Below are 112,019 nucleotides of genomic sequence, written 5' to 3' on the forward strand. Positions count from 1 at the left end.
CAGCCTGATCGTTGCCGGCGGCGTGAGTTTTCCAGAGCCCGATGTCGTCAATTGCGGCGGCATCACGGCCTTCATGAAGATCGCCCACCTGGCCGAAGCCTTCAGCCTGCCTGTCACTTCGCATGGCGTTCAGGATGTCTCGATCCACCTGATGGCCGCGCTCGGCAACCGCTCCTTCATGGAAGTGCACGACTTTGGCCTGCAGCGCTACATGCGCCAGCCGATGACGCTGCGCGAAGGGCTGGCACAAGCCGGCGAAGCGCCGGGCCATGGCGTCGATTTCGACTGGCAGGCCCTGCAGTCGCTGCGCGTGGTCTGACCGTCGCCCCACCGTACATCGTTCTCTTTTTTATCAACCTCTCTTGACTGGAAGCCCCATGCCGTCACGTCGCCATCTGCTGTGCAGCGCGCTCTGCGCCGGCACCGCACTGCTTGCCGCCCTGCCCGTCCACGCGCAGCAGGACACCCTCGCCACCATCCGTTCCGCGGGCAAGATCCGCGTTGCGCTGGAATTCGGACGCCCGCCCTGGGGCTTCAAGGACACGCAACTCAAGATGACCGGCTCCGACCTGGAGGCCGCCGAGCTGCTGGCCAGTGATCTCGGCGTGAAGCTCGAGATCGTCGAAGTGACCGGGCCGAACCGCATCCCGTTCCTGCAGTCGAACAAGGCCGACGTGGTGCTGTCGACCTTCTCCATCACGCCCGAGCGGCTGAAGGTGATCGACTTCTCGCTGCCCTACGCGAGCGCGGTGCAGTACATCGCCGCGCCCAGGGGCATACACCTGCGAGGCCTGGCCGACCTGGCCGGCAAACGCGTGGGCGTGACGCGCGCGACCACGGGCGACACCGAAATCACCAAGGTCGCCAAGGACCGCGGCATCGAGATCGTGCGCTTCGACGATGAATCCACCAATATGACGGCTCTGACCAGCGGCCAGGTCGACATCGTGGTGCAGGAGCCCGCCACCCTCACGGCCGTGGCGCAGCGCAACCCAGGCCGCCAGATCGAGCAGAAGTTCATCCTGACGCAGTTCGCGGTCGGCATCGGTCTGCGCAAGAACGACCCTGCGCTGAAGACTTGGCTCGACCAGTGGATCAAGACCCACATGGCCGACGGCAAGCTCAATGCGATTTACAGAAAGTTCCATGGTGCCGACCTGCCCGAGGAAGTGCGCAAGCCGGCCGCCTGAAACGCCAGCCGGGAACAAAAAAGGCGCACGCGAACCGTGCGCCTTTTTTGTGAAAATCCGTCGATCAGGCCAGCAGTCGCTCCGTGTCACCGACGTATTCCGACTGCGAGAACTGCCCGCCAAGCGTGAGTTCTGCCGCCGAGCACGACGCATCGCTGCCGGCCGCGGGCACCGGGTCCTCGCGCAGCACGGCCGCTTCCGCCGCGGCGTCTACCGCGCCGTCCTGCGGACGGTAACCCAGCGCGAACGCCGTGCTGTTGTCGTAGTGCCGGCCCGTCGCATCCGAGATGCCGTAGACCACGTCGAAGATCACATCGGGGTGCTCGATGCCGATCGAGACGAGTTGCCCCAGATCGCGCCAGCTGAACCAGCTGCCCAGGCGGCGGCGATCGATGGGCCGCGTGTTGACGTTGCCGATGCGCAGGGCCATGATCTGCATGCCGTATTTGTAGGCGTACAAAGCGCCGACCGACTCGCCGAAGGCCTTTCCCACGGCATAGCGGCTGTCGGGCCTCAGCGTGGCCTCCACGCCCATGGCCGGGCCGTGGGGCTGGCGCGGATGCAGGCCGACCACGTGGTGCGAACTGGCGTACACCACGCGCATCACGCCGGCGTCGCGGGCCGCGTCGAACAGGCTGATGCAGCCCTCGACGCTGAGCCGCACCTGTTCGGGCCAGGCCGCGTCGGTGGTGCAGGCCGCCAGGTGGACCACGGCGTCACATCCCCGCAGCAGCGCGGTCAGCGCCGCCTGGTCGCAGATATCGACCACGGCCGAGCTTTCCTGCGGTCCACAGTCGGTGATCGGCCTGATGTCGAGCGACAGCAGCCGGTAGCCACGTTCGCGAAGTTGTTGGCGCAGGCCTGTACCGACCAGACCGGCAGCTCCGGTGATGGCAATCAGTTTCATAATTGACTCCTTGGGGTAGTAAAATTCAGACGCGGAAGCGGTCGAGCACGGTCAGGTCCGGATCGAACCCAAGACCTGGTCCTTGCGGAATCTGGACCTTGCCGTTACGGGGCAGCGGCGTGCCGCCGAGGGCGAGATCGCCCTGCGGCTCGACATAGAGATGTTCGAACAGCGGCTCGCCGGGAATGGCCGCGAGCAAATGCAGCGTCGCGAAATAGCCCGGGCCGAAATACGGTGAATGCGGCATCGGCGTGAGGCCATGCTGGCCCGCGATGCGCACCACCTCCAAGAACTCAGTGATGCCGCCGACCTTGGTCACCGAAGGTTGGGGGTAACGGACCGCGCCGGACGCCATCATCCGGGCGAACTCGTAGCGCGTGCAGGCGTTTTCGCCAGCCCCAACCGGAAAGCGGATGTTGAGCCTCGATTGCACGTCGATTGCTTCGGGGGGGAAAACCGGCTCCTCAATCCATGCGGCGTTGACCTCCTGAAGAACTTTGACGCGCGCGATGGCCTCGTCCTCGGTCCAGGCGCAGTTCACGTCAACGGACAGGTGGATGTCGGGTCCGCAGGCACGGCGTCCCGCGCGGATGACATCGGGATCGATTTCATGCAGCTTCACGTGGCGATAACCCTGCTGCAGCGCCTGGCGGCAGTACTTGTCGACCAACGCTGCGTCACCATAACGCACCAGGCTCGCGTAAGCGGAGGCCTCGCTGCGGTGGGAATCCCCGAACATGCCGCACAGCGGCTTGCCGGCATCCTTGGCGGCGATGTCCCACAGGGCCATGTCGAATCCGGAGATCGCGAACATCGCAATGCCGTAGCGTCCGAAGATGTGCAGCCGACGCTGTAACTCCAGAGTCAAGGCTTCGGGCGTGACAGGCAGTTCACGGTCCTGCAGCAAGGGCGCCACCATCGTACGCGCGGCCGCAGCCACCGCCTCGCGGCAGGCATAGGCAAAGCACTCGCCCCAGCCCACGAGGCCGGTATCAGTCTCCAGCCTCACCAGCACGAAATCCAGTGTATTCCAGCGGCCGGGGGTGATGCCCATGCCGGTACCGCCATCGTCGAAAGGAATGACGGCCTCGATAACCTCGATCGTATGTATTTTCATGGTAATCAGAAAAATGGCGTCGTGCGCCTTGCGTCCAAGCTTCAAAGCTTCAAAGCTTCAAAGCTTAGGGCGTTCCCACGGGCCGAAACAGTTCCAGAAAGCCGGTGGCCAAGCCAACTCGGACCGGATTCCCATACTCTGAGACACAACCGGAGCAAGACGTTTTCCAAGGCGCCCCATCGCCGAAACAAACCCTTAACCTTCACGTCTATCCCATTGACGCCAACTTACCTGGAAACATCATGTCGTCCTCCCTTGCGAGCATCACACTCCGCTGTGGCTCGGCCTTTGCGCGGCTGGAGCCATCACTCGGCGGGCGCATTGCCGCATGTGAATTGCAACAGCCCGATGGCTGCATCACACCGGTGATACATCCTTTTCCGGAAGGTGAAACACAGGTCGAACAGTGGGCCAAGGGCGGCATCTATCCGCTGGTGCCGTACTGGGGCCGTATCGACCACGCGACGTTGCGGCATGAAGGCCAGACCTACCCGCTGCAGGTGTATCCGGACGCGGCGCCCCACACCTTGCACGGCATCGCGCAACGCAGGCCATGGCGCGCCGAGCAGACCGCGCCGGACGCGGCGGTCATGACCTACACGCATGCGCCCGATGCGCACTGGCCCTGGCCTTTCGTGGCCAGCATGGCGCTCGTGCTGACGGCGAAGCAACTGACGGCCGACCTGGTGCTGACGAACACCGGCGAAGCCACCATGCCCGCGGGCATCGGCTTTCATCCGTATCTACCACGCCACCCGATGCTGCGGCTGCGCCTCGAGGCCGAGCGATGCTGGGAGTCCACCCTCGACTATCTCGCCGTGCGGCCCATGGTCATTCCAGCGGAGAGCGATTTTGGCCACGAGAAGCCGCTTACCGACGCGGCCTTCACCGCCTTCTATGAAAACTGGCAAAGCCCGCTGGCGCTGCGCCAGGCCACGGGTCCGCGGCTACTGCTCGGTGCCTCCACCACACTCAACCACCTGGTGCTGCACCAGCCCGAAGGGGCACCCTATGTGTGCATCGAACCCGTCAGCCATGTGGCGGACGCGTTCAACCTTGCCGAACGCGGTGTGAATAGGACCGGCGCAGTGTTCCTGACCACCGGTGCCTCCCTGGCGGGACAGATGACGCTGGGCTGGGAAACGCCTGGCAGCTTCCCCTGAACCCGTGCACTTCAGCCAGCCCTTGTGCCCTCAACTGCCTTGTGCGTCAACGCCGAAAGCACGAGAAGCCGACCGGACAGCGGCGCGCTAGCCAGCGTGTCCAGCGACACGGTGTGACGCGCGGTCGTGACCATCAGCCGGCCGCTACCGTCGGACGCGAGGGCCAGGTCGGTGGGACACGGCACCGGCAGGCCGATGACGCGGTCAACCTGACCGTCGGAAGTGAAGCGCATCAGCGACCAGCCGTCGCACAGCGCCGTCCAAATGCCGCCCTCGTTGTCGAAGGCCAGGCCGCTGACGCGACCCGAGCCCTTGGGCACGGATGCGAGGCGGCGCACGCCCTGCCCCGGCGCGAGCACCAGGATCGCGCCGGACTGCGGCGCCGTGGCGTAGAGCGCTTGGTCCTTCGCACTCCAGGCGAGGCACTGCACCGGCTCGCCGATGCGCCAGCGCACGTCGAGCGTACCGTCTTCGCGCACCAGCCCGATAGCGGCGCCCGACTCCGGCAACGCCACAGCCGCCCATATGCCCTGGCCGTCGCCTTCACAGACCGCGAGCACCGGCTGGCCGAGCCATGGCAGGAGCGGCGTGCGGTGGCCATCGGGTCCGAGCCGCTGCGCGCCGTTTTCGAACACGACAATCAATTCTTCGACCCCGTCGCGCAGACGCCGCAACAGCCCAACCACCGGAGATTCGACCACCGCCAGTTCATGGTCCTGTCCGTCTGACCAGAGTCGGACCGATGGCGCGAGCACGTCGGCCCACCACATGCGGCTGCCGTCGGCCGACCACGCGGGATGAGCGCCGTGGAATGCCCAGGGGCCAGGAAGGGCCACCACTGCCGCCGCCGACGCGGCGCCGGCAACAGGCTTCGTTTCAGGCGGCAACTGCGCGCCGACTCGCCGCGCCGACTCGGCGACCTCCGGCCCCAGCAGTTCGAGCCGCGCCTGTGTGAGCCGGTACGCCGGCCCCGCAACGCTGATGGCGCCGCGGACCTGGCCCGATGAGTCGACCACCGGCGCGCCGACGCAACGCACGCCGAGCACGATCTCCTCGTCGTCGATCGCGTAGCCGCGCGCGCGGGTGATGCGCAGCTCAGCCTGCAGGCGACGCCGGTCGGTGATGGTCAGCGGGGTCAGCGGCTTGAGCACCACCTCGCGCACGATGGTGTCGCGCGCCTCGTCGGGCATGGCAGAGAGGATGGCCTTGCCCTGGCTGGTGCAGTACACCGGCTTGCGCTGGCCCAGCACCGCGGCCGAGCGCTGGCTGTGCGCGCCGTCGCAACGCTCGAGCGAGATTACCTCGCGACCGTCGAGCGTAGCGAGATAGGTGGTCTCGCCGGTGAGGTCGCGCAGCGCGCGCAGTTCGAGCGCGGCCGCGGCCACGAGGTCGGGCATGGCATAGGCCTGGCGCGCCATCTCGAAGCAGCGAAAACCCAGGCAGTAGACCTTGCGCAGCGGATCGCGACGCACCAAGCCGCGCGCCACCAGCGTGGCCAGCAGGCGGTAGACCGTGGTGCGCGGCAGCGACAGGCGTTCGGCCAATTCGCTCTGGCCCAAGCCTTCGGGCGCCGCGCCGATGGCGTCGAGTATGTCCAGCGCCTTCTCCAAAGAGCCCGTGCCTTCTCCAATTGTGGTCGACATACGTTTTGTCTCAGATGATGGTACTTGGCACGCCTTCCAGTGCTGACGCGGTGTGCGGATCATTCTATTTTCGCTTGCTGCTGGCTACGATGGAGCTGAGCCACTGCTGCAAGGCAGGTGCGGCTTTTATTCCCACCATTTGAGACAAAGCCCAATGAACCATACCTCCGCCCCTCCGCTCGCCACGATTCCGCAGCGCGCACCGGCGCCGTTCGTTTCCGACACCGTACTGGACCGCCTGGCCAAGGCCACCAGCGGCTCTCTGACCACCCAGCTCTACATCAAGGGGTTCCGCCAGCCCGTGCTGCACGGACTGACCGCGCTCAACAAGAAGATCAAGCCCTTCGCCGGCCGCGCCTACACCATGCGTTTCATTCCCGCGCGTGAGGACGTGGATGTCTACGGCAACCTGACCACCGAGCCCAGCGCCGACAACCTGCAATGGGTCGGCGTGGAGCAGATCGAGCCCGGCCACGTTCTGGTCATCGACAGCAACAAGGACGGCCGCGCCGCCTCGATGGGCAATATGCTGATCACCCGCATGATGATGCGCGGCGCGCGCGGCGTAATCACCGATGGCACGTTCCGCGACGGCACCGAGCTCAGCGCGATGGACTTCCCGATCTGGTGCACCGGCGTCACAGCCACCACGCGCCTGAGCTACCACCACGTGGCTGATCTGCAGGTGCCAATCGGCTGCGCGGGCGTGGCCATTTATCCCGGCGACGTAATCCACGGCGACGGCGACAACATCACTGTGATCCCGGCCCATCTGGCCGAGGAAATGGCCGATCTCTGCGAGAAGCGCGACGACATCGAGGCCTACCTAGCTCTGCGTGTGCAGGCCGGCGAAGCGCTGTGGGGCCTGTACCCGCCGAGCGCGGCCACCCGTGCGCAGCACACGCGATGGGTGGCAGACGGACGACCGGCCATCGCAGCAGCCAAACCAGCAGGATCCTGACCTCTGCGAAGCAGCCGAAATTGAACACTAAGGAACACCAATGACCATCAAATTCACCCCGGAAGACCATGCCGCGCTGATCCGCCGCTACTTCGACGCCTGCAACGCGGCCGACTACGACACACTGGTCTCGTGCTTCACCCCCGACGCCGTGCACTACTTTCCCGCCGGCCTGCCCGAGATCCCCTGGCGTACGGCCGACACCATCGCCAAGAAATGGCAATGGTGCGTGGAGACGCTCGGCTCGCAATGGACCATCGACAAGCTCATCGTGAGCCACAACACGCCCCAGGCGATGATCGAATGGACGCACTGGAAGAACAAGCTCGGCACGGCGCTGCGCGGCGCCGAGTGGTACGACTTCGATCCGACCACAGGCAAGATCAAGGAGATCCGCGCTTACTACGCCTCGCCAGCCGACAAGGAAGTGAAGATCAACGAACTGGTCGACTTCGACTACGCCGGCCGCGGTTATCCGCTGAAGAGCCGATAAGGACGCCGATGCTGCAATCCATCGAAGCCCGGACCGGCCGCACCATCGGTGCCGGCTGGCCGGAATCCTCGCCCACCGACATCGATACCGCCGTACAGGCCGCCGCCGCTGCGTCCGGTGACTTCGCCGCCAGCGCGGCCGCCGAACGCAGCGCACTGCTGCGCGCGCTAGCCAATGCGCTAGAAGCAGAACGCGAAAGCCTAGTGGCTCTGGCGGACCGCGAAACCGGTCTCGGTCTGCCGCGGCTGAATGGCGAACTTGACCGCACAAACTTTCAACTGCGCGGCTTCGCCGACGTGCTGGCCGCCGGCACCATCCATGCGGTGGTCGACGATGTGGCCGTGGCCGGCCCGCCGCCCACGGGCCGGCCACGGCTGACGCGCACACGGGTGCCGCTCGGCCCGGTGGCCATGTTCGCGGCCAGCAACTTCCCGTTCGCCTTCTCCGTGCTCGGCGGCGACACCGCCTCGGCGCTGGCCGCGGGCTGCCCGGTGGTCGTCAAGGGACACCCCGCGCATCCCGAGCTCTCGCGCACGACCGCCACACTGGCACAAAAGGTGGTGGCCGCACAGGGTTTACCTGCGGGCGTGTTCCAGTTTGTGCAGGGTGGCTCAATCAACATCGGCGTCGCTCTGGTGAATGCGCCGGCAATCGCCGCCGTAGCTTTCACCGGTTCGTTCAAAGGCGGCACGGCGCTGGCCAAGCTTGCGGCCGAACGTCCCAAGCCGATCCCGTTCTACGGCGAGCTCGGCTCCATCAACCCGCTGCTGGTGCTGCCCGCCGCGCTCGAAGCCCGGAGCGCCGAACTCGCCTCGACCCTGGCCGGTTCGATCTGCCTCGGCGCGGGCCAGTTCTGTACCAGTCCGGGCGTGATCGTTGTACCGAGGGGGGTGGCCGGTGACGGCTTTGCGCAAAGCCTCGCCGCCGCACTGCAGGCCTTGCAACCGCATGCCATGTTGTCGGCAGGCATACGCGCCACGTTCGAGCGGGGAGTGGCGCGCTGGCGCGCCGATGCCGCGCTGAAGCCGCTGCTGCCGGCCACCTCGGACGCTGCGGCGCTGGAACCGAGGCCCTTCCTCGCGGAAGTCGCTGCGTCCGATTTCATCACGCGGCCCGAGTTGCATGAAGAGGTCTTCGGCTCGGCCGCGCTGGTAGTGCGCACCGCATCGACCGCCGAGGCCCTGGCGGTGCTGCAGGCAGTGGGCGGCTCGCTCACGGTCACGCTGTGGGGCGCCGACGAAGATACGCCGGACAACCGCCGCCTCGTGCGCGCAGCCACGCAGGTGGCGGGCCGCGTGTTGTTCGGCGGCGTGCCGACCGGTGTTGCCGTCACCGCTGCGCAGCAACACGGTGGTCCCTATCCCGCGTCCACCCAGCCCTTCTCAACTTCGGTGGGTTATGCCGCGGTCAACCGCTTCCTGCGCCCCGTGGCATTGCAGGACGCACCAGCCTGGCTCATCGCTCGCAAAGGACAAGCATGCTGAGACATATCGTTCTATTCCGGCGCAGGCCGGACGTCACCAAGGACCCATCCCGCGAGCAGGCGCTGGTAGCGCGCATGCACAGGCTCGGCGCGCAGATCCCCGGAATCCGTGAATGGCGCGTGGGTGTCAACGAGCTGGTACGCCCGATCAGTTGGGACGTCGTACTCGAGTCCGCGGTGGACGATGCCGCCGCGCTCGACGTGTACCTGTTTCATCCGCTGCACCAGGCCCTGGTCACCGACCTGAAGCCATATTTCGAATGGGGCGCGGTGGACTACGCCGTCTGATGGACCGGCCGAAGGTCCGACCTTCGGCCGGCCACTGCAGCAGACTGCATTTCAATTTCTAGAACTGCCTCAAATGGCATCTTCTACTTATTAACACTTGGCGATGGTCCCCATGGATATCGCTGCCGATCTGAAGCTGGCCATATTACTTGGCTGACCATCGTCGATCGATAAGTAGTTCCTTAACCACGGTGAAGACAAGAAATATCGATCCATTTTTCAATCAACCAAATTACATCACTAAATTCAATGCCAATTTTCCTGCTTATCTCAATATATGGAACCGAATAGACATCCTTGCATGTCAGCGACTTGTTAATTCATTGGATGTTTTTTAGCATGCCATTGGCATATTCAAGCACTGTTCCCCTTCGTGAAATTAATGGATATCAAGATCACCACGAATGCATTTCGTGCTTCATATGCTGGCGGTAAATCATATACACCGCCGGATATCACAACCAATTGCTTATAAAACGAGGCTAAAAATGAAGATAACAAAGAGACAAATTGCTGTTCCCACGGCGCTTATGGCTCTCATCGGTGCCGCCAATGCCCAATCCAATGTGACCCTGTTCGGCGTTCTCGATTTGAACTTGACACATTACCGGGCGGGCCAGCAAACCGGCGGTATAACTCAGACGGTGCTGAATGACGGTACCGTCAACGGCCTGAATGGTTCTCGCTGGGGCATGCGCGGCCAGGAAGACTTGGGCGGTGACCTGAAGGCAGGATTTTGGCTCGAGTCGGGCTTCAATGCGGATACCGGTCAGTCCGGCCAAGGTGGCCGCCTCTTTGGTCGCCAGGCATACATTTCGCTGAGCTCCGCCTCTGCTGGTGAATTGCGTGCCGGGCGTCAAACCATTCTCAGCGACGGTATTCTCGGCCGAGGTGCGCCATTCGGCTCCAATACCGTGACCAACTCCGGCATAGGTGTTACCAATATGGGCAAAAATCTGCCGATGTGGATTGATGCACCGAGGGCTGACAATGCTCTGCAGTACCAGACCCCCAATATGGGAGGGGCAAACGCCGCAGTGCAATACGCTCCTGGTGAAGGTGTCAACGACATATTCCATGGTTTACGTCTGCAGTATGACAAAGCACCGTTCTACATTGGTGCAAGCTACGAATGGAATAAAGACCGCACGACGGGAGATATGACAAACAAGATCTCATCCCTGAGCGCCAATTACGATTTTGGTGCTTTTAGAATAATGGGAGGGATTCAACACAACAACAAGCTAACCACTACCAGTGGCAATGGAGCGGCAGTGGGCGTCAGCAACCTGGTGGTCACCGGCTCCAATACCTTTACCCTTAACCAAACCCGCGTCTACACGGTTGGCGCCGAGATACCTGTTGGCACGTCGACCGTTTTTGGCGTGAACTACACCGGCGTGAAATACGAATCGGCAACCAGCGCAAATGCCAATCTTGGCAGGATTGCCGTGTCGGCTCGCTATGGTTTATCAAAGAACACTTTCCTGTATTCGGGGGCATGGCTTGCAACGGGTAACCTGAAGGACTACATCAGTCAGAAGACGCTTTTGCAAGCGGGTTTACGTACCGCTTTCTAAACACTGCACTCACCAGTGTGATCAAAGCGCCGTGATACAAAAATAGAGATAACGACTAAGTGCTCAGGTCGGACGGAAAAGCGTCGCGTAGCGCGGCAAACAAATTCCCCCGGCCCATCTCGTTTCTCATGCGTGCACCGTCGAAGGTACGGCCTGCTCGAAGACAGCTTTCAGAATCAGCAGGGCCGACTCGAACTCGTCATTAGAAATCGTTAGGGGGTACAGGAAGCGAATCACATTCCCGTGTGCTCCACAAGTCAGGAGAAGGAGACCTTTTGCGATCGCTGCTTGTTGAATGGCTGTCGCAATCCTTGCGCTGGGCGATCCGGTCTCTGGCTCACAGAATTCCACTGCAACCATCGAGCCAAGCCCTCTCACTTCGGCAACAGCAGGATTTCCCACGGCAAAGTCTCTCAGGAAGTCGCTGAGGCGATCACCAAATTCGGCCGATCGTTCGCAGAGCCGCTCTTTGGCGATGACGTCTAGCACCGCGTGCGATGCCGCTACTGCAAGGGGGTTTCCCGCATAGGTCCCGCCGAGTCCTCCGGGCGCCGGAGCGTCCATGATCTCTGTACGACCGGAGACCGCAGCCAGCGGAAAGCCGCCGCCCAACCCCTTTGCCATGGTGATGAGGTCGGGCTGGATCCCGTAGTGCTCCATGGCAAACAGCTTGCCGGTGCGCGCGAAGCCGCTCTGGACCTCGTCGGCGATGAGCAGGATGCCGTGCGCGTCGCAGATTTCCCGAAGGCGCGTCATGAATTGCGCCGGAGCGACGTTAAAGCCGCCCTCGCCTTGCACCGGTTCCACGATGATGGCGGCCACCCGCTCGGCCTCGATCTCGACCTTGAAAAGGCGTTCCAGTGCAGCAATCGATTGCGCCACCGACACGCCCTGGAGCCCGCTGGGAAACGGCACGTGGTAGATGTCTGCCGGGAACGGACCGAAACCCGTCTTGTAGGGCGCAACCTTGCCTGTCAGTGCCATGCCGAGCAGCGTGCGGCCGTGGAACGCAGACGAGAACGCAACCACGCCGGCGCGTCCGGTCGCCGCTCGGGCGATCTTGACCGCGTTTTCCACGGCCTCGGCACCCGTGGTGAAGAACGCGGTCTTGGCACGCGAAATCGGCACGAGCGAGTTCAGCCGCTCGGCGAGCGAGATGTACGACTCGTAGGGGACGACCTGGTAAGCGGTGTGCGTGAACCGCTCCATCTGCGCGGTCACCGCCGCCATCACGGCAGGGTGCCGGTGCCCGGTGTTCAGCACACCGATGCCGGCGCCGAAGTCAATGTAGCGTCGGCCTTCCGTGTCCCAGAGCGTTGCGTTCTCGGCGCGGTCGGCAAAGAAGTTGCACAGCACCCCGACTCCACGTGGGCAGGCGGCGAGACGGCGCGTATTTACGTCATTCATCGTATGCTCCTTCCTGATCAGATAACTTGTTCGCGCTCCAGCGCGTCGATGTCTTCGTCCGCGACCCCCAGCTGTGCGAGGATCTCCCGGTTGTGCTCGCCCAACCGTGGCGCAGGTGCCGATTCGGGGCGGCCGCAACCTGGCATCCGGATCGGCACGTCGACGAACTTGCGGCCGGATCCAGGCGGCACTTCCACCACCATCCCCCGGTGCCGGACCTGTTCATCCTGCAGGGCTTCCGCGACTGAATTGATCGGGCTCGATGGCACGTCGAATTCGTCGAAGAGCTGCAGCCACTCCTCTCTGCTGCGAGTGCGAAAGACCTGCTTCAGAAGCGGTTCCAGTTCCGCATGGTTGACGTTGCGCCTGGATCCCGTCGGGAACCTCGGGTCCACGATCAATTGCTCGATATCCATTGCGCGGCACATGCGCTCCCATTGCTCGTTGGTATCAACACAGACCGCCAGCGGCCGGTCGGCGGTGTCAAATGCCTGGAACGGTGCAATGAGCGGATGCCGGCTTCCTAGCGCCTTCGGCACGTCGCCGGCGTTCAAATACCGGGCGACTGCGTTCTCGAGCAGAGCGATCTGACAGTCGAGCATGGCCACGTCGACAGCCTCACCCCGTCCGGTCCGCTGGCGCTTCTGCAAGGCAGCCAGGATGCCGACCGCGGCGAACAGGCTCGCCCCAATGTCGCCGATGGACGTCCCCACGCGGCAGGGTTGGCCGCCGGGCTCGCCGGTGACGCTCATCATTCCGGAAAGCGCCTGCACCACCACATCAAAGGCGGCACGGTGCTTGTAGGGGCCGTCCTGGCCAAACCCGGAGATGGAGGCGTAGACAAGGCCGGGATTCACCTGAGCCATGTCCGCTTTTCCGAGGCCGAGCCGGTCCATCACGCCCGCCCTGTTGTTCTCCACGAGCACATCGCAAGTCGCAGCCAGCTTCTTGAGAAGTTCCTTGCCGCGTGGATCCTTGAGGTTCAGGGTGATGCTTCGCTTGTTGCGGTTGACGCTGAGGAAATACAGGCTCTCATCCTCGATCATCGGCTCGATGATCCGCGTGAAGTCACCGCTTCGCGGCTTCTCCACCTTGATCACCTCTGCGCCGAGTGCTCCGAGCAGCCACGTGCAGTAGGGGCCCGAAAGCATGTGCGTGAGATCCAGAACCCGGATGCCGGCGAGCGGTCCCGTGGAGTCCTTGTCGATGTCGTTCATTTCTATATTCCAGAGAATGGGCCGCTCATCGGCCCGTGAAGAGTGGGGGTCTCTTTGCAAGGAAGGCAGCGATGCCTTCCTGGTAATCGGCGGAGAGATAGCAACCGAGGAGCAGGTCGCGATCAGCATCAGCAGGCAGGGCTTCGTCACGCATGCGCCGAAGGGAGTCCTTCGTGGCCCAGAGGGTCAGCGGCGCAAGCTCCGCGAGCTTTTCCGCGATCTCTTGTGCTCTGGCGGTCAACTGGTCCTCGTCTAGCACAACCTCCCTCACCAAGCCTATCCCCGCTGCTTGCGGCGCTGAAAGCAAGGTGGGGTCGAAGATGAGGTCTTTGGTACGAGCGGATCCCAGCACGGAAACGAGCCGAGCGTAGTTCTTGGTCGACAGGCAATTGCCGACGGTCCTGGCGATCGGAAATCCAAAGCGAAGCGAAGGAGCCGCGATCCGCACATCACAGGCGGCGGCCAGCAGCGCGCCCACACCCACGCAGGCTCCCGCCATTGCGGCAATGGTCGGCGCCCGGACTTGTTCGAGTGCAGTCATCATCTCTTCGGAGGCTGCTTCCATCTGCATGGAGCTTTCCGGTGTCGCCGCGTCCTTCAGGTCGCCCATGTCGGCACCTGCCATGAACGCGGGCCTGCCGCCGGCGACCCCCGTGAGCACGACGGCCCTGACACCATCGTCCTCGTTGATCTCACGAAAGATCGCAGTCAACCTGGACTCCATTTCGTGCGTCAGGGCGTTGCGTGCCGCAGGACGATTGAACATGAGCCACTCGACTTTGCCTTCGCGACGGCGAATGAGGGTCTCCGAACTCTCAATAGATGCGAACTTCATTGGGCGCCCCCCGGAGAGAGGACCTGGCACTGCGCCGCCGGCAGGTCGAGCGTGACGTGATCGCCGACCGCGACGTTGATTTCGGGGCTCACGCTGATGCGAAGCGATTGATCGCCATCGATGTCCACAAGGACGTCACGGTACTCACCAAGGTAGGAAGCGCGGAGCACCTTGCCTCGGACGAGGTTGCCGGGAGAGCTGTTCCCGTCGGCAAGGACGATCTGGGATGGTCGGATGCACAGCGAGACATCGGCCCCGAGATCCAGCGGCGACGGCAGCTGGCCATTCAGCTCGAAGCCGTTGACCTGGACCCGGCCGCCTCCGAGGTGTTTGCCGCGCAATTCGTTGTTGCTTCCAATGAATTTCGCGATGAATGCGTTGGAGGGCTTTGCAAACAGCTCCTCGGGTGTGCCGACCTGCTCGATGCGCCCCGCGTTCATCACCGCCACCACATCCGCGGTGGAAAGGGCGTCCGCCTGATCGTGCGTGACGAGCACCGTCGTAATGCCCAGCATGTCGTGCACCCGGCGGATCTCGAAGCGCATCTCCTCGCGCAGGTTGGCATCGAGATTGGACAGCGGCTCGTCGAGCAGCAGAATCCGCGGCCGCACCGCCAGTGCCCGCGCCAGGGCGACACGTTGCTGTTGCCCGCCCGAAAGCTCTGAGGGGTACCGGTCCTTGAGCGCAGAGAGCTGAACGGCCTTGAGCGATTCGGCAAGCCGTTTATCGAACTCGGCGGCCGGAAGTTTCTGCAGTTTCAGGCCGAAGCCGACGTTTTCGGCGACTGTCTTGTGCGGCCAGACTGCGTAGTTCTGGAACACGAGCGAGACGCCGCGTTTTTCCGGGCTCACGCATCCCTGCGGACTGGACAGGAGCTGGTTGTCGGCCCAGATTTCGCCACCGGTGGGCTCCTCGAAGCCGGCAAGCAGTTGCAGCGTGGTCGACTTGCCGCAGCCGGAGGGGCCTAGCAGTGCCAGGAGCGCCCCGTCGGCGACGTCGAGGCTGATGCCGGAAAGTGCTACTTGCGCGCCGTAGCTTTTGCACAGTTTGTCAATGCGGATCCGGCTCATGTGGGAATCTCCAGGTTGGCGGTGGGCTCTCGCCTCTTGCGGGTCGCCAGCTGGGCAATGGCGATCAGGACCAACGTGCTGAGTACGAGCAACACGCTCATCGCGCACAACAACTCGTAATCGCCACCGTCCTTGGCGTTGTAGATCATGGTTGTCATGACATTCGTGCGCGGGGTGATGAGGAAGATCGCGACCGACAGTTCGCGGATGATGGGAATGAACACGAGCAGCCAGGCGGCCACCAGTCCATGGCGCAGGAGCGGGGCGGTGATGACGCAGAAGGTCCGCGCTTCGCTTGCGCCAAGGCTGCGTGCCACTCGCTCCAGATCAGGCGAGATCCCCTTCAGCAGCGCGGCGCTCTGCGTGAAGGCGATGGGAAGAAATGCCGCCGAGAACGCCGCGATCAGGATCCACGGTGAGCCATACAGCTGAAACGGCCACTTCGTGTAGGCCGCGAAGAACCCCACTGACAGGACGACGCCCGGGAGGACGATCGGCATGGTCGCGAGACTGGAGAACAGAGCGGTCCAGCGGACGGCCCTGCGTTCGACCAGGTATGCCACGATGGTCCCGAGCAGCAGGCAGCACGTCGCCCCGACGATTGCGTATGTGAACGAGTTGGTGATGGCGGTGCGCGTCTCGGCGTTCCCGGTGAGCAAGCGCAGATACCAGTCGAACGTCAGGTTGTCCAAGCTCAGGCCCTTGCCCCAAGCCTTGCTGACGGAGACCACCAGCAGGGCCAGGTACGGCAGGAAGATGGTGGTCGCAGGGACGAACAGCGCAGCGGCAAGCGCCGGCCAGCGCAAGCGCCCAAGGGCTACCGTCCGGTTTCTCCGGCTCTTGCCCGAGATGACCGTGAACCGCTTGCGTCCGAGCAGACGCCTGCGTGCCACGAAAAGCGCCGAGGTCATCAGCAGGAGAGGCATGCAATACGCCGCCGCCAGGTAGAGCTGCGGCGGAAACTGCTGGTAGAGTTCGGCCAGCTTGGTCGTCACAACCTGCGTGCCGCTCGACGCCAGCAGGAAGGCGGGAACGCCGAACAGCGTGAGGCCCTGGATGAACGACAGGATGAAGCCGGCGATGATCGCGGGCATCACCATGGGGATGGTGATGCTTGACATGGTCTTCCAGGTGCCGCTTCCCAATGTGGTCGCGGCATCTTCGAGTTCCACGGCCATCGAGTCCAGGGCGCTGGCCACGATGGTGAAGGTGAACGGCACCGTGTAGATGGCGCTGACGAAGACAGTGCCCGCCATCGAATAGATGTCAAACAGCGGCGCATCGCCCCCAACTATCCAGCGCCACGCGTTGTTGAGCCATCCCGAATTGGGCGCCGCCAGCAGGATCCAAGCCGTAGCGCCCACGAACGACGGCGTCACGAATGCCGCGAGTGTCAAGGTCCTCACCCATCCTCGGCAGGGCATGTCCGAGCGGGCGACAAGCCAGGCGGCTGGTACGCCAAGCAGGACCGACAGAATGCCCACGGCGGTTGCCAGCAGCACCGAATTGATCACTGGACGGTACAGCTCGGGATCGATGAACACCCGGACGTAGTTCGATGCCGACCATGCCTTGCTAACATCGTCATGCAGGCTGTTGAACACCACGAAGCCAATCGGATAGACGACCAGCAGCGCCAGGCAAGTGACCACCACGGCCACCACGATGGCCTTCGAAACCTGGATGTGCCTCAGGCGCTGCCACGGGGCGGCTGCCCCGGACGTCGCGAATGGGTCACTTGGACTGCCCGCCGCGGCGCTCATCGCATGATCTCTTTCCACTTGGCGATACCTTCCGCCACTTCGGCCGAGAGATTCGCCGGCGAGTTGCGGTACCACTTCAGCTTGTCCAGCGACCGGCCCTCGGCCCAGGGCACATCGGCCCGCAGCGTCGGCCAGAAGTTCTTGGACAGGATTTGCGAGACTTCCCTGGAGTACAGGAAGCTGTGGAACAACTTGGCAGCGTTCGGATGCGGGGCATTCTTCGGAATACCCATGACGCCCAGGTTAAGGATAAGGTCGTCGGCTGGGACAACCACATCGATCGGTTTGCCCGCAGCCTTTTGCGCCAGCGTGTAGCTAAACGGAGCCGCCGCGCCGACCACGCGCTCACCCGACAAAATGTCCGTGACGGTGTCGACGTTGGACTGGCCTATCTTCGGACGCTGCTTGGCCAGGCGGCGCAGGAAGTCATCGCCATACTTCGCCCGCATTGCCACGACCCAGCTGGCCACATCTCCAGATGCCGCCGGGCTGCCGATGGTGATCTTGCCCTGCCACTCGTCCTCTAGCAATGCCTGCCAGCCAGCTGGAGGGTTCTTGACCTTCACCGGTTGATAGTTGATGCTGGTCAAGCTCACCGCGCCGACGTGATAGGTCCCGTCCGGATCGATCTTCTGGACCCCTGCGGGGAGCGCGGCGGCGTCTTGTGGCACATAGGTCATCAGGGCGTTGGCATTCTTCAGTTCGATGAAATGCAACACGTTCGTGGTGCCCAGCGAGTCGCACTCCGCTACACCGTTCTGCAACTCAAGGCGCAGCTTGTTGTAGACGGTTTGGGAAGCCTGGCGAAGCAGGCCGACCTCGATGCCCGGGTACTTCGCCTTGAAGGCGTCGCGCAACTCCTCAGCTGTCTTCTGCTCGTACGATCCCCAGTAGAGGGACAGCTTTCCCTCCTTCTTGGCCGCCTGGTACAGGGGATCGTCCTGTGCCGCCGCGTATTGCTGCGACAGGCCGAAGCCCGCGCTGAGAGCCGCACCGGTCTGAACGAACCGGCGCCGAGTGACTTGGTTTGACATCATTGAATGCTCCAGAAGTGAAGGCGCTAGTAGTCGCCGGTGGTGGCCCCGCCATCGACGATGATGGTTTGGCCGGTGATGAAACTCGCCTCCTCGGATGCAAGGAAGGCGACGACGGAAGCGATTTCGGACGGCCGCCCGATTCGGCCAAGCGGCGTCTTGGCCAGCCAGTCGGCGCGGACCGACTCAGGCACATCGGCTGTGATGGAGGTGTCCACCACGCCTGGCGCTACGGCATTCACTAGGATGCCGCGCTTTGCGCCTTCGAGCGCGGCGGTGTGTGTCAGGCCGATCAGGCCCGCCTTGGCAGCAGAGTAATTGGCTTGCCCGAAAGTGCCGAAGATGGCGGTCGAAGCGATGTTGACGATGCGTCCCCAACCGCTGCTGTCGACGGATTTGAACGCGGCCTGGCTGCCCAGCCACGCGCCGCGGAGATTGACGCCGAGCACCGCGTCCCATTCGGCATCGGACATTTTCACCAAGGAGCGGTCCCGCACGATCCCGGCGACATTGACCAGCACCTGCCATCCGCGATACTCTGGCGGCAAACTGGCGACCGCGGCTTCCCAGCTCTCGCGGCTCGCGACATCGAGGTCCACGCCGACGGCCACGTGACCGTCCAGCTGAAGCCGCCGCGCGAAATCGGCCGGACGGGCCGTGTGCAGATCGGCAACGATAACCGCTGCGCCGTCTTCAGCGAGCCGGCGGCAGACGGCAGCCCCGATCCCACCGGTCCCGCCGGTCACAAGGGCGACGCGACCACTCGGGCGTGTCTTCATGATTGCTCTCCCCCTTGCACCGAAAATACATCCTCTCCCTCCTGCACCACGCTGCCATCCTGCTTGCGCAGGGACATCTCCACGCGAACCACGCCGCGGTCCTTCTTCGATGCGCTTGCTCTGACGTCGACGACTGTCGCCACGTAATAAAGGGTGTCGCCAGCGAAAACCGGTGCCTTGAAGCGGCGACCAGACTCTAGGAATGCCAGGATGGCCCAGTCGTCGATGCGTGACCGCATGCCCGTGCTCATCGAGTAGGAGAGCATTCCGTGGGCGATGCGCTGTCCGAAGGGGCCTTGCCGGGCAGCTTCCGCATCCATATGGAGCGGGTTGAAGTCGCCGGTCAGCCCGGCGAACCAGACGATGTGCGCTTCGGTGACCGTAACCCCGCTGGACTGGAAGCTATCGCCCGGTTGGATCTGGTGGAGGTGGATTCGTGCGGTCATTGCTTGTCTGCAGGTTTGAAGAATGGAAGAGAAATGCCATCGCTCGCCATCTCGAAGTCAACTTCCACCGGCATGCCGATGTCGATCTTCTCGTGCGCCACCCCCTTGAGGGTCGAGGTGAACAGCACGCCCTCTTCGAGTTCGATGACGGCGCAGACATAGGGCGTTGGTGTGCCGTCATGGCCGCGGTGGATCACAGAATAGGTGAAGACCTTGCCACGGCCGGTGGCAGCCACCCACTCCGGCTTCGCCCCGGGGACGTAGAGGGAATGGTCTCGCGGATACCACTGGTGACGGCCGGTTACCGGGCAGCGCTGGATCATCAACTTGCGCTGGCGGGCAGCCTCCCAATAGGGCTCGCTCGTGACGTCTGGGACAGGGATGGTGTTCATGTTCATACGGTGAGAATTGCAGTGGCCGCCGAGCAGAAAGTGCCGCCGATTCCATGGACCAGCGCGACTTCGGCGCCTTCGACCTGCACTCCGGGACCTTCCCCCCGCAGTTGCCGGGTCGCTTCGATCAAGGTAAAGATCCCGCGCTTTCCAGGGTGGTTGGAAGCCAAGCCGCCCCCGTCCGTATTGGTCGGAAGCCGCCCACCGATGCCCAGATTTCCCGCAGCGACAAACGGGCCGCTTTCTCCACGGTCGCAAAAGCCCAAGTCTTCGAGTGCCAGCAGCGGCGTGATGGTGAAGGCGTCGTAGATCTGCGCGACATCCACATCGCCGGGCATGACTCCGGCCATCGCAAATGCGCGCGGACCGGACAGGACGGCAGGGGTTCGGATGTCGCGGTCCATCTGGCTCAATTGGGTACGGTGGATGGCTGCCCCGAACCCGGCGACATGGACCGGCTTTTTCTTCAAGTCGCGCGCGCGTTCCCGGCTGGTCAGCACGACCGCGCCACCGCCGTCGGTTACCACGCAGCAATCCAGGCGGTGCAGCGGCGATGCCACCAAGGGCGACGCGAGTACATCCTCGACGGTAAGGGGCTTGCGCATTTTCGCGTGCGGATTCGCCATGCCGTGCTGCCGGAAGGTCACCGCCACCTGCGCAAGCTGCTCCTCTGTCGTCCCGTAGAGGTGCATGTGACGACGTGCGAACATGGCATAGGCCGAGATGAGCGTGGGGTTGTACGGCAGTTCGTACTGACCAGGGCCCGCGGGCAGAACAAAGGGATCGAATGAAGGGGTCTGCAGCGGCCACCAGCGCGGACATGCGGCATAGCTGATGACCACGACCTCCGCCAAGCCGGCCGCTATGGCCGTTGCCGCTCGGCCGAGGTGGACGATGTAGGAGCAGCCTCCGACATCCGTGCCGTCGAACCAGGTCGGCTGAATACCCGCGTACTCTGCGAATTCGATGATGCTCTCGACGGCGCCTCCTTCTGCCCAGTCACCCGACGCGCAGCACAGGCCGTCCACATCCTCGAGGTCAAGTCCCGCATCGTCCAGCGCAGCGAGAACGCAGTCCATTTGCAGCGCGAAGGGGTGCTTGCGGGGAGCATCCCTTAGGGGCGATTCGTGGATGCCTGCAATGGCTGATGCACCGGACAGTTTCACTTGAGTTCCTTTCAGGGGGGCGACAACCTGATATGTGTATGGTACGAATCGGTAGAGGCCAAACAAGCAGATATTTCGTACGGATAGGTTCTTAAAATGCACCTTTCTCAGGGTTCTCCCTCATCTGCTGGTAGCTAAACTGATCGGCATTGGAGTAATCACCATGACTGAATCCTATGCCCTTGTTTCACGCGGCCACACGGTCCAGCCGGAGTGGATCGACGCCTATAACCACATGAACATGGCCCGCTATGTAGCCCTGTTCGATGACGTCACTTACGACCTGCTGGATCGCATCGACCTGGGTCTTGAGTACACGAGAAGGACACAGCACGGGCTCTTCATCGTTGATGCCCGTATTCGTTTCCTCAAGGAGCTGCGCGTGGGGACGCATCTGGAGGTCGCGCTGCATTTCGTCGGCGCAGACCACATTCGGCTGCACATGTATCTGGAACTTAAGAATGTCGATACGGGAGCGATTGCCGCGACTCAGGAGCAGATCGGCCTGCACGCCAGCTTGCTGACACGATCCACCGTCCCTTTCGAGAGCAGAGTTGCGGAACGCCTCCGCGCGCTGGTCGGGCGCGAAAATATCTCGACAAAGCCCTTGCTGCTGCGCCCCCCAGGGGGTACACCGTGATGCTCGTGCGGAGATTTAGATGAAGAGACGTCGCATCCCCCCTCTTGTAACTGTCAGAGCCTTCGAAGCCTTTAGCCGAACGGGCAGTGTTCGCGCTGCCGCTGACGAACTGGCGGTTTCGCACACGGTCATTTCGCGACACATCCAGAACCTCGAGGAATCAGTCGGCACGCGGCTGGTGAAGAAGGATGGCAGGGGTCTCAAACCGACGCGCGAAGGCGAACGCTTCGCGTCCAAGGCCCAAAAAGCCTTCGACCTGCTGGAGGAAGCCACGGCCGAACTAGCGCACGGGCGCGGGGACGCAATCCACATCTGTTGCATGGCCGGACTCGCCAGCCATCGCCTGCTTGCCCGCCTTCCAATCCTGGAATCAGCCCTCTCCGGCACCGTCGTCATTCTCCAACCCACCAGCATGCGCACCGATTTCGACCGAGACGAAGCAGATGCTGAAATCGTCTTTCTGGAGGAGCCGGAGGCACGCGACGGCATCCGATCCGAGCTGCTCGTCCGCCCTAGGATTCTCGCCGTGGCAAGCCCCGCGCTGATCAGGCGTCACGCAAAGATCCAGCACGTAGAGCAACTGCTCGAAATGCCTCTGCTTCACGAGAAGTCGACGGCGTATTGGGAGGAATGGCTGCAGGCGTGCGGCCTCACCGAAATCCCGCCTTTGCGCGGACCGCGGCTGTGGCACGGACATTTAACGCTTGAGGCAGCGCGGCTGGGCCAAGGGGTTGCTCTAGTAAGCGACCTCATTTGCGCTGATCGCATTGCGGCTGGTGAGTTGGTTGAGGTCTTGCCGTCCTCGGTCCAACTAGGTGGCTACTTCTTTGTCGCGCCGTCCGCAAAATGGTCCCATCCAATCTTGACGAAAATCAGGCTCTGGCTTGGTGCAACTCTGACGTCATCCAAATAGCTGAGGGTGTTGGTCAGTAATATCCGGAGATCATGCGGCTTCGCTTTTCCGACCACATGCTCCTGTCCTTTCGCGAGTGGTCATAACGAGGAAACGGCAACGCGTCATGTTTTGAAGTCATGTCAGCTCCTTCAAGGCAGGTTTTGACGAGCGATCCAGGTCGCTGCGCCGCCGCAGGTTCGGAATTCGTCCAGCGACCGCGCGGGGATTTGCGGATAGCGCGCAGCCCACATCCGGGCGAGCGCCTGCCCACCGCCGATTTCCAGGACGCAGGCGGGTTGCCGCTCCGCGATCGCGGCCATGCACGCGCTCCACTCGACGGGTCGGCTCAGCTGCGATGCCAACGCGCACACGATCGCGCCAACGTCCCTGGCCGTTTCACCTGTCGCATTGAGTGCAATCGGACAATCCGGCGGCCCGAAACGCACATCTTTCAGTGCGCCCTGAAACGCAGCGGTCGCGTCGCGCATCCAGGACGTATGCGACGCCAGCGCTACGCAGATTCGCTTCAGCTGGGCGCGGTCACCCAGCGCAGCGTGCGCTTTGGCGAGCGCCGCGCGAGCACCGCCGTATACGTTCGTCTCATGATCGATGCGAATTGCCGTCTCGAGTCCCGCGCAAGCGACCAGGACATCCTCTTCGGTGATGCCGCTGACCGCGAGCATTCCCGTATCGTTGCCGGCCACTGCACGGTCCATGAGCCGTGCACGCCTTGCCGCCAGCGTGACCGCTTCTTCCGCCGAAAGCATCCCCGCAGCCGAGCAGGCAGCGATCTCGCCGACGCTGTACCCCGCCACGATTGCGGGCGGCGTGGAGAGCAAAGGGCGAAGCGCTGCCCAGGCCGCCAGCGCGGTTCCGACGATCAGCGGTTGGGCCAGCGCGTTGGTGAGGCGGCACTCTTCGTCGCTCAACACCCCTCGCCAATCGCCGCCCGTGTGGCGCGCCACTGCGGCCAGGACCGCTTGCGCCGGCTCCTGCTGCTCCAGCCAAGGCAGCATGTGCGCATGCTGGTTCCCTTGGCCCGAGAAGATCAGGGCGTAGCTCATTGGATAACCCGGTCGATCCACCAGGCACAGCCCAGCAGGTCGGCGGAGCCGCCGGGCGACAGCCCACGCGCCACGAAGCGCTCATGCATAGCAAAGGCCTCGTGCCGCCACCCGGACCGAAGCACGCCGCCTGCCTGCAGAAAGGCTCGGGCCTCGCGTTGGGCGAAGCGCAGTCCTTCGAGGCCACCGCGATGCGCCAGGTTCGTGTCGTCCAGCCGCGCGATGGTGGCGATCAATGCCTGGACCATCGAAGCGTCGGCAGGCGCGCCGACGGCTCGCATCGCGCAAAGCACCGGCAAGGTCACCTCGAATAGCACGGGAAACCCCCGAGCAGCTTCTTCTCCCGCGCTTCGCAGGCCAAATGCGCGCGCCACGGATTGACCTCGGCTTCTTGCAGAGTCCAGCCGACGGGCCGCTCGTTCGCGCAGTGCCGCGCCCCAGGTTTCAACCAGTGAGGCGCGCAGCGAGTCGGCATCGATGCGCCCGCCTTGCGTGACCCGCCAGCCAGCCGCTGCACACAAGAGGCCCAGCGAAAAAATAGCACCGCGGTGGGTGTTCACGCCACTCGTCGCGGCCAGCATCCGCTGCTCGGCCCGCCGGCCCATGTTCTCCAGCACATCAAGCGGCACGCCCCGCGCGCCCACATTGACCATCGCTGGGAAGTAGCTGCGCAACGCAAACAGGCTGCGCATGAACGTGTTCGCGTCCATGTCGGCGTGGCTGCCGTTGTCGACGAACGAGACCAGGCCCGGTTTGGGCGCCAGGGCCAGCTCATGGTAAAGCGCGAGCACGGCGGCGCGGCCCATGCGGCGAAGCGTTTCGGGCGCCGGCAAGGCGCGCCAGACAGGCTGATGCAGTGATGCCGCGTTCATGCTGCTACGGCTGCGCACTTGCGAAGCCAACCGACGTCGTCCTGGAGCGCGACACCGTACAGGCTCTTCACCAGCACCTCGCGGGTTTCGCCACGCCGCCACCGCAGCCACTCTCGCCATGCAACGGCGCTGCCATTCGGGAACAGAAGTTCACCATCTATCCGGGGCCCATCCCAGCGAAACTCATCCAGGCAACGTGCGACTCGGTCAGCCACGGCGGCGCCGGCTACCGACAAGTGCAAATCAATATCGGATTGACGTGTCACATACTCCAGCCGCGTTATCCGCTGCCAACCATAGCTGCCATGCACGCGGGGATTGGCGGAAAGGCCCGCCAGCCGATCGCACAACGCGATCCAGCTTGCGCGCCGACGAACGGGCAGGAGCATCCGAACATCCAGTGCCTTTGGGAAGCCATCCTGATAGAGCACGCAGTCGCGCGGCGCATGAAGCGGGAGTTTTCGTTTGTCCCAACACACGGGTGCCGCGAGTCCTAGGGAGAGATCGCTCCCTCCCGGAATTTGCCGTCCTACAACCAGTGGCAGGCGCTGATCGAACCAATGCTTCAGGCATCCGAGTGCTTCGTGCTCGCTCGCTTCCTGCAGCATGCCTTCCCAGCCCTGCGCGGACAACCAGACGAGATCGTGGCGTCGCAGCAGCATGGCGCAACTCAAGCCACCAGCACGCGTTCGATGACGGTGCTCGCCAATCGGCGGCCCCCGCGCGCAGCGCCGTCGCGCGCGCGCTCGTCGCTGGTCGGATCTTCATCCAGAGCCGCTGCAAGGCAGGCTTGCAAATCACCTTCCCAGACCGAACGAATCCCACCCATGGCCACGTAGTTGCCGACGCCCGGCGCGAAGACCGGGTTCGACTTCGACAACTCGGTGAGCAACTCCTCGGCTAGCTTCGTCACGCGCGCCATGGCGGGAATGCGCATGACTCGAATCTCCGCTTCCGGCAAGGCATGGCACGCATCGGCGATCAAGCCTGAGGTGATGAACCCGCCGGACAGCGCCTGGTCGTACACGAGGCCGAGCACGCGGTGGCCCCGTCGTCGCGCCAGGTCGACGCAGCAACCCAGATGCGCCATTGCCCGGTTGATGCCGAGCAGCTCGTCTTGGCGGCGCAGCTGCTGACCTTGCGTGTCGATCAACAGAAGAAGGGTGCGCCCCGGATGGCGCTTGATCGTGTCCAGCACTACACGCGCCTGGGCGAGCGCAAGTGCGACGCCGATCGGCGCGTGATTGGTCGTCCCGACCACCGTGATCGGCTCCTCGCAGGCGCCGAAGAGGGCTTCGCCCGTCAACAAGTCACCCTCCTGACGAACATCGTGGTCTGTCTCGAAAAGAGCAGACACCAGATCTTGCCATCTCATGCTGTGACCTTCATTTCATCTGCGGCGGCCGCGAGTCGCTGCGACAGCAGCGCGTGTTCTTGCTCGAGCGACTCCAGCGTCACAAGGCGCGATGCGTCCTCACGAACGATGTGCCCGATCGCCGCGTCCCGGAAGGCCTGCACATCGTCCTCGACCAGCTCGTCGCAGTCGCCGGTAAGGAAACGGTGCCTCCCACCCGTCGTGCGCCACACCAGCGCGCGGTCGCGGGAGTCGAACTCCTCCACACCATGCGAGGCTTCGATCACTTCCGGGCCGGACATCGAAAGGCGGCCGACCTCGCTCATCACGATTCGGTCGGTGCAGCGGGCGACGATGCCCATTCCGCCGAAGCAACCGTTGGCACCTCCGATCAGCGTCACCACAGGGATCCCGGCGGCGCGCACGTCGAGCACGGCGCGCATCACTTCCGACACGGCGATAAGTCCCGCGTTGGCCTCGTGCAGACGGACACCGCCGGACTCGGCGAGCAGCACGACCGCCGATGGCTTGTCGCGCAGAGCGCGCTTCAGCAGTCCGGTCAGTTTGGCTCCGTGGACTTCGCCGACGGCACCGCCCATGAATTGACCTTCCTGCGAAGCCGCAAACACGGGCAGGCCACCGAGGCGGCCGTGGCCGATCGCAATCCCATCGTCGAACGCGCATGGCACCGACAACTGGGCCAGGTGCGGGCTCATCACGCGTTGCGTGGGCGGCAGCCATTCCTCAAAGCTGCCTGGGTCGAGAAGAAACGCAAGGCGCTCACGCGCGCTGCATTCGGCGAAACTCGTCTTCATGGGCGCGCTTTCTGCACGTTGGCTACCGCCTGCTCCAGGCGCAGACTCACCACGGCCGGCGTTGCGCCCATGTCATGGATCGAGACCACGGCACCGTCCAGGCCGTGCCGGTCGTGGAAGTCGCGGATCACGGCTTCCCAGATCGACCCGAACCCGCGCGCCGACGTCTCGATGCGAAACACGCAATCCGCAGATTCACCGGGTTCGATCAGCACTTCCAGATTGCCCGATGCGACGACGCCGACCAGCACCGGCGCGAACGCCGGCTGCCGGCGCGAGCCTCGCAATTCGTAATGCAGGGTTTCCATTCCGTTCATACACTCACCAATTCCGAAAACGCGGGGGCGGTTGATACAGGCCGCCGGAAGCCAGAGCCAGCTCACGCATGGAACGGGCAGCCAGCAGGTTGCGTGTGGCATCGCGCACGTCGATGCCCAGGTCGCTGGGTCTGCGGATGACTCCGCGGTCGCGGAGATTCTCGACCGCGCGCTTATCGCGCGCGAGCCCCACCGGCGTGTAGCCCGCGACGCCGCGAATCGCCTGCTCGCGCTCTTCGTCCGTGCGGCAAAGCAGCAGGTTGGCGATGCCCTCCTCCGTCAGGATGTGCGTCACGTCATCGCCGTAAATCATGATCGGAGGCAGCGGCATGTTCGACCGCCGCGCCAGCTCCCAGGCGTCGAGTTCCTCGACGAAGGCCGGTTGCATGTGCTCGCGGAACGTTTCGACCATCTGCACCACGAGCTTCTGGCCCCGGGGCGTTCCGCGCGCGCCCGTCAGGCCCGCGCGCGACTCCTGGCCCGCCTTGAGCCAGGCGGGACTTGCGTGCCGCCGGCCGCGCGCATCGGCGCCCATATTCGGCGCACCGCCGAAGCCGGTGATGCGGTCCAGCGTCGCCGTGGAGCTGTTGCCCGCGAGGTCGATTTGCAGCGTGGAGCCGATGAACAGGTCGCATGCGTAGTGACCCGCCGCCTGGCAGAACGCGCGGTTGCTGCGCATCGAACCGTCGGGTCCGGTGAAGAAGACGTCGGAACGCGCGCGGATGTAGTCCTCCATGCCGAGTTCGGAGCCGAATGAGTGGATGGACTCCACCCAGCCTGCCTCGATCGCGGGGATCAGGGCTGGATGCGGATTCAGTGCCCAGTGCTTGCAGATCTTGCCCTTCAGACCAAGCGATTCGGCATACGTCGGCAGCAGCAGCTCGATGGCAGCGGTGTCGAAGCCAATTCCATGATTGAGCCGCTGCACGCCGTACTCCGCGTAGATGCCTTTGATGGCCATCATGGCCATCAGCACCTGGATCTCGGAGATCTGCGCGGGGTCGCGCGTGAACAATGGCTCGATCAGGTTCGGCTTCGGAGCCTTCACCACGAAATCGACCCAGCCCGCCGGCACATCCACGCGCGGCACCCGGTCGACGATCTCGTTCACCTGGGCAATCACGATGCCGCCGCTGAATGCAGTGGCTTCAACGATCACCGGGGTGTCCTCGGTGTTGGCGCCGGTGTAGAGGTTGCCCTGCGCGTCCACCGACTGCGCCGCGATCAGGGACACGTTCGGTGTGAGGTCCACGAAATAGCGGCCGAACAGCTCCAGGTAGGTGTGAATTGCGCCGATCTGCAGGCGCCCCTGCGACAGCAGCTTCGCCAGCCGGGCGCCCTGCGGACCCGAGAAGGAGAAGTCCAGGCGCGAGGCGATGCCGGATTCGAACACGTCGAGATGCTCGGGCAGCGACAGCACCGATTGCACCATGTGCAGATCGTGCACCGCCTTCGGGTCGACCTGCACGAGGGCCTTGGCGAGAAAGTCCGCCTGCTTCTGGTTGTTGCCTTCGAGGCAGACCCGGTCGCCGCATTCGAGGACCGCCTCCAGCAGCGCGACCGTGCTACTCGTCGCGACCCGCTTGCCGCCGCAGTCCTGCAACAGCGCCGCTCCCAGCTGGCGCGCAGTGCGCAGCACGCGCTCCTGCCGCTTGACGGCGCGGCTGTTCCAGGGCTTCATGTCGATGTGAGGATGGTTCATGGGATTTGAATGCGCGTCAGGCCTGGCCCGTGCGCGCCATCACGTAGTCGGGCAAGGCGGTGGCAATGCCGGGGAAGAAGCAGATCAGCACAACGGCCAGGAGCATCAAGACCACGAACGGGATGACGCCGCGGATGATGTCGCCCAGCGGGATGTCGGGCGCGATGTTCTTGATCACGAAGATGTTCAGGCCCACCGGCGGATGGATCAGCCCTGTCTCCATCACGATGGTCATCAGGATGCCGAACCACACCAGATCGAATCCGGCTGCCTTGAGCGGGGGCAGGATGATCGGCGCCGTCATGAGGATGATGCTTACCGGCGGCAGGAAGAAGCCGAGCAGGATGACGAGCACGAGGATGGTGGCGAGCAGGAACCACCTGGACAGGTGCATGTCGACGATCCACTGCGCCGCCGCCTGGCTGATGTGCAGGTAGCTCATCACGTACGAGAACAGCAGCGACATGCCGATAATGAACATCAGCATGGTCGACTCCTTGATCGTCGAGGACAGGATCGGCCGCAGGTCGCGCACGCGCCAGACACCGTAGATGGTCGCGATTAGCCCCAGCGCCAGCAGCGCGCCCAGCCCCGCGGTTTCCGAGGGGGTAGCGAAGCCGCCGTAGAGCGCGACCATCACGCCCACCAGCAGCAGCACGAACGGCACGACCCGCGGCATCATCTCGAACTTCTGCGCGGTGCTGAAGCGCTCCCGCTCGAGCAGGGCCGAGTGCGTGCCGTCATGGCGGTATGCCGCTTCGGCGAGCCGGTATTCCTTGCGGTAGCGTATCACCGCCCACAACGCGAACAATGCGACGAGCAGCAGGCCGGGTCCGATGCCTGCGAGGAACAGTCGTCCCAGCGACTGCTCCGCAGCCACCGCGTACAGGATCATGGTGATCGACGGCGGCAGCAGGATGCCCAGCGTGCCGCCCGCCGCGATGATCCCCGCCGCGAACCCCGGCGAGTACCCGCGCTTGCGCATCTCCGGAATGCCGGCGCTTCCAATCGCCGAGCAGGTGGCTGGGCTGGAACCCGCCATTGCCGCAAAGAGGGCGCAGGCGAAGACGTTCGCGATCCCCAGCCCGCCTGGGATACGCCCCATCCACACATGCATCGCCGCGTAGAGGTCCTGGCCCGCGCGCGACTTGCCGATCGCCGCGCCTTTGAGGATGAACAGCGGGATGGACAGCAAGGTGATGCTGGCCATCTCCTCGTAGACGTTCTGCGTGATCGTGTCGAGCGAGCTCGCCGGCATGAACACATACATGAACCCGACGGCGACGCTGCCCAGCGCGAAAGCGATGGGCGCACCGGAGAACATGATCAACAGGGTGACGGCACCAAACAGGGATCCGAGGGCAAGCATGCTCATGATGCGGCCTTTCTGGCGATTATGGAATTGACCGGGTGCGTGCGCTTCCTGGAAATGCCGTTCACCCGGGCGCAAAGCTGCATCGCGAGCTGCACGGCGAGCAGCGTCATGCCGAGCGCCATGAGCCCGTACGGGATCCACAGCGGCGGCGCCCACGAGGACGACGTAGTCTGCTTCTCGACCCAGGCCTCGTGAAACAGCGTCCACGACTTCCACGAGAAGAAGGCGCAGAACGCCGTGCACATCGCGTCGACGAGAAGCAGCCGCACGCGGTTGAACGCGGCCGGCAAAACGGTAGCGACGGCGTCGATGCCGATGTGTCCTCGCAGCGCCTGGACGAACGCACCGCAGAGGAACGTAGCGCCCACCAGGCAGAAAACGGCCGCCTCATCCTGCCAGTCGGTGGAGGCCTTCATCACGTAGCGGGAGACCACGCTGTAGGTGAGCACGGCCGACGCGATCAGCAGCGCGACCATGCCCAGAACGACCATTGCGTCGTTGACGCGCAGCATGAGCCGCTCGGCCGGTTGCAGAAACTTCGGCATGTCGGGATCAAGCTCCGCGAGCGCCGGTCCGGTATCGAGGCCGTGGCTCATAGCAGCTTCTGCGCGGCCTTCATCAGCGCGGCGCAGTTCTCGTTCTTGTCGGCGTAGTCTTTCCATGCCGTGTCCCGCGCGATGGCCTGCCATTTGCGCAGCGTCGCATCGTCTATGTCGTAGACCTTCGCGCCGGCTTTCGCATACAGCTCCGCGGCCGTCCTGTCGTCCTGCTTCGCAGCGTCACGGGCGAAGCCTTCCAGTTCCGCGCCGACGGCCATGACGATGTCCTGTTGCGCTTTGGGCAGCTTCGCGAACACGTCGCGAGAAATCAGCAGCGGCTCGAACATGAACCAGTAGGTGCGCTGGCGACCGGACGTCAGGTGCTTGGCGATCTCCTCCAGCTTGAACGAGATGAAGCTGGTCGAAGAGGTCATCGCCGCGTCCATCGCACCGGTCTGCATGGCCGCATAGATCTCGTTCGACGGCAGCGTGATCACGGACGAGCCTGCCGCCTTGAGCATCATGTCCATTTCGCGGCTGCCGCCGCGGACCTTCAAGCCTTTGGCGTCATCAGGTGTCACCAGCGGACGTGCGCGGCTGGCCACGCCGCCCGCCTGCCACACCCAACTGACGATGAGCACGCCCTTGTCCTCGAGCTGTTTGGCCAGGAGCTTTCCGACCTCGGCGCCCTTCCATTGCGCGCCGACCTCGTAGCTGGGAACCAGCGCCGGCATCAGACCGATGTTCGTCTCGGGCACTTCGCCGCCCGCATACGACAGCGGTACCAGGCTCATATCCAGCGCGCCCTTGCGCAGCGCCGAGAACTGGGCATTCGTCTTCATTAGCGACGAACCCGCGTACACCGATGTCTTGACGGCGCCGCCCGTGCGCTTCTCGACTTCGGCGGCAAAACGCCTGCAGAGTCGGTCCCGAAAGTCGCCCTCGGTGAGGGTTCCGCTCGGGAACTGATGAGAAATCTTGAGGGAAGCCGTGTTCTGTGCCCAGAGTGTCGGGACACTTGCGGCAAGAGCCATGGCAGTGGTCGTGTGCAAAACGTTTCGTCGGGTGGGGTGCATCTTGTCTCCTTTTTTTTCGGCCGAATGCCGATACGAATGGTGGCTTGGGCACCCGGCGTCAGCAATTCGCATTTCATTTAGCCGGCCTACACGCATCGTTAATGCGATGGAGACCCACGATCGCTCCATTAATGTTCAAATGCGCTCAAGTGCCTGATTTACCATGATCAATCTCAATCGCTTCGACCTCACCACGCTGCGCCTCTTCGTCGCCGCTGTCGATGCGGGCAGCCTTACGGCGGGCGCGGATCGATTCGGGATTTCGCTGCCCGCGGCGAGCAAGCGCATCGCGGAGCTGGAACAGCACTGCGGGATCTCGCTCCTGCAACGCGGGCAGCGCGGCGTCAAGGCTACGATCGACGGGCAGACGCTGCACAGGCACACGATCGAAGTGATCGCCCGCCTTGAACAGCTCGCGCAAGCGGTGGACGACTTCCAGTCGGGTGCGACCGGGCATCTGCGTCTTTGCGCCAACCCTTCGGCGTTCGGCGGCTTCCTGCCCAGTGTGCTTGCCGACTATGCCAAGCGCTATCCGAAGGTAACGATCGATCTGGAAGACGCGCTCAGCGAGGATGGTATTCGTGCCGTGCAGAAAGGGACCGCGGAGCTCGCTGTAATTGGCGACAACGTACCGTACGAAGGACTCGAAACGTTCGTCTGCAACGTTGACAAGCTGGTCCTGCTCGTGCCGTCGGGCCACCCGCTCGGCAAGCGATCTATCGCGTCCGTCGAAAGGGTCTTCGACTTCGACTTGGTCACCCTGGCGCGCAGCGCGTCCCTCACGCGCAAGGTAATGGCCGCGGGCGAGTCGGTGGGCCGGGCGCCGCGCATCCGTGTCCAGGTGCGCAGCTTCGATTCGATGTGCCGGATGGTCGCGTCCGGCATCGGAATCGCCATTCTTCCCCGCGCGGCCGCGACGCTCTATGCACAGGCACTTGAATTGAAGATGGTAGGTCTGGAGGGTATTGCGACGGATCGTCTGCTGCTGTTGGCGATGCGCCGGCGATCCGAACTCTCTTCGGCTGCGGCGGCACTGGTGGAGATGCTGGAGCAGGGAACGGGCGCAGTGCCTATCTGAGACGAGCAAACGAAGGGGCGCCTCGCCGGTTGCCGAGCCGCTCCCGCCATCGGTAGATCTGCTGGTCTGGATACCGTGGCGCCGCGCTGTTCCGCTCACGTTACCGCTCATCAATGCCACCTCCACGGCAAGTGTTGAATTGCACTGAAGTCTGACCCGAGGGGGATGCGGACAAAAACTTGGACTACCAGGAGGTAGTTCATGTATTCGTACGAAGACAGAATTCAAGCGGTCGAGCTCTATATCAAGCTCGGCAAACGTCAGGGCAACCAGTCGCCAGTTGGGTTACCCAACCAAGAATGCGCTGAAGGGCTGGTACCGGGAATTCGAACAACGCCTTGATTTATCAGCGGGCTATGCACGCTCAAAGCCAAAGTATTCGCAGGCGCAGAAGATGAACACCAGCGTATCGCCCACCCATTGATCCTCGACGAGAAGTAAGTAAGCGATGAAAACTACTCGATTTCACAAAGCTGGCCGGCCTGAAGCCTTTGTCTACGGGAGGTGCCAGATTCGACGCCCAAAAACCGGGAAGTCCCGATCCGCATCGCGTCCGCCGGAATGAACTTTCCGAACGTTATACGCAGGCGGGGCGGATTCGCACATATCTCTATGTGCCCGCCGCAAAGATCACGGCACGGACTTTGGTGTCGTACAGGCGCCGCAGCGTTTCTATGGAATACGCATGTTGAACTGCGCTGAAGAGGTCTGGCCCAGTCTTGCAAAAAATCCCGACAGGCTCTATCCATGGCAATCAAAGATTTTCCGCGGGAATAGAGACTGTCCTAGTGTGGTGCGCCGATTTGTTTTGCACTTATCGCCCGACTCGCGCCAGAGCGGCCTTGGCGCGGGTGACTTTGGCGAGGATGTCAGAAGCGCTGGCTGTCCAGATGAACGGCTAGGGGGTTTTGTTGTGATGCGCGATGTACTGGGCGATGGCTTGCTCGAGTTCGGCCACACTGGTGAAACTGTCGCGTCTGATGCGGTTTTCGGAGATGTCGCGGAAGAAACGCTCAACCATGTTCAGCCACGAGGCGCTGGTGGGCGTGAAGTGCATGACGAAGCGCGGGTGTTTGGCCAGCCACGCCTGGACGTCAGGATGCTTGTGGGTGGCGTAGTTGTCAACGATCAGATGCAACTGCAGGTGCTTGGGAGTCTTGCGATCAATCAGGCGCAGGAACTTGAGCCACTCCTCGTGCCGATGCCGGTCTTGGCACATCGAGATGACCGTGCCGTCCAGTGTGTTGAGTGCGGCAAACAGCGTGGTCGTTCCGTTGCGCTTGTAGTCGTGGGTCATGGTGCCGGCGCGTCCGGGCTTCATCGGCAGGCCCGGCTGGGTGCGGTTGAGCGCCTGAATCTGGCTCTTCTCGTCACAACTGAGCACAAGGGCATGCTCGGGCGGGTTTATGTACAGCCCGACGACATCGACCAGCTTGTCCTCGAAGCGCGGATCGCGCGAGAGCTTGAAGGTGTCCTGCAGGTGCGGCTTGATCCCGTTGCGCTGCCACACCCGGCGGATGGTCGTGGCGCTCAGGCCCAAATGCGACGCCAGCGTGCGTGTGCTCCAGTGCGTGGCCGCAGCCGGCTTGTCGTGCAGCGTCGTGTTGAGGATGTGCGACTCGATCTCGGGTGTCACGCTCGGTGTGCGCCCCGAGCGCGAGGCGTCTTGCAGCAACGCGTCTATGCCGCCATCAATGAAGCGCCGCCGCCACAGCGCCACCTGCCGCCGATCAAGCCTGACCTCAGTGGCGATGTCCTTGTTTTGCCAACCCTCGGCCGCCAGCAAGATGACGCTGGCGCGTTGCTGCACGCGAGTCTCTACACGCCTGCCCTTGGACAGGATGCGCAACGCACGCTCGGTTTGCGCATCCAGTTCGATCTTCTCGGCAACTCGCATCGCTCCAACCTCCTGGAACGTTCGAGTGTGCCCGAGACGATAAGTTCATTTAATTACGGCGCACAACACTAGTAAGTGCTCATCCCCGGCCGCACGCCTTCATAGGCGCGTTGCAGCAATTGTCGGATTTCGTCGCGCTGCGCTGGGCCGATCGGGCGCGGGTTCCAGTATGGGTTGCGGACCGCAAGGTCGGCCGCGTGATCTAGATCCACTGCTTGCATGCCGATGTCTTTTAGCGCCACAGGCGCCCCGTTGTCGCGGGCCAAGTCGAACAACCCCGCCGCGGCGCTGACGCGGCCCGCGGTTCCGAGGGCGCGGCAGATGCGGGCCATGGCCGTTGGCGCGGCTTGCGCGTTGAATGCCACGGCTTGGGGCAATACGACGGTGTGCACCTCGGCATGCGGCAGATTGAAGCTGCCGCCCAATGTGTGGCACAGCTTGTGGTGCAAGGCCATCCCCACATTGCCAAGCACCACGCCACAGAGCCAGGCACCGTACAGCGCCTCGCCGCGCGCACCTAGATCATCGGCACACCGGCCGATGGCGGGCAAGGCCTGCGCGATAGCGCGTATGCCTTCCTCGGCCATCAGGTCCATTATCGGATTGCTGTCCTGTGCATATAGGCCTTCGACGGCATGCGCAATCGCGTTCATGCCGCTGGTCACGCTCAGTGCCACGGGCAAAGTCAGGGTCAGCGCCGGATCGTAGATCACCGTGCGCGGCAGCACGCGCAGATCTTTCCCGGTCTTCTTCAATCCGGCCTCGGTGATACCGTAGATCGGCGTCATCTCGCTACCAGCATAAGTAGTGGGGATCGCCAGAATGGGCAGACCTGAATCCAGCGCGATTGCCTTGCCCAGGCCAGTGGTGGAGCCGCCGCCAATGGCAATCGCGCAATCCGCCCCCAGTCGGCGCGCTTCCTCCCGCGCTTCGCGTGCTGTCTCCATCGGTACATGCATCACGGCTCTCGGGAAGATGCCGGCAGCGCGATGTCCAATACGATCCGCCACCATCTGCGCCTGGCTCCGCTGCTCAGGTGTCGACAGTACCAGCGCTCTCCGTGCTCCCAGCAACTCGATCTCCCGTTCCAGGTGTTTCAGGGAACCGGCGCCAAACACCACCCGCGAGGAATGGCCGTTGTAGATGAATTCCTTCATGGGCATCTCCCGCCAGCCGCTTCATAATCCACCTGGTGCCGCTCAATACGGATTCCCACCAGCTCGTCCCTGACCCGCAGATGCTCGTGATGATTCGCATACGCGTCCAACGCCGCCTGCGACTCGAATTCGCTGTACAGCACAAGGTCGCACGCGTAGTCAACCTGGCTGACATCGATGCCAATCTCCAGATGAATCAACCCGGGAATGCGTCCCTTCAATCCGTGAAATTCGCGGCGCACGCGTTCGATGTCGGCGTGCTTCTCCTCGAGTGTGCCTGCGCGTACCTTCCACATCACGATGTGACGGATCATTTCCTGCCTCTCAGTTCGCGAGGCCGTCACGCAGGAGCATGGGACGGCTTGGTTTGACCGGATTGAGCACGAAGTCGTACTCGACGAGATAGCTGCCGTCGGGCTGAGGTTTCCAGTCGGCCACCAGGGACTGGCGCACGCCGAATACGGCATCCGAGTCGAGGTAAGGGTCATCGCTCCGGAAAACATGGGTGATCAGTGTTTCATAGCCATCGGCCTTGATCATGAAATGCAGATGGGCCGGCCGCCACGGATGGCGGCCCGCGGCTTTGAGCAGGTCGCCCACGGGGCCGTCATGCGGTATCGCATAGGGAACGGCCAGGATGGAGCGGAAGTGGTAGGCCCCTTTCGCATCGGCATTGAAGGTTCCGCGTGCCTGCGCATGGTCGATCTCTGTGTGCTGCACGTCATACAGGCCGTCCTCGTCGGACTGCCAGACATCGATATGGGCGCCCGGCACAGGTTCGCCAGCGATGCCGCGCACTATCCCGCGAACCAGGCAAGGAATTCCGCGCGCACCGTTTGCGATGTCCGCACCGAGTTCGTAGTGCGGCGCGCCCTCCACATGGAAGGGGCCGAATACCGTGGCTTCGGTGCAGCCTTGAGGCTTGTCGTTGTTCATCGCGACCGTCAGCATCGACAGGCCCAACACGTCGGACAGCAGGATGAATTCCTGGCGCTTGTCGTCGGTGATGTGACCGCAGCGCGTGAGGAACTCGATGCCCTTAAACCACTCCTCTTCGGTGAGGTGAACCTCGCGCGCAAACGCGTGCAGGTGGTTTACCAGGCTGGTCATGATCTGCTTGAAGCGCGGGTCCGCCGTTGCGGCATGGCGTTCGAGCACGGCTTCGGTGATGGTGTTCCGGTCAAGGTTGCGCATGGTTGTTCTCCTTTTCGCTCAGTCAAGCTGGAGCTGCATCCGCCGCGCGACTGTTCCCCACTTGGCGAAGTCCTCCCAGCTGCGCTTCTCGGACTCCTGCGGTGTGCTGGCCTCCACACGCAGATCCATTTCCGCCAGCCGCGCCTTCATGGCCGGCGCCATCAGCGCGGCGCGGACATCGCGCTGGATCTTTTCCGCGACCGCAGCGGGCAGGCTCGCGGGCGCCATCAGGGTTTCGAAGAAAGTCGCGTCGAAGCCGGCATGGCCGATCTCGGCCACCGTCGGCACCGCCGGCAACAGGACCGAGCGTTCCTTGCTGGAGACGGCGACCGCCTGGAGCCGCTTGCTTTGCACATGCGGCAGCACCACGGAGGAGACAATGAAGCCGCAGCCCACGTGGCCCGCCAGCACGTCTTGCGCGGCCGGCCCAGGCCCTTTGTAGGGCACGTGCGTCTGCTTCGAACCGGTGGCCGCAAGCAGCATTTCCATGGCCATGTGGCTGGGCGTTCCGGGCCCACCGGAGGCGTAGGTGTTCGTGGCGGGAAGCTGGGTGAACTTCGCGAGCGTGTTGACCCCGGAAGCCGGATTGCAGACCAGCATCTGGTTAAAGCTCGCGAAGTAGGTCACCGGCTTGAGCGATTGCCGCAGGTCCAAGCCGAGCTTTTTGTAAAGGTGCGGATTGATCGTGAGTAGCGTGTCGGGGCCGACCAGCAGGGTGTGCTCATCCTTGGCTTGCGCCACCTCCCCCGCCGCAATATTGCCGCCCGCTCCGGGCTTGTTGTCGACGATGATGGCTTGCTTCCACGTCGCCTGCAGTGCAGGCTGGATGAGCCTGGCAATTACGTCGCCCGGCGTGCCGGGGGGAAAGGAGGCCACCAGGCGCACGGGCTTGGTGGGCCAGGTCTGGGCGTGTGCCGGTGCGAGCAGTGTCAAGGCTGCGGCAATGGCCGGTAGCTGAAAAAATTGGCGGATTGCTGCTTTCATTCAAGTCTCCTTGGTGGTGTTGTCATCGGCCCGTGACGCGCATCAACACGGCCGTTGCTTCGTGCGCCGCCCTGCCGCGCCAGGCGACGATCTGGTCGGGACGGATCAGTGCCAGCGGCGCCTCATATAACTCGCTCAGCGACGCCTGCGGCAGCCGCACCACGCGCAGGTCGACTGAAAGCGCCTGCGCGGCGATTTCGAAGGCGGCAGTGGAAGGTGCCTCAGGACCCAATGCAAGCAGGGTCCATTCACTGTGGAAGTGGTCGAAAAGCGACTGTCCGTCTTCCAGCCACGCGTGCGGCGGGCGTCCTCCCGGGCTCGCGGTGGCGATGTAGGCATTCGGTTCGTCGGGCGGCAGCACCGCGCCATCGCCGGCGATGATCGGCGAGCCGTCGTAGCGGCCTCCGAAGGTAACGCCGGGAATGTTGAATTCGAGCCGAGCGTGCTCACCGAAGTAGCGGGCCGCAAGTTCACGCTCGGCATCGCCCTTCGGCGAAGCTTCGTCGAGCTCGGCCTTGGCAACAAACAAGCCCACCGAGTCGGCAAAGCGTCGTGCATAACCGGTGTTGCGTTCGGCCAGCGGCTTGCGCTCGGCTGCATAGCTGTCCAGCAGCGTCGCGGGCGCCTGGCCGCGCACCACGCTGGCGAGCTTCCAGCCCAGGTTCACCGCGTCCTCGATCGCGGTGTTGTAACCCAGGCCACCAGTCGGCGTGAACAGGTGCGCCGCATCGCCGGCGATGAACACCCGGCCTTGCTGGAAACGCTGGGCGACGAGCGCGTGGCCGGCCAGCCAGGTTCCCATCGAGAGTATCTCGATCGGAAGTTCGGCGCCAACGGCTTCAGCGAAGACACGGCGGGCATCGTCTTCCGTCCAGTTGTCGGCATCCTCTCCGGGCCGCAGCGCGGCGTGGAAGGCATACTCGGATACGCCGTCAACCGAGGCCATGAAGGCGCGCCGCTGGTGGTTCACCGCGACGTACATCCAGGCCTTGGGATGTTGCAACACCGACAGGAAGCCCTGAGCGCGCAGGTAGACGGCGAACATCTTGCCGCCCATGAACTCGCGCTGGATGCCGGTGACGCCGCCCCATTCGATGCCCAGTTGGCGGCGCACGAAGCTGCGCGCGCCATCGGCGCCGACCAGGTACTTCGCACTCACTTCCTGGGCCGGGCCGCCACCGGCGGGGCGGACGGTCGCACTCACGGTGTTTGCTCCTTCAGCGAAACGCTCCAGCGTCCAGCCATAGCGCAGCTCGGCCGTCGGCCAGGCCTCGGCATGGCGGCGCAGGGCCTGCTCGACGAATTTCTGCGACACGCGGTGCGGCAGTTCGGCCGCGCTCCATGAGCCCGTCATCGACTTGATCTTGACCAGCGCCTCGGCCGCGGTGGGCAGGCTGATGCGTGACAGCTCATGTTGCGCGTAGCGTGTGAAGTAGGCGATGTCGGTCGGATGGTCCGCGGGCAGCCCGAGCGCCCTGATCTCATTGGCAAAACCCAGACGCCGGAAGTGCTCCATCGTGCGAGCCTGGGTGGCGTTGGCTTGCGGGTTGAAGGCGGTGCCAGGCTTGGCATCGACCACCAGGCAACGCACGCCGCGGCGGCCCAGTTCATTCGCAAGCATCAGGCCACAGGGGCCACCGCCGGCGACCAGAACATCTGTGTCGACCACGGTCGGCTGGGGTTGGCTAGGCATCGGGTATCGTTCCTTCGTTATGGGGTGTTTGCTGAAGAACTTGCCCTCAGCCATGGCAGCCGCCGCGATGACCAGGTGATCTGTCAATGCGATGGCCTTGGCCTGGTCAGGGCCTGCAAGACTCAAGGGACAAGCGGGCACGGCCGTCCGGTTCACGCCGGCATCCGGCAGCCGGTCGCCGCTGTCAGTCGCCCTGTATCTTGCGGTCACGGATCAGCTTGCCGAAGCGTTTGGAGTCCTCCGCGCCCTTGCGCCCGAACTCCGCGGGCTTCAGCGGCAGTGCCACGTTGCCGATCGCGAGAATGCGCTCCTTGGTCGCCGACGTGTTCAGGACGCGATTGACTTCAGTATTGACACGGTCAATCACGGCCTGCGGCGTGCCCGTGGGTGCGTAAAGGCCGAACACCGCATCGGCATCAAAACCCTTGAGTCCCAGTTCATTGAGGGTGGGCACCTCTGGCACCTGGGGCGCCCGCTGGGGACTGCCGACCGCCAACATGCGCAGCTTGCCGGTCTTTACATGCTGAAGCGCGATACCGGGGTCAAACAGGAAGTTGATCTGTCCACCCAAGAGATCTGTCAAAGCCGGCGCTGCGCCGCGGTAGGGAACGTGCACGGCGAAAGTCCCCGTCTCGCTCTTCATCATCTCTGCGGCCAGGTGCGGCGAGCTGCCGTTGCCGGGCGAGCCGAAGGAGCGTTGACCGGGGTGGGATTTCAAATCGGCAATTAGTCCTTTGAAATCCTTTACCGGGCTGTCGGCACGCACCACCAGGTAGAACGGGACACGGGCAACCGACGCCACCGGCACCAGGTCTTTCGCCGGGTCAAACGGCATCTTCGTGTACAGGTGCGGGTTGATCGATACCGTGCCGCCGGAAGCCATGAGCAAGGTGTAGCCATCGGCCGGCGACTTGGCGACGAACTCGGCGCCCAGGTTGCCACCCGCGCCGCCCTTGTTCTCCACCAAGACCGGCTGGCCCAGCGCCTCGTGCAGCGGCGGGGCGATGAGCCTGGCCAACTGGTCGGCTGCGCCGCCGGGCGCGAAGTTGACGACGATCTTGATCGGCTTCGTTGGCCAGCTTTGGGCGTGAGAAAACGAGCCCGCACACAGGCCGGCCGCGAACAGGATGGTTGTTAGCAGTGATTTCATCGTAGGTAACTCCTGCTGTCAGAACGGATAGTGGCGGGCAGTGGTTTGCACCGTGATCCACCGCAGTTCGGTAAACGCATCGATGCCGGCGCGGCCACCAAAGCGGCCGTAGCCGGAGTCCTTGACACCGCCGAAGGGCATCTGTGCCTCGTCGTGCACGGTGGGCCCGTTGACATGGCAGATGCCCGAGTCGATGCGGTTGGCCACCTCCCAGGCGCGTGCGACGTCGCGCCCGAACACGGCGGCCGACAAGCCGTAGGGGTTGTCGTTGGCGACCCGCAACGCTTCTTCCACGCCATCGACACGCACGATGGGCTTCACCGGGCCAAAGCTCTCATCGTGGTAGATGCGCATATCGGAGGTCACGTGGTCAAGCAGGGTCGCGGGCATCAAGGTGTTCTCCGCTTTACCGCCGCAGACCAGTTTGGCGCCTTTCGCGAGCGCGTCATCGATCAGCGCATTGCAGCGCTCAACCGTGCTGGCATCGACTACCGAACCCAAGATCACCGGTCCCTTGCGCGGATCACCCAGCGGCAGCTTCATTGCCTTGGCGGTGAGCCGTTCCACAAAGGCATCTGCGATCTTCTTGTCGACCACGATACGTTCGGTGCTCATGCAAATCTGGCCGCTGTTGGCAAAGGCGCCGAATGCCGCAGCGTTGACCGCGGCATCGAGGTCGGCGTCGTCGAGGACGACCAATGGGGCCTTGCCCCCCAGTTCGAGAACCGCCGGCTTGAGGTACTTGGCGCAGGTGGCAGCAAGCAGCTTGCCGACCCGCGTCGATCCCGTGAAGTTCACGCGACGCAGCGCCGGATGGGCCACGATTGCCTCCACCACGGCCGACGCATCGGCCGGTGCGTTGGTGATGAAGTTGACGACACCCGGAGGAAAGCCCGCATCCTTGAACACTTCAACGATCAGGCCGTGGGTGGCCGGGCTGAGTTCGGAACCCTTGAACACCACGGTGTTCCCGCAGGCCAGGGCTGTCGCGATGGCGCGCACGCCCAGGATCACCGGTGCGTTCCAGGGCGCGATGCCCAGCACCACGCCGGCCGGGCGGCGCACTGCCAGCGCCAGGCTGCCGGGCAGGTCGGAGGGGATAACCTCACCGCTGATCTGCGTGGTGATGCCGGCCGCTTCCTGCAGCATGCCTGCGGCCAGGTGCACGTTGAAGCCTGCCCAGGGGGCGGCCGCACCGGTTTCCGCGGCCATCGATGCCGTCAGCTCCTGCGCCTTGGCTTCCAGGGCGTGCGCCGCTTTGAGCAGCAGCGCGCGGCGCTCGCTGGGGCCGGTGCGCGACCAGGCCTGGAACGCGGCGGCGGCCGCATCGACCGCCGCGGTCGCGTCGGCCACCGTCGCTGCGGGCGCGGTGGTCGCCACCGTGCCGTCGAGCGGATTGCGGCGCTCGAAAGTGGCGCCGCTACTTGCCTGCCGCGCTTCGGCGTTGATCAACATCGATATCTTGCTCATGGATTGTCTCCTGGGTAATTGGAATAAGGGTTGTCTCAGGCAACTTCGACTTCGATCAACATCGGCTCCGTGGACTGCAAAGCCTGTTCGAGCGCCGGGCGGAGCTGGTCAGCGCGTGCTACGCGAAGCCCGTGAACACCCTGCCCGGCAGCCAACCCGACGAAGTCGAGATCGGGTAGCTCAATGCCCGGCACGGGTTCATCGGCCCGATAGCCGAAGATCCGCGCGAAGTCGTGCAGCGCCGCATAGCGGCGGTTATTCAGGATCACGATGGTCATGGCCAGGCCAAGCTGCGCCGCGCTCCACAGCGCCTGAATCGCGTACATCGCGGATCCGTCCCCCACCAGCGCGATAACCCGTGCACCCGGCTTGCCCATGGCGACGCCGACCGACGCGGGCAAGCCCCAGCCCAGGCCACCGCTGCACATGGTGTAAAAAGTTTCCGACTCGAAAATCGGCAGATGACCGTGCATGACGGGCCGCGCACTGGGCGCCTCTTCAACGATGATGCTGTCGCGCGGACGCACATCGGTGAGCGTCTGCAACACCCAGGCCACCGGCAGGCGCTCACCCGGCGAAGGCTCGGGCACGCGCGCGGGCCGCGCATGCACCGGTGGCGTGGCCCTGGGCGCGGGCGCGGGGCGGTCCAGCAAGTCCAGCAAACCAAGCCGGATGCTGCCGACCACCGAGGTCCCCGTCGGCGCCCAGGCGGCGACCTGGGGGTCTTCGGTCAACTGCACAAGCCGGGCCCCGTCGGGCAAATGCGCGCCCCCACTCCCCTCGATGTGATAGGTGAATGCCGGCGCTCCAAGAGCGAACACCAGGTCGTGGCCGGCCAGCCGCTCGACGATTCGCTCACGCATCGCCGGCAGGAAACTGGCCCATAGCGGATGGTCTTCCGGGAAACTGCAACGCCCGGACATGGGCGCGACATACACGCGCGCGTTGTGGCGCTCCGCCAGCTTGACCGCCTCGTTCCAGGCGCCGTCGCGGTCGACCGACGCGCCGACCACAATCGCCGGCGCACGGGCGGCGTCCAGCGCGTCGCCAATTTTGGCTAGGAGACCGGGCTCGGGGCGCAGGTAACGGCTGACTTCGCGCGCGTCGACCGGCAGTGTCTTCACGGCCCAGTCATCCGAGGGGACCGACACCAGCACCGGTCCGCACGGCGGCGTCATGGCGATGTAATAAGCGCGCGCGATCGCCAAGGGCACATCCTCTGCGCGTGCGGGCTCAACACTCCACTTCACGTACGGCTTCGGAAGCTCGGCGGCCTGCATGGACCCGAGAAAAGGATCGAAGGGCAGAATGGAACGCGCCTGCTGGCCGGCTGTGATCACCAGCGGCGTGCGGTTGCGAAAGGCGGTGAAGATATTGCCCATCGCGTGGCCCACACCCGCGGCCGAGTGCAGGTTCACGAAGGCCGCGTTGCGCGTCGCCTGCGCATAGCCGTCGGCCATGCCCAGCACGACGCATTCCTGCAACGCCAGCACGTAGTGGAAGTCGTCCGGGAAGTCCATGAACATGGGAAGCTCAGTCGAACCGGGATTTCCGAAGATGGACGTCATGCCGAACGAGCGCAGCAAGCGGAACACCGCCTCGCGAACCGTCACCTGCTCCGTCACTTCGTCCTGGCCTGGCACAGCAGGCGCGACACGTTGATCCATCGATGTCTCCAACTTGAAAGAAGCCAAGTCTCGCAAGGGCGGTTACATGCGTCAATGCAATGAATCGTATACCGTAAAATCCACCAAATGAATATTGACCAGCTGGACATGAACCTGCTTCGGCTCTTCGAAGCGGTTTACCGGCTGGGCAGCGTCAGCCGCGCGGCAGATGCCCTGGGCCTCTCGCAACCCGCGGCCAGCCAGGGCTTGACGCGGCTGCGGCTCGCGCTCGGGGATGCCCTGTTCGTTCGCACCGGCGGAAGCATGCGTCCGACGCTGCGCGCCGAACGCCTGGCCAGCGTAGTCCAGCCGGCGATCGCGTCTATCCAGGACGTGCTCAGGGATGACGATGCATTCAATCCCTCCCGCTCGACCATGACGCTGCGCCTGCACATGAGCGACATCGGCGAGGCCCGGCTGCTGCCCGAACTGGTGGCCGCGCTGCACCGTGAAGCGCCGGGCATACGCGTACAGACAGCACCGCTGCCCCACGCCCAGATCGCCGATGCGCTCGAGACCGGCGCCATCCACTTTGCCTTGGGGTTCCTGCCCTCCGTCAGCGGGACGGAGCGGATGGAATTGCTAACCGACCGCTACGCAGTCCTGGTGCGCGCCGGGCATCCGCTGCTCGCGGCGAAGCAGAAACCACCCAAGGTGAAGGACCTGCGCCGGCTGGAGTTCGTTGCCGTGCGCTCGCACGCCGAGACATTCCGCATCCTGCAAGAACTCGGGCTGGACAGCCGGCTGGTGTTGACGTCCGAACACTTTCTAGCGCTGCCCGCGATCATTGAGCGCACGGACCTTGCGGTGGTGATGCCACGCGCCATCGCGCTGAGATTCATCAACACCGAGCGCTACGCCTTGCTGTCGAACACCTTGCCGCGCAGCACCTTCACCGTATCACTGCACTGGAGCCGCCGGTTCAACCTCGATCCAGCTCATCAATGGCTGCGGCGTCTTTTTGTGGAGCTGTTCACGAAAGGCGAGTCAGGAGGGTCATCCTTGGAGCGGTAACCCTTGAAAGCCTTTACTCAACCTTGCCAATCCGCTGGGCGATTTTCGCCATGACCGTCGCATCCTGGGCCACGAAGCTGGTGAATTTACGTGCGTCCCGGAACTGCATATAGGTTCCGGGGGTTGTAGAGACTGTGCGGCGCGGGCATCGCTGGCTGAAGCCTCCGGAAGCGTCGGGAGATGTCCATTACCTCATTGAGCCAGTGCTCTCAGTTTTCCCGCCTGGATATGGCTTGCGACCGTAGACGGTCCCGTGGCGAGGAGATCGACCTGGCCGCCAAGTAGCGCGACCACTGCCGGCCCTTCTCCGGTATATGGAGTGTGCAGTATGGAGGTGTTGGTTGCAGCCTTCATTTGTTCGACGGGCACCGGTCTACTACCGACGTGATGACGATCGGGTGGGAGTTTTCGTTGATGCCCGTTGGCTGGCAAGCGGTTTTCCCTTTCGCAGGGTCAGGAGTACCGTGACGAGCTGCCGTACTGCTGTCTCCATCTGCTCGTTACTGAACCCCCCCAATCCCAAGACCAGTCCAGGCCGCCCCTTCTCCGGCGAATACATCGGAGACACGGCGCGCACCGCAACGCCGGATTCCAGGGCGCATGACGCGACGAGTTCATCATTGATCTCCTTGTCCAGCCAGAGCACAAGATGCATGCCTTGGTCACTTGGCTGCAACCAGCCGAGCTCCTTGGGAATCCATCGGGCGAGCATTGCCATCAACTGCTCCCGCCGGTCCGCATATACACCACGGATCCGTCGAATATGCCGATCCAGATGGCCTTCAGCGATGAAAGCGGCGAGAACATGCTGGTCCGCGCTTGGTGAATGTCGATCAATTAAGGTGCGCGCCCCGCAAAATGCTGGCACGAGAGCATCCGGAACGATGGCATAACCCAGCCGCAGTGACGGAAACAGGATCTTGCTGAAGGTGCCGAGATAGACCACACGATCCGGTGCCAGGCCCTGGAGCGATGGAAACGGATGGCCAGAGTAGCGAAGCTCGCTGTCATAGTCGTCCTCCACGATCCACGCATCGTTCGACCGGGCCCACGTCAGCAGCGAGCTCCGCCGTCCCATGCTCATGGGCATACCGAGTGGATACTGGTGCGAGGGAGTGACGAATGCGGCACGTGCGTGCCTGGCCATGGCGATGCCCGCCTCGACGTCAATACCCGCATTGTCGACGGGAACCCGAACCATGCGATTTTTGCGCCCCATGCTCTCCAGAATCCCCGTGATACCGCGGTACGCCGGGTCCTCGACCCAGCATGTGTCCGTGGCATCCAGCAAGACCTGACAGGCGATGTACAGGCCTTGCTGCGTACCTGTGGTGACGATGACCTGATCGGCACTGCAATGCACCGACCGTGACCGGCGCACATAGTCGGCGATGGCTTCGCGAAGGACGGGTACCCCATGCGGATCGTCATATCCGGAGGGGGCTCCCGGACCGCGCGCGCGGATACGGTTGCCGAGTCGCCGCCAGACGTCATCCGGAGCCGCCGGGCCCGTGGGAACGGAGACCGCGAACGGTATGGGCGGTAGGGGCGCGAACTGGCGCGAGATATCCGCAAGAGCAGCTGCGGACTCACCGAGGCGAAGAGGTGCTGAGGTCTCCGCCCGCTTGCCTTCGCGTGCGCGGGCCGGACGCAAGTCGGTAAGGGTGGTGGCAACCCGCGTGCCGGCTCGGGAGTGTGCCTCGAGAAATCCTTCGGCGACCAACTGTTCGAATGCCTCGAATACCGTGCCGCGCGCAAGATCGAGCGATCTGGCCAAGTGGCGCGTTGACGGCAGAGGCTCTCCAGGTTTTAGCGCACCGGAGCGTATCGCATCGCGCAGGGCCTGAGTCAGCTGGCGTCCGAGTTGGCCGGCTGAGCGGTCCAGCGCACCGATCGATGGCAGTTCCATGGCCTGGGGGCGTCTGGACATGGTTATTCTGGCCTAATAAAAATTATCAATACTGGCTCTTTATCATAAACCAGTGGGACGAGACACTCCAGTCACTAGGCGAGCAACCAGTCGTGTGACGGCTCGCGAGGACAACAGGAGCCACCATGAGCCACGAGACCGCAGTGCCAATAACAGCATCGATGACAGCCTTCAAAAGTTGGTTATGTGTGCTGTGCGGCTTCGTCTACCACGAGCAGGACGGCCTGCCCGAGGAAGGCATCGCGCCCGGTACCCGCTGGGAAGACGTACCCGAAGACTGGGCATGCCCGGAATGCGGGACCGGTAAAAGCGATTTCGAGATGACCGAGATTTAAGGACAGAGCCCGACCTGCAGGCAATGCCTTTGTTCCCCGAAAAAGGAGATTGATATGTACGTACCCCCCCATTTTGACGAGTCGCGCACCGAAGTGCTGCACGACCTGATTACCAAGCACCCCTTCGGCACCCTGTTCACGCACGGAAAAAGCGGTTTGGATGCCAACCACATTCCGTTTGAATTGAGCGCCAAGGAAGGCGCCAAGGGGGTGCTGCACTCCCACGTTGCGCGCAACAACCCGGTTTGGCAAGACATCGTCACCGGCGACGAAGTGCTGGTTGTGTTTCGGGCAGGGGATTCCTACATCTCGCCGCAGTGGTATCCCAGCAAGCAAGAGTTCCACAAGCAGGTACCTAGCTGGAACTACATCGTGGTCCACGCTTACGGGCGGGTCACCATTCGGGACGATGAACGATATGTCCGGGGCATGGTGGCTAGGCTCACCCGCACGCATGAGGCGTCGCAGCCTGTGCCTTGGAAGATGAGTGATGGTCCCAAGGATTACATCGACACGATGCTCAAGGCCATTGTCGGAATTGAGATCGAGGTAACGCGCTTGGTGGGCAAGGCCAAGCTGAGTCAAAACAAGGAAGTGCGCGATATCCAAAGCGCCGGGGATGCCTTGAATGCGAAAGGCGAGCGGGTGATCGGTGACGCCATGTTGGCGTGTGCCCAAGCCAAGGCCGCTCAGTAAGAGCGGGCGCGAGGAGAAAGCCATGATCACTTGCCAAAAGCCCATCGTGATCGTCGGTGCGGGTCATAGCGGAGCCAGGGCCGCTGCTGCTCTTCGCAAGCATGGATGGACCGGAGGCATCAGCCTCATTGGCGCGGAGCACTGCCTCCCCTACGATCGCCCTCCGCTGTCCAAGGCAGTGCTTCTAGGCAAGAAGACGGGCGAACAATGCGCCTTCTACGCTGAATCCTGGTATGCGGAGAATGACATCAATCTGCTGCTCGCCCAGAGCGTTGATCGCATTGATCGACATTCTGGGCGTGTTGTCTTGGAAGGCGGACGAGACCTCGCGTACCACCGGCTTCTGCTGGCGACGGGATCGAGCATCAATCCGCTCACGGTGTCAGGTTCGGATTTGAACGGGGTATTGCCGTTGCGTACGCCCCAACATGCACATGGGATTGCGGAGTCGCTGCAAAGCGGCGGCCGCCTGGTTGTCATTGGTGCCGGCGTGATCGGCCTTGAGGTTGCGGCTGCGGCTCTGGAGCGCGGTTGCACGGTCACGGTGCTCGAACGTGCACCGCAAGCCATGGGCAGGAGCGTGCCAGCGATTGTCTCGGAGGCGGTGGTGGCCGAGCATCAACGGCGAGGCGTGGATGTACGATTCGGCGTTGAGGTCGCGGCACTCGAAGGGACAGCCAGGGTGCAAACCGTGCGCCTTGCGACTGGCGAAATCTTGGCATGTGACATTGTGGTTTATGGCCTTGGTGTTCGACCCAATGTGGATCTGGCCGCAGCCGCAGGCCTGTCGATCGACAACGGCATACGGACCAATCAGTATCTATGCACCGACGATGAGCGAATTTTTGCGTGCGGTGATGTGTGTTGTTACGACAGCCAACTCTACGGGCGGGCGATAAGAGTAGAGAACTGGCGCAATGCCGAGGATCAAGCCGACTCTGCAGCCAGAAATATGCTCGGTCAGCAACTTGCGTTTGACGCGGTCCCCTGGTTCTGGAGCAATCAGTACGACTTTGCGCTTCAAGTCGCCGGCCTTCCCTCCCTAGGCACTGAAACCAAGGTTGAGACGATTGGTCGCTCACAGTTGTTTCTCTCCTCCGATGCCGAGGGAGTTCTGCGTGGTGTGAGCGCAATCGGCTCGGTTCGAGACATTGCAGCTCCCATCAAAGAATTAAAAAGCGTGCTTGCAACGAGTCCGAGACATCAAACGACCGGTCCGGAAGGGCCTGTCTAACCATCCCTAGCGCCCACGTCCGTTCCGAATCCATTCGGCACGTTCCCTGCATATCGGAGCCGATTCATGTACCTGTCTATCCGGTCCCCCCTCGCGGATGCCGATCCGCTTTGCCGCCTGGGCGCGGCAGAGCTGATTCCGCTCTATCGCTCGGGCGAACTCTCGCCCGTGGAGGTCGCGCGTGCGGCGCTCGCCCGGGCCGAAGCGATCAACAGCCCCTACAACGCATTCACGTACATCGACCACCACGGCGCAATCGAGCTGGCCCGTGCGTCCGAACAACGCTGGCGCGCGGGGACATCGCTGTCGCCGATCGACGGCGTGCCAACAACGATCAAGGATATCGTCTGGGTCAAAGGCTGGGTGGTTCGGTTCGGAAGCCTGACGACACAGACGCAGCCACAACGTGAGGATGCGCCAGCGGTCGAGCGACTGCGCCGCGCCGGAGCTGTCTTTCTGGGCCTGACCACCACGCCCGAGTTCGGCTGGAAGGCGGTCACGGACAGTCCCTCGAGCGGCATCACGCGCAATCCATGGATGCCCAACGTCACCGCTGGAGGGTCGTCCGGTGGCGCGGCCGTAGCAGCCGCTACTGGCGCCGGTGTCTTTCATCTCGCCACGGACGGCGGAGGATCGGCGCGCATTCCTGCCTCTTTCACCGCAACGGTGGGATTCAAGCCGACTTTCGCGCGCGTTCCCGCCTTTCCGGTAAGCGCGTTCGGAACCCTGTCCCACATTGGGTCCATCGCCAGGACCGTAGCCGACGTGGGGGCCATGTTCACGGTGATGGCGGGCAGAGACATGCGCGACTGGACACAGTGTGCGCACAGTCCCACATCATCCGAACGCGGCCTGCCCGCGCTCGCTAGCGTGCGAGTTGGCTACTGGTCACAGCCCGCGGCGGGGAAGGTCGATCCAGAGATCGCCCAGATCGTCGAACGAGTCGTTCGCCGAATCGAAGGCGCAGGCGCTTGTGTGGAGCCTGTGCAACTGCCCCGCGACGACGTCTTGGACATCTTTCAGCACCACTGGCTCTGTGGCGCGGCGGCCCGCATCGACTCGATTCCCGAGAAAGATCGAAGTCGGGTTGATCCTGGGTTGCTGGAGGCGGCCCGTCTCGGCAGACAGATGACCACAGGACTCGTCTCCGCGCAGATGCGTCGGGCCGAGTTCGGTAGCGCAATGGATCGGTTGCTGAACGAATACGACGTCCTCGTCTCGCCGGCCACGGCGGTGGCCGCCTTCGAGGCGGGTCACGAAGTGCCGCCCGGCAGCGGCGTGTCCCGATGGACCGATTGGGCTGGCTTCAGCTTTCCAATCAACCTGAGCCAACAGCCTGCCATCGTGGTCCCGTGCGGCCTGACCACAGACGGTCGCCCTGTCGGCATCCAGTTGGTGGGGGCCCGAGGCGAAGACGACCGATTGCTTTCGATTGCGGGCGCTGTCGCACAACTTCTCAACTCGTCATAGGTTCCCTCGCGGCGAGCCGGATCGCCGTTTGCCATCGTCACTTTCCCAAACTGAAACTTAAGGAGAAGAAAATGAATAGACGTGATGTACTAACGCTGGCCGCAGCTGGCATTGCCCCGTTGTCACTTTCCCGCTTGGCGTCAGCGCAAGCGGCCGAAGGGATCGAATTCGGGGCCCCCTTCCCCATGTCTGGTCCATTCGCCGTCAACGGCAAGTATGGAGAGCTCGGCGTGCGCATGGCGATCCAGCGGTATGGGACCGTGATCGGCCGTCGCCTCGCGTACAGTGTTTTTGATACCGAGGCAAAGCCGGCGACCGCGGTGCGCAAGGTGCAGGAGGCCGCGCAGCAGAAGAACGCCAAGTTTTTTGTCGGCGGCATCTTGTCTCCCGAAGCGCTGGCGATGGGCAAGGAAGTCAACCGGCTTGGTGGGGTTTTCTTCTGCTATTCCGGTGCAGACGAGATCACGGGCAAGGAATGCAATCCCGCGACGTTTCGGTGGCCAGTACCTGTCCATGGCGCCGTCGCGCAGACAGTGCGTCCGCTCATCGAGGCTCAGCCGAAGGCGAAGCGCTGGTATACCATCACGGCCCAATATGTCTTTGGCGAAGGAATGCTGGCCGCTACCAAGGATGTGCTGAAGGAAAAGGGCGTGGAGCTGGTCGGTAACAGCTACCACTCGCTGGCGGAGAAAGAGTTCAGCGGCTATCTCACCAATGCCATCGCAGCCAAGCCGGATGTCTTGGTGCTGCTCAACTTCGGTACGCAGTCAACCGACGCGCTGCGTCAAGCCATCAGCTTCGGAATGCACAAGAACATGACGATTCTTGTGCCCTGGACGTCCGGGTTGGAGCAGTTTCAGTCGCTCGGCGCAGACACCACAGAGGGCATCTACTTCGGTGCACAGTATTGGCATAAAGTCGATTCGCCGACCAACCGAGAGCTGATCACGCAGGTGACCAAGGAACTGAAGATTACGCCGAACTACAACTTGGCAGCTGCTTACATCTGCACCAAATGCATCATCGACGCAATCGCCAAGACGGGTTCGGCCGATCCGAGGGCGGTGATCTCGGCGTTGGAGGGTATGAAGTACGCGGGCCTTACCGGTCAAGAGCAAATCCGCAAGGAAGACCATCAGGTCATCAAGGACTACTACTTGTTGCGCGGAAAAGCCAAGAAGCAGATGAAGGATGCGGACGACTATGTGGATGTGGTCAGTTCCGGCCAGTCCTTCCTGACCGTCGAACAAACCGGCTGCAAGCTGAGCTGATAGCCGGCCGTGAACCAACGGAGTCGCCGCATATGAGTGTTTACCTTCTGCAGACGGTCAATGGCATCGGGATAGGAATGTTGTACTTCCTGTTGGCCGTTGGACTGTCCATCGTTTTCGGCTTGCTCCGATTCGTCAATTTCGCCCATGGTGCTTTTTATCTGCTCGGCGCGTATTTTTGCTTTGAGGCCATAAGGCAAGGGATGAGCTTCTGGGCCGCCCTGCTTGTGGTTCCGCTGCTCGTCGCGGCCGTTGGTTGGGTCGCCGAGAAGACCCTGCTCCGACATGTCTACGCCAAGCCGCACGAGTTCCATATCCTGATCACCGTGGGTGTCGCACTGATCATCCAGGAACTGGTAATCGTGCAGTGGGGACCTCTGGGCGATAGCGTAGCAGTCCCGCCAGGGCTGGAAGGCGTGGTCACGTGGGGCGATTTCATCTATCCCAAGTACCGTCTGTTCGTGATCGCCGTGACGGCCGGCTTGGCCGTATTGCTTTGGTGGGTGCTCGAAGGCACTCGTCTGGGCAGTGCGGTGCGCGCCGGTAGCGAGTCGCCGGAGATGGTCTCCTTGCTCGGCATCAACGTCTTTCGCCTGTTCAGCCTGGTATTTGCGCTCGGGGCGGCGACAGCGGCGATCGCGGGTGTCCTCGCCGCACCCATCCGGGGTGTCGAGCCGTTCATGGGCATCGAAGCGCTGGCTGTCGCGTTCGTTGTGGTGGTGGTCGGTGGCTTGGGAAGTTTCACTGGAGCGCTCGTGGGGGGCATTCTTATCGGTGTCGTGCAAAGCGTGATGAGCACCCTTTGGCCCGAGGGAGCTCGTCTGATGATTTATGTTGCCATGGCCGCTATTCTGCTGCTGCGTCCCAATGGCCTACTTGGAAAGCGAGGTTGAACCATGCGTCGAAACCTTGATATCGCGGTTGCCCTTGGCGTGGTGCTGGCACTGCCGCTCATGTTGAGTTCTGGCTCCTTGGCCAGCGAAGTTTTAATCTATGCGCTGGCCGTACTGGGCTGCAACCTGCTGCTGGGGTATACCGGCCTGCTTTCATTCGGGCAGGGCATCTTCTTCGGGCTCGGCAGCTATGCGATCGGCCTGATGCTCACTCGCACCGGAATGCCCATGCCCCTTGCGCTGGTTGCCTCCATCATCCTCGGTGGCCTTGCCGCTGGCCTGGTTGGCATCGTGTCGATTCGACAGAAGGGAACCTACTTCGTCATGCTGACGCTCGCCTTCGCACAGATGTTCTACTTTCTGGCGTATAGCACTCCTTCCCTGACCGGGGGCGATAACGGACTGCTCAACATCCCGAAACCGCCCTTGTCGGTGTTCGGAGCGGTTCTCTTGGATAACACCACGGCGTGGCAGTTCTACACAATGGTGGCAGTCGTCTTCCTGGTGGTCTTCGTCGCTTTGCACCGGGTGACGACATCGATCTTTGGGCGCACGTTGCTGGCAATCCGGGACAACGAGGTGCGCGCCAGTGCCGTTGGCTACAACGTACCGCGCTTCAAACTGCTCGCTTTCATGCTTTCGGGTGCCGTGACTTCCCTGGCCGGCGCACTCAACGCGATGATGGTCGGTGTTGCACCACTCGCGAACGCCGAATTTCATGTGAGTGAAATGATCCTCATGATGACGGTGATCGGTGGCGTTGGCAATCTCGCCGCGTCGTTGATCGGTGCCTTGTTCTACGTGCTCGCAGCCGATTGGCTGTCCACGCTGTGGCCGCGCTGGCTGATGCTGCTGGGCGTGCTTCTCGTGGTCATCAGCCTGGGCATGCAGCGCGGCTTGTGGGGGCTCATTGAAGAGGCCATCCGCGCCTTGACGGCGCGATTCACACGAGTCGGTGCAAGCCGGGTCGAGGAGAAGCGGGTATGAGCACGGAATTCCTTCTGGAAGCACGGCAGGTTACCAAGCACTACGGCAAGTTCGTGGCTCTCGGCGGCGTAGACCTGCGTGTGAGACGCAATACGGTGCACTCCGTCATTGGTCCCAATGGCGCAGGCAAGACGACACTGTTCCACTCCCTCACCGGCACGCATGGTGTGACCGGCGGCAGCATTACCTTCGATGGTCAGGACGTCACCCGTGAGCCGGGCCACGTCAGAGTGCGCAAGGGGATGGCGAGATCGTTCCAGATCACGAGCCTGTTTCCTACCCTGACAGTACGCGAGAACTTGCGCCTTGCGGCGCAGGGCGTGAATGCAAAGAGGGCGTTCAATCTCTGGCGCTCGCCGCAGGGTCTTTGGTCCTGCGCAGAGACTGTGGATCGGGTGATCGAGCGCCTGGGTCTGCGAAGTCAGGAGCGTTCAGCGGCTGCTTCCCTGTCGCATGGTCAGCAGCGTCGATTGGAGGTCGGCATGGCCTTGGCGGCCCAGCCCAAAGCCATCTTTCTGGACGAGCCCACCTCCGGCATGGGAATCGACGATCTGGATGACATGAAGAAGCTGATTGCCGATCTGGGCCGCGACTACACGGTCGTTTTGATCGAGCACAACATGGGGATCGTCATGGACATATCGCACACTGTGACGGTGATGCAGCAGGGACGGGTGCTGGTCGAGGGGACGCCTCAGGCCGTGCGTGATGACGAACGCGTGCGAACCGCCTACCTGGGAAGCATGATCACGGGAGGCCGAAAATGATTCTTCGCCTGGATCGGCTACACAGCCACTATGGCAAAAGCCACGTTTTGCAGGGCATTGATCTGCAGCTCGGGGACGGGGAACTGGTGACCCTGCTCGGCCGAAACGGGGCCGGAAAGTCCACCACGCTCAAAACAATCGCCGGCGCTGTACGCGCCACGGGCGGAAAGATCGTGTTTTCAGGCGTCGAGTTGCAAGGCTTGCCTTCCCATCAGATCGCATCGCGCGGTGTTTGCCTGGTTCCCGAGGACCGAGGAATCTTCAAACTGCTGACAGTCGAAGAGAATCTTCTGCTCGGTCAGAGGCGCGGTTCCCCGTGGGCATTGGCCGACATTTACCGGATCTTTCCGCGCCTACGTGAGCGCCGCAAGAACGGAGGCGGGCAGCTCTCTGGTGGGGAGCAGCAAATGCTCTCGATCGGACGCGCGCTGCTCAACAACCCCAAGCTTCTGATGCTGGATGAACCGGTCGAGGGGCTGGCACCGGTCATTGTCGAAGAGATCGTTGCCCAGCTCAAGGAGATCCGGCGTGCTGGCGTCGCAGTCCTGCTGGTGGAACAGAACCTCGAAGTCTGCACCCAGCTGGCTGATCGGCACTATGTGATCGAGCAAGGAACGATCGTGTATCAGGGCAGCAACGCGCAGTTCCTGGCCGACGAGGTCGTCAAGGACCGATACCTCAGCGTCGGCGCTACCTAATCAACGGAATTCACATCCTCAACTGGAAGCAGCCATGCATACTTCTCTAGGAAAGCATCAACAACCGTCCCTCGGCCTGGATCCGCAATGGATCGATGCCTGCTGGATGCCATTCACCGGAAACCGCCAGTTCAAAGAATCGCCCCGGGTCATCGTTGAAGCCAAGGGAGCGTACTTCACCGATATAAATGGTCAGAAGATCTTTGATGGGCTTTCAGGTCTGTGGTGCTCAGGGCTGGGGCATGGGCGACGTGAGATATCCGAAGCAGTCTCTATGCAGATTGCGAAGCTGGATTACTCACCCGCTTTCCAGCACGGCCATCCTGCGCAGTTCGAGCTCGCGAACAAGATCAAAGCGCTCATGCCGCAGGGGCTGGACCACGTGTTCTTCACCAGCTCCGGATCGGAGGCGGTGGATACCGCGCTGAAGCTGGCACGTGCCTACTGGCGTCTGCAGGGGCAAGGAACCAAGACCCGCTTCATCGGTCGGCAAAAGGGCTATCACGGGGTCAATTTCGGGGGGCTATCTGTCGGTGGCCTCGGCGGCAACCGCAAACTCTTTGGCCCCGGTGTTGACGCAGACCATCTTGCCCACACACAGCTTGCAAGCAACGCCTTTGTTCGCGGCCTACCGCAGGACGGTGCCAACCTTGCCGACGAATTGATCGAATTGATCGCCTTGCATGATGCGTCAAATATTGCCGCCGTGATCGTCGAGCCGATCTCCGGTTCCGCCGGCGTGATCCTGCCACCTACGGGTTATCTGCAGCGGCTGCGAGACATTTGCACGGCGCACGACATCCTGCTGATCTTCGATGAGGTCATCACTGGATTCGGCCGGTTTGGCGCGATGACGGGTGCGGAAGCATTCGGGGTTGTGCCGGACATGATGACCATCGCCAAGCAAGTGACGAATGGCGCGCAGCCGCTGGCCGCTGTCGTCGCCTCGAGCAATATCTACAACTCGTTCATGGGAGTGGCCTCTCCTGACTTCGCGGTCGAGTTTCCTCATGGCTACACATACTCGGCCCATCCGGTCGCTTGCGCGGCAGGGATCGCGACGCTCGATGTGCTTGTGAATGATGAGATGGTTGGTCGTGCGGCGGCACTGGCGCCCTACTTCGAAGATGCCGTGCATTCACTCGCCCAGGCGAGGCACGTCATCGATATCCGTAACTTTGGATTGGCTGCTGGCATCGGTATCGCTGCTACGCCCGACTCGCCCGGCCGCAGGCCCTACGACATTGCGAAGGCATGCTGGAGCAAAGGCTTCTATGTGCGCCAGGGCGCAGACTCCATCCAGCTCGCGCCGCCGTTTATTTCAGAGAAGGCGGAGATTGATCGTCTTGTCGAGGCCCTTCATGACGCACTCGCCGAAACGCGTTGATGCATGACGCTACGGGAATCGCGGCGTTCTCGCACCGAATGGTGTAGTACTAGTCTTGGTCGCAGGACACTTATAGGAGATGACCCTTGGCATGGATTGAACCCGTGGAATTGAACGGAGAGGCCGTCGTACTAAGGCCGTTGTCCGTCCGACATACCTCTGCCCTGAAAGAGGCTGCTTCCGATGGGGAGCTATGGAATCTCTGGTACACAAAAATTCCCGCACCCGAAAACGTTGAGGCTGAGATCGAGAGGAGGCTGGCTTTGCAGGAAGCGGGGAGCATGCTGGCGTTCCTGGTGGAAGACAAGCAGACCGCTCGCGTTCTGGGAATGACCACCTACATGAATATTGAGCCTCAGCATCGGCGTTTGGAGATTGGCTCGACCTGGTACCGAGCATCAGCCCAGCGCACTGGGGTCAATACCGAATGCAAGGAGCTGCTGCTTAAGCACGCGTTCGACACGCTGTCTTGTATTGCCGTCGAGTTTCGAACGTCTTCCTTCAACTTGCGCAGCCGGGCCGCGATCGAACGACTTGGCGCCAAGCTGGACGGCATTTTGAGAAGCCATCAGATTGTCGAAGGGAATTTGCTGCGGGATACGTACGTATACAGCATTGTTGCGAATGAGTGGCCCGCCGTACGACGGAACCTGCAGTGGCTGCTCGGTCGACAGTAACGGACGGATACCTGAACAACATCATCGAGCAGGACCATCGGGCCATCAAGCGGGTCACCAAACCGATGCTCAACTTCAAGTCATTTCGGGCCGCCACAAATGTCCTGGCCGACATCGAATTGATGCACATGATCCGCAAAGGTCAGCTTCTGCTGAAAGGGGGTATCGAGTTGTCTTTTGCCGACCAGTTGTATGCGTTGGCAGGAAAAATCCGTCCAGTTTGAGAAACTGGCACTCGTCTCCAGCAACACCACGTTCATCAGTAGCTAACGCGACAGAACCGTCCTCGTTGCCCGCGAGCTGATGGTGTGTGGGCTGCGATCGCGCGCGTCGTCCGCGAACATGTTGGCGAGCTTCCTGGCCGCCGCATCGAGGTCGGCCTCGGGAAATCCGCCGAACCCGAGCACGAAGCCCGGTCGGCCGGCGGCGCCGGCGAACATCGGCGAGACCGGACGCATCGCGATTCCAGCGGCCGCTGCACGCGAGGCCAGCTCGACATCGTTCCCAGCTCCGCGCAGCCACACAACCACGTGCATGCCCTGGTCGCTTGGCTGCAGCACCACCCAGTCGTTCAGCCAGCGCTCGATCGCTGCGATCAGCGCGCTCCGACGTGAGGCGTAAACCGCCCGGATCCTTCGCACGTGGGCCTGCAGATAGCCCTCCTGCATGTACGCAGCGAGCACGTGCTGCTCGGCAGTCGGTGGGTGTCTATCGATCAGTGCGCGTGCGCCGATGAAGGCTTGCACCAATCCGTCCGGCACCACCGCATACCCCAAGCGCAAAGATGGATAAAGGATCTTGCTAAAGGTGCCCAGGTAGATGACGCGCGCTGGATCCAGGCCCTGGAGCGACGGGAAGGGGTGACCGGCATACCGCAGTTCGCTGTCGTAATCGTCTTCGATGATCCAGGCATTGGCGCGACGCGCCCATGCCAGCAGCGCTGTGCGCCGTGCCATGCTCATTGGCATGCCGATCGGATAGTGGTGCGATGGCGTCACGAACGCGGCGCGCGCTTCTGGTGCCGCCCGCGTCCCGGCCTCGACATCGATGCCCTCGGTATCCACCGGCACCCTCAGCACGCGCGTACCCATGCCCAGCCCTTCGAGGATGGAGATCAGCCCCGGGTAGGCAGGATCCTCGGCCCACATCGTGTCGCCCTCACCGACGAGGAGGCGTGCGGCGACATACAGCCCTTGCTGCGTGCCGGAGGTGATGACGACTTGCTCCGGGTCGCAGCGGACGGCCCGCGCCTTGCGCACGTGCTCCGCGATGGCGCGCCGCAGGCTCAACAATCCTTGCGGGTCTCCGTACCCCCCAGGAGCGCCATTGCCCATCACGCGAAGCTTGTTGCCCAGACGGCGCCAGGTGTCGTCGGGGGCCGCGGCACCCACTGGCACCGTCACGGCGAACGGAACCGGTCGTTGCGGGGCGAATGAGCGGGCGACATCGGCAAGCTGCCGAGCGACTGGCGGCAGCTTCGTCTCAACATGGTTTGGGGTCGTGCGGTCATGGTGCGGCTGAGCAAGGGGCTCGCTGTCCTGAAGAGCCATCGAAACACGGGTTCCGGCCCCGGTGCGCGCCTCGAGAAAGCCTTCGGCAACAAGCTGATCAAAGGCCTCCATCACCGTGCCCCTGGCCAGCCGCAATGCATTGGCCAGCGTGCGCGTCGAGGGAAGCGGTTCGCCTGGCTTGAGCTCTCCGTTCTTGATGGCATTGCGCAGGCCATGAGCCAGCTGGCGCCCGACTTGCCCTGAATTGCGGTCAAGGGAGCCCAGCGACGGAATCTCTACGGTGGTCGGTCTGCGCGGCATGGATAGTGGCCTATCTAAGTTTTTCCAAAATGGCTCTTTTATGTAAACCATTATCCGCCGAAGATGTCGTCACCGAACGGCTCCGGCAGTCAGGGCCCCGCACCCAGCCGGGAGCGTGCGGCCGCATCCAGAACCGCGTATCACAAACAAAGTAGGAAATACCATGTTGAAGACCATACTCAGGGGTTTTGCCACCGGCGCGCTTGCCGCGACCATGGCATTCGGAGCCCACGCACAGTCCGGCAAGCCCGCTGAGCTGAAACTCGGCATCACCACGTTCCTCACGGGACCCGCGTCGGTCTTTGGCCTGTCAGGCAAAGCAGCCGCCGAGATACTCATCGAGGACATCAACGCCAAAGGCGGGATCGCTGGCGTGAAGATCGTGCCGACCTTCATCGACGAAGGCGTGGGCGGAGACCGGTTGCTGTCGGAATACCGGCGTCTCGTTCAGGAGCAGGGCGTGCGGGTGATGCTCGCGTCCATCTCAAGCGGCAGCTGCAACATCATTGCGCCCGTGGCCGAGGACCTGAAAGTCGTCAACATCATGTGGGACTGTGCGACGCAGAAGATCCTGGAGGACCGGCGCTACAAGTACGTGGTCCGCAGCCTGGGCAACACGACCGCAGAGCAGGTATCGGGCATCCTCTACTTGCTGCGTAAGCATCCCAACTTCAAGACAATCGCGGTCGTGAACCAGGATTACGCCTATGGGCGGGACTCCTGGGAGATGGCGCTGACTGCATTGAAGGCACTAAAGCCGGACGTGCAGGTGGTGGCCGAACTGTTCCCCAAGTTCGGTGCGACGGACTACTCGACGGAGATCAGCCGCCTTCAGGCGCTGCGTCCGGACGTGGTGTTCACCACCTCCTGGGGCGGTGACTTGGATACCTTTGTCCGCCAAGCCGCTCAGCGCGGACTGATGCGCAACTCGCAGTTCGTTCTGGCGCAGGGGGAGAGCTCACTCGAGCGTCTGGGCAATGTGCTCCCTGAAGGTGTGATCATCGGTGCCCGTGGTGACCACTTTTTCCTGCATCCACAAGTCAAGGACGATCCGAAATTCAAGGCATTTGTCGAGCGCTTCAAGCAGCGCACGGGTGCCTACCCCATCTATTCAGCTTTCCACATGGCTCAAGCTCTCGCCGCCCTCCAGGTCGGTTACGAGACAGCAATCAAGCGCAACAAGGGTGCCTGGCCGACTGAGGAGCAGGTCGCCGACGCACTGCACCAGGCCGAGTTCACCGGGCTGACCAACAAGGTCCACATCCGCGAGGACGGGCAGGGACTTGCGTGGCAGATGTGGGGCGTGACGAAGAAGGTGCCGCAGTACAACTTCGCCGTGCTGGACCAAATCACGATGTACCCGCCCGAGCTCGTGACCGCGCCGGTCGGACAGAACTCGCTGAAGTGGGTCTCGACGCTGAAGCCGTCCGTCGTCCACGACAAGAACATCGTGACCTTCCCGGCCAACGGCGTCGCATCCAAGTGAACGCGCACACCGTGCTGCTCGCAGTCCTGGACGGGCTGTCCTACAGCGCACTTCTATTTCTCGTTGCCGTCGGCATCACGATCATTTTTGGCGTGATGAACATCGTCAACATGGCTCATGGGAGCACGTTCGCCATCGGCGGCTACCTCACCGCGACGCTGGTCGCGACCGTGGCGTCCATTCACTTCTCGCCGTACTGGTCGGTGCTCCTGATCCCGCTGGCCGCCGTCATCGTGGGCGGCCTGCTGGGCGGGCTGCTCGAGCGGCTGCTGATACGTCGGATCTACGACAAGGATCCGGTCCTGCAGCTGCTCGTGACGTTCGCGGCGTTCATGATCTTCGAGGATCTGCAGCGCATCGTTTGGGGCGGGACGCCGTACTCGACTGGTGAGTTCGTCACGGCGCTGGGCGTCGTCGACATCTTCGGGATCACGTACACCACGTACCAATTACTGGTCTTGCCCGGCGTGGCCTTGGCCGTCTTCTTCGGGCTGCGCATCGCGCTGCGCAAGACGTTGATTGGCCGCCAAGTGGTGGCAGTGGCCCACAACCGCGAGGTATCAACCACTCTCGGCATCAATGTCAAGCGGGTGTGCTTCCTGACGTTCGTTCTCGGCTCGACGCTCGGCGCGCTGGGCGGCGCGCTGTCCGTGCAGACCACCTCCTGGGTGCTCGGCATCGGTGCCGAGATGATCGTTCTCTCATTCGCGGTGGCTGCAACGGCCGGCCTTGGCCAGATCGAAGGCGCCCTGGTGGCTGCCGCGCTGATCGGCCTGGCGCGTTCCTTCTCGGTGTACCTGATGCCTGAGCTCGAAGTGCTGATGCCCTACATCATCATGACTCTCGTGCTGTTGATCCGTCCGCAGGGACTGTTCACGGTGGCCCAGGCGCGGAGGGTGTAATGGCGCAGATCCAAACCATCCTGCAGCCCGCCGCTGCCGCGCCGCGCACCGGGGCATTGGCCCGACCGTCGCGCATCCATGTCGCCGCCGCACTGCTCCTGCTCGGCTCCATGTTGCTGCCGATAGCACTGCCGTGGCTGAAGACGCCGCTGCTCTTCGGAACCTCGTTTGGCATCGCGGCGCTCGGCGTCTCGGTGCTGATCCGCGCGGGCCAGGTCTCGCTCGGTCATGCGATGTACGCCTGCCTTGCCGGCTACTGCGTCGCGTACTGCTCGCGTTGGTTCAAGGGCGTCGACACGGTCTTGCTGATGGCGATGGGGACCGCGTTCGCCGCGCTGTGCGGCTTGGTCGTCGGCTCGTTCGTGGTTCGCTACCGGACCATCTTCTTCGGGATGCTCAACCTGGCGCTGTCGATGGTGCTCTTCGCGGCACTCGGCAAGTTCTTCCACTACACCGGCGGCACGGATGGGTTGCGCGTGACGCGATCGACCATCTTCGGGCAGGCGCTCGAGCGCGACGGCTTCGAGACCGTGCTGCTGTACCTGACCATCGTGCTGGCGGTCGCGGTCGCCTACGGCGTGCACCGCTACTACCGATCGGTGGCCGGTCAGGCGTTATCCGCGATCAAGACCAATGAGACGCGCCTGGAGTACGTTGGGTTCTCCACCTACCGTGTCTTTCTGATCGGCTACGTGATCTCGGCCGCCCTGTGCGGGCTCTCCGGGGCGGTGTTCGCCGTGGCGCAAGGCTTGGTGACGCCGGAGATGGGCTACTGGGTCCGGTCCGGGGAGTTCGTCTTCATCGCTATCCTCGGCGGCGTCGTCAGTCCGTTCGGCGCCTTCGTCGGCGCGGCGATCTTCGAGTTCGTGAAGCTGTATGCCGCCGCGTACATCACTGGCGCGTGGCAGCTGACGCTTGGCATCGTGCTCCTGGCAATGGTGTTCTTTGCGCCCGAAGGCATTGCAGGCCTGCTGCTGCGCAGCGCGCGCAAGCCCGAAGGAGGAAAGTGATGCCGCCTACACTGCTGCAGACCGAGAATCTCAATCTGGCGTTCGGCGCCATCGTGGCGGCCGACAACATCAACTTCGAGTTGCGTGAAGGTGAGAGGCTGGCGGTCATCGGCCAGAACGGAGCCGGCAAGACGACGTTCATCAACATCTGCACCGGCCTCGTCAAGCCACGCAGCGGCGTGGTCCGCTTCCGCGGCGAAGACGTGACGGCGCTGCCGCCTCGGTCGATTGCCCGCAAGGGCATGGTGCGCTCCTTCCAGTTGCCGCAGCTCTTCCTCGAGCACACGCTGCGTGACTGCGTCCGCATCGCCGCGGCCGGCAAGATCGGGCGCCTGGGGATTTGGAGCGCGTTGGAAACGTCAGTGCCGGCTAAGACCATCGACCACGTGCTCGAACTGGTTGGCCTGCGCGATCGTGGTGACGAACCATGCAAGGCGCTGCCCGAAGGCCACCGCAAGCTGCTGGACATCGCCATGGCGATGGTCCTGGAGCCCACCCTGTTGATCCTCGACGAGCCCACCAGCGGCGTCTCGACGGAGGAGAAGCATTCGCTGATGTCCACGATCATGGCTGCGCTGAACGAGCAGAAGATCACCACGATCTTCGTTGAGCACGACGTGGACGTCGTGGCGCGCTATGCAACGCGCGTCGCCGCCTGGATCTCCGGCCGCATCGCCGCGGACGGCCCGCCGCAGCAAGTGCTGGCCGATCCGGAAATCCGTACCAACGTGCTGGGAGAATGACATGCTGAAGTTGAGCGGAATCAGTATCCGCCTCGCAGGAATTACCGTGTTGCGACGCGTGACCTGGGAATCCCGGGCGGGACAGCTTACCGCTGTGGTCGGGCGCAACGGTGCCGGCAAGACGAGCCTGCTGCGCACGATCATGGGACTGATTGCGCTCGACGAGGGGCGTATCGAACTCAACGGTCAGGATCTGTCCGAAGTGCCCGCCCATGGACGTACGCGTCTCGGGATCGGCTATGCCCCCGAGGATCGGGTCATGTTTCCCACGTTCACGGTCGAGGAGAACCTGCGCTTGCCATGCGAACTTCTCGGCGTGAACCGGGCGGAAGTAGACCGCAGTCTGGAGCGAGCCGTCGAGGTCGTGCCGCAACTGAAGGATCTTCTGCCGCGTTCCGGATCCGCGCTGTCGGGCGGCCAAGGCAAGATGGCCGCCCTGGGCCGCGCGCTGATGGTCGGCCGCAGTTTGGTTCTGCTCGACGAGCCATTCCAGGGGCTCGCTCCGGTACTGGCCCACCAATATGCGGAGTCGCTGCGCAAACTGCGCACCCTGGCGCCGGAAGTTTGCGTGCTCGTCACCGAGTCGAACGGCAGCCTCCTGCGCGATCTGCCCGACCAGACCGTGTTCCTCGAACGCGGCGAGTGCCGCGTCGCAACCGCTTCTGCGGAATGTGCACCGACGCACTGATCAAATCTCGCTGGGTGCTGGTACCTGGTGCCATTCTTCATACGCCAACTTCCCGTTGATGGAATAGGCCCGGCGTCGCTCAGAACCCAGACGCAAAGGCCTCACGCAGAAAGGCCACCAGCGCCTGCACGGAGCGGGGAACGTGCGGGCTGTAGGGTCCTGACAGCCAAGACGCGGGTTGCGAATGTGCCCACCGGCCTCCAGTCCGGCAGTACAGGCACGAGCGTGCCAGCATCGAGTGCGGTGTTCTCGCTGAAATCGGGCAGCAGCGCGATACCCAGTCCGCCCAGGGCCGCTTCGCGCAGCGCCTCGCTGTTGTTGGCGGCGAACGTCCCGCGCACGGCGACGCTCGACGTGCTTGTGAACGAAGAGATGGTTAGTCGCGCTGCGGCACTGGCGCCCTACTTCGAAGATGCCGTGCATTCCCTCGCCCAGGCGAAGCACGTCATTGATATCCGCAATTTTGGATTGGCTGCCGGCATCGGTATCGCTGCTACGCCCGACGCGCCTGGCCGTCGACCCTATGACATTGCCAGGGCGTGCTGGAGCAAGGGCTTCTATGTTCGCCAGGGCGCAGACTCGATCCAGCTCGCGCCGCCGTTCATTGCTGAGAAGGCGGAGATTGATCGTCTTGTCGAGGCCCTCCATGATGCACTCACCGAAACGCGTTGATGCCGAGTTACGAGATCGTGTTACCAATGCAATCGCGATTGCCGGTGGGAGGACAAGACGTCACTCTAGCATTCGATCGAAAGTCTTTCGCGTCCGCCGCGGCCCGATTCATCTTTCTTGCGTCTTCGCGACCGAGGACGACAAGCAGCAGAATCCCGAATCCCATGACGAGCGCCGCAACGACGAGCGCGCCTCGATAACTGCCGGTGGCGCTCGCGATGTACCCCGCCATGGCTGGCGCTGCGATCTGAGCCACGCCGTAGCTGAGTGTCATGCGCGCCATGGCCCGGGCTGGATTCGCCGGAAAGTGTCTTCCGATGATCGCCAGGGTCAGGCTCACGATGCCGACGAACGTGCCACCATAGAGAGCGGCGCTGAACATGTTTGTCCAAGCGCTGTCGCTGATGGCCGGCCAGGCGATCGAGATGGTTTGCAGGCCATAGGCGAGGATCAGTGCCGGAACTTGACCTACCGCATGCGCGATCCGGTCCCAAAGGAAGCAGGATGGCACTGCTGCCAGACCCACGAGCCCCCAGATCCAGGTTCCTCGACCCGACAGCATGGGCAGTTTTTCGAGGATGGCAACGATGAACGTTGCGCTGACGACATAGCCAAACCCTGCGCAGAAGTAAGCCGCGATCATCAGGTACATCCAGCGCGATGAGGGTGCGCAAGGGACTGGCACCTGGGTGCGAACATTGATGCTCTGAGGGGCGGGGAGCCAGAACCATGCGGGCACGAAAAACACCGCTCCGAGCAACCCCAGAGTGATCCATTGAAACCTCCATGAATAGCTGCCCGCCAATGCGGCCAGCACCAAGCTGGAAACGATGATTCCCAGCCCGACCCCGGTGAAGTGCAGTCCCAGCTGGGGCTTTTGGTTGTGCCGGATCAGCCAGTTGAGGACGAGCCCGGATGCGAGCAGCAGGCCCGCGGTGCTTGAGAACCCGGAGATGAAGCGGAGGAAGCCCCAAAGACGGAAATCCTGGGTCATTCCCATTCCGGCAGTGCTGAGGACGGCCACCACCAGACCAAGGCGATAGAGGTGAAACTTGTGGTTCAGATTGCTGAGCGTGGATGCGATCAACAATCCAGCAAAATAGCCAAGGTAGTTCGACGTGGCCAACCATCCCCCCGCCAGACCCGAAAGTCCCGCTTCACTGCGCATGATCGGCAAAAGGGGGGTGTATGCGAACCGCGCTACGCCAACGGTCAGAACTAGGGCGCTGATGCCCGCAGCGGTGACCCGCCAACGATCGAGCTCACTGCTTGTTGAAGGTGGGATGGTGGATGACTGCATCTGATTCTCTGAATGTTTGGTGAACGAATAATCAGAATGCTATAAGCTATTGTCTTGCCCGTCTTTCGATGGGCAGACTACATGTATCGATGAGATGACAAGCAAAGCGAAGAGCACGCAGCGGGACGACGGCTGGAGTTCCCTGGCTGTTCCGGAGATCGATACGCTGCCTGCGCCGGTCTTCCTGCGATCAGAGAGTCTGTCCCCCCGGCAGATCTTTCCGGAGCATACGCACCGATGGAACCAGTTCGTGTATGCCAAGGCCGGGTCCTTGATCGTGACGGTGGAGAGCTCGCGGTACGTGATTACCCCCGAGCAGGCTATTTGGGTGCCCACGGGGGTACCGCATACCGTCGGCACCTTTCATGGCGCCGAGTTTCGAAACCTCTATGTGGCCGATCTCTCCCCTCTGGACATGCCGAAGGCCTGCACCGTATTCCGGGTATCGCCGCTTCTCCGAGCGCTTGTTGTGGAAATGGAGGAGATTGAACGAGGGCACGAGAAGACCGCCTACATTGCGAAGGTCAATGACTTGATCGTTGAGCAACTGCATCGCTTGCAAGTGCAGGACTTCCACCTGCCTTGGCCACGAAGCACCATATTGCGCAAGATCTGCGAATCCCTCTATGCCAATCCCGGTGACTCACGCGGCATGGAGGAATGGGGGAGCGAACTGGGTGCTTCCGCGAGAACGCTTGCACGGCGCTTCGAGAAGGAGGTAGGAATCACCTTGCGGGATTGGCGCCATCGCTTGCGGCTTTTCCGGGCGCTGGAATGGTTGGGCGCGGGACGCAGCGTGACGACAGTTGCCCTCGAGCTCGGCTACGCTTCCACTTCGGCTTTCACCTTCATGTTCCGGCAGGAGATGGGATGCAGCCCTACCGAATGGATTGCCAGGTGACGCAGCCGCGGGGCAGCTCACGCATCCCTAAAAATGTTGTCTGCCAACCTTGCATAGTGAACCCCGTTAGTGGGAGGCCGCGATACCCGTTTGAGAAGTGAACAGGAAAACCCAGAATCAACGATCTACCTGCTGGGGTTTGCGAACCGTCACTTATTGCATCAAAAACGGTGGGCCATAATTTGCTAATGTTTTTTAGCAGGGAAGTTCCTTGAATCTGCACCGGCTTGATCTTTTCTCGCTCTCGCTGTTCTGCCTGGTGGCGCGCAGCGGGAGTATCAGCAAAGGCGCCGAACTGGCGCTCCTGGCCGTTGGCGCCGCAAGCAAACGTATCACCGACCTCGAGGCGGCAGTGGGCACCACGCTGCTGGAGCGCCATTCGCGCGGCATCACCCTGACCCAGGCCGGCCAAGCACTGCAACGGCATGCGCAACGCATCCTCGGCGACGTCGATAAGCTCGCGGCCGACCTTTCGGACTACGCGAGTGGCCTCATTGGCGTCGTGCGCCTGTGGGCCAACACCTCGGCGGTGACGCAGTTTCTGCCGCTGGATATTTCGACCTTCGTTCGTGCGCACCCCGGCATCCGCATCGAACTGGAGGAAGAAGACAGCAGCGAGGTTGTGCAGGCGGTGCAGGATGGCCGTGCCGACTTCGGCATCTTCGCCGATCGAACACCCGCCTTCGGCTTGCACCAGATGACTTACCGCGAGGACCGCCTGGTTCTCGTCGTGCCCCGCGGCCATGCGCTGGCGGCGCGGCGCTCGGCGCGCTTCGAGGAAGCCATCGAGTATGACTTTGTCTGCCTGTCCAGGGGCACCTCGCTGGCCAGGCGGGTGGAGTTCGAAGCCGAGGCGCTCGGGCGCAACCTGAAGATGCACATCCGGGTTCGCAGCTTCGATGGGATGTGTCAGATGGTGGAGGCGGGTATGGGAGTCGCCGTCCTTCCGCGCGAAGCGATCCAGCCGCATCTGCGCTCGATGAATCTGCGGCAGATAGCACTTCAGGATCCTTGGGCAACCCGTCGCCTTTTGATCGGTCTGCGGGATGCGAGCGCCGTGCCTCGACACGTGCGATTGCTGATCGATCATCTCTGCGACGCCCCAAGGCGCTAAGAGGCAATGTCTGGCTAGCGCAGGGTAAACCCGTGCTGGCTTTCGCGCTTCACGAAAGCTCCCGCCTTGGACTTGTCATTCCCTTACCAAGCGCTTGCTCGCAAACTCCATTCAAACGTCAATGAGCGTACACAGCGGGTGCGTAACACCGCGCCAGTTGAGATTGGCAAGATCGCACCCGTTTCTTTCACTAATGCGCAAAAGCAACCAATAGAGGCAAGCATGAATCCAATTCCCCCACGGTGTCACCCAGTGAATGAAATGAATGAGTCGCAAGGCGCTCTCGGCGGACTGCGTGTCCTGGACCTCACGCGGGTCCTTGCTGGCCCGTTTTGCACCATGATGCTGGCCGACATGGGTGCCGAAGTCATCAAGATCGAGCAGCCTGGCAAGGGCGACGACACACGCCATTTCGCGCCCTTTCAAAATGGCGAGAGCGCCTACTACATGAACCTGAACCGGGGCAAGAAGGGTGTAACGCTCGATCTCAAAGGCAAGGGCCGCGAGATGTTCCTCGAACTCGTCAAGACCGCGGACGTGGTAGTTGAGAATTACCGCCCGGGCACGATGGACAAACTCGGCCTCGGTTACGACACGCTCAAGGAAATCAACCCGCGGCTGGTCTATGCGGCGATCTCCGGGTTCGGCGACACCGGCCCCTACCGGTTGCGTCCAGGCTACGACATCATCGCGCAGGCCATGGGCGGCCTGATGAGCACCACGGGCTGGCCCGGCGGCGAGCCGACCCGCTCGGGGACCGCGATGGCAGACGTGCTTGCGGGCCTGTCGGTGACGATCGGATTACTGGCCGCATTGCGCCACCGCGACCAAACAGGCGTTGGACAAAAGGTGGATGTTGCGCTCGTCGATTCGGTGGTCGCGAGCCTGGAGATCATCACGCAGATCTACCTGACCGATGGGCGAGTGCCGGAGCGCATCGGCAACCGCTACGAGTCGTGCTATCCGTACGACTCGTTCGAGGCACGCGACGGCAGTGTCGTGATTGCAGCGGCGAACGACAAGCTCTGGCGGCTCGTGTGCCGCACGATCGGACAGCCGGCGCTGGCCGAGGACGAACGCTTCGACACCAACGCCAAGCGCGTTGCGCGCCATGCCGAGATCAAGACGCTGATCGAGGCCTGGAGCCGCGACCGGGATGTGGACGGCATTGTCGAGGCGATGATGGGTGCCGGCGTGCCCGCTTCGCCGATCAACACCATCGATCGCCTGGTGACCGACCCTCACATCGCAGGCGCTCGCGAGATGTTCGTCGACGTCCAGCATCCAGTGGCCGGCAAGACGAAATTGACTGGCAGTCACATCAAGCTGAGTGCCACGCCCCCGTGCATCCGCGCACCAGCACCGACGCTCGGCGAGCACAACGACACCGTCTTCAATTCCTTGCCGGGCGTGACGACTGAGAGCCTCGCGCGGCTGCGTGCCGAGCGCGTGATCTGACCTGCGACGGCCACCGCTAGGCGTCTACCCAGACCACGAGGCGGCGCGTCGCGCCTCAGAGCCCTGGCTTTTCAACTGAACCTCATCTTCAAAAGGCACCCAATGAATATCACCCGCCGTATCGCCGCTGCGCAGGACAAATATCCAAGCCGGCCAGTCACCGTGGTCGTGCCGCAGTTACCCGGCGGCGCGACCGTCGACTGACGGTGGGCCTTTGCGACCGACCCATACGACAACAAGGAAACAGACCGTGAACACAACTCCCAGCGCGCTGCAAGGCCTGCGCATCATCGAAATGGGCCAACTGATCGCCGGGCCGTTTGCCGGCAAGACGCTCGGCGAATTCGGTGCCGACGTGATCAAGATTGAGGCGCCGGGTGCGGGCGATCCACTGCGCAACTGGCGACTTATCAAGGATGGTACCTCCGTCTGGTGGCAGGTGCAGTCGCGCAACAAGCGCTCGATCGCGCTCGATCTGCGCAGCGCCGAGGGCCAGGACATCGCGCGCAAGCTGATCCAAGAGGCCGACGTGCTGATCGAGAACTTCCGCCCCGGCACGCTCGAGGGCTGGGGCATGGGCTACGAGGCCTTGTCGAAGCTGAACCCGGGCCTCGTGATGCTGCGCATCTCGGGCTACGGGCAAACCGGGCCGTACCGCGATCTGCCGGGGTTCGGTGCGATCGGCGAAGCGATGGGCGGCCTGCGCCAGCTGACCGGCGAGCCCGGCCGGGTGCCGGTGCGCTGCGGCATCTCGATCGGCGACACGCTGGCCGCGCTGCACGGCACGATCGGCATCCTCACCGCGCTCTATCACCGCAAGGTCAACGGCGGGCAGGGGCAAGTGATAGATGTGGCACTCAACGAAGCGGTCTTCAATGTGATGGAAAGCCTCATCCCCGAACACAGCGCATTCGGCGCGGTACGCGAGGCCGCTGGCAGCGCGCTGCCGGGCATCGCGCCGTCGAATGCGTATCGTTGCGTGGACGGCTACGTGCTGATCGCCGGTAATGGCGACAGCATCTTCAAGCGCCTGATGCAGACCATTGGCCGCGATGAACTGGCGGTCGAGCCCGATCTGGCCAGCAACGCCGGCCGCGTGGCGCGCGCGGCAGAACTGGACCAAGCCATCGAGGCCTGGACGCTCACGCGGCCGGTGGTTGAGGTTCTCGGCATCCTTGGCACGGCCCGGGTGCCCGCCGGCAAGGTCTATACCGCCAAGGACATCGCCGTAGATCCGCACTACCGAGCGCGCGACATGATCCTCACGCAAACCACCCGCGATGGCTATGAGGTGGAGGTGCCGGGCGTGGTGCCCAAGCTGCTCGGGACGCCGGGAACCGTGCGCTCCAGCGCGCCGCACCTGGGTGACGACACCGACGCGGTACTCGGTGAACTTGGCTTTTCAAACGAGGACATCGCCGCGCTGCGCGGCAGAAAGGTGGTCGCATGAGCAACTACAGCATCGACAGCGACAAGCTCTGGAACGGCGCTGGCCGTCGCATCTACATGCAGGAAGTCGGCACACGCGACGGACTGCAGGTGGAAGAAGCGTTTGTCCCCAGCGCGGCCAAGATCGCGCTGGTCAATGCACTGTCGCAAGCCGGCATGGCAAAGATCGAAGTGACGGCCTTCGTCTCGCCCAAGGCGATTGCGGCGCTGCGCGATGCCGAGATCGTGATGCGCGAGATCGAGCGCAAGGCCGGCGTGGTCTACAGCGCGCTGGTGCCCAATGTGCGCGGCGCCGAGCGCGCCATCGACGCAAATACTGACGAACTCAACCTCGTGATGTCGGCCAGCGAAAGCCACAACTTGGCCAACCTGCGCATGACGCGCGAGCAGTCCTTTGCCGCGCTGTCGGACGTCAACGCGCTGGCGCGCCAGGCCAAGGTGGCGGTCAATGTGTCGCTTTCGTGCTCCTTTGGCTGCCCGATGGAAGGTGAGGTGCCGGTGACCACCGTGCTCGACTGGTGCGCCCGCTTCGTCGGCGAGATGGGCGCGCGGAGCGTGACGCTGTGCGATACCACCGGCATGGCCTACCCCGGCCAAGTGGCGGCGCTGACGGCAGCCTTTCGCCAGCGCTGGCCTGGCACCGAAGTGACGCTGCACTTCCACAATACGCGCGGCATGGGTCTGGCCAACGTGCTGGCGGGCATCAGCGCCGGCGCCGACCGCTTCGACGCCTCGCTCGGCGGCATCGGCGGATGCCCCTACGCGCCGGGCGCGACCGGCAATGTGTGCAGCGAGGAGATAGTGCATGCGCTGGAGTTAATGGGTTACGACACCGGCGTCGACCTGCCACGCCTGATCGAGGCCTCGAATCGGCTGCCGGCGCTGATCGGCCACGACATTCCGAGTCAGATCGTCAAGGCCGGGCGCCGGCTGGACCTGCATCCAGTGCCGACCGACTTCGACGCGATCCGCCAGCGTGCGTTAACGCGACCTGTTTGATATTTCACTTACCTTGGACCACAAAATCATGACACTGCAAAAACGACAACTCGCACATTTCGCACTGAGCACGGTTACCGCCTTGTGCGGCATTTCCGGCAGTGGACTGTCGGCCGCCCAAAGCGCGCCTTATCCAGCCCGCACCGTCACGCTGGTGGTTCCGACCGCCCCCGGCGGCACCACCGACATCTCGGCGCGCATGCTGGCCGAGCCGCTGGGCAAAGCGCTCGGACAATCGGTAATCGTCGACAACAAGGGCGGCGGCAACGGGGCAATCGCGGCGCTGGCTGTCAAGCGCGCAGAGCCCAACGGGTACACGCTCCTAATGCAGTATTCCGGCTACCACGTCATCACGCCGCACGTGAGCAAGCAAAAGCCACAGTGGTCGGCCGAAGACTTTCGCCCCGTTGCCAACGTGCTGAGCGCACCGCAAGTGATCGTAGTGCGTGACGGCGTGCCGGCGAAGAACATGGCCGAATTGATCGCCTATGCCAAGGCCAACCCAGGCAAGCTGACCTATGCATCATCGGGCAATGGCTCGCTGCAACATGTGACAGGAGCCATGCTGGAGCAGCAAGCTGGCATCCAGCTCACGCACGTGCCATACAAGGGCACCGGTCCGGCGATGCAAGACTTGCTGGGCGGTCAAGTCGATATGACCTTCGGTACGCCCCCGCCTTATATGCAGCATATCGCAGCCGGCAAGCTGCGCGCGCTCGCCGTCACTGGCAAGACCCGTCTGCCCTCGCTGCCCAGTGTTCCTACGACGGCCGAGGCAGGTATGCCCAAGCTCGATGCCACCTCCTGGTTCGCCGTATTTGCGCCCGCCAAGACGCCGCAGGACGTGGTGGATCAGCTCAGCAGCGAGATCGCGAAAATCACCGCTTCGCCGATCTTTCAGAAAAAGGCGGCCGACCAAGGGGCCGCGGCGGAGTATATGGACCCGAAAAAGCTGGGCGCTTACAGCGCAGCGGAGTTCACGCGTTGGGGGACGGTGGTGAAGTCATCCAAGATCGAGGCGGACTGAACATTAGCCGAACATGCTTCAACGGCCAGCCTGAATATTTCAGGGCATAGGTAGAGACGCAGCCAGCATCTCATGTACGCCGGCCTGCGTCTGGTGGCAAGCTCTCGTTGCTGGGCCTTTGTGATTCTGTCGCAATAAGCGCAAACGACAATCTGGGCCATGCTTGATTTCCGCAAAGTTCGATTGCCGGCGTCTTGCACAAGGTGCTCATTCGGCTCCACTATCCGCTGAAAGTCATGCTCACCTGCAACACCTACGCAATCTCCAGGTTGCTGCGCCTGCTTTGGCGTCGGTGAATTTCTTTTGCTTTTGAGCGTGACGATGTAAAGCTTCACCGACAGCTGGGGCTTGACGCGACACTAGGTCCACACCGCATCGAGCGCTGCCCAGGCCGCCGCAATGATGGGCTCTGCCGTGCGCTCGGCGCGGCACACGAAGCTCAGCTCGCAGTCGAGCGACACGCGGTCGGCAATGCACAGGCCACGTGCCTGCGCCTCGTGGATCGCGATCGAGTCGCGCACCAGCGACAGGCCCACTCCGCTGCGCACCAGGTCGAGCATCGAGGGCTCCTGGTCCACCATGGATACGCGCCGAGGTTCCAAGCCCGTGAGCGATCCAGGGCCGAACACACGTTGCTGCAGGCGGTTGTGGACACTGGACGGTGGCGTGGCCAACCAGGGCAGTGCGGCCAAGGCTTTCCAGTCCTTGCCGCGCACTTGTGGGCCCCAGCCCGCCGGCGCGAGTACGCGATAGGTGAAGCGTGTGAGTGCCTTGCGCGCCCAGGGAGCACCTACCGGATCGTCGGGTAGGTCGAGAAAAAATCCAACGTCAATTCGGCCGTTGTCGATGAGGGCCAGGACTTCACCGCTCATATCTTGGTGCAGCACCGTGTCGATTTGCGGGCTGGATTCGACGAGCTGGCGCAGAAAGCCCCCCAAGCGCGTGAACTCGGGATCCAGGATCGTCCCGATGCGCAGGCGTCCGCGCACCGAAGTGTGCAGCGCGGCAGCGGCGCTGGCGAACTCTCCCAGGCTGGCGAGCGCCTTGTTGGCCAGTGGGAGCAGCGCGGCGCCGTCGGGGGTGAGGGCCATGCCCTGCGGCGTGCGCTGGAAAAGCTTGAGACCCGTGACCTCTGCCAAGGCCTTGAGCTGCAGGCTGACCGCAGGCTGGCTCAGGTGCAGCCGCTCGGCTGCCCGCGAGACATTGCCTTCACGCGCCACAACGGCGAAGGCACGCAAGGCCTGAGGCTCGATGGGTAAATGAGGTCGAATTGCCATAACGATTATTTGAAAATCTTATTGAAAGGGCCTGTATTTCTCATTGGATTTAAGCGACTTATCTCTTCAAACTGCGGTTTTCTTTGGAGACGGTCATGAGCACTTTCAATATTAACCATTTTGTCGGCGGCAATGTTGTCTCCGGTACGTCGCCCCGTACGCAGGACGTGACCAATCCGGCTGTCGGCTGCGTGACCGGCCGGGTCGCCTTGGCCAACCGTACCGACGTCGACACGGCGGTGGCTGCCGCGCAGGCGGCCTTTCCCGCCTGGGCCGACACGCCGCCGATACGCCGCGCCCGCGTCATGTTCCGCTTTCTGGAATTGCTCAACGCGAACAAGGACAAGCTGGCCCACATGATCACCGCCGAACACGGCAAGGTGTTCACCGATGCCCAGGGCGAAGTCTCGCGCGGCATCGACATCGTGGAATTCGCCTGCGGCATCCCGCAGCTCCTGAAAGGCGACTTCACCGACCAGGTCTCCACCGGCATCGACAACTGGACGCTGCGCCAGCCGCTCGGCGTGGTTGCTGGCATCACGCCGTTCAACTTCCCGGTGATGGTGCCGATGTGGATGTTCCCGGTCGCGATCGCTGCTGGCAACACCTTCATCCTCAAGCCCAGCCCGACCGACCCGAGCCCTTCGCTGCTCATCGCCAAGCTGTTCAAGGAGGCAGGCCTGCCCGACGGCGTGTTCAACGTTGTGCAGGGCGACAAGGAGGCCGTGGATGCGCTGATCGAGCACCCCGACGTCAAGGCCATCAGCTTCGTCGGCTCGACGCCCATTGCCAACTACATCTACGAGACCGGCGCGCGCCACGGCAAGCGCGTGCAGGCGCTAGGCGGCGCGAAGAACCACATGGTGGTCATGCCCGACGCCGACATTGACCAGGCAGTCGATGCGCTCATCGGCGCGGGCTACGGCTCGGCCGGCGAGCGCTGCATGGCGATTTCCGTGGCGGTGCTGGTGGGCGACGTCGCTGACAAGCTGATGCCGAAGCTGATCGAGCGCACGAAGACGCTGAAGGTGCTCGACGGCGAGAACCTCGCGGCGGAGATGGGTCCAATCGTCACGCGCGCCGCGCACGAGCGCATCACGGGCTACATCGACATCGGGCAGAAGGAAGGCGCGAAGCTGCTCGTCGACGGCCGCGACTTCGAGGGCGCAAAGGCCGGCAACGGTTGTGAAGAAGGGTTCTGGATGGGCGGCACGCTGTTCGACCATGTCACGCCCGAGATGCGCATCTACAAGGAAGAAATCTTCGGCCCGGTGCTGGGTTGCATGCGCGTACGTGACTTTAAGGAAGCGGTCGACCTGATCAACGCCCACGAATTCGGCAACGGCGTGGCCTGCTTCACCCGTGACGGCAACGTGGCGCGCGAATTCGGCCGCCGCATCCAGGTCGGCATGGTCGGCATCAACGTGCCGATCCCGGTGCCCATGGCGTGGCACGGCTTCGGCGGCTGGAAGCGTTCGTTGTTCGGCGACATGCACGCATACGGTGAAGAGGGCGTGCGCTTCTACACGAAGCAGAAATCCATCATGCAGCGTTGGCCCGAGAGCATCGGTAAAGGCGCCGAGTTCGTGATGCCCACGGCGAAGTAAAGCGTCCAGGCGCTGCGATGTTCCCCTTGGGGGATACGCCGCAGCGCCGACACAAACACCAAGAGAATCGAGACAAGCATGAGCGACAACATTGCGTTCGACTACATCATCGTCGGGGCCGGTACGGCGGGATGCCTGATGGCAAACCGGCTGTCGGCCAACCAGCACAAACGGGTGCTGCTCATCGAGGCAGGACAAAAAGACGATTATCACTGGATCCACATCCCGGTGGGCTACCTCTATTGCATCGACAATCCGCGCACCGATTGGCGTTATCTAACCGAAGCCGAGCCCGGACTCAACGGACGCCGATTGGGCTACCCCCGCGGCAAGACGTTGGGCGGATGCTCAAGCATCAACGGGATGATCTACATGCGCGGCCAGGCCCGTGACTACGACCACTGGGCTGAGGTGACTGGTGATAACGAGTGGTGCTGGGACAACGTGCTATCCGATTTCAAGCGCCATGAGAACCACTACCTTGGCGACAAGGAGAACGCTGACCGGCGCGATGCCTCCTTCGCGGAGTACCACGGTCATGGCGGGGAGTGGCGGGTGGAGAACCAGCGCCTGCGCTGGGAAATTCTGGACGCGTTCGCGCAGGCAGCGCAGCAGGCCGGCATCCCCGCCACGGCCGACTTCAACCGCGGCGACAACGAGGGCGTGGGTTACTTCCAGGTCAACCAGAAGGCGGGTTGGCGCTGGAACACCGCCAAGGCCTTCCTGCGGCCGACTTGCCACGGTCGACCCAACTTTGAGCTCTGGACCAAAGCACAGGTCACGCGCCTGCTGACCAAGCGTGAGCCTGATGGTAGCGTGCGCTGTACCGGGGTGGAGGTGTGGAACGGAAAGTCGCTCATATCCGTGAAAGCCGCAGCGGAGGTGGTGCTGTGCGCGGGTGCGATCGGCTCGCCGCAACTGCTGCAACTTTCCGGGATCGGGCCGAGCGCATTGCTGCGCGAGAACGGTATCGATGTGGTCGCCGATCTGCCCGGCGTGGGTGCCAATCTGCAGGACCACTTGCAGATCCGTGCCGTCTACAAGGTGCAGGATGCGCCTACGCTCAACATACTGGCCTCCACGCTCACGGGCAAGGCTCGCATCGGACTGGAATATCTTCTCAAGCGCAGCGGACCGATGAGCATGGCGCCATCGCAGCTCGGCGCCTTCACTCGTAGTGATCCTAGCCAGCAAAGTTCCAACATCCAGTATCACGTTCAACCGCTCAGCCTGGACGCCTTCGGCGCCCCATTGCATGCGTTTCCAGCTTTCACTGCGAGCGTCTGCAACCTCAATCCCACAAGCCGCGGGACGGTGAAGATCCGCAGCTCCGACTATCGAGATGCACCTGCGATCGCGCCGAACTATCTCAGCACGCCAGAGGATCGCCAGGTGGCCGCGGACAGCTTGCGCGTGACGCGCCGCATCGTGTCTCAGCCTGCGCTTGCCAAATACCGGCCCGAGGAGTTCAAACCGGGGCCGCAGTACCAGAGCGACGAGGATCTCGCGCGCTTGGCCGGTGACATTGCCAACACTATCTTCCACCCCGTGGGAACGACCAAGATGGGGCGCGCGGACGACCCCGCGGCGGTGGTCGACAGCCGCCTGCGGGTGCGCGGCATCACCGGCTTGCGTGTGGTAGATGCCGGGGTGATGCCGACCATCACCAGCGGCAACACGAACAGTCCTACGCTCATGATTGCGGAGAAGGCTGCTGCGTGGATTGTGGCCGAGGTGTAGTCGCTTGTGGGCAACTACGCTTTCGGCCGCTATTTATTTAGGAAACCCGGACGCAATTTAACCAATGCATCGCAGCGCAAGAGAGCGCCACAGCACCTATATGCATTACACACACCGCGTCTTCACGCGCGGCGTGGATGCAGTTATGGATCGTGTAGCCGGCAGGATTGATGTCGTACTCGCTCGGCATCACCGTTTGACCTTCGGCATCCACCTTGACCAGACTCGAGGCCGTGATCTCCTCGAACATCCACCCGAACGGGTTGATCAGGAAGTGATCGGTTCCGGGCACCTTCGCACTGATGTGGGTGAAGACCAGATCGTCCCAGCCAAACATAGCGACCAGACGATAGGCTGCGGCTAAGTCGATGCGCGCCTGCCACTCCTCTGGCGAGACCAATTCACGGATCGCACGGGTCATCGGACACCTCAATCCATCAGCGGAAAGTTGGAATCCTTGACGAACTTGCGCCAGTACGCGATCTCGTTCTTGAGATCCGTGCCGAACGCCTGGGGCGTTGAGCCAATGATCGGCACAGCGCCGATGCCATCCAGGCGCTGCTGCAGATCTTTTGATTTGATCGCGCGCTGAAGCGCCGTCGAGATCCTGTCAACGATGGCGCGCGGCGTTTTGGCTGGCGCAACAATGCCGAACCACGGAGAGATGTCCATCGGCGCGTCGCCGGCTTCCTTGAGAGTCGGACTGCTCGGCAAGATTGAGGACCGCTCCGCGGATGCGGAGGCCAGCACTTTCAGCTTCCCTGCTTTGACGTGCTCGGCAACCGTCGATTCAACGAGGAAGCCGACGTCCACCTGGCCGCCCAGGAGGTCGGTGATGGGCTTTGCGCCACCCATGTAGCTTACAGGCGTCATTTCGATACCGTTGAGCAAGCCGAACAGAGCGCCGCCGAACTGTGAGGACGTCGAGTACGTTGAACTGTAGAAGAGCTTCCCGGGATTGGCCTTCGCGTAGGTAATAAAGTCCTTCACGTTGTTGAACTTGGACGTGGGGTGGACGACCATCAAGGTACGTTGCTTGCCGAACTTCCCGACCGGCTCGAAGTCAGTGATCGGGTCATAGGGCAGCTTCTTGAAGACCGCAGCGGATCGGCTTTGGAGCGATTCCGAGGTCAGCATCAAGGTATAGCCGTCCGAGCTCTACCGCTTCACGTATTCCGCGGCGATCAGTCCACTCGCGCCGCCCTTGTTTTCAACCACCACCGGCTGCCCGAGTTCTTTGGCCAGCGCATCGGCAACCATGCGTCCCATGATGTCCGATTGCCCGCCGGCAGGAAAGCCGACCACCAGGCGGATGGGACGCTGGGGCCAGGCTGATTGAGCGAGTGCCCCTGCGCAGCTTGCTACCGCCGCCGTCGCCAACACCACGTTCCCGGCTATTTTGAGGATGTTTCTACGCCCGGCAGAAATCGAAGAAAGACAAGTACGCATCGTTCACCTCGTCGACTAATGATGCGTAAGTGTCTTATAGATTCCTTTAGGACACAATGGGTCATACCCTGATAAAGAAGGGCAGATGGAGACCGTCGCTGGGCCGTTCAGAAGCCTGGCTTACATGCCGGAAAAGGCATAGGCGGGCAGGCCTTCAAGCTCGCCAGCGTTCTGCGCGCCGCGAGTGGGAACGAGGACTTAGTGCGCGCCAAACTCCAGCCGGTCGGCTGGCTGCTTCAACTGCGCGAGCAATCCGTGAATGTCGCCCAGTACCCAGAGATCGCGAATCCTGTCCCCTTCGAATGTGAAGATGGGGGCGCCGTCCCAGGCGATGTGGCGGCCTGTTGGCGGAATGCCGAAAAGCTCCCCGCGGTGAATGCCATGAAACCGGAGACGACCTGCGATTTGGTCGCCCTCTTCAACCAGTCCCAGGATGTCCGAGGTATACCTTTCGAGAATACCTGTCAGCCACTTCACGTACTGGCTGAACTGCTCTTCACCGACCAGGACGGGGCCCAGTGACCCTCTGAATGTGAACTCCGGATGGAAAAGGTGGCTGACCAGCGACAAATCCTGGCGGTCCCACAAGTCCTTGTAGAAGATCCGCACCAGATTCTTGCGCCGACTCAACACATTGGGGTCAAGGTTGATTTCGCGTGGGCGTTGAGATGGATTCAAGGTGCCTTCTTCGCTGGCTTCTGCTTGGGCTGCATACTGGAAACAATCACGAGCGCCGATGCAGGCACGTTGCCGACAGAGGACAGCTTGTGAGGGATGGAGGAATTGAAGTGCACGCAGTCCCCCACGGCCAGCATTTCGACGCTGCGTCCCACTTGCATTTCGATCCTGCCTTTGAGCACGTAGAGGATTTCCTCTCCATCATGGTGGCTGGTTGTCCTGCCGCGGCCTGACTGGTTACCCGGGCGCACGACGAACGCACGCATCGTGCGGTCGGGATTCAACCCCGCGACCAACGACAGGTAGGCCTCCGGATCTTTGCCAGCGCCTTCGTGCGAACGCACGATGGTGACCGGATCTCCCTCTTCTTCCCTATGCCCGAAGAGTTTCTCGACGCTGATGCCCAGCGCGTTGGAGATCGACAACGCTGATTCGATCGAGGGACTAGACATTCCCCGCTCTACCTTGGAAAGGTAACTGCGCGTCAGACCGGAGCTTTGCGCCAATTGCTCCAAGGTGAGTCCACGCTGGACCCGAAGCTGCTTTAGATTTAGTGCCACGATGGAGTCTCGGTTGAATGCCATTGCACCGGCGGGATCGGGCCCGGCCGGTAATTCACCCTAAAATTCTCTCATGATTCAGTATTTAGCCGCCGAAGCGGCTTCCCGGCTGCTGGCAATCGGCGTTCAAGCCTCAGTTTTGCTGTTTCGCCATGCGTCGCAGGCTATCCCCGGCTTTCAATGGCGCCCCGGTCAATTGCTGCAATTCCTCCATCGAAACGCCCTCCAGGATCGACTGGACATGCAGGCCGTCAGGGCGGACATCAATGATCGCCATATTGGTGAAGATGCGATCGACAACACCGGCCGCCGTCAGCGGGAAAGTGCATTCCTGCATGATCCGGGGCGCCCCCTCTTTGGTGGTGTGATCCATCATCACCCAGATCGACTTGGCTCCGACGGCCAGATCGATCGCCCCGCCCACGGCCGGCGGTGCGCCGGTGTCGCCCCCTGTCGTCCAGTTGGCCAAGTCACCCTTTTCTGACACCTGGAAGGCCCCGAGGATCGCGATATCCAGGTGTCCGCCGCGCATCATGGCAAAGGACAGCGAGGTGTCAAAGTACGCCCCCCCGACACCCAAGGTGATTGCGGTTTTCCCAGCGTTGATCAGGTCGTAGTCCTCCTGGCCGGCGGGAGGCTTCGGCCCGATATGGAGGATTCCGTTTTCGCTGTGAAGCATGATCCCGGCGGTCGGCGAAACATAGTCGCCCACGGTCGTCGGCGCGCCAATGCCCAGGTTCACGAAGCTGTTGTTCGGCAGGTGGGAAGCGACCACCTGTGCGAGTTCGGTACGGCTCAGGGTGTTCACGCTTTTTTGCCTACAAAGACTCGGTTGACGAAAATGCAGGGCGTCACGATCGCTTCCGGATCGAGCATGCCCGGCTCCACGACGTTATCCACCTCAAACACCGTCACGACACCCGCTGTCGCCATGACGGGACAGTAGTTGCGCGCGGTCTTGTTGTAGACGATATTGCCCAGGCTGTCCGCGGTCTTGCCCTTCAACAAGGCGAAGTCCGCCTTCAAAGGGGTCTCCAGGATGTAGGGCCGGCCGGCGACTTCAATCTTCTGCTTGCCGTTTTCGAACACCGTGTGAACGCCAACCGGCGATAGAAATCCACCCAACCCGGCACCGCCGCAACGGATTCTTTCGATCAAGGTGCCCTGGGGTACAAGTTCGAGTTCCACTTCACCGGCGCGATACCGCTTCGTGAATGCGACCGCACTTCGGGGATAAGAGCAGACCATCTTTCGCACGATGCCAGCCTCGAACCACAACGACAGGTCGTCGGAGTCGGCGCCGGCGTTGTTCGAAATCACTGTGAGATCACGCGCGCCCGTGCGCAGCACGGACTGGATCAGTTGCCGGGGCAGTCCGGCGCCGCCGAATCCGCCCATGAGCACGGTGTGCCCGTCCTGCAGACCGGCTACTGCCTGGTCCGCGTCATCCACTACGACGTTTCGCAATTCAAATCCTCCGCGTCCTTGCTGACGGTTAATTGTCCAAATAGGCTTTAGCCAAGCTCTTGCCGGCCCGGTCCCGCAGCATCTCGCTGCTGCCGTCCGCATAGGTGGCCATGTGAAGCTCGCTGGCGTGCATCGCCAGCGGATATTCCGCGCTTGCACCGATCGCGCCCATCGCCTGCATGCATGCCCGCACGCCCTCGACCGCGGCTTCGACTGCGAGGTTCTTGGCCTGGGCGGCAAGCATGGTCACGTCCTGCTCGCGTTGAACGAGGGACGCTGCCCGAAACACGAGCGCATTGGCCGCCTCCATCCTCATGGCGACGTCCGCCAGGTTCCAGCGCAGGCCTTGATGGCCGGTGAGTGGTTTCCCAAATGCCATTCTCTTGCCGCAGTACCGCAACGCAATTGTGAAGGCGGCATACAGCGTGGCGACGCACATCGCTGCGACGTGCACACGCGCAGCGTTGATCGACTGCAGCGAGGTGGCGAACGCCTGGCCCGGCGGGTAAAGCAGCGCCCAGTCTGGCACGAAGTGGTCTTGGAACTCGATCTTGCCGAGCCTGAATGAGCGAGCGCCCGGGTTGAGGATTTCGGTCCTAACCGCGCTGGCGCCGTCGATGTGAACCAAGAAGCTGGCGATGTCGCCGCCTTCGTCCTCCGGGACGCGTGCCAGCATGGTGATCAGGTCGACGATTGCCCCGTTGGTCACCCAGGTCTTGGTGCCATTGACGACCCAACCATCCTTTGCGCGGGTGACGCGACATGCCAACTTGCTGAGATCGCTGCCGCCCTGCGGCTCGGACATGGCCGGCGCGCCGACCCAGATGCCTTGCATCAGATTGGCCAGGACCTCCTGCTTCTGGCGAGGCGTGCCGTGACGACTGACCCGCGTGGCCATGCCCTGCATGTTGTTGAGACAGAACGCCATCGCAAAGCCATGCCGCGCCATCTCTTGCGCAACCCGGATCTTGCACAGGTAGCTTCCACCCAACCCACCCTGCGACTGGTCAACCTGCAGTCCGAGGAAGCCCATCGCGGCCCACTTGCGGATCACGTCGCGGTCGAACGGCTCGTTCGCCAGATAGGCGGCTGAGGCAACACCCGCCAGTTCGCCCTCGCAAAATTCTCTGGCAGTAGCGACAGCCGACCTCTCTGCCTGCGTCAGCTGCGAGTCGTATTGTTCAAAGAAGGTGACAGGCGCCAAATCAGACATGGTTCACTTCTCGAGCGGGAATTTCGCGTCCTGGACGAATTTCTTCCAGTATTCCACTTCCTTGCGGTTCTCTTCGGAGAATTTCGCCGGAGTTGATCCGAGCACGGGCGAGGCGCCGATGGTTTCCAGTCCTGCAACAAACTCTTTGGACGCGATGGTTTGCTGCACGGCCGCCGCGAGCTTGCGCGACACGGATTCAGGGATACCCGCGGGGGCAGCGATGCCAAACCAAGGGGAGACGTCCATGTCTTTCGCGCCGGCCTGCTCGAGAGTGGGTAATTGGGGGAAAGCAGGAGACCGCTCATCAGCAACGGTCGCAAGTGCGCGCAGCTTGCCAGCCCTGACATGCTCGCCGACAGTAGATTCCGAGTAGAAGCCAACCTGTACCACCCCGGCAATGAGGTCTACGATCGGTCGGCCGCCGCCCGGGTAGCTCACGAAGGTCATCTTCGTATCGTTGAGCAGGTCAAACATTGCTGCCGCGGTGTGCGAAGAAGCGCCATAGGACCCCGCGTAGTTCACTTGGCCAGGGCGCGCCTTCACATACTCGATGAACTCGCGGACGTCCTTGACGGGCAAGCTGGGGTGGACCACCAGCATGTTGCGTTGCTTTGCGAACTTCCCGATCATGGAGAAATCTTTTGCGGGATCGATCGGCAGCTTCGAGGACAGGGCCACCCCGCGTGTGTGGACGGCTTCCACCGCAAGAAGCAGCGTGTAGCCGTCGGGCTTTTGCTTGGCTACCTGGCTTGCCGCGATCACGCCGTTTGCGCCGCCCTTGTTTTCGATCACGACTGCGGTTCCCAGCTTCTCCGCAAAGGTTCTTGCAAACACCCGCGCGATCACATCGGAAGGCCCGCCCGGCGCGTATCCCACGACCAGGGTGACGGGCTTGCTGGGATATTCGTCCGCCGCGACACCACTGACTGGGAGACCCATTGCCAGCAGCGTCACGATGAGCGTCGTCAGACGAATTGCCATTTCTTGCTCCAGGTTGGTGGTAAAAACAGTCGCCGGACATTGGAATGACCCATTGTGTCCTATCGGAAAGAAAGTTTACTTGATTTTTTAGACAGTCGGTCTAGAATCCCTACAAATGAATATACCTCTCGATGGAACTGTCCGACGCGGCCGGCCGGCGCGCTCCCACGATCAGCTCGGCCAAACGCGCGACGCGCTCATCCGCAGCGGCATGGAGCTTTTGACCGCTCAAGGGTTTGGGGCGACGGGGGTCGAGACAATTCTGGGCCGTCTGGGCATCCCGAAGGGCAGCTTCTATCACTACTTTCCGAGCAAGGAAGGCTTCGGCAAGGAGGTGCTCTCCGCTTACAACGCCTACATCCTGCGCAAGCTCGACCGCTGGCTGGCTGACGACAGCCGCGATGCGATGCAACGCCTTCTCGACTTCATCGCGGACGCGAAGGCAGGCATCCGCCGTCATCGCTATGAGCGCGGTTGCCTGGTCGGCAACTTGGGTCAGGAAGTCACGACGCTGCCGGACGGCTTTCGGGAGCTGCTGGATTCCGTGCTCAGGGACTGGCAACAAAGAGTCGCCTTGTGTCTCAAGCAAGGCCAGGTCAGCGGAGTGGTCGCTGCGGATCTCGACTGCGATGAGCTGGCAGCCTTTTTCTGGATCGGGTGGGAAGGCGCTGTGCTTCGTTCCCGGCTGGAGCGTTCCGCCAAGGCCCTGGACACGTTCTCCACAGCGTTCGTCCGCCTGATCCGTCCTTGAATTTTTCTGGAGTGAAAATGTTTGAAGCTATCGTGATTGAGAAAGATGCCGAGGGTCAACGCGCCTTCCGGACGCGGCTCGAGGAATCCGCGCTTCCCGAAGGCGATGTGCTGGTCCGTGTCGACTACAGCACCCTGAACTACAAGGACGGCCTGGCCATCACCGGCAAGGCTCCCGTGGTGCGCCGCTTCCCCATGGTCCCCGGCATCGACCTGGTAGGCACCGTCGAGGAGAGCTCTCATCCGGACTGCCCGGTGGGCGCCAAGGTCATTCTCAACGGCTGGGGGGTCGGCGAGGGCCACTGGGGCGGTTTGGCACAGAAGGCCCGCTTGAAGGGCGACTGGCTGATCCCCCTGCCCGCCTCAATGACACCACGCCAGGCCATGGCGATCGGGACCGCCGGCTACACGGCCATGCTTTGTGTGATGGCATTGGAGCGCCACGGCCTAAAGCCCGACGCAGGGGAGGTTCTGGTGACCGGCGCCAATGGTGGCGTGGGAAGCTTTGCCATCGCGCTGCTGTCCAAACTTGGCTTTCGAGTGGCCGCTTCGACCGGCCGGCCCGCCGAGGCCGACTACTTGCGCAACTTGGGCGCACAGGAAATCATCGACCGCAAGACGCTGGCCGCACCCGGCAAGCCGCTGCAAAAGGAACGCTGGGCCGCGGCCATCGACTCGGTGGGCAGCCATACGCTGGCCAACGTCTGCGCTTTACTGAAGGCGGACGGCGCGGTGGCCGCCTGCGGGAACGCGCAAGGCCTGGACCTTCCGGCATCGGTAGCACCCTTCATCCTGCGAGGCGTCAGCCTGATCGGGATCAATAGCGTGACGAGGCCGAAAGCAGAACGCGTCGAGGCATGGAGCAGGCTTGCAAGGCTGATCAACATGACCCAGCTGAGTCTGATGACTGAGGAAATCGGGCTGGGACAGACAGTCGAATCGGCCGCCAAGCTGATCGCCGGCGACATTCGCGGCCGGCTGATTGTGGACGTCAATCGCTAGGCCACCGACGCCAAGGCATCCATGGACACCGCGGCTGCAGCATGGGCTTTCATCACGGCGGGGGAGAAACCTCCCCCTGCGGGAGGCAGCGTTGCCAGCGGCGCGGTCGAACCCAGTGCCACGGCAGAAGAGTCCAAGCCGCAGCAACCGGCCGCGGTCGAAGCAGTCGATATTGCCTCGCAAGCCAGCTCCACTTCCACCGTCGGCTCCAATTTCCCACCCTCGCCTTAAGGACACATGGAACGGTCCTTGCTTTCTCACAGACTCAAAGTGTCCTATCCGACTCCGAATGTCCGTTTATCTGAAGGAATGCATCATGTTCATGCGCTGGCTCAAACCTCTCACCACCTTTGTGGTCACCTGTGCCCTCTTGCCGTGCGTTGCGCTCGCGCAGGAATACCCGACCAAGCAGCCGATTCAACTGATTGTTGGCTTCCCGCCAGGCGGACCGACTGACATTGTCGGACGCCTGATCGGCGAAGCCCTTTCCAAGCAGCTGAATCAATCGGTGGTGATCGTCAACAAGGGCGGTGCGGGTGGCACCGTCGCCGCCGGACTGGTCGCCAAGTCCAAGCCTGATGGCTATACCCTGATGCTGGACGTTGAGTCMGTGAAGACCCGTGCGCCGGCGATCTTCAAGAGCCTGCCCTTCGACCCCGTCAAGGACTTCTCGCCCATCGCCAAGATGGCCAAGCAACGTGTGATGGTCGTCGTCAATCTCAACTTTCCGGTCAATAGCGTAAAGGAACTGATCGCTTACGCCAAGGCGAACCCTGACAAGGTGAACTACGGGGGAACCTATGCCGCCTCCTCGCACATCGGTGGCGCGTTGTTCAACCAGCTCAACGGCGTCAACATGACCATGGTGAGCTATCCGGGTGGGGCCCAGCCCATTACCGACCTGATTGGCGGTGTCGTGCAAGTTGGATTCTTTACTGAGTCCACGGTGGCGCAGCACGTCAAGGCCGGCAAGCTCAAGGCACTTGCCATTGCGGCTAACGAGCGCTCGAGCCAGTTTCCCCAGCTGCCGACCGTCAAGGAAGCGGGCGCAGCTGCAATGGACATCTCGCCGTGGTTCGCCCTCACCGCCCCTGCCGGCACCCCGCAGCCAGTCATCGACCGCCTGTACGCGGCAGCCAAGGCCATCACCGAAGACAAGGCGTTTGCAGAGCGCCTGGTCACGATTGGGGCCGTCCCCATCGTCGGGTCGACGCCGGACAGCTACACCAAGGAGTCGATTGCCGACATCGCCTACTGGAAGAAGTTCGTGGTGGACACGAAGTTCCCGATGGCCGAGTAGCCAACCCGACGAAGCCGGCCGTCCGCCGCAAGGCGCGGCGGCTTCGCTCTCCCGACGCGAACCACCCTAGACCACAGGCACACTCATGACGTACCGAATCGGCGAACTCATCGCGGACAGCCTCATTCACCATGGAGTCGATCGGGCTTTCAGTGTCCCCGGTGAGAGTTTCCTGGGTTTGCTTGATGCGCTACTCGATCGGCCAGCGCTTGACCTGGTCACGTGCCGCCACGAGGGCTCGGCAAGCCTGGCTGCCGTGGCCGACGCCAAGCTGACCGGCCGGCCCGGAGTTGTCATGGCCAGCCGGGGCCCAGGCGCCTTCAATGCCGCCATCGGCGTGCATGTCGCCGCGGAGGAAGCGATTCCGCTCATTCTGCTGATTGGGCAGGTCGACAGACCTAACCTGGGCCGGGGTGCCGTGCAGGAGATCGACTCCGCCAAGGCGTTCGCCGGGCTTCTGAAATGGTCCGGCCGCATTGACCATCCCGCTCAAGCTGCGGAGATCATGGCCCGCGCATTTGCCATCGCCTCCACCGGAACGCCAGGGCCAGTCGCCGTCGAGTTGCCTGAAGATGTCCTGGTCGAGACCATTGACAAGCCGGCGCCGCGTCGTCACGGCATGGCGAAGGCCACGGCCTCGCCCAATGAGATAGAACAAGTCCTCGAGACGCTTCGGTCGTCGCGCAAGCCCGTGATGATCGTCGGCGGTGAGTGCCGCAGCGACACGTTTCGCACCGATTTGCTGCAGCTGGCCGAGCAATGGGGCGTGCCAGTCGCGCTGACCAACAAGAATCAGGACCAGTTTCCAAACACGCATCCCCTCTTTGTCGGCCAGCTGAGCTTTTTTGCTTCTCCAGCCCACGTCGACCTGTTTGCCGAAGCGGACCTGTTCATCGCCCTGGGATCGCGGATGGGCGACGTGTCGTCGCTGGGTTACGGGTATCCACGGCAGGCACATGCGCGGCAAAAGTTCGTCCACATTTATCCCGATGCGGGCGTCATCGGCCGCAACTTCCAGACCGACTTGTCGGTCGTGTCATCGTCCCACCCCTTTGTCACTGAAGCCCTGCGGCACGCAGGCAGGCACGAGGTCGGCGCCGACTGGCTGGCGAAGGTGGGCCACGCCGCGGTCAAGGCGCACGGATGGAATCCCGATCGCATAGCGCCGGAAGACGTCATGGGCCAAGCCATCACGGCGATCGCAGCCCGCGCGGCTCCCGATGCGGTGCTGACCACTGACTCCGGCAATTTCGCAGGCTGGGTGCATCGCATCTTCAAGATGACGCCACAGAACCGCCTTCTGGGTTCCGCCTGCGGAGCGATGGGCTCGGGCGTACCAGCCGCCGTGGCCGCCGGACTGCGCTATCCAGACCGGCAAGTGATCGCCTTCTGCGGAGACGGCGGCTTCCTTATGAACGGCAATGAAATCGCGACCGCTGTTGCCAGGAACCTCAACATCAAGATCGTGGTTTCCAACAACGGCTCCTACGGAACCATCCGCACGCACCAGCAGCGCCATTTCCCAGGCCGCGTCAGCGGCACGGATCTATCGAATCCGAACTTCGCGGTGCTGGCCCGCGCGTTCGGTGCCACAGGCTTTCGGATCGAGCACACCGGCCAGGTACGCGACGTGGTCGCTGAGGCCATGGCCGTGCGCGGTCCCGCCATGATCGAAATCTGCAATGACGTCGACGTGAACGTTGACCGGTCGTTGCAGCTGTCCACGAACTAGGCCCTTCCTCAACCTTCCTTAGGAGCGCAAGCATGTCGTTGAAATCATTGCTTCTGGTCTCGCTAGTCTCGGTGGCGTCGGGGGTCATGCCAGCGCACGCCGCAGACGATTACCCGACACAGCCGATCCGCCTGGTGGTGCCATATCCCCCGGGTGGACCTGTCGACTTCGTGGCGCGCTCGATATCGGTCCCGCTGGGCCAAGAGCTGGGTCAGAACGTCATCATCGACAACAAGGGCGGCGCGGGCGGAAACATCGCCGCCGGCGAAGTGTCCCGGGCCAAGCCGGATGGTTACACCCTTTCGCTGGTTTATGAGACGCACGCCACAGCGAACTTGTTCAGCAAGAACTACAAGTTCGACTCCTTCCAGTCCTTCGAATACATCTCCCTCTTGGGCTATTCGCCGATGGTCTTGGTGACTTCGGTGCAGTCCGGCCTTGACACCTTCCCCAAGTTCATCGCGGCTTTGAAGGCAAACCCGGGCAAGATCAACCAGGCGATCACCGGGCCGGGCGCTGCGAGCATCCTGAAGCCGGAACTGATGCACCAGGCACTCGGCACGAAGGTGACCTATGTGCCGTTCGCGGGGACTGCTCCCGCCATGACCGCCCTGGCCGGTGGCCAGATCGACGCTGCCCTGGCCTCTGTCACCGCGGCGTTGCCTCTGATTCAGGCAAAAAAGGTCCACGCCGTCGCCGTCGGTAGCCCGACGCCTCTTTCACTGCTGCCCGGTGCACCTGCGGCAGGGTCCGTGATCCCGGGATACGAATCCACCGCCTGGATCGGGCTCGTTGCGCCCAAGGGCACGCCGGCCGCTGTGACTGCAAAGGTCGAGGCTGCAGTGAGAAAGGTGATGTTGTCGCCTGCCGTCAAGAAGCAGCTAGAGGGCTCGACATTCGTCGTCCTGGCAACTGATCCCAAAGCCTTCGTTGACCGCGCGCGCGCGGACTTCAAGCAGGCCGAGGCACTGGTCGCCAAAGGCGTACTCAAACCTGACGATTAACAAGGGGTAAACATGAGTGAATCAATTGACGCCTACTACTGGATCAATTCTGACTGGGCCTACTTTGGCGGGCCGCGTCTGAAGGAAATGGGCAAGCGCTACGGCTTAACGGTCAACCACCGCCCCATCGACCTGACGACGGTGTACGCGCGCACCGGCGGCATCAAGCTGCCCTATCGCTCTGCCGAGCGGAAGAACTATCGGCTGATCGAAATGCGACGCTTCAGCGAGATCCTGGGAATGCCGATCAACCTGGAGCCAAAGCACTTCGGCGTGACCGGCCACCTCCCGTCCTTCTTCGTGATTGCCGCCGAGCAGATGGGTCACGACGTGGCCGACCTCACCCAAGCCATCATGACGGCGATATGGGTTGAGGACCGCAATACCGAGGAAGACCAAACTCTCGTCGATATCGGCAACGCGTTGGGCCTGGACGGCGCTGCGATTCTGGCGAAGGCCAAGGACCCACGCACTGAACTGACCTACATGAAGTACACCAACGAAGCGATCTCCAGAGGTGTCTGGGGCGCGCCCTTCTACTTCTTCCGCGACGAGCCCTTCTGGGGCCAGGACCGGCTGGAGATGCTGGACCGCACCATCGTCAAGGCGCTAGGTCGGTAGTTCCATGGCCAAACGCGAAAGCGAGCAGCGGCTCTACGACATTTGGGACGAGTGCCTGAGCGCCAAGGAGCTGGATCTGGTGGCCAGGGCGCGGGAGTTCTGCCAGGAGGTACTCATCCCCTTCGCGCAGCAGGCCCATCTAGAGCGGCTGCCGATGTCCAAGGCCATGGTTCGCGCCTGGGCGGCCACCGGATTGCAGGGGATGCAGACACCGAGCGAGTTCGGCGGACAGGGCGCCTCGTACCTCACGAAGATTCGAGTCGTCCATGAGCTCTCCAGGCACAGCTTCGCCGCCACGTTCAGCCTGAACAATTCGCACAGCATGGTCAACATGCTGGCGACGCAAACATCTGCGGAAATCCGCGAGGCCTATCTTCCGGCACTTCTCAGGGGGGAGACGGTCGCCTCGGTGGCCCTGACCGAACCCCAGGGAGGCAGCGATCTGGCCGCCACCCGCACGACCGCCCAGCGCGCCGATGGCGGCTGGCTGATAGACGGCGAGAAGGCGTGGATCACCAATGCAACCATTTCCGACTTGGCCGTGGTGACTGCCCAGACCGGCCAGGGGACCAAAGGAATCGGCCGCTTTCTGGTCGACCTGAACGCCACCGGCGTGCAACGCACCGGTGCGCATGCCGTGGAGGTCGGACACGCCGTCGGCGCCGGTGGACTGAAATTCAAGCAGGTCTGGGTACCTGAGCATCACCTGCTGGAGCCGCCCGGGGAGGGATTCAAGCGCACGATGGAGAGCATCAACGCCGCTCGCATCCATGTTGCCGCAATGGCGGTGGCCGCACTTGAGCATGCGCTTCAGAAGGCGATCAACTACTGCAGCCAACGCGTTGCTTTCGGAAAGCCCTTGATCGAGCAGCAAGGGCTGCGCTGGCAATTGGCAGAAGTCGCAAATCACCTGGAAGCGGCAAACCTCTTGGTCTTCCGCGGCGCCCAGTTGATTCACCAGCAGCAGCCCGCTGCCCTCGTCGCGGCTCACGCCAAGAAGTTCGCCACGGGAGTTGCGATACCGGGCATCGAGGCTTGCATGCAGAGCATGGGGGCCAATGCCATGCTTGCATCTGCCGGACTGGCACGCCAGCTGGCTGAAATCAAGATGGCGGGATACGCCGACGGTACGACCGAGGTCCAGAACGAGCGCATCGGCAGTCTTTTGCAAAGTTGCTATGGAACATGACACGCCCAATCTGGACCTGACACGCGCTCTCAACGGGGTCCGCGTGTGCGACCTCAGTCAGGGCATTGCAGGGCCGCACGCCACGATGCTCCTTGCGCAGTTCGGCGCAGAGGTGATCAAGGTCGAGCCTCCCGAGGGGGACTGGGGACGGTTGCTGGGGAGCCAGGCCGGCGACCACTGCGTTCATTCATGGCAGTACAACCTGGGCAAGAAATCCCTCGCACTCGACCTTAAGAAGCCCGAAGGGAAGGCTGCGCTGCAGCGGCTCGTTCAGACCTGCGACGTGTTCATCGAGAGCTTTCGGCCTGGTGTCGCCGCCCGCCTGGGGTTTTCCTATGCCGACGTGAAGGCGATCCGGCCTGACGTCATCTATGCGTCCGTCAGTGGTTTTGGCCAGTCTGGGCCCAATAGCCAGCGCGGGACTGTCGACTCACTCGTGCAGGGCTTCTCCGGCATGATGGTGATGAACCGCACGGCCCAGGGCATTCCCCACCGGCAGAACATGGTGGCCGTGGACGTCCTGACCGGTATCTACCTGCATTCGCTGTTGTCGACAGCATTGCACAAGCGCTGCCTGGACGGCCGCGGCGGTTTCCTCGACGTGAGCCTCATGCAGGCCGCTGCCGCGTTTCAGTCCGCAAAGATCGCCGAGTTCCACGCGTCTGGGGGCGAAGGCAAAGCGTTCTACGGACCCGTCGGCTATCTGCCGACGCGCGACGGTGCGATCTCGGGGTCCTGCAGGGTGCCGGCACATTTCGAGAAGTTGTGCGAGGTGCTGGATCGACGCCTCCTGGCATCCGACGGCCGCTTCGACACTCCGGGCCGTCGGGTCGACAACCACGACCAGCTGATGGACGCCCTTGCCGAGGCGACGTCGCAGCGTGCCACAGCTGAGCTGCTTGAGGCGCTCCAGGAGGCGGGCGTGCTGGCCGAGCGGGTGCAGTCGTATGGACAGTGGCTGGAAGATCCGCACGTGCGCCACCGCAAGACCTTCCGCTGGCAGGACGCGGGCCCCCTGGGCACCTTGCCGCTGGTGGAGCTACCTGGCACCGAGTTGCGCGCAGCTGGCGCCGTTCAAGCGCCGGCGATCGGTCAGGACAGCGTGGGGGTCCTCCAGGCTTTGGGCCTGTCGGACGTCGAGATCTCCCGGCTCCAGGCCCGGCGCCCCTAAATGTCCTGCGCCCCAGGTTTGAAAACTGGCCGAGGGTCCCGTCCATGCGCGTCCATTGGAAGCACACCCCTTCACAACCGCCCCCCGCAAGACATAGCTGATATGTCTTTGACACCATTGCCATGTCAGCGATGCATGAGGATACTTTGTGTCATCAGAAGCAATCGTTTGAATTGCTCTACAGGAGACAACAGGAAAGGGTCCAGTCGGCACCACGGCGCGTTCAAACGCCGAAGAACGACCAGACCTCCTGACATCAGCATGGGGTTCGTTGACTATTACTTCTGGCTCGGGTCCGAATGGACTCTGCTTGGCGCTGACCGTCTCCAGGAGATTGCCGCGCGCCATGGCGCCAAGATCAGGTACTACCCCATCGATCTTCCGAAGGTTTGCGCCAGAACGGGCGGAGCGCTGCCAGCCGAATGGCCTCGGGAGCGCCAAGCGTACCGCGTCGCCGATGTGAAGCGGTGGTCCACCCGCCTGAGCGTTCAGCTCAATCCGACCCCAAAATTTCTCTGGCGAGACGTCAACTTGGCGTCGCGGATTGTCGTCGCCGCGATCCAGATGGGACTGCAGGTCCACGCCCTGCATCGGGCCATTCTTCGCGCCAAGTGGTGCGAGGAACAAGACATCTCCGACGAGGCGACCTTGCGCTCGATCCTGCACGAGTTGCGCCTCGATGACGTAAATCTCATTCGGGAAGCCAGCTCGCCGGCGGCCAAGAGAATCCTTGGCGAATACACGGAAAAGGCGATCGCCGCCGGTGTGTTCGGTGTGCCCTCTTACGTGTTCAGCGGCGAGCTCTTCCACGGACAGGACCGCCTCGACTTCCTGGACGAAGCACTTTCGGTGGCACGCGCTGTGCCCGACACCCATTGACCATCCCGCGGACTACCCCGCATATACCTAGGAGACAACATGAAACTATTTAAATGGCTCGCGGCCGCCGCCGTAGCGCTTGGGATCGCGCACAGTGCGAGTGCGGGACAAACCTATGACGCCGTCAAGAAGCGCGGGTTTGTCCAATGCGGCGTCTCGACCAACATTCCGATCTTCGCATTCACCGACAGCAAGGGCGAATGGCAGGGCATCGACGTGGACACGTGCCGAAGCATCGCGGCGGCCATGTTCGGCAATGCGACCAAGTTCAAGGTGATCCCCCTGACGACGCAGGCCCGCTTCACCGCGCTGCAATCGGGCGAAATCGATGTTCTCACCCGCAATACGACGCAGACGATGAGCCGGGACACCACGCTCGGCCTGATCGGCGCTGGCATCAACCTGTACGACAGCCAGGGCATCATGGTCCGCAAGGACTCCAAGGTGACCAGCGCGAAGAATCTTTCAGGCGCCACCATCTGCGTTCTGCCGGGCACGACCCACGAGCTGAACCTCACCGACTGGTTCCGCGGCATGAAGGCGACCTTCAAACCGGTGCTACTGGACACGGCTGACGAAGTCAAGCGTGCCTTCGGCGCTGGCCGCTGCGACGGCCTGACCATGGACAAAACTGCCTTGGCGGCAACCCGCCTGCAATTTCCCGAGCCGGACAAGTACATCATCCTGCCCGAAGCGTTGTCGAAGGAGCCGCTCGGCCCGATGGTCCGCCAAGGCGACGAAGCATGGTTCAACGTCGTGCGCTGGACCCTGAACGCGCTCATGGAAGCCGAAGAGTACAACCTGACGTCGAAGAACGTCGATGAAGCCCTCAAGAGCACGACGCCACACATCCAGCGCATCTTGGGCGTGACGCCCGGCATGGGCAAAGGCCTCGCGCTGGATGACAAGTGGGCTTACAACATCATCAAGCAGGTGGGCAACTACGGCGAGATCTATGAGCGCAGCCTGGGCGCCGGCAGCCCGCTGAAGCTGGAGCGTGGACTCAACGCGCTCTACACCAAGGGCGGCCTGATGTACGGCTGGCCCATCCGCTAAGCATCCGCTTCAACAACAAGTGTCACGGGTCGCCCGATGAAACAAGAGTCAATGGGCCGACCTGCGGCCCGCGGAATAAGACTGTCCTGGCACGATCCGGCGCTGCGCGGCATCGTGTACCAAGTCCTCGTCGTGGGCGCAGTCGCGTTCATGGCGTGGTATTTGATTTCCAACACGCTCAACAACCTGGCGATGCGCAACATCGCCACCGGCTTTGCCTTCCTGGACCGGGAGGCCGGCTTCGCGATCGGCGAATCGCTGATCGACTATTCCCCACAGGACACCTACAGGCGCGCAATCATTGTCGGCCTGGTGAACACACTGCGCGTGGCACTGATCGGCATCGTCTTCGCCACCATCCTCGGAACGCTGATCGGCATTGCCCGCCTGTCGACCAATTGGCTGCTGGCGAAGGTTGCGACCGGCTATGTGGAATTCGTCCGAAACATCCCGCTGCTGCTGCAGCTGCTGATCTGGTACGCGCTCATCTCCGAGGTTCTGCCCGGTCCAAAGAATGCATTGCATCCACTTCCGGGTGTCTTCCTGTCCAACCGCGGGTTGATGATGCCGGCCTTCGAAGGCCAGTCGCTCTCGGGAATCTTCCTTGGCGCGCTGGCGGCGCTGGCGGTGATCGCCGCCATCTCAAGCTGGCAACGACTCGTTTTCCGGCGCACAGGCGAGCTGCACCCCCTTTGGGGTTGGGCCATCGGCGCCTTGGTTTTACTTCCGACCGCAGGCTGGTTGCTCACTGGGCAGGACATCCATATCAACACGCCCCACATCACGGGCTTCAGCTTTGACGGTGGGGTGACCTTCTCCCCCGAGCTATTTGCCTTGCTGGCCGGCCTGGTGATCTACAGCGCCGCCTTTATCGCGGAGATTGTCAGGTCCGGAATCCAGTCAGTGGGTCGCGGGCAATGGGAGGCCGCGCAATCCATCGGTCTAAGCCGTGGCCGCGTGCTGCGGCTTGTCGTGTTGCCGCAGGCCCTGAGGGTGATCGTTCCTCCGGCCACCAGCCAGTATCTCAATGTCGTCAAGAACAGCTCCCTGGCGGTCGCGATCGGCTATCCGGATCTGGTGTCAGTCGTCAACACGACCCTGAACCAGACCGGCCAGGCCATCGAGGGGTTCCTGATCATCATGGCCGCCTACATGACGGTGAGCCTGATGATCTCGCTCTTCATGAATTGGTACAACGCTCGAATCATGCTGGTGGAGCGATGAGCATGACACAACCTCCTCAAGCGCTGGACATGACAGCTCCACAATTGCCCAAAGTCGAACCCACGCGACCATGGCGCTGGGCGCGGCGCAATCTCTTCGGCTCACCCTTGAGCACCATCAGCACGGTTCTGGTCGTCTGGCTGGTGCTGATGGTTCTGCCTGGGGTTCTTGATTGGCTCCTGTTCAAGGCCAACTTCAATGCGCCCAGCGGCCAGGCGTGCCGGACGGCGGCATCGGGCGCGTGCTGGGCATTCATCGCCGACAAGTACCGGCTCATCCTGTTCGGAACCTACCCGTTCGACGAACAGTGGCGCCCGCTCGTCGCGACTGTGCTCCTCATCGCGACCATCATCCTGACATGCGCGCGCCAGCTGAAGGCCTGGGGCCTGCTCGCGCTGTGGACTGGAACACTCAGCGCATCAGCACTTTTGATGTGGGGCGGTGTCCTGGGCCTGAGCCATGTCGAGAACGTACGCTGGGGAGGGTTACCGCTCACGCTCATGCTGTCGACCTTCGGCATCGTGTTCGCGTTCCCGCTTGGTGTACTGCTCGCGCTGGGGCGTCGCTCGCGCCTTCCAGCCATCAAGGCACTGTGCATCGGCTACATCGAGCTTATCCGCGGCGTGCCCCTCATCAGCCTGCTGTTCATGTCTTCGGTGATGCTTCCGCTGTTTTTGCCGGAAGGCTTCTCGATCGACAAGCTGCTGCGCGCGCAGATTGCCATCATCCTGTTTGCGGCGGCCTACATCGCCGAGATCGTGAGAGGCGGCCTGCAATCGCTGCCCAAGGGACAGTACGAAGGCGCGGATTCGCTGGGTCTTACCTACTGGCAGCAGATGCGCAAGATCATCTTGCCGCAGGCGCTGAAGATCGTGATACCGCCTCTGGTGAGCACGTTCATCGCCCTGTTCAAGGACACCTCCCTGGTCGTGATCATCGGCATCTTCGACTTGACGCAGTCTGCGAAGGCCGCGTTGGCGGACCCGAACTGGGGCGGTTTCGCCGTCGAAGCCTATCTCTTCGTCGGTCTCATCTACTTCGCTTTTTGCTACTCGATTTCACGCTACAGCCGGTCGCTGGAGCTCGAGCTGGCACGCGAGCGCGCTCCAGGCGCCAGCCACTAGCACTTCACCACAACGATTGCAGGAGTACCTTTATGAACGAACCCATTGTCAGCATGCACGGAGTGAACAAGTGGTTTGGCGACTTCCATGTGCTGCGCAACATTGACCTTGAGGTCAGCCGCGGCGAGCGAATCGTCGTGTGCGGCCCGTCCGGCTCGGGCAAGTCCACCATGATCCGTTGCATCAACCGGCTCGAAAACCATCAAGCTGGAACGATCCGGGTAGACGGCATCGAGCTCATCGACGACATCAAGCGCATCGAAACCGTCCGGCGCGAGGTCGGGATGGTCTTCCAGCACTTCAACCTGTTTCCGCACCTCACCGTCCTGGAAAACCTCACCCTGGGTCCGTGCTGGGTGCTCAAGATGCCACAGGCCGAAGCCGAGGCCCTCGCCATCAAGTACCTGGACCGCGTCCGGATCGGTGACCAGGCGCACAAATACCCTGGCCAGCTTTCCGGGGGCCAGCAGCAACGCGTGGCTATCGCGCGCTCCCTGTGCATGAATCCGAAGATCATGCTGTTCGATGAGCCCACCTCGGCGCTGGACCCTGAAATGGTCAAGGAGGTTCTGGACGTGATGATCACCCTTGCCCAGGAAAGCGGCATGACCATGCTTTGCGTCACGCACGAGATGGGCTTTGCCCGGAAGGTGGCGGACCGCGTCATCTTCATGGACCAGGGAGAGATCGTTGAGCAGGGCAAGCCAGACGAGTTCTTCAGCTCCCCGCGCACCGACCGGGCACGCCAGTTCCTCGACCAGATCGTTCACTAATCGGCCTTCGGCCTCTTAACTCTTTTACACCATGCAAAACGACAGCAAGAAACTTGGATTCCAGACCCGCAGCCTGCACCACGGCTACGACTCCGGCCCGTACCTGGGTTCGGTTTCACCCCCCATTTTCATGACATCCACCTTCGCCTTCGACGCGACTGCAGATGCGGCGGCGGTGTTTTCGGAGGAAAGCGACCGCTTCGTGTACGGGCGTCAGCACAACCCGACCCAGGAGCTTCTCGAAAAGCGCCTGGCGAACCTGGAAGGCGCGGAGGCAGGGCTGGTCACCGGTTCCGGGATGGGGGCCATCTCCAGCACCTTGCTCACGCTGTTGGGCGCAGGCGATGAACTGATCGTTCACCATACGATGTATTCGACCGCGCGCGCCTTGGTCAACGAGGGGTTGCCGCGACTGGGAATCACGGTGACCGAGGTAGACCTGTCCAAGCCGGAAACGCTCCGCCGCGCACTGTCCGACAAGACGAAGATCGTGTACTTCGAGTCACCCGTCAACCCGACGTCAGAAGTGCTGGACATCCGCGCGATAGCCGATATCGCCCATACGTCCGACGGCGTGAGAGTGCTGGTCGACTCCACTTTCGCTTCGCCGGCCTTGCAGCGGCCGCTCGAGCATGGCGCCGATCTGGTCGTTCATTCGCTTACGAAATATATCAACGGCCATGGCGACCTGCTTGGCGGCGCGGTGCTAGGCGACTTGGCAACGCTCAAACGCATCCGCACGATTGGCCTCAAGTACATGACCGGCTCGACGCTGTCGCCCATGCTGTGCTTCCTGGTCATGCGCGGCCTGAAGACGTTGACCCTGCGCATGCGCCAGCACGGGGAATCCGCACTAGAGATCGCTGAGATGCTCGAAGCGCACCCTGCCGTTCGGGTAGTTCGTTACCCGTTCCTGAATAGCAGCCCGGACGCCGCTCTGGCTAAGAGGCAGATGGTGCACGGCAGCGGGATGATGTCCTTTGAACTGCACTCCGGGATGGATGGTGCCGTCGCGATGATCGACCGCCTCAAGCTCATCTCGCGGGCCATCAGCCTGGGGGACTCGGAATCGCTCATCACACATCCTGGTTCCCTGCTGAAGGCCCGGCAAAAGCTGTACCCCGCCGAGACACCGCGAGCGGGTGTGAACATGGACCTGATCCGCCTATCCGTCGGGCTTGAGGATCCGGAGGACCTGATAGCAGACTTGAAGCAAGCGCTAGACCCACTGGTCAAATAACCTCTGGCGTCGCCGATGACTAGACTCTACGACACACAGCGATCCGGCAATGCCTGGAAGGTCAGGCTACTGGCGGGATTCCTGGGCATCCCGTTGGAACGCGTGACCCTGTCCATCGACAAAGGGGAGTTGCGGTCCACGCAATTCCGGCAAGTCGCGCTCTTCGGCCAGGTTCCTGTCCTGGAGACGGATACCGGCGAGCATCTATGCGAGTCCATCGCCATCCTCTTCTTCCTGTCCCAAGGCACGAGTTGGTGGCCGGCGGATCCGCTGGCACGGGCGCGTGTGCTGACCTGGCTGTCGTTTGAGCAGGATCGACATATGCGCCCGCTCGCAAAGCTTCGTTTGCACTTTGGTCTGAAGACTTTGCCCTCGGCCTCCGGGGCCGATGTCGAGAGGTGGTCAGCTGAGGCGCACGAAGCCCTGACCATCATGAACGACCACCTCGCCTCGCGACCGACGTCGTGGATCGCCACTCAGAAATCCCCGAGCATCGCTGACGTCGCTTTGTACCCGTACACGAGGATGGCGACGATGGGATGCATCGATTTGTCCGCCTTTCCGCATGTCGAGAGTTGGCTTGGCCGGCTTGAGGGGCTTGATGGATATCAATGCCTTTTCCCGGACATTCCGGACAGCAACCTCATGACGATTGAAACAAAAAGGACCCCGCAATGAACACAGCCAACACCTTCGAGCTCAGCAAAGAGCAGCTGATCAAGAAATCCTCCTCGCGGATGGATGCGACGTTTAAAAAAAGCAACCGCACGCCTCGGCAGAAGCTTGCCCTGACCTGCCGCATCCTTTTCGACAACGGCCACGACTCGGGATTGGCCGGGCAGATCACCGCCCGGACGGGGCAGCCGGGCGAGTTCTACACCCAGCGACTGGGCCTGGGGTTCGATGAAATCACCGCGTCGAACCTGCTGCGTGTCGACGAACATCTCACCGTGCTGGAAGGCGATGGGATGGCCAATCCTGCCAACCGGTTCCATTCCTGGGTGTATCGCGCGCGCCCCGACGTGAACTGCATCATCCACTCCCACGCCGTTCACACAGCCGCACTGGGCATGCTGGAGCAGCCGCTCATCGTGTCGCACATGGACAACTGCGTGCTCTATGACGATGTGGCCTTCGTCGGCAAGTGGCCGGGCGTGCCCGTCGGGAACGAGGAAGGGGAATTCATCACAGCGGCACTTGGCAGCAAGCGCGCCTTGCTGCTTTCGCACCACGGCCTGTTGGTGGCGGCAAGCACCATCGAGGAAGCTTCTGTCCTGTCGATCGCGTTTGAACGGGCAGCGAAGATGCAGCTGTTGGCCATGAACGCCGGCGAGATTCAGCCCATCGACCCGGCTCTGGGCAAGGAAGCGCACGACTGGATCCTGCGACCGACGCGCAACACCGTGGCGTTCGAGTATTACGCACGCCGCAGTTTGAAGAACCCGCACAACGCCGACTGCATCAGTTGACAGGGTCCGCCTGGCCGGTGGTTGGACGACGGCTCGCGACGGGCCGTTTTTGTGGCCAACTGGCTCGCCTCTTTGCAGCATTTTGTGCTGTTGGACCGCACGCTTGTCGATACTTAGGGCAAGCCTGCCGGGTCCGCAGGATTACATTTGACGCTTCATAATGGCCCCAGAAGGAGTGCAGCTTCCATGGAGACTGTCGACCGCCAACTGCGGTATTTCGTCAAGATCGCGGAATCGGGGTCCCTGTCGCGCGCTGCCACTGAATTGCAGATCACCCAGCCGGTCCTGAGCCGACAGCTGGCTTCGCTGGAGGCCTTTTTGCAATGCACCCTGTTCAACAGGACAGGAAGGGGAATGCAGCTGACGGCGTGCGGCCAGGCGCTTCTCACTCAGGTCGCGCCGGCGCTAGCGACCATTGATTCCGCAATCAATGCGGCCCGCAACCAGGAACTCAAGGGAACGCTGAGGCTGGCCACCGTGCACACGCTCAGCTACTACTTCGTCGGAGAGGTCGTGCGCGCATTCACCGATCGCCACCCAGGCGTGAGCCTTTCCGTGATGGGACGCAGCTCCCCCGATGTGGTCGAACTTGTGGAAAGTGGCAAGGCAGACGTCGGCATCGTCTATGACACAGCAGTGGCGTCGCAAAGGCTCACCTCGACCCGCCTGTTCGACAACCAGATGTGCTTGATCTGCGGGCCCGCGTGCACTGCTGCCGATGGTGTGGACCTCACAGAAAAGATGCCCAGGCTGGTCGGCTTCCCGGCGCACTATGCGCTCACACGGATGATCCACAGCAGCGGACTGAAGCCCGACTTCGTCGCCGAGGCAGAGACCGTGGATTCAATGATCGAACTCGTTGCAGCAGGCATCGGCGCGTGCATCCTGCCTCAGCGCATACCGGACCGCCAACTCAGCCAGCACGGCTTGCGAAAGGTCCGGATTGGAAAGCCCGCAATGTCACGCATGGTCGTGATGATCACCAGGGAGGATCGGAGCCACTCCGCGTTGGCCAATAAATTCCTGGAAGCTGCACTGGAAATCGCCAAGACCACGCCAGATGGCTCCTAGAGTCCCCCAAAAGTACGCTTGAACAGCCCGGGGGCACCCAAGTTTGATGGGGCTGGGGGTTGCTTTTTTCTGTGCTCTTTAGGATACTTTGTGTCATCAAGGAGCGCCGCTGTGCCAATGCACTCGCCCTTGATCCGGTCAAGCGACGCCCGCCGGCACCACTCGGAATCCTCTATGAATCAAATTGAGTCCCTTCGTCCCAAAGAGTACTTTAACGAGAAATCCACGCGTGACATGGCAAAGCACCTCGCTGCCACCAGTCGCGACATGAAGCAGAACCTTGCCTACGCCTGCCGGATCCTCGCCATGACTGGCCAAGAGGCCGGTCTCGCGGGCCAGATCAGCGCCCGGTCCGAGCGGCCAGACGCCTACTGGACCCTGCGATTCGGTCTTGGCTTCGATGAGGCGACACCAGACGATTTCATCGAAGTGGACGGCGACCTGAACACCCTGACCGGCGAAGGCATGGCGAACCCGGCGACCCGTTTTCACCTGTGGGTGTATCGGGCGCGCGAGGACGTGCAGTCGATCATCCACACGCATTCGCCTTGGGCATCTGCCTTGGCCGCCGCGCGGCAACCCCTGGTCATCTCGCAAATGGATATGACGCCCTTGCACAATGACTGCGCCTTTCTCGCTGAGTGGCCCGGTGTCCCGATCGCGGACGACGAGGGCGTGATCATCTCCGGCGCTTTGGGCAGCAAGCGCTCCATCATCCTGGCTCACCACGGCTACCTCACGGTTGGCAAGACGATCCAGGAGGCGACCTATCTCTCCGTTTACCTCGAGCGCGCCGCACGCATGCAAATCCGTGCAACCGCGGCCTTTGGCCCCATGACTCCCGTGGACGACAAGCTCGCTGCGGAGGCACACGACTACCTCCTCAAGCCATCGATCGTTAACGCCACATTCGACTACTGGTGCCGCCAGACCGGCGCAAAGCTCTAAGCCCTGGGATCGGCTCAATTGCGCGATTGGGGTCCGGCGCCCGCAGGCGTCTGGAGCCCAAACGCATCGTTGGATGCACCTCGCGCAGTGTTCGTCGGTACGTCCGCTTATGAATAGTCGATCCGCGGTCATGCGGAATCGAACCAGCGACCCGTCACACCCCTGAAAAAGGAACGCTTCAGTACGAAGAACTTGGACTAAGCACGCCCTACTGCGACTGGGGCGGAATCGAATCACAGCCAATTCAGCTGGCGTGGGCAGGCGTAGCCAGGGGCTGCACCGCCAGCCGCAATCCCATCGCTTTGAGAATGGCCGACAAGCTGCTGAGCGCCGGATTGCCCCTCGGGGAAAGCGTGCGATAGAGTTGGGTCGGGTTCAAGTGGGCCTGCTCGGCCACTGCTTGAACCCCACCAAAGGCTTGCGCCATCTGGCGCAGCACGATCAGCAACTCGGCCTGGTCGCCGTCTTCGAGGATGCCGTTGATGACCTCCAACGCGAACGCCGGATCGCCACGATACAGCTCGGCCATCGCGTCGTCATGGGGTTTACTTTTCATCATCCGTTCTCCGTTGCCAGTCCTGCCAATATCCCACCGCCCGAGCAATATCCGTATCCTGCGTTCGCTTGTCGCCGCCGCACAGCAACAGCACCACGCGATGCCCCGACAAGCCGTAATACACCCGGTAACCCGGTCCCACATCGATGCGCAGCTCCCATACGCCATCACGACAGAACTTGTGGTCGCCAAAGTTGCCCAGTTCGACGCGTGTCACCCGCCGAACCACGGCCACCTTGGCCTGGCCGTCACGAAGCCGTTGCAGCCAGTCGATGTACAGATCCTTGTGCTCACCGGCACTCAGGTAATGTTCAATTCGATACATGATTATTTTCGTCTATAAACGAATTTTTGTCAAGACCGTGGAACCGACGGCTCCCCCTCCTGGCGCTTGTCCGCCAATGAACGTGCCGTCCCCGGTGGCACCGCGCGCTCGCCGGTACGACGGTGGAGGCGTACAAGGGCGAGCAAAAATGCCCAACGAGCGTGCAGCAACGCACGTTCCAAATGAACGGGTACCCATGCAAACTGCTGTCTTCATCAAAGGAGATTCAGCATGCAACACAGTTCACGGCTCACGCGACCCTGGGAGAGCAAGTACGGCATTCAGAACACGACAGTCCTGGCGGAAGTTCCAGAACTTCGCGTCCTGGACATGACTCTGAAGCCTGGAGAGTTCGTTCCTTGGCACCGTCATCCGTCGAATGCGGACCTTTTCATTGGCTTGCAAGGTGAATATCAGATCCACTTTGCAGTTGACCAGATGGTAACTGTACGCGCCGGCGAGCGACATGAGATTGCAGTCGACGTGCCGCATTCCGTCGTGAATGTCTCGGCCGACCCCTGTAGATTTCTCTTGCTTCAGGGGGTCGGCTTGTACAACTACATTCCGGTCGATCGGGAAGTGCTCGGCGTCCGCGCGGTGACTGCATGAAAACGAAGGTAGCTGTGGTGCAAGCTAGCACCGTCGTGTTCGACACCCCCAAAACAATGGAGAAGCTGGCTGCGCTCGCTGAGCGAGCCGCGGGCGAAGGTAGCGAGCTCATCGTCTTCCCCGAAGCCTTCATCGGCAGCTACCCCAAGGGTTTGGATTTCGGCGCTCGCATTGGAAGTCGAACTGCCGAAGGCCGCGAAGACTTTCTTCGCTATTTCCGCAGTGCAATCGAGGTGCCTGGCCCGGAAACCCGCCAACTTGAGGAGATCTCCTCCAGGACGGGTTCAATGCTCGTCGTCGGCGTCATCGAACGTTCCGGCGGCACTCTCTACTGCACGGTCGTGTTTGTGTGTCCCACTGGTGGTTTGCTCGGCAAGCACCGCAAGTTGATGCCGACCGCGGCGGAGAGGCTTGTTTGGGGCTTTGGGGACGGCTCCACCCTGCCCGTCTTCGACTCTTCTCACGGGCGCGTGGGAGCGGTGATCTGCTGGGAAAACTACATGCCAGCGATGCGCAGCGCAATGTTCTCGAAAGGAATCGAGCTGTACTGCGCGCCCACCGCAGATGATCGCGACACATGGGTTCCGTCAATGCAGCACGTCGCGTTGGAAGGTGCGTGCTTCGTGCTTTCAGCCTGTCAAATGTTGCGCCGGGGGGACTGTCCACAAGCCTACGATGCTGTCCAGGGTAGCGATCCCGAAACGATCCTGATGCGAGGTGGCAGCTGCATTGTCGACCCCTTCGGCAAGGTGCTTGCAGGCCCGGTGTTCAATGAGGAGACCATCCTGGCTGCCGAAATCGACCTCGCAGAAATAGCGAAGCGAAAGTACGATTTTGACGTGGTCGGTCACTACGCACGGCCAGATGTCGCGACTGTAGAAGTAACTCGCCAACCCGAACTCGGTGTCGTTAGCCGCGAGGATAGCTTCTTCATCGGTTCTAAAACGGAAAACAGGTGCCAACGGGCCGAAAGTTTCTTCACGCGCGCACTGCATGTCCGACGTCGCATCGACGATTACCGTTGGCTCGAAAAACAGGCCCTGTAGCCTGTGACCACCGGCCACCAATCTGCCGCCCTTTTTTACAGCGTCATCGATGTGCCGCTGTACCTTGTCCACTGCAGCGCTTTCTATCAGCGGACCTTGCACCACACCCACTTCGAAGCCATTGCCTACTTTCATGGCCTTGACTCTGGCTGCGAACTTGCTGACAAACTCGTCGTACACCCCATCCTGCACATAAAACCGATTGACACAGACGCAGGTCTGGCCTGCGTTGCGGTACTTGCTGACCAACGCACCTTCGACCGCTGAATCAATGTCAGCATCGTCGAACACAATGAAAGGGGCGTTGCCGCCCAGTTCGAGCGACATTTTTTTGACCGTGGGTGCCGACTGGGCCATCAGGATGCGCCCTACTTCAGTGGATCCCGTGAAGCTCAGGTGGCGAACGGTGTCGCTGGCGCACAAAGCCTTGCCCACCTCGATGGAGTTCTGCCCGTCTGCAGTAATGACATTGATCACACCGGCCGGAATGCCGGCCCGCAGGGCCAACTCGGCCGCGGCCAGTGCCGTGAGCGGCGTCAACTCCGCGGGCTTGATGATGACCGTACAGCCAGCCGCAAGCGCCGGGGCCACCTTGCGGGTGATCATCCCCAGCGGGAAGTTCCACGGCGTGATCGCTGCGCATACGCCAATCGGCTGCTTGAGCACCATCAGGCGGCGGTCGGCGGCAAACTGCGGCAGGGTTTCGCCGTTGACGCGCTTGGCTTCTTCGGCGAACCACTCGACAAAACTCGCGCCGTAGGCCACCTCGCCTTTGGCCTCGGCAAAGGGCTTGCCCTGCTCGGCCGTCATGATCCGGGCGATGTCATCCTGGTGAGTCATCAGCAGGTCGAACCAACGCCGCAAAATGATGCTGCGCTCCTTGGCAGTCTTGCTGCGCCAGGCGGGCCAAGCAGCATTCGCGGCGGCAATGGCGGCGTCGGTCTCGGCTGCGCTGAGGTTGGCCACATCAGCCAGTTTGTGTCCGGTTGCCGGATCGGCCACGTCGAATCGCCGCGCGCCGGCCACCCAGCAGCCGTTGATAAGTGCATCAGTCTGGAGAAGGCTGGCATCGCGCAGTGCAGTGAAGGGAGAGGAGGAGGTGGCAGTGGCAGTGGTCATGAAGCAATTCCGGAGGCTAACCCCGCCCCCCAGGGCCGGCAGAAGCCAGCACTGATCAGCAGGGAGGACAGGTTAATGAAGGTTGACGGACGGGAGAAGAAAACCTGGACCACAGGCATCAGACCACGTTGTTTTCCAGGCTGGCCATGGCGATGGCCTGTGCGTTCAGGATGTGGGTTTGCGCGGCGTTCCGCGCGGCATCGGGGTCCTGGTCGCGGATGGCCGACAACAGGCGGTGCATTTCCGCAGGCGCCGCCGAGCCACGCTGGCGGCTGGCGATGGTGATCATGCGCAGACGGTTGATACGTGCGTTCAGCGAGTTCACCACGCCCCAGGCCACGGTGTCCCCGGCCGCCTGGAACATCGTCTGGTAGAAAATTCCGGTCTGCTCCATGACGCCCTGCAGGTCATTGGCCTCAAAGGCGGCCTCGATGCGCTGCAGCGTGGACGTCATGCGGATGACGCTGGCCTCGTCACGGCGCAGGGCGCAGGCCGCCGCCGCATGGCCTTCGAGCAGGGCGCGCAGCTCGTAGATCTGACGGGTGGTGTCGGCGTCGATGATGGCGACGATGGGCCCCTGCTGGGGCACGGACTCGACGAGGCCTTCTGTTTCCAGATGCCTGAGCACTTCCCGCACCACCGTTCGGCTGACGTCCAGCTCCTCGCACAGAGTCCGCTCCACCAGGCGCTGGCCAGGCTTGAAGTACTGGGAAAAGATCGCCGAACGAACCTTCTCAAGCGTGAGCTCGCGAAGGGTTTTCTGGTTTCGGTTTACCTTGATGTTGTCGGCCATGGGTGTCACGATCTTTCCTCTAATCTGAATGTCCTCGGGTGTGCGCATCTTGTGAACGCGCACTGCTTCGTGTCCATTATCGACAAAGGCTCCCGGCACGGGAGGCGCAGCTGGTGACAGGAGTTTCATGTTAGAGCCTTCGGCATTGAATTCAGGCCGGGTCCTGGTACGCCATGCCGCGTGAGGCGTCCCAGGCCACGATCGCGTCATCGCCACAGTTCCAGAGCCTGCCATCGCCCATGCTGGCGTTCATGCGCACATTGATCTCCTGGTCCCACGGCGTGACCACGGAATACTGGATGGTGTCGCCCAGGTAGCTGCGGTCGCGCACCCGCACAGGCAGGCTGGCACCGTCACTACCCGTTTGGGTAGCCAGCTTCAGGCGCATGCAGTCCGGGCGCACCATGAGTACCGCCGCACGGCCTGGCTCTACCGCCTGGCACGCGGCACTGGATCTCACATTGACACCATTGGGCAGCGTGTACACCGTCTCGCCGGTACCGCGGGAGCTGAGCTCTATCGGCAGGAAGTTGGAATTGCCAATGAAGCTGGCGACAAACCGCGTGGCGGGCGTCTCGTACAAGTCGGCGCCCGAGCCGACCTGCTCGATGCGGCCCTTGTTGAAAACGGCGATGCGATCCGACAGGCGCAACGCTTCTTCCTGGTCATGCGTCACATAGAGAACGGTGACCCCGGTTTCCTGGTGGATGCGGCGCAACTCGCTCTGCAGCTCTTCACGCAGCTTTTTATCCAACGCAGACAAGGGCTCATCCATGAGCAGGATGGGCGGGTCATAGGCCAGCGCCCTGGCGATGGCCACACGCTGCTGCTGGCCGCCCGACAGCTCGGCGGGCTTGCGATGGCCGAAGTCATCGAGGTGGATCAGCTTGAGCATGCGCGCGGTCTTCTCGCGGATCTTGTCTTCGCTCCATTTGCGCACGCGCAGCGGAAAGGCGATGTTCTCGGCCACGCTGAGATGCGGAAACAGGGTGTAGCGCTGAAACACCATGCCGATGTTGCGCTGGCTGGGCGGCACGCTGAGCAGGTTCTTCTGGTTAAGCACCACATTGCCTTCGGTCGGATCTTCGAAGCCGGCGGTGATATAGAGCGTCGTGCTCTTGCCCGAGCCGCTGGGGCCGAGAAAAGTCATGAACTCGCCGCCCTGGATATCCAGCGACACATGGTCGATTGCGACCGCGGCGCCGTAGGTCTTGCGCAGGTCGCGCAGGCTCAGAAATACATCGTTGGGTGTGGACATGGCAATCATCAGGTGGTGGGTTTGGTGGTTCTGGCGCCCAGCAGCGCGGACAGCAGCATGAACAGGAGCGTGATGCCGATCAGCAGGGTCGAGGCCGCGGCGATCACTGGCGAGAGGTCCTGGCGCAGCGCGGCCCAGATTCGCACCGGCAGCGTTTCCGCCCCCGGCGTCGCCATGAAGATGGCCAGCACGACGTCGTCCCAGGAGATCAGGAAAGAGAACAGCGCGGCGGCGCCCAGGCCCAGCCGGATCGACGGCAGCGTCACGCGCCAGCGTACGGCCCATTCGCTGGCGCCGCAGATGCGCGCTGCGTCTTCCAGCGCGAAGTCAAAGCTCTCCAGTGAATTGGAGATCGCGATGATCGAAAACGGCAAGGCGATGACCAGGTGGCCCAGCACAAAACCCGGCAGGGTGCCAGTCAGGCCGATGCGCAGAAACACCGCATACAGCGCCACGGCCAGCACGACCACGGGCATGACCATTGGCGTCAGAAAGAAGGCCCGCAGGATGGCCTTGCCGCGGAATCGTCCGCGCACCAAAGCCATGGCGGTGAAGAAGCCGAGCACCACCGACAGCACGCTGACGAGGACGGCGATCTTCAGGCTGTTCCAGGTCGCTTCGATCCAGCCCGGCTCGGCCCAGAGCTGCTGGTACCAGCGGGTGGTCCAGCTCGGCGGCGGAAAGGCCAGCCACTGCGAACTCCCGAAGGACAAGGCGACAATGAACGCAATCGGCGCCAGCAGAAACACCACGGTCAAAACAGCGATGAACAGAAGCCCCACCTTGAGGGGCCAGCCAATGCGGCGAAATTCGAGCAACATGTCGGGAGTTCCAGTCAATCAGGCGGCAGCGTTACGCTTGCCTTGAACACCGCCGTAGAGGTGCAGCTGCACCGCGTAAAGGCCCAGCGTCACGACCATAAGCACCAGCGCCGCGGCGCCACCCAGCCCCCAGTTCAGCAGGGACTGCACCAGCTGCGCGATCAGTTCGGCCAGCATCATGTTGTTGGTCCCGCCGAGCAAGGCCGGCGTCACGAAATAGCCCAGCGACATCACAAACACCATCAGCGCGCCGCTGGCAAGGCCAGGCGCCGCCAGCGGCAGCAGCACCCGCCAGAAAGACTGCCAGGCGCTGGCGCCGCAAATGGTGGCGGCGCGCAGCGTCGAGGGATCGATGGCCTTGATCGTCGCGTGCAGCGGCAGGATCAGAAAGGGCAGCATGATGTAGGTCATGCCTATCGTCACGCCGACCAGGTTGTTGACCAGCGGCAGCGGCGCATCGATCACGCCCCACTTCACCAGCAGCTGGTTGATGACCCCGGTGCGCTGCAGCAGCACCATCCAGGCGTAGGTGCGCACCAGCAGGTTGGTCCACATCGACAGCAGCAGCACGCTCATCAGCAGCTTGGCCCAGCCGCGCGGAAGAATCGCCAGCAGCCAGGCCACCGGAAAACCCACCAGCACGGTGAAAACCGTGACCAAGCTGGCGACCGTGAAGGTGTTGAGCATCACCTTGGCATAGGTCCACGAACCGACCAGCTCCCGGTAGTTCTGCAAGCCCCATTGCGGCTCCATGAAGCTGCGCAGCAGCAGCATCAGAACCGGCACCACAAAGAACAGCGCCAGCAGGCTCAGCACCGGCCACAGCCAGGCAAAGCCGGAAGCGCGCTTGACCCGTCCGGCCGGGTTGATCGACGGGGCCGGCCTGGCAGCGCCGTACGGAAGGGAAGCGGAACTGGGGTTGGGCATGGCAAATAAGCGTGTTGAGGTCGTCTTCGACGTGGCAAAAATGCGGCCGGAATCACGGGCCCGGTGAAGAGAGCCGGCCGTGTCGACGACCGCTCGGCTTCACCCTGCCCGGCCCGGTTTACTGGGCTTGCCAGGCGTACCAGCGTTTTCCGATGGCGTCGCGGTTCTCTGCCCAGTACGCCATATTCAGGTTGATCTGCGTCTTGGTGAACTGATCGGGCAGGTTTTTGACCGCGGCCGCCGGCATCATGGCCTTCGCGTCCTTGTTGATGGGGGCGTAGGAAGTCTCCACCGCGAAGTCGGCCTGCGCCTTGGCGCTGCTCGCCGCAGCCAGGAACTTCATCGCGGCCGCCTTGTTCTTGCTGCCCTTGGGCACCACCAACACATCGGCGGCGGTCAGGTTCTGGTTCCAGGACATGCCGACATTGCCGCCGGTGCTTTCGATGGCATTGATACGCCCGTTCCAGAACATGCCCAAGGGTGCTTCACCTGACGCCAGCAGCTGCTGCGACTGCGCGCCGCCCGTCCACCAGACGATCTGGCTCTTGATGGTGTCGAGCTTCTTGAAAGCCCGGTCCAGGTCCAGCGGATAGAGTTTGTCGGCCGGCACGCCGTCGGCCAGCAAGGCCAGTTCCAGCACGCCGGGGGCAGACCATTTGTACAGCGTGCGCTTACCCGGATAGGCCTTCATGTCGAAAAGGTCCGTCCAGTTGGCGGGTTGGGCCGTCTTGAAGGTGTCCTTGTTGTAGCCCAGCACAAAGGAGTAGTAGAAGCTGCCCACCTGGTGCGTGCCCGAGAAGCGGGGATCCAGAGCAGCCTTCTGCACCACGTTGTAGTCGATGGGTTCGAGCAGGCCGTCCTTGGCTGCACGGGCAGCGAAGTCACCCTCGACATCGACCACGTCCCACACCACGTTGCCGCTTTCGACCATGGCCTTGAATTTGCCGTAGTCGGTCGGGCCGTCCATCACGACCTTCACGCCGCTGCTGGCGGTGAAGGGATCGGTCCAGCTTTTCTTCTGCGCCGCCTGCGTCGTGCCACCCCAGCTGGTGAAGACGATTTGCGATGACTGCGCATGCCCCGCCAACGGAATGGCGAGGGAGACGAGGGCAAGGGCCGTCAGATGGCGGCGGCGCAAAGACAGTGTTTTCATAACTACTCCATGTGTTGAATAACGAACGGAACCAAACAAGAGAACTACGAACATCACGCTGGTAATAACAGAGCCAGTTCAAGCGTGTGTATTGAAAAAATCAGGGGCTGATTGCCGTACCGATCACACCAGCGGCGAGAACGGCGTGGGCTTCAAAATCCTGCACTCCATCTCTTCAATCAAGATCTGCAGCTTGGGCAAAAATGCCTTCCACAGCGGGTCCATCAGCAGAGCCGTGCGACGTCTGTCGCGGTCATCGAGGCTCTCGAAAGCCCAGAGGTGAACGATCTGATTGAGCGCACCAATGTCGGTCGAAAAGTAGCCCACCAGTTGCCCAAGATGGCGCTTCTGAATCGCCAGTCCTTCTTCTTGCACCAACTGAATGTAGGCAGGCACGGCACCGATTTTGAGACGGTAGGTCCGCAGTTCATAAAACATGACATTGCCCTCGGGTTAGCGCATGACAAAGGGATCAGCGATGGGCGCATCGCTGGTGTTGATCCACACCGATTTGCTTCGGCTGTAGTCGAGCATGGCTTCCATGCCGGCCTCACGGCCCAGCCCACTTTCGCCATAACCACCGAAGGGCACCATGGGCGAGATCACACGGTAGGTGTTGACCCACACCACACCGGCGCGCACTTGGCGCACGAGGCGGTGCGCACGCGCGATGTTTTGGGTGAACACGCCCGCAGCCAGCGCATAACGGCTGTCATTGGCCAGACGCAAGGCGTGCTCTTCATCATCGAACTTCAACACGCTCAGCACCGGGCCGAACAACTCTTCCTGCACACAGGGTGTCTTCGGGCTATCGCAATCGAGAATGGTGGGTTCGTAATAGAAGCCAGAGGCCTGCGCAGAGGGCACACGGCCGCCCGTCAACAAACGCGCGCCGCCGGCGACACTGGCCTGTACCACACGCTCGATGTGTTCGCGCTGGCGCGCCGTGGCCAAGGGGCCCATTTCCGTGGCGAGGTCTTGCGGGTCACCGATGCGTATGGCCTGGGCCTTGGCTACGAGTTTTTCAACGAGAGCCTGGTGCACGCTAGCCTGCACCAGCAGACGCGACCCGGCCACGCAGCTTTGGCCGGAGGC

107 protein-coding genes and 9 pseudogenes (2 of these 116 running past the window's edge) are annotated in these 112,019 nt (G+C 62.5%); 60 read left to right on the plus strand and 56 right to left on the minus strand.

Annotation, left to right across the window (positions count from 1 at the left end):
• A protein-coding gene (locus AC1DUB_RS07225) for a mandelate racemase/muconate lactonizing enzyme family protein (protein ID WP_477728957.1) crosses the window boundary here: on the plus strand, positions 1 to 319 show its 3' end. Its footprint begins 773 nt before the window's first position; the window shows 319 of its 1,092 coding nt (coding positions 774-1,092); the start codon falls outside the window, past its left edge; the stop codon is at positions 317 to 319.
• A 58-nt stretch (positions 320 to 377) separates the two neighbouring features.
• Entirely contained in the window at positions 378 to 1,190 is an 813-nt protein-coding gene (locus AC1DUB_RS07230; RefSeq protein ID WP_477728958.1) for a transporter substrate-binding domain-containing protein, read from the plus strand.
• A 64-nt stretch (positions 1,191 to 1,254) separates the two neighbouring features.
• On the opposite strand, the gene AC1DUB_RS07235 is transcribed toward AC1DUB_RS07230, so the two are convergent.
• Positions 1,255 to 2,097, minus strand: coding sequence for an NAD-dependent epimerase/dehydratase family protein (locus AC1DUB_RS07235; RefSeq protein WP_477728959.1), 843 nt, complete (start codon positions 2,095 to 2,097; stop codon positions 1,255 to 1,257).
• A gap of 25 nt (positions 2,098 to 2,122) precedes the next feature.
• Positions 2,123 to 3,259: a mandelate racemase/muconate lactonizing enzyme family protein gene (locus tag AC1DUB_RS07240; RefSeq protein WP_477728960.1), complete on the minus strand. Its 1,137-nt coding sequence runs from the start codon at positions 3,257 to 3,259 to the stop codon at positions 2,123 to 2,125.
• A gap of 197 nt (positions 3,260 to 3,456) precedes the next feature.
• Between AC1DUB_RS07240 and AC1DUB_RS07245 the strand changes: the two genes are divergently transcribed.
• On the plus strand, positions 3,457 to 4,377 hold the full coding sequence (locus tag AC1DUB_RS07245) for an aldose epimerase family protein (protein ID WP_477728961.1): 921 nt from the start codon (positions 3,457 to 3,459) through the stop codon (positions 4,375 to 4,377).
• Positions 4,378 to 4,388: 11 nt separating this feature from the next.
• Here AC1DUB_RS07245 and AC1DUB_RS07250 read toward each other — a convergent pair whose 3' ends face one another.
• Complete coding sequence (locus AC1DUB_RS07250; RefSeq protein WP_477728962.1) at positions 4,389 to 6,020, minus strand: IclR family transcriptional regulator domain-containing protein; 1,632 nt, start codon at positions 6,018 to 6,020, stop codon at positions 4,389 to 4,391.
• Between the two features lie 154 nt (positions 6,021 to 6,174).
• Here AC1DUB_RS07250 and AC1DUB_RS07255 point away from each other — a divergent pair, with 154 nt between their 5' ends.
• The 5 genes from AC1DUB_RS07255 to AC1DUB_RS07275 all read left to right on the plus strand — a co-directional run bounded on the left by AC1DUB_RS07255 (position 6,175) and on the right by AC1DUB_RS07275 (position 10,825).
• The gene (locus tag AC1DUB_RS07255; RefSeq protein WP_477728963.1) at positions 6,175 to 6,981 is read left to right on the plus strand and encodes an RraA family protein; all 807 of its coding nucleotides are present in this window, start codon (positions 6,175 to 6,177) and stop codon (positions 6,979 to 6,981) included.
• Between the two features lie 40 nt (positions 6,982 to 7,021).
• Positions 7,022 to 7,474: a nuclear transport factor 2 family protein gene (locus tag AC1DUB_RS07260; protein ID WP_477728964.1), complete on the plus strand. Its 453-nt coding sequence runs from the start codon at positions 7,022 to 7,024 to the stop codon at positions 7,472 to 7,474.
• An 8-nt stretch (positions 7,475 to 7,482) separates the two neighbouring features.
• The gene (locus tag AC1DUB_RS07265; protein ID WP_477728965.1) at positions 7,483 to 8,958 is read left to right on the plus strand and encodes an aldehyde dehydrogenase (NADP(+)); all 1,476 of its coding nucleotides are present in this window, start codon (positions 7,483 to 7,485) and stop codon (positions 8,956 to 8,958) included.
• A complete protein-coding gene (locus AC1DUB_RS07270) occupies positions 8,952 to 9,245 on the plus strand; it encodes a Dabb family protein (protein ID WP_477728966.1) in 294 nt (97 codons plus the stop codon). The genes AC1DUB_RS07265 and AC1DUB_RS07270 overlap by 7 nt, the downstream gene beginning before the upstream one ends.
• A 404-nt stretch (positions 9,246 to 9,649) precedes the next feature.
• Positions 9,650 to 10,825: a porin gene (locus tag AC1DUB_RS07275; protein WP_477728967.1), complete on the plus strand. Its 1,176-nt coding sequence runs from the start codon at positions 9,650 to 9,652 to the stop codon at positions 10,823 to 10,825.
• A 126-nt stretch (positions 10,826 to 10,951) separates the two neighbouring features.
• On the opposite strand, the gene gabT is transcribed toward AC1DUB_RS07275, so the two are convergent.
• The 10 genes from gabT to AC1DUB_RS07325 are packed head-to-tail and all read right to left on the minus strand — an operon-like array spanning position 10,952 to position 20,934.
• Positions 10,952 to 12,232 (minus strand): 4-aminobutyrate--2-oxoglutarate transaminase, encoded by a 1,281-nt coding sequence (gene gabT / locus AC1DUB_RS07280; protein WP_477728968.1) that lies wholly within the window; start codon positions 12,230 to 12,232, stop codon positions 10,952 to 10,954.
• 17 nt (positions 12,233 to 12,249) lie between these two features.
• Positions 12,250 to 13,449, minus strand: coding sequence for a CaiB/BaiF CoA transferase family protein (locus AC1DUB_RS07285; protein WP_477728969.1), 1,200 nt, complete (start codon positions 13,447 to 13,449; stop codon positions 12,250 to 12,252).
• A 25-nt stretch (positions 13,450 to 13,474) separates the two neighbouring features.
• The gene (locus AC1DUB_RS07290; RefSeq protein ID WP_477728970.1) at positions 13,475 to 14,284 is read right to left on the minus strand and encodes an enoyl-CoA hydratase; all 810 of its coding nucleotides are present in this window, start codon (positions 14,282 to 14,284) and stop codon (positions 13,475 to 13,477) included.
• Positions 14,281 to 15,354, minus strand: coding sequence for an ABC transporter ATP-binding protein (locus tag AC1DUB_RS07295; RefSeq protein WP_477728971.1), 1,074 nt, complete (start codon positions 15,352 to 15,354; stop codon positions 14,281 to 14,283). Before AC1DUB_RS07295 ends, AC1DUB_RS07290 begins: the two co-directional genes overlap by 4 nt.
• Positions 15,351 to 17,117 (minus strand): ABC transporter permease, encoded by a 1,767-nt coding sequence (locus AC1DUB_RS07300; protein WP_477728972.1) that lies wholly within the window; start codon positions 17,115 to 17,117, stop codon positions 15,351 to 15,353. Before AC1DUB_RS07300 ends, AC1DUB_RS07295 begins: the two co-directional genes overlap by 4 nt.
• Positions 17,114 to 18,154 carry an ABC transporter substrate-binding protein gene (locus AC1DUB_RS07305; protein WP_477728973.1) on the minus strand — a complete coding sequence of 347 codons (1,041 nt, stop codon included), beginning with the start codon at positions 18,152 to 18,154 and terminating at the stop codon, positions 17,114 to 17,116. The genes AC1DUB_RS07300 and AC1DUB_RS07305 overlap by 4 nt, the downstream gene beginning before the upstream one ends.
• Before the next feature lie 23 nt (positions 18,155 to 18,177).
• Positions 18,178 to 18,930 (minus strand): SDR family oxidoreductase, encoded by a 753-nt coding sequence (locus tag AC1DUB_RS07310; protein ID WP_477728974.1) that lies wholly within the window; start codon positions 18,928 to 18,930, stop codon positions 18,178 to 18,180.
• The gene (locus AC1DUB_RS07315; protein ID WP_477728975.1) at positions 18,927 to 19,376 is read right to left on the minus strand and encodes a MaoC/PaaZ C-terminal domain-containing protein; all 450 of its coding nucleotides are present in this window, start codon (positions 19,374 to 19,376) and stop codon (positions 18,927 to 18,929) included. The genes AC1DUB_RS07310 and AC1DUB_RS07315 overlap by 4 nt, the downstream gene beginning before the upstream one ends.
• Positions 19,373 to 19,774 (minus strand): Zn-ribbon domain-containing OB-fold protein, encoded by a 402-nt coding sequence (locus AC1DUB_RS07320; RefSeq protein WP_477728976.1) that lies wholly within the window; start codon positions 19,772 to 19,774, stop codon positions 19,373 to 19,375. Before AC1DUB_RS07320 ends, AC1DUB_RS07315 begins: the two co-directional genes overlap by 4 nt.
• The gene (locus AC1DUB_RS07325) at positions 19,771 to 20,934 is read right to left on the minus strand and encodes an acetyl-CoA acetyltransferase (RefSeq protein WP_477728977.1); all 1,164 of its coding nucleotides are present in this window, start codon (positions 20,932 to 20,934) and stop codon (positions 19,771 to 19,773) included. Before AC1DUB_RS07325 ends, AC1DUB_RS07320 begins: the two co-directional genes overlap by 4 nt.
• A 163-nt stretch (positions 20,935 to 21,097) precedes the next feature.
• Here AC1DUB_RS07325 and AC1DUB_RS07330 point away from each other — a divergent pair, with 163 nt between their 5' ends.
• A complete protein-coding gene (locus AC1DUB_RS07330; RefSeq protein WP_477728978.1) occupies positions 21,098 to 21,574 on the plus strand; it encodes an acyl-CoA thioesterase in 477 nt (158 codons plus the stop codon).
• Positions 21,575 to 21,593: 19 nt separating this feature from the next.
• Positions 21,594 to 22,487, plus strand: a complete 894-nt coding sequence (locus AC1DUB_RS07335) for a LysR family transcriptional regulator (protein ID WP_477728979.1) — start codon at positions 21,594 to 21,596, stop codon at positions 22,485 to 22,487.
• 131 nt (positions 22,488 to 22,618) lie between these two features.
• On the opposite strand, the gene AC1DUB_RS07340 is transcribed toward AC1DUB_RS07335, so the two are convergent.
• From AC1DUB_RS07340 to dctP, 10 genes are read right to left on the minus strand one after another with little or no spacing between them, the layout of a single operon-like run.
• Positions 22,619 to 23,533: an acyltransferase domain-containing protein gene (locus AC1DUB_RS07340; protein ID WP_477728980.1), complete on the minus strand. Its 915-nt coding sequence runs from the start codon at positions 23,531 to 23,533 to the stop codon at positions 22,619 to 22,621.
• Positions 23,530 to 24,405, minus strand: a complete 876-nt coding sequence (gene mdcB, locus AC1DUB_RS07345) for a triphosphoribosyl-dephospho-CoA synthase MdcB (protein WP_477728981.1) — start codon at positions 24,403 to 24,405, stop codon at positions 23,530 to 23,532. The genes AC1DUB_RS07340 and mdcB overlap by 4 nt, the downstream gene beginning before the upstream one ends.
• The gene (gene mdcG, locus AC1DUB_RS07350; protein ID WP_477728982.1) at positions 24,402 to 25,067 is read right to left on the minus strand and encodes a malonate decarboxylase holo-[acyl-carrier-protein] synthase; all 666 of its coding nucleotides are present in this window, start codon (positions 25,065 to 25,067) and stop codon (positions 24,402 to 24,404) included. Before mdcG ends, mdcB begins: the two co-directional genes overlap by 4 nt.
• A gap of 8 nt (positions 25,068 to 25,075) precedes the next feature.
• On the minus strand, positions 25,076 to 25,780 hold the full coding sequence (locus AC1DUB_RS07355) for a biotin-independent malonate decarboxylase subunit gamma (protein ID WP_477728983.1): 705 nt from the start codon (positions 25,778 to 25,780) through the stop codon (positions 25,076 to 25,078).
• A complete protein-coding gene (locus AC1DUB_RS07360) occupies positions 25,777 to 26,574 on the minus strand; it encodes a biotin-independent malonate decarboxylase subunit beta (protein ID WP_477728984.1) in 798 nt (265 codons plus the stop codon). Before AC1DUB_RS07360 ends, AC1DUB_RS07355 begins: the two co-directional genes overlap by 4 nt.
• Positions 26,571 to 26,882: a malonate decarboxylase acyl carrier protein gene (gene mdcC / locus AC1DUB_RS07365; protein ID WP_477728985.1), complete on the minus strand. Its 312-nt coding sequence runs from the start codon at positions 26,880 to 26,882 to the stop codon at positions 26,571 to 26,573. The genes AC1DUB_RS07360 and mdcC overlap by 4 nt, the downstream gene beginning before the upstream one ends.
• A gap of 13 nt (positions 26,883 to 26,895) precedes the next feature.
• Positions 26,896 to 28,572 carry a malonate decarboxylase subunit alpha gene (gene mdcA / locus AC1DUB_RS07370; protein ID WP_477729081.1) on the minus strand — a complete coding sequence of 559 codons (1,677 nt, stop codon included), beginning with the start codon at positions 28,570 to 28,572 and terminating at the stop codon, positions 26,896 to 26,898.
• Positions 28,573 to 28,609: 37 nt separating this feature from the next.
• Positions 28,610 to 29,968 (minus strand): TRAP transporter large permease, encoded by a 1,359-nt coding sequence (locus tag AC1DUB_RS07375; RefSeq protein WP_477728986.1) that lies wholly within the window; start codon positions 29,966 to 29,968, stop codon positions 28,610 to 28,612.
• Positions 29,965 to 30,564, minus strand: a complete 600-nt coding sequence (locus AC1DUB_RS07380; RefSeq protein ID WP_477728987.1) for a TRAP transporter small permease — start codon at positions 30,562 to 30,564, stop codon at positions 29,965 to 29,967. The genes AC1DUB_RS07375 and AC1DUB_RS07380 overlap by 4 nt, the downstream gene beginning before the upstream one ends.
• Entirely contained in the window at positions 30,561 to 31,583 is a 1,023-nt protein-coding gene (gene dctP / locus AC1DUB_RS07385; RefSeq protein WP_477728988.1) for a TRAP transporter substrate-binding protein DctP, read from the minus strand. Before dctP ends, AC1DUB_RS07380 begins: the two co-directional genes overlap by 4 nt.
• A 163-nt stretch (positions 31,584 to 31,746) precedes the next feature.
• On the opposite strand from dctP, the gene AC1DUB_RS07390 reads away from it, so the two are divergent.
• On the plus strand, positions 31,747 to 32,661 hold the full coding sequence (locus tag AC1DUB_RS07390) for a LysR family transcriptional regulator (protein ID WP_477728989.1): 915 nt from the start codon (positions 31,747 to 31,749) through the stop codon (positions 32,659 to 32,661).
• Positions 32,662 to 32,862: 201 nt separating this feature from the next.
• Positions 32,863 to 33,055 (plus strand): annotated as a pseudogene (locus AC1DUB_RS07395) (IS3 family transposase); the annotation flags it as partial.
• Between the two features lie 420 nt (positions 33,056 to 33,475).
• Here the strand turns inward: AC1DUB_RS07395 and AC1DUB_RS07400 are convergent.
• The 9 genes and pseudogenes from AC1DUB_RS07400 to mdlC all read right to left on the minus strand — a co-directional run bounded on the left by AC1DUB_RS07400 (position 33,476) and on the right by mdlC (position 43,873).
• A pseudogene (locus AC1DUB_RS07400) lies at positions 33,476 to 34,558 on the minus strand (IS630 family transposase).
• Between the two features lie 68 nt (positions 34,559 to 34,626).
• A complete protein-coding gene (locus AC1DUB_RS07405; RefSeq protein ID WP_477728990.1) occupies positions 34,627 to 35,715 on the minus strand; it encodes a maleylacetate reductase in 1,089 nt (362 codons plus the stop codon).
• Complete coding sequence (locus tag AC1DUB_RS07410) at positions 35,712 to 36,029, minus strand: Dabb family protein (RefSeq protein ID WP_477728991.1); 318 nt, start codon at positions 36,027 to 36,029, stop codon at positions 35,712 to 35,714. The genes AC1DUB_RS07405 and AC1DUB_RS07410 overlap by 4 nt, the downstream gene beginning before the upstream one ends.
• A gap of 10 nt (positions 36,030 to 36,039) precedes the next feature.
• The gene (locus tag AC1DUB_RS07415) at positions 36,040 to 36,909 is read right to left on the minus strand and encodes an intradiol ring-cleavage dioxygenase (protein WP_477728992.1); all 870 of its coding nucleotides are present in this window, start codon (positions 36,907 to 36,909) and stop codon (positions 36,040 to 36,042) included.
• An 18-nt stretch (positions 36,910 to 36,927) separates the two neighbouring features.
• Positions 36,928 to 37,893 (minus strand): Bug family tripartite tricarboxylate transporter substrate binding protein, encoded by a 966-nt coding sequence (locus AC1DUB_RS07420; RefSeq protein WP_477728993.1) that lies wholly within the window; start codon positions 37,891 to 37,893, stop codon positions 36,928 to 36,930.
• A 22-nt stretch (positions 37,894 to 37,915) separates the two neighbouring features.
• The gene (locus tag AC1DUB_RS07425; protein WP_477728994.1) at positions 37,916 to 39,796 is read right to left on the minus strand and encodes an FAD-dependent oxidoreductase; all 1,881 of its coding nucleotides are present in this window, start codon (positions 39,794 to 39,796) and stop codon (positions 37,916 to 37,918) included.
• Positions 39,771 to 40,736 carry a Bug family tripartite tricarboxylate transporter substrate binding protein gene (locus AC1DUB_RS07430; protein WP_477728995.1) on the minus strand — a complete coding sequence of 322 codons (966 nt, stop codon included), beginning with the start codon at positions 40,734 to 40,736 and terminating at the stop codon, positions 39,771 to 39,773. Before AC1DUB_RS07430 ends, AC1DUB_RS07425 begins: the two co-directional genes overlap by 26 nt.
• Before the next feature lie 18 nt (positions 40,737 to 40,754).
• The gene (locus AC1DUB_RS07435; protein ID WP_477728996.1) at positions 40,755 to 42,206 is read right to left on the minus strand and encodes an aldehyde dehydrogenase; all 1,452 of its coding nucleotides are present in this window, start codon (positions 42,204 to 42,206) and stop codon (positions 40,755 to 40,757) included.
• A gap of 35 nt (positions 42,207 to 42,241) precedes the next feature.
• Entirely contained in the window at positions 42,242 to 43,873 is a 1,632-nt protein-coding gene (gene mdlC / locus AC1DUB_RS07440; protein ID WP_477728997.1) for a benzoylformate decarboxylase, read from the minus strand.
• 87 nt (positions 43,874 to 43,960) lie between these two features.
• On the opposite strand from mdlC, the gene AC1DUB_RS07445 reads away from it, so the two are divergent.
• Positions 43,961 to 44,887, plus strand: a complete 927-nt coding sequence (locus tag AC1DUB_RS07445; RefSeq protein ID WP_477728998.1) for a LysR family transcriptional regulator — start codon at positions 43,961 to 43,963, stop codon at positions 44,885 to 44,887.
• Positions 44,888 to 45,079: 192 nt separating this feature from the next.
• Here AC1DUB_RS07445 and AC1DUB_RS07450 read toward each other — a convergent pair whose 3' ends face one another.
• Together AC1DUB_RS07450 and pdxR (AC1DUB_RS07455) are read right to left on the minus strand one after the other, a co-directional pair.
• Complete coding sequence (locus AC1DUB_RS07450) at positions 45,080 to 45,241, minus strand: tripartite tricarboxylate transporter substrate-binding protein (RefSeq protein ID WP_477728999.1); 162 nt, start codon at positions 45,239 to 45,241, stop codon at positions 45,080 to 45,082.
• Positions 45,242 to 45,263: 22 nt separating this feature from the next.
• Complete coding sequence (gene pdxR, locus AC1DUB_RS07455) at positions 45,264 to 46,817, minus strand: MocR-like pyridoxine biosynthesis transcription factor PdxR (protein ID WP_477729000.1); 1,554 nt, start codon at positions 46,815 to 46,817, stop codon at positions 45,264 to 45,266.
• A 125-nt stretch (positions 46,818 to 46,942) separates the two neighbouring features.
• On the opposite strand from pdxR (AC1DUB_RS07455), the gene AC1DUB_RS07460 reads away from it, so the two are divergent.
• From AC1DUB_RS07460 to AC1DUB_RS07515, 12 genes and pseudogenes are all read left to right on the plus strand, one after another.
• Positions 46,943 to 47,152, plus strand: a complete 210-nt coding sequence (locus tag AC1DUB_RS07460; RefSeq protein WP_477729001.1) for a rubredoxin — start codon at positions 46,943 to 46,945, stop codon at positions 47,150 to 47,152.
• Positions 47,153 to 47,206: 54 nt separating this feature from the next.
• The gene (locus AC1DUB_RS07465; RefSeq protein ID WP_477729002.1) at positions 47,207 to 47,848 is read left to right on the plus strand and encodes an FMN-binding negative transcriptional regulator; all 642 of its coding nucleotides are present in this window, start codon (positions 47,207 to 47,209) and stop codon (positions 47,846 to 47,848) included.
• 22 nt (positions 47,849 to 47,870) lie between these two features.
• Complete coding sequence (locus AC1DUB_RS07470; protein WP_477729003.1) at positions 47,871 to 49,082, plus strand: NAD(P)/FAD-dependent oxidoreductase; 1,212 nt, start codon at positions 47,871 to 47,873, stop codon at positions 49,080 to 49,082.
• Positions 49,083 to 49,148: 66 nt separating this feature from the next.
• A complete protein-coding gene (locus AC1DUB_RS07475; protein ID WP_477729004.1) occupies positions 49,149 to 50,552 on the plus strand; it encodes an amidase in 1,404 nt (467 codons plus the stop codon).
• A 71-nt stretch (positions 50,553 to 50,623) separates the two neighbouring features.
• Complete coding sequence (locus AC1DUB_RS07480) at positions 50,624 to 51,823, plus strand: ABC transporter substrate-binding protein (protein WP_477729005.1); 1,200 nt, start codon at positions 50,624 to 50,626, stop codon at positions 51,821 to 51,823.
• Positions 51,824 to 51,855: 32 nt separating this feature from the next.
• The gene (locus AC1DUB_RS07485) at positions 51,856 to 52,716 is read left to right on the plus strand and encodes a branched-chain amino acid ABC transporter permease (protein ID WP_477729006.1); all 861 of its coding nucleotides are present in this window, start codon (positions 51,856 to 51,858) and stop codon (positions 52,714 to 52,716) included.
• 3 nt (positions 52,717 to 52,719) lie between these two features.
• Positions 52,720 to 53,703 carry a branched-chain amino acid ABC transporter permease gene (locus AC1DUB_RS07490; protein ID WP_477729007.1) on the plus strand — a complete coding sequence of 328 codons (984 nt, stop codon included), beginning with the start codon at positions 52,720 to 52,722 and terminating at the stop codon, positions 53,701 to 53,703.
• The gene (locus AC1DUB_RS07495) at positions 53,700 to 54,470 is read left to right on the plus strand and encodes an ABC transporter ATP-binding protein (RefSeq protein WP_477729008.1); all 771 of its coding nucleotides are present in this window, start codon (positions 53,700 to 53,702) and stop codon (positions 54,468 to 54,470) included. Before AC1DUB_RS07490 ends, AC1DUB_RS07495 begins: the two co-directional genes overlap by 4 nt.
• Positions 54,467 to 55,168, plus strand: a complete 702-nt coding sequence (locus AC1DUB_RS07500) for an ABC transporter ATP-binding protein (RefSeq protein ID WP_477729009.1) — start codon at positions 54,467 to 54,469, stop codon at positions 55,166 to 55,168. The genes AC1DUB_RS07495 and AC1DUB_RS07500 overlap by 4 nt, the downstream gene beginning before the upstream one ends.
• Positions 55,169 to 55,202: 34 nt before the next feature.
• Entirely contained in the window at positions 55,203 to 56,555 is a 1,353-nt protein-coding gene (gene aptA, locus AC1DUB_RS07505) for an omega-aminotransferase AptA (RefSeq protein ID WP_477729010.1), read from the plus strand.
• A gap of 86 nt (positions 56,556 to 56,641) precedes the next feature.
• Complete coding sequence (locus AC1DUB_RS07510; protein WP_477729011.1) at positions 56,642 to 57,232, plus strand: GNAT family N-acetyltransferase; 591 nt, start codon at positions 56,642 to 56,644, stop codon at positions 57,230 to 57,232.
• 8 nt (positions 57,233 to 57,240) lie between these two features.
• Positions 57,241 to 57,456: pseudogene (locus tag AC1DUB_RS07515) on the plus strand (DDE-type integrase/transposase/recombinase); the annotation flags it as partial.
• 42 nt (positions 57,457 to 57,498) lie between these two features.
• Here AC1DUB_RS07515 and pdxR (AC1DUB_RS07520) read toward each other — a convergent pair.
• Positions 57,499 to 59,043: a MocR-like pyridoxine biosynthesis transcription factor PdxR gene (pdxR, locus tag AC1DUB_RS07520; RefSeq protein WP_477729012.1), complete on the minus strand. Its 1,545-nt coding sequence runs from the start codon at positions 59,041 to 59,043 to the stop codon at positions 57,499 to 57,501.
• Between the two features lie 163 nt (positions 59,044 to 59,206).
• Here pdxR (AC1DUB_RS07520) and AC1DUB_RS07525 point away from each other — a divergent pair, with 163 nt between their 5' ends.
• From AC1DUB_RS07525 to AC1DUB_RS07545, 5 genes are read left to right on the plus strand one after another with little or no spacing between them, the layout of a single operon-like run.
• Positions 59,207 to 60,529, plus strand: a complete 1,323-nt coding sequence (locus tag AC1DUB_RS07525) for an ABC transporter substrate-binding protein (protein WP_477729013.1) — start codon at positions 59,207 to 59,209, stop codon at positions 60,527 to 60,529.
• A complete protein-coding gene (locus tag AC1DUB_RS07530; RefSeq protein WP_477729014.1) occupies positions 60,526 to 61,431 on the plus strand; it encodes a branched-chain amino acid ABC transporter permease in 906 nt (301 codons plus the stop codon). The genes AC1DUB_RS07525 and AC1DUB_RS07530 overlap by 4 nt, the downstream gene beginning before the upstream one ends.
• Positions 61,431 to 62,441, plus strand: coding sequence for a branched-chain amino acid ABC transporter permease (locus AC1DUB_RS07535; protein ID WP_477729015.1), 1,011 nt, complete (start codon positions 61,431 to 61,433; stop codon positions 62,439 to 62,441). Before AC1DUB_RS07530 ends, AC1DUB_RS07535 begins: the two co-directional genes overlap by 1 nt.
• Positions 62,441 to 63,184, plus strand: a complete 744-nt coding sequence (locus tag AC1DUB_RS07540; RefSeq protein ID WP_477729016.1) for an ABC transporter ATP-binding protein — start codon at positions 62,441 to 62,443, stop codon at positions 63,182 to 63,184. The genes AC1DUB_RS07535 and AC1DUB_RS07540 overlap by 1 nt, the downstream gene beginning before the upstream one ends.
• Position 63,185: 1 nt before the next feature.
• Positions 63,186 to 63,872 carry an ABC transporter ATP-binding protein gene (locus tag AC1DUB_RS07545; protein WP_477729017.1) on the plus strand — a complete coding sequence of 229 codons (687 nt, stop codon included), beginning with the start codon at positions 63,186 to 63,188 and terminating at the stop codon, positions 63,870 to 63,872.
• 79 nt (positions 63,873 to 63,951) lie between these two features.
• Here AC1DUB_RS07545 and AC1DUB_RS07550 read toward each other — a convergent pair.
• Positions 63,952 to 64,222 (minus strand): annotated as a pseudogene (locus tag AC1DUB_RS07550) (LysR substrate-binding domain-containing protein); the annotation flags it as partial.
• Here AC1DUB_RS07550 and AC1DUB_RS07555 point away from each other — a divergent pair.
• Positions 64,215 to 64,544: pseudogene (locus tag AC1DUB_RS07555) on the plus strand (aminotransferase class III-fold pyridoxal phosphate-dependent enzyme); the annotation flags it as partial. The pseudogenes AC1DUB_RS07550 and AC1DUB_RS07555 overlap by 8 nt on opposite strands.
• A 7-nt stretch (positions 64,545 to 64,551) precedes the next feature.
• On the opposite strand, the gene AC1DUB_RS07560 reads toward AC1DUB_RS07555, so the two are convergent.
• Entirely contained in the window at positions 64,552 to 65,844 is a 1,293-nt protein-coding gene (locus AC1DUB_RS07560) for a YbfB/YjiJ family MFS transporter (RefSeq protein ID WP_477729018.1), read from the minus strand.
• A 94-nt stretch (positions 65,845 to 65,938) separates the two neighbouring features.
• On the opposite strand from AC1DUB_RS07560, the gene AC1DUB_RS07565 reads away from it, so the two are divergent.
• The 6 genes from AC1DUB_RS07565 (at position 65,939) to AC1DUB_RS07590 (ending at position 72,792) form a co-directional block, all read left to right on the plus strand.
• Positions 65,939 to 66,745, plus strand: a complete 807-nt coding sequence (locus tag AC1DUB_RS07565) for an AraC family transcriptional regulator (protein WP_477729019.1) — start codon at positions 65,939 to 65,941, stop codon at positions 66,743 to 66,745.
• A 211-nt stretch (positions 66,746 to 66,956) separates the two neighbouring features.
• Positions 66,957 to 67,859 (plus strand): LysR substrate-binding domain-containing protein, encoded by a 903-nt coding sequence (locus AC1DUB_RS07570; RefSeq protein WP_477729020.1) that lies wholly within the window; start codon positions 66,957 to 66,959, stop codon positions 67,857 to 67,859.
• A 261-nt stretch (positions 67,860 to 68,120) separates the two neighbouring features.
• Positions 68,121 to 69,317 (plus strand): CaiB/BaiF CoA transferase family protein, encoded by a 1,197-nt coding sequence (locus AC1DUB_RS07575; protein WP_477729021.1) that lies wholly within the window; start codon positions 68,121 to 68,123, stop codon positions 69,315 to 69,317.
• A 250-nt stretch (positions 69,318 to 69,567) separates the two neighbouring features.
• The gene (locus tag AC1DUB_RS07580; protein ID WP_477729022.1) at positions 69,568 to 70,767 is read left to right on the plus strand and encodes a CaiB/BaiF CoA transferase family protein; all 1,200 of its coding nucleotides are present in this window, start codon (positions 69,568 to 69,570) and stop codon (positions 70,765 to 70,767) included.
• Positions 70,764 to 71,765, plus strand: coding sequence for a hydroxymethylglutaryl-CoA lyase (locus tag AC1DUB_RS07585; protein ID WP_477729023.1), 1,002 nt, complete (start codon positions 70,764 to 70,766; stop codon positions 71,763 to 71,765). The genes AC1DUB_RS07580 and AC1DUB_RS07585 overlap by 4 nt, the downstream gene beginning before the upstream one ends.
• A 28-nt stretch (positions 71,766 to 71,793) precedes the next feature.
• Complete coding sequence (locus tag AC1DUB_RS07590; protein WP_477729024.1) at positions 71,794 to 72,792, plus strand: Bug family tripartite tricarboxylate transporter substrate binding protein; 999 nt, start codon at positions 71,794 to 71,796, stop codon at positions 72,790 to 72,792.
• 359 nt (positions 72,793 to 73,151) lie between these two features.
• Here AC1DUB_RS07590 and AC1DUB_RS07595 read toward each other — a convergent pair whose 3' ends face one another.
• Complete coding sequence (locus AC1DUB_RS07595; protein WP_477729025.1) at positions 73,152 to 74,069, minus strand: LysR family transcriptional regulator; 918 nt, start codon at positions 74,067 to 74,069, stop codon at positions 73,152 to 73,154.
• A gap of 95 nt (positions 74,070 to 74,164) precedes the next feature.
• Between AC1DUB_RS07595 and AC1DUB_RS07600 the strand changes: the two genes are divergently transcribed.
• The gene (locus tag AC1DUB_RS07600) at positions 74,165 to 75,676 is read left to right on the plus strand and encodes a CoA-acylating methylmalonate-semialdehyde dehydrogenase (protein ID WP_477729026.1); all 1,512 of its coding nucleotides are present in this window, start codon (positions 74,165 to 74,167) and stop codon (positions 75,674 to 75,676) included.
• Between the two features lie 78 nt (positions 75,677 to 75,754).
• Positions 75,755 to 77,416 carry a GMC family oxidoreductase gene (locus AC1DUB_RS07605; protein ID WP_477729027.1) on the plus strand — a complete coding sequence of 554 codons (1,662 nt, stop codon included), beginning with the start codon at positions 75,755 to 75,757 and terminating at the stop codon, positions 77,414 to 77,416.
• Positions 77,417 to 77,495: 79 nt separating this feature from the next.
• Here the strand turns inward: AC1DUB_RS07605 and AC1DUB_RS07610 are convergent.
• The 8 genes and pseudogenes from AC1DUB_RS07610 to AC1DUB_RS07645 all read right to left on the minus strand — a co-directional run.
• Positions 77,496 to 77,837, minus strand: a pseudogene (locus AC1DUB_RS07610) (class II aldolase/adducin family protein); the annotation flags it as partial.
• 8 nt (positions 77,838 to 77,845) lie between these two features.
• A pseudogene (locus AC1DUB_RS07615) lies at positions 77,846 to 78,865 on the minus strand (Bug family tripartite tricarboxylate transporter substrate binding protein).
• Positions 78,866 to 79,063: 198 nt separating this feature from the next.
• Positions 79,064 to 79,543, minus strand: a complete 480-nt coding sequence (locus tag AC1DUB_RS07620) for an ester cyclase (RefSeq protein WP_477729028.1) — start codon at positions 79,541 to 79,543, stop codon at positions 79,064 to 79,066.
• Positions 79,540 to 80,127, minus strand: coding sequence for a helix-turn-helix domain-containing protein (locus AC1DUB_RS07625; RefSeq protein ID WP_477729029.1), 588 nt, complete (start codon positions 80,125 to 80,127; stop codon positions 79,540 to 79,542). Before AC1DUB_RS07625 ends, AC1DUB_RS07620 begins: the two co-directional genes overlap by 4 nt.
• Before the next feature lie 109 nt (positions 80,128 to 80,236).
• On the minus strand, positions 80,237 to 80,911 hold the full coding sequence (locus AC1DUB_RS07630; RefSeq protein WP_477729030.1) for a 3-oxoacid CoA-transferase subunit B: 675 nt from the start codon (positions 80,909 to 80,911) through the stop codon (positions 80,237 to 80,239).
• On the minus strand, positions 80,908 to 81,570 hold the full coding sequence (locus AC1DUB_RS07635) for a CoA transferase subunit A (protein ID WP_477729031.1): 663 nt from the start codon (positions 81,568 to 81,570) through the stop codon (positions 80,908 to 80,910). The genes AC1DUB_RS07630 and AC1DUB_RS07635 overlap by 4 nt, the downstream gene beginning before the upstream one ends.
• 28 nt (positions 81,571 to 81,598) lie before the next feature.
• On the minus strand, positions 81,599 to 82,783 hold the full coding sequence (locus AC1DUB_RS07640) for an acyl-CoA dehydrogenase family protein (RefSeq protein WP_477729032.1): 1,185 nt from the start codon (positions 82,781 to 82,783) through the stop codon (positions 81,599 to 81,601).
• 3 nt (positions 82,784 to 82,786) lie between these two features.
• Complete coding sequence (locus AC1DUB_RS07645; RefSeq protein ID WP_477729033.1) at positions 82,787 to 83,764, minus strand: Bug family tripartite tricarboxylate transporter substrate binding protein; 978 nt, start codon at positions 83,762 to 83,764, stop codon at positions 82,787 to 82,789.
• A 115-nt stretch (positions 83,765 to 83,879) separates the two neighbouring features.
• Between AC1DUB_RS07645 and acuR the strand changes: the two genes are divergently transcribed.
• The 19 genes from acuR (at position 83,880) to AC1DUB_RS07740 (ending at position 102,317) form a co-directional block, all read left to right on the plus strand.
• Positions 83,880 to 84,515: an acrylate utilization transcriptional regulator AcuR gene (gene acuR, locus AC1DUB_RS07650; protein WP_477729034.1), complete on the plus strand. Its 636-nt coding sequence runs from the start codon at positions 83,880 to 83,882 to the stop codon at positions 84,513 to 84,515.
• A 17-nt stretch (positions 84,516 to 84,532) separates the two neighbouring features.
• Positions 84,533 to 85,516 carry an acrylyl-CoA reductase (NADPH) gene (acuI, locus tag AC1DUB_RS07655; RefSeq protein WP_477729035.1) on the plus strand — a complete coding sequence of 328 codons (984 nt, stop codon included), beginning with the start codon at positions 84,533 to 84,535 and terminating at the stop codon, positions 85,514 to 85,516.
• Between the two features lie 21 nt (positions 85,517 to 85,537).
• A complete protein-coding gene (locus tag AC1DUB_RS07660; RefSeq protein ID WP_477729036.1) occupies positions 85,538 to 85,747 on the plus strand; it encodes a hypothetical protein in 210 nt (69 codons plus the stop codon).
• A gap of 85 nt (positions 85,748 to 85,832) precedes the next feature.
• Positions 85,833 to 86,816, plus strand: a complete 984-nt coding sequence (locus tag AC1DUB_RS07665; RefSeq protein ID WP_477729037.1) for a Bug family tripartite tricarboxylate transporter substrate binding protein — start codon at positions 85,833 to 85,835, stop codon at positions 86,814 to 86,816.
• Positions 86,817 to 86,901: 85 nt separating this feature from the next.
• Entirely contained in the window at positions 86,902 to 88,548 is a 1,647-nt protein-coding gene (locus AC1DUB_RS07670; RefSeq protein ID WP_477729038.1) for a thiamine pyrophosphate-dependent enzyme, read from the plus strand.
• Positions 88,549 to 88,580: 32 nt separating this feature from the next.
• On the plus strand, positions 88,581 to 89,552 hold the full coding sequence (locus AC1DUB_RS07675) for a Bug family tripartite tricarboxylate transporter substrate binding protein (protein WP_477729039.1): 972 nt from the start codon (positions 88,581 to 88,583) through the stop codon (positions 89,550 to 89,552).
• A 12-nt stretch (positions 89,553 to 89,564) separates the two neighbouring features.
• The gene (locus tag AC1DUB_RS07680) at positions 89,565 to 90,173 is read left to right on the plus strand and encodes a DsbA family protein (RefSeq protein WP_477729040.1); all 609 of its coding nucleotides are present in this window, start codon (positions 89,565 to 89,567) and stop codon (positions 90,171 to 90,173) included.
• Between the two features lie 4 nt (positions 90,174 to 90,177).
• Positions 90,178 to 91,362, plus strand: coding sequence for an acyl-CoA dehydrogenase family protein (locus AC1DUB_RS07685; RefSeq protein WP_477729041.1), 1,185 nt, complete (start codon positions 90,178 to 90,180; stop codon positions 91,360 to 91,362).
• Complete coding sequence (locus tag AC1DUB_RS07690; RefSeq protein WP_477729042.1) at positions 91,352 to 92,533, plus strand: CaiB/BaiF CoA transferase family protein; 1,182 nt, start codon at positions 91,352 to 91,354, stop codon at positions 92,531 to 92,533. Before AC1DUB_RS07685 ends, AC1DUB_RS07690 begins: the two co-directional genes overlap by 11 nt.
• Before the next feature lie 261 nt (positions 92,534 to 92,794).
• The gene (locus AC1DUB_RS07695) at positions 92,795 to 93,412 is read left to right on the plus strand and encodes a DsbA family protein (protein WP_477729043.1); all 618 of its coding nucleotides are present in this window, start codon (positions 92,795 to 92,797) and stop codon (positions 93,410 to 93,412) included.
• 39 nt (positions 93,413 to 93,451) lie between these two features.
• The gene (locus tag AC1DUB_RS07700; RefSeq protein WP_477729044.1) at positions 93,452 to 94,468 is read left to right on the plus strand and encodes an amino acid ABC transporter substrate-binding protein; all 1,017 of its coding nucleotides are present in this window, start codon (positions 93,452 to 93,454) and stop codon (positions 94,466 to 94,468) included.
• Positions 94,469 to 94,504: 36 nt separating this feature from the next.
• Positions 94,505 to 95,692, plus strand: a complete 1,188-nt coding sequence (locus AC1DUB_RS07705; RefSeq protein WP_477729045.1) for an amino acid ABC transporter permease — start codon at positions 94,505 to 94,507, stop codon at positions 95,690 to 95,692.
• A gap of 29 nt (positions 95,693 to 95,721) precedes the next feature.
• Positions 95,722 to 96,816 carry an amino acid ABC transporter permease gene (locus AC1DUB_RS07710; protein WP_477729082.1) on the plus strand — a complete coding sequence of 365 codons (1,095 nt, stop codon included), beginning with the start codon at positions 95,722 to 95,724 and terminating at the stop codon, positions 96,814 to 96,816.
• A gap of 32 nt (positions 96,817 to 96,848) precedes the next feature.
• Positions 96,849 to 97,589, plus strand: coding sequence for an amino acid ABC transporter ATP-binding protein (locus tag AC1DUB_RS07715; protein WP_477729046.1), 741 nt, complete (start codon positions 96,849 to 96,851; stop codon positions 97,587 to 97,589).
• A 31-nt stretch (positions 97,590 to 97,620) separates the two neighbouring features.
• Complete coding sequence (locus tag AC1DUB_RS07720; RefSeq protein ID WP_477729047.1) at positions 97,621 to 98,829, plus strand: trans-sulfuration enzyme family protein; 1,209 nt, start codon at positions 97,621 to 97,623, stop codon at positions 98,827 to 98,829.
• A 15-nt stretch (positions 98,830 to 98,844) separates the two neighbouring features.
• Positions 98,845 to 99,507 carry a glutathione S-transferase family protein gene (locus AC1DUB_RS07725; protein ID WP_477729048.1) on the plus strand — a complete coding sequence of 221 codons (663 nt, stop codon included), beginning with the start codon at positions 98,845 to 98,847 and terminating at the stop codon, positions 99,505 to 99,507.
• Positions 99,504 to 100,298: an aldolase gene (locus AC1DUB_RS07730; RefSeq protein WP_477729049.1), complete on the plus strand. Its 795-nt coding sequence runs from the start codon at positions 99,504 to 99,506 to the stop codon at positions 100,296 to 100,298. The genes AC1DUB_RS07725 and AC1DUB_RS07730 overlap by 4 nt, the downstream gene beginning before the upstream one ends.
• 186 nt (positions 100,299 to 100,484) lie before the next feature.
• Positions 100,485 to 101,369 carry a LysR family transcriptional regulator gene (locus AC1DUB_RS07735; RefSeq protein ID WP_477729050.1) on the plus strand — a complete coding sequence of 295 codons (885 nt, stop codon included), beginning with the start codon at positions 100,485 to 100,487 and terminating at the stop codon, positions 101,367 to 101,369.
• 174 nt (positions 101,370 to 101,543) lie between these two features.
• Positions 101,544 to 102,317, plus strand: coding sequence for an aldolase (locus AC1DUB_RS07740; protein ID WP_477729051.1), 774 nt, complete (start codon positions 101,544 to 101,546; stop codon positions 102,315 to 102,317).
• Between the two features lie 244 nt (positions 102,318 to 102,561).
• Here the strand turns inward: AC1DUB_RS07740 and AC1DUB_RS07745 are convergent, their stop codons facing one another.
• Together AC1DUB_RS07745 and AC1DUB_RS07750 are read right to left on the minus strand one after the other, a co-directional pair.
• The gene (locus AC1DUB_RS07745) at positions 102,562 to 102,873 is read right to left on the minus strand and encodes a helix-turn-helix domain-containing transcriptional regulator (protein WP_477729083.1); all 312 of its coding nucleotides are present in this window, start codon (positions 102,871 to 102,873) and stop codon (positions 102,562 to 102,564) included.
• A complete protein-coding gene (locus AC1DUB_RS07750) occupies positions 102,863 to 103,198 on the minus strand; it encodes a type II toxin-antitoxin system RelE/ParE family toxin (protein WP_477729052.1) in 336 nt (111 codons plus the stop codon). The genes AC1DUB_RS07745 and AC1DUB_RS07750 overlap by 11 nt, the downstream gene beginning before the upstream one ends.
• A gap of 231 nt (positions 103,199 to 103,429) precedes the next feature.
• Here AC1DUB_RS07750 and AC1DUB_RS07755 point away from each other — a divergent pair, with 231 nt between their 5' ends.
• Entirely contained in the window at positions 103,430 to 103,807 is a 378-nt protein-coding gene (locus tag AC1DUB_RS07755; RefSeq protein ID WP_477729053.1) for a cupin domain-containing protein, read from the plus strand.
• Positions 103,808 to 103,863: 56 nt separating this feature from the next.
• A pseudogene (locus tag AC1DUB_RS07760) lies at positions 103,864 to 104,574 on the plus strand (nitrilase-related carbon-nitrogen hydrolase); the annotation flags it as partial.
• A 96-nt stretch (positions 104,575 to 104,670) separates the two neighbouring features.
• Here AC1DUB_RS07760 and AC1DUB_RS07765 read toward each other — a convergent pair.
• The 8 genes and pseudogenes from AC1DUB_RS07765 to AC1DUB_RS07800 all read right to left on the minus strand — a co-directional run.
• Positions 104,671 to 105,972: pseudogene (locus AC1DUB_RS07765) on the minus strand (NAD-dependent succinate-semialdehyde dehydrogenase); the annotation flags it as partial.
• 118 nt (positions 105,973 to 106,090) lie between these two features.
• A complete protein-coding gene (locus tag AC1DUB_RS07770) occupies positions 106,091 to 106,774 on the minus strand; it encodes a GntR family transcriptional regulator (protein ID WP_477729084.1) in 684 nt (227 codons plus the stop codon).
• 142 nt (positions 106,775 to 106,916) lie between these two features.
• Positions 106,917 to 108,023 (minus strand): ABC transporter ATP-binding protein, encoded by a 1,107-nt coding sequence (locus AC1DUB_RS07775; protein ID WP_477729054.1) that lies wholly within the window; start codon positions 108,021 to 108,023, stop codon positions 106,917 to 106,919.
• An 8-nt stretch (positions 108,024 to 108,031) separates the two neighbouring features.
• Positions 108,032 to 108,844 carry an ABC transporter permease gene (locus AC1DUB_RS07780; RefSeq protein ID WP_477729055.1) on the minus strand — a complete coding sequence of 271 codons (813 nt, stop codon included), beginning with the start codon at positions 108,842 to 108,844 and terminating at the stop codon, positions 108,032 to 108,034.
• Positions 108,845 to 108,862: 18 nt separating this feature from the next.
• On the minus strand, positions 108,863 to 109,771 hold the full coding sequence (locus AC1DUB_RS07785; RefSeq protein WP_477729056.1) for an ABC transporter permease: 909 nt from the start codon (positions 109,769 to 109,771) through the stop codon (positions 108,863 to 108,865).
• Positions 109,772 to 109,889: 118 nt separating this feature from the next.
• Positions 109,890 to 110,924 (minus strand): ABC transporter substrate-binding protein, encoded by a 1,035-nt coding sequence (locus tag AC1DUB_RS07790; protein WP_477729057.1) that lies wholly within the window; start codon positions 110,922 to 110,924, stop codon positions 109,890 to 109,892.
• Positions 110,925 to 111,047: 123 nt separating this feature from the next.
• Complete coding sequence (locus AC1DUB_RS07795; RefSeq protein WP_477729058.1) at positions 111,048 to 111,362, minus strand: NIPSNAP family protein; 315 nt, start codon at positions 111,360 to 111,362, stop codon at positions 111,048 to 111,050.
• 15 nt (positions 111,363 to 111,377) lie between these two features.
• Positions 111,378 to 112,019, minus strand: partial view of an aldehyde dehydrogenase gene (locus AC1DUB_RS07800; protein ID WP_477729085.1) — the 3' portion only. The gene runs 828 nt beyond the window's last position; 642 of the gene's 1,470 nt are visible here — the last part of the coding sequence; the start codon falls outside the window, past its right edge; its stop codon occupies positions 111,378 to 111,380.

It is taken from the genome of Polaromonas sp. P4_F9, from assembly GCF_056401235.1.

Coding starts and splice junctions, on each gene's coding strand:
- mdcA (WP_477729081.1), bottom strand. CDS start 28,572: ATGAAGCCCTGGAACAGCCGCGCCGTCAAGCGGCAGGAGCGCGTGCTG.
- AC1DUB_RS07410 (WP_477728991.1), bottom strand. CDS start 36,029: ATGATCCGTCACATCGTGATGTGGAAGGTACGCGCAGGCACACTCGAG.
- pdxR (WP_477729012.1), bottom strand. CDS start 59,043: ATGCCGCGCAGACCGACCACCGTAGAGATTCCGTCGCTGGGCTCCCTT.
- AC1DUB_RS07560 (WP_477729018.1), bottom strand. CDS start 65,844: ATGCAGTCATCCACCATCCCACCTTCAACAAGCAGTGAGCTCGATCGT.
- AC1DUB_RS07690 (WP_477729042.1), top strand. CDS start 91,352: ATGGAACATGACACGCCCAATCTGGACCTGACACGCGCTCTCAACGGG.
- AC1DUB_RS07685 (WP_477729041.1), top strand. CDS start 90,178: ATGGCCAAACGCGAAAGCGAGCAGCGGCTCTACGACATTTGGGACGAG.
- AC1DUB_RS07310 (WP_477728974.1), bottom strand. CDS start 18,930: ATGAAGACACGCCCGAGTGGTCGCGTCGCCCTTGTGACCGGCGGGACC.
- AC1DUB_RS07590 (WP_477729024.1), top strand. CDS start 71,794: ATGACACTGCAAAAACGACAACTCGCACATTTCGCACTGAGCACGGTT.
- AC1DUB_RS07465 (WP_477729002.1), top strand. CDS start 47,207: ATGTACGTACCCCCCCATTTTGACGAGTCGCGCACCGAAGTGCTGCAC.
- AC1DUB_RS07460 (WP_477729001.1), top strand. CDS start 46,943: ATGAGCCACGAGACCGCAGTGCCAATAACAGCATCGATGACAGCCTTC.
- AC1DUB_RS07710 (WP_477729082.1), top strand. CDS start 95,722: ATGACAGCTCCACAATTGCCCAAAGTCGAACCCACGCGACCATGGCGC.
- aptA (WP_477729010.1), top strand. CDS start 55,203: ATGCATACTTCTCTAGGAAAGCATCAACAACCGTCCCTCGGCCTGGAT.
- dctP (WP_477728988.1), bottom strand. CDS start 31,583: ATGCACCCCACCCGACGAAACGTTTTGCACACGACCACTGCCATGGCT.
- AC1DUB_RS07375 (WP_477728986.1), bottom strand. CDS start 29,968: ATGAGCATGCTTGCCCTCGGATCCCTGTTTGGTGCCGTCACCCTGTTG.
- AC1DUB_RS07265 (WP_477728965.1), top strand. CDS start 7,483: ATGCTGCAATCCATCGAAGCCCGGACCGGCCGCACCATCGGTGCCGGC.
- AC1DUB_RS07270 (WP_477728966.1), top strand. CDS start 8,952: ATGCTGAGACATATCGTTCTATTCCGGCGCAGGCCGGACGTCACCAAG.
- AC1DUB_RS07355 (WP_477728983.1), bottom strand. CDS start 25,780: ATGAGATGGCAAGATCTGGTGTCTGCTCTTTTCGAGACAGACCACGAT.
- AC1DUB_RS07495 (WP_477729008.1), top strand. CDS start 53,700: ATGAGCACGGAATTCCTTCTGGAAGCACGGCAGGTTACCAAGCACTAC.
- acuR (WP_477729034.1), top strand. CDS start 83,880: ATGAATATACCTCTCGATGGAACTGTCCGACGCGGCCGGCCGGCGCGC.
- AC1DUB_RS07595 (WP_477729025.1), bottom strand. CDS start 74,069: ATGGCAATTCGACCTCATTTACCCATCGAGCCTCAGGCCTTGCGTGCC.
- mdcB (WP_477728981.1), bottom strand. CDS start 24,405: ATGAACGCGGCATCACTGCATCAGCCTGTCTGGCGCGCCTTGCCGGCG.
- AC1DUB_RS07470 (WP_477729003.1), top strand. CDS start 47,871: ATGATCACTTGCCAAAAGCCCATCGTGATCGTCGGTGCGGGTCATAGC.
- AC1DUB_RS07660 (WP_477729036.1), top strand. CDS start 85,538: ATGGACACCGCGGCTGCAGCATGGGCTTTCATCACGGCGGGGGAGAAA.
- AC1DUB_RS07450 (WP_477728999.1), bottom strand. CDS start 45,241: ATGAAGGCTGCAACCAACACCTCCATACTGCACACTCCATATACCGGA.
- AC1DUB_RS07645 (WP_477729033.1), bottom strand. CDS start 83,764: ATGGCAATTCGTCTGACGACGCTCATCGTGACGCTGCTGGCAATGGGT.
- AC1DUB_RS07755 (WP_477729053.1), top strand. CDS start 103,430: ATGCAACACAGTTCACGGCTCACGCGACCCTGGGAGAGCAAGTACGGC.
- AC1DUB_RS07235 (WP_477728959.1), bottom strand. CDS start 2,097: ATGAAACTGATTGCCATCACCGGAGCTGCCGGTCTGGTCGGTACAGGC.
- AC1DUB_RS07700 (WP_477729044.1), top strand. CDS start 93,452: ATGAAACTATTTAAATGGCTCGCGGCCGCCGCCGTAGCGCTTGGGATC.
- AC1DUB_RS07245 (WP_477728961.1), top strand. CDS start 3,457: ATGTCGTCCTCCCTTGCGAGCATCACACTCCGCTGTGGCTCGGCCTTT.
- AC1DUB_RS07670 (WP_477729038.1), top strand. CDS start 86,902: ATGACGTACCGAATCGGCGAACTCATCGCGGACAGCCTCATTCACCAT.
- AC1DUB_RS07360 (WP_477728984.1), bottom strand. CDS start 26,574: ATGAAGACGAGTTTCGCCGAATGCAGCGCGCGTGAGCGCCTTGCGTTT.
- AC1DUB_RS07625 (WP_477729029.1), bottom strand. CDS start 80,127: ATGGCATTCAACCGAGACTCCATCGTGGCACTAAATCTAAAGCAGCTT.
- AC1DUB_RS07305 (WP_477728973.1), bottom strand. CDS start 18,154: ATGATGTCAAACCAAGTCACTCGGCGCCGGTTCGTTCAGACCGGTGCG.
- acuI (WP_477729035.1), top strand. CDS start 84,533: ATGTTTGAAGCTATCGTGATTGAGAAAGATGCCGAGGGTCAACGCGCC.
- AC1DUB_RS07780 (WP_477729055.1), bottom strand. CDS start 108,844: ATGTTGCTCGAATTTCGCCGCATTGGCTGGCCCCTCAAGGTGGGGCTT.
- AC1DUB_RS07785 (WP_477729056.1), bottom strand. CDS start 109,771: ATGCCCAACCCCAGTTCCGCTTCCCTTCCGTACGGCGCTGCCAGGCCG.
- AC1DUB_RS07415 (WP_477728992.1), bottom strand. CDS start 36,909: ATGCGCAACCTTGACCGGAACACCATCACCGAAGCCGTGCTCGAACGC.
- AC1DUB_RS07730 (WP_477729049.1), top strand. CDS start 99,504: ATGAACACAGCCAACACCTTCGAGCTCAGCAAAGAGCAGCTGATCAAG.
- AC1DUB_RS07540 (WP_477729016.1), top strand. CDS start 62,441: ATGCCGCCTACACTGCTGCAGACCGAGAATCTCAATCTGGCGTTCGGC.
- AC1DUB_RS07380 (WP_477728987.1), bottom strand. CDS start 30,564: ATGAGCCACGGCCTCGATACCGGACCGGCGCTCGCGGAGCTTGATCCC.
- AC1DUB_RS07750 (WP_477729052.1), bottom strand. CDS start 103,198: ATGTATCGAATTGAACATTACCTGAGTGCCGGTGAGCACAAGGATCTG.
- mdcC (WP_477728985.1), bottom strand. CDS start 26,882: ATGGAAACCCTGCATTACGAATTGCGAGGCTCGCGCCGGCAGCCGGCG.
- AC1DUB_RS07745 (WP_477729083.1), bottom strand. CDS start 102,873: ATGAAAAGTAAACCCCATGACGACGCGATGGCCGAGCTGTATCGTGGC.
- AC1DUB_RS07790 (WP_477729057.1), bottom strand. CDS start 110,924: ATGAAAACACTGTCTTTGCGCCGCCGCCATCTGACGGCCCTTGCCCTC.
- AC1DUB_RS07405 (WP_477728990.1), bottom strand. CDS start 35,715: ATGAAGGAATTCATCTACAACGGCCATTCCTCGCGGGTGGTGTTTGGC.
- AC1DUB_RS07330 (WP_477728978.1), top strand. CDS start 21,098: ATGACTGAATCCTATGCCCTTGTTTCACGCGGCCACACGGTCCAGCCG.
- AC1DUB_RS07275 (WP_477728967.1), top strand. CDS start 9,650: ATGCATTTCGTGCTTCATATGCTGGCGGTAAATCATATACACCGCCGG.
- AC1DUB_RS07585 (WP_477729023.1), top strand. CDS start 70,764: ATGAGCAACTACAGCATCGACAGCGACAAGCTCTGGAACGGCGCTGGC.
- AC1DUB_RS07695 (WP_477729043.1), top strand. CDS start 92,795: ATGGGGTTCGTTGACTATTACTTCTGGCTCGGGTCCGAATGGACTCTG.
- AC1DUB_RS07340 (WP_477728980.1), bottom strand. CDS start 23,533: ATGAGCTACGCCCTGATCTTCTCGGGCCAAGGGAACCAGCATGCGCAC.
- AC1DUB_RS07320 (WP_477728976.1), bottom strand. CDS start 19,774: ATGAACATGAACACCATCCCTGTCCCAGACGTCACGAGCGAGCCCTAT.
- AC1DUB_RS07475 (WP_477729004.1), top strand. CDS start 49,149: ATGTACCTGTCTATCCGGTCCCCCCTCGCGGATGCCGATCCGCTTTGC.
- AC1DUB_RS07565 (WP_477729019.1), top strand. CDS start 65,939: ATGACAAGCAAAGCGAAGAGCACGCAGCGGGACGACGGCTGGAGTTCC.
- AC1DUB_RS07705 (WP_477729045.1), top strand. CDS start 94,505: ATGAAACAAGAGTCAATGGGCCGACCTGCGGCCCGCGGAATAAGACTG.
- AC1DUB_RS07255 (WP_477728963.1), top strand. CDS start 6,175: ATGAACCATACCTCCGCCCCTCCGCTCGCCACGATTCCGCAGCGCGCA.
- AC1DUB_RS07535 (WP_477729015.1), top strand. CDS start 61,431: ATGGCGCAGATCCAAACCATCCTGCAGCCCGCCGCTGCCGCGCCGCGC.
- pdxR (WP_477729000.1), bottom strand. CDS start 46,817: ATGTCCAGACGCCCCCAGGCCATGGAACTGCCATCGATCGGTGCGCTG.
- AC1DUB_RS07260 (WP_477728964.1), top strand. CDS start 7,022: ATGACCATCAAATTCACCCCGGAAGACCATGCCGCGCTGATCCGCCGC.
- AC1DUB_RS07545 (WP_477729017.1), top strand. CDS start 63,186: ATGCTGAAGTTGAGCGGAATCAGTATCCGCCTCGCAGGAATTACCGTG.
- AC1DUB_RS07675 (WP_477729039.1), top strand. CDS start 88,581: ATGTCGTTGAAATCATTGCTTCTGGTCTCGCTAGTCTCGGTGGCGTCG.
- AC1DUB_RS07720 (WP_477729047.1), top strand. CDS start 97,621: ATGCAAAACGACAGCAAGAAACTTGGATTCCAGACCCGCAGCCTGCAC.
- AC1DUB_RS07390 (WP_477728989.1), top strand. CDS start 31,747: ATGATCAATCTCAATCGCTTCGACCTCACCACGCTGCGCCTCTTCGTC.
- gabT (WP_477728968.1), bottom strand. CDS start 12,232: ATGAATGACGTAAATACGCGCCGTCTCGCCGCCTGCCCACGTGGAGTC.
- AC1DUB_RS07775 (WP_477729054.1), bottom strand. CDS start 108,023: ATGTCCACACCCAACGATGTATTTCTGAGCCTGCGCGACCTGCGCAAG.
- AC1DUB_RS07285 (WP_477728969.1), bottom strand. CDS start 13,449: ATGAACGACATCGACAAGGACTCCACGGGACCGCTCGCCGGCATCCGG.
- AC1DUB_RS07725 (WP_477729048.1), top strand. CDS start 98,845: ATGACTAGACTCTACGACACACAGCGATCCGGCAATGCCTGGAAGGTC.
- AC1DUB_RS07445 (WP_477728998.1), top strand. CDS start 43,961: ATGAATATTGACCAGCTGGACATGAACCTGCTTCGGCTCTTCGAAGCG.
- AC1DUB_RS07600 (WP_477729026.1), top strand. CDS start 74,165: ATGAGCACTTTCAATATTAACCATTTTGTCGGCGGCAATGTTGTCTCC.
- AC1DUB_RS07290 (WP_477728970.1), bottom strand. CDS start 14,284: ATGAAGTTCGCATCTATTGAGAGTTCGGAGACCCTCATTCGCCGTCGC.
- AC1DUB_RS07525 (WP_477729013.1), top strand. CDS start 59,207: ATGTTGAAGACCATACTCAGGGGTTTTGCCACCGGCGCGCTTGCCGCG.
- mdcG (WP_477728982.1), bottom strand. CDS start 25,067: ATGCTGCTGCGACGCCACGATCTCGTCTGGTTGTCCGCGCAGGGCTGG.
- AC1DUB_RS07485 (WP_477729006.1), top strand. CDS start 51,856: ATGAGTGTTTACCTTCTGCAGACGGTCAATGGCATCGGGATAGGAATG.
- AC1DUB_RS07300 (WP_477728972.1), bottom strand. CDS start 17,117: ATGAGCGCCGCGGCGGGCAGTCCAAGTGACCCATTCGCGACGTCCGGG.
- AC1DUB_RS07230 (WP_477728958.1), top strand. CDS start 378: ATGCCGTCACGTCGCCATCTGCTGTGCAGCGCGCTCTGCGCCGGCACC.
- AC1DUB_RS07795 (WP_477729058.1), bottom strand. CDS start 111,362: ATGTTTTATGAACTGCGGACCTACCGTCTCAAAATCGGTGCCGTGCCT.
- AC1DUB_RS07335 (WP_477728979.1), top strand. CDS start 21,594: ATGAAGAGACGTCGCATCCCCCCTCTTGTAACTGTCAGAGCCTTCGAA.
- AC1DUB_RS07680 (WP_477729040.1), top strand. CDS start 89,565: ATGAGTGAATCAATTGACGCCTACTACTGGATCAATTCTGACTGGGCC.
- AC1DUB_RS07315 (WP_477728975.1), bottom strand. CDS start 19,376: ATGACCGCACGAATCCACCTCCACCAGATCCAACCGGGCGATAGCTTC.
- AC1DUB_RS07575 (WP_477729021.1), top strand. CDS start 68,121: ATGAATGAGTCGCAAGGCGCTCTCGGCGGACTGCGTGTCCTGGACCTC.
- AC1DUB_RS07605 (WP_477729027.1), top strand. CDS start 75,755: ATGAGCGACAACATTGCGTTCGACTACATCATCGTCGGGGCCGGTACG.
- AC1DUB_RS07500 (WP_477729009.1), top strand. CDS start 54,467: ATGATTCTTCGCCTGGATCGGCTACACAGCCACTATGGCAAAAGCCAC.
- AC1DUB_RS07640 (WP_477729032.1), bottom strand. CDS start 82,783: ATGTCTGATTTGGCGCCTGTCACCTTCTTTGAACAATACGACTCGCAG.
- AC1DUB_RS07420 (WP_477728993.1), bottom strand. CDS start 37,893: ATGAAAGCAGCAATCCGCCAATTTTTTCAGCTACCGGCCATTGCCGCA.
- AC1DUB_RS07435 (WP_477728996.1), bottom strand. CDS start 42,206: ATGAGCAAGATATCGATGTTGATCAACGCCGAAGCGCGGCAGGCAAGT.
- AC1DUB_RS07250 (WP_477728962.1), bottom strand. CDS start 6,020: ATGTCGACCACAATTGGAGAAGGCACGGGCTCTTTGGAGAAGGCGCTG.
- AC1DUB_RS07490 (WP_477729007.1), top strand. CDS start 52,720: ATGCGTCGAAACCTTGATATCGCGGTTGCCCTTGGCGTGGTGCTGGCA.
- mdlC (WP_477728997.1), bottom strand. CDS start 43,873: ATGGATCAACGTGTCGCGCCTGCTGTGCCAGGCCAGGACGAAGTGACG.
- AC1DUB_RS07715 (WP_477729046.1), top strand. CDS start 96,849: ATGAACGAACCCATTGTCAGCATGCACGGAGTGAACAAGTGGTTTGGC.
- AC1DUB_RS07740 (WP_477729051.1), top strand. CDS start 101,544: ATGAATCAAATTGAGTCCCTTCGTCCCAAAGAGTACTTTAACGAGAAA.
- AC1DUB_RS07430 (WP_477728995.1), bottom strand. CDS start 40,736: ATGAAATCACTGCTAACAACCATCCTGTTCGCGGCCGGCCTGTGTGCG.
- AC1DUB_RS07735 (WP_477729050.1), top strand. CDS start 100,485: ATGGAGACTGTCGACCGCCAACTGCGGTATTTCGTCAAGATCGCGGAA.
- AC1DUB_RS07480 (WP_477729005.1), top strand. CDS start 50,624: ATGAATAGACGTGATGTACTAACGCTGGCCGCAGCTGGCATTGCCCCG.
- AC1DUB_RS07295 (WP_477728971.1), bottom strand. CDS start 15,354: ATGAGCCGGATCCGCATTGACAAACTGTGCAAAAGCTACGGCGCGCAA.